The following is a 91643-nucleotide window of genomic DNA, read 5'->3' as shown; positions in this document are numbered from 1 at the left end:
TAAAAATGGGGATTCAAAAGCAAAAAAATTCTTTTATCGATCTACATTCTTATATTATTATTCTCCTTTAATATTGTGCAGTAAAAAGCTTGTCGCCATTTGGAACTGTAAATCATTTTGACGGTCCTCTTTATATTTTTTCAACGTTTCATTTAAGCTGTTAAAGAAGGTAGTGTCCATATTATAATTATCTTCTGCCTTTTTCAATTTCTTATCCTCTCGATAAAGTTTAACCGCCTCCTCCGTCGATTCATCCAAGTAACCGTCTAAACGAGCAATTTTAAAGCCTAGCTTTTTCAAAGCATTTTGCGTATAAGCAATTTCTTCACTCATATCGCCCTCTTTAAATTTTCCTGATAATGGATGCATTTGAAAAGCGAATAATTCATTTGGTTCAACTACTAAATTAGCCTCAATACCTTGCCCATGAATCCATTCGCGCTTTGGCGTCAGCCATTTATTTGTGGACAGTTTAAGCTCGCCACCATTTTTCAGCGACCAAGACTCCTGAACTGTTCCCTTTCCAAAACTCTTGACACCAACAAGGGAGGCACGTCCCCAGCTTTTTAAAGCGCCACTAAGTACTTCACTAGCAGATGCACTGCCCGCATTCTGTAAAACAACAATTGGTATCTTGTACATTGTCTGCAAATACTTTTCATCAAAGCTTTTTGATTCCGTTTTTAACGGTTCCATAGCACCTTCAGCATTTTGCATATAGGCAAACACTTTGCCTTTCTCCAATACTGTGCTCAGTAGGGCTGCGACGCTATGTAAATAACCACCTGGATTATCCCGCACATCAATCACTAACCCTTTTATATCTTTTCGGAGCAATTTACTCGTTTCGGCAACCCACTCATTTGCTGTTTTTTCACCGAAAAGTGAGATTTCCACATAACCAAGCGGAGTATTTTCGACGTTCACTACTTCGCTCGTTACTGTTTTATTAGAAATTGCAGCTCGTTCCATCGTCATTTTAATATGTTTATCTTCACTTGGACGATAGACGACAATAGTTACTTTCGTCCCCTTCTCCCCTTGAATTAAATGCATTAATTCACTCATCTTTTTGCCATCTACCCGAACGCCATCAACTTGTACAATTTCATCGAGAGAGCGCATTCCTGCCTTATCTGCCGGGGACGAACGGACTGGAGATACAACAATAAATTTTCCGTTATTTTCAGATAGCTCAATCCCTATGCCTACTCTTTCCTCGGCTAACATTTGTCGGTGCTGTTCCGCCTCTTCCTTCGAATAATAGGTGCTATAAGGGTCCTTTATAGCATCGGCCATACCACGAAGTGCCCCCTCCACCAAAACATCTTTTTTCGTACTGTATACAGATTTTTCCTCAATTAAATTCAACGCTTCATTAATCGAATCAACCTCTGTAACGACCGGCTCCTTTTTATCCCCTAAATTAAACCAGTCAAAATAAACTCCACTACCTAGCAATAGACTACTAGCAAGTACGCCGACACCAGCCATTATTTTGCGCAAACCTTCCCTCCTCCGTCTCTTCTACTGTATGAAGTTTATTTTTCAAACATACAAGATTAAACTTCAAAATAATTTGTTGAATACTATGATTTTTGTGTCAAGAGTATTCTATTGCATAACGTGAGTATTTGATTTCTAGCGCAGATATTCTATCGTCAATAGCGGGTATTTACTTCCCTAGCGCGGGTATCCATCACGAATCGTAGGCGCTTTATAAACAAATAAAAAATCTGCTTCGTTTCTTTTAAGAAAAGGAGCAGATTCTTTGATTTGATTAGTCTAATGCATCTACATATTTTTTTAACATTTCTACATTCATCGGCCCTTTTATAGCACGTTGAATATATCCATTCGAATCAATAAAATAGGTTGTAGGAATCGTCAATATTTGATAGGCAATGCCGATTGAGTTTTTCGGGTCTTGATCAAGTAAAATAGGAAATGTTAAATCAAAGCTATCTCTAAATGTCATCACAGAATCTATTTTTGCGTCAGCTGTAACATCTCGTTCTTCACTTGTTAAATTGACAGCTATAATTTCTACATTATCTTTTTTAGCATATTGTTCATAATAATTTTGCATATGTGGCATTTCTGCTTTACACGGTGGGCACCATGTTGCCCAAAAGTTTAACACAACTTTTTTTCCACGCAGCTCACTCAAAGTTACATTTTTACCATCTAAACTTGTTAACGTAAAATCCGGTGGCGTATCCCCATTGCTTAATCCAATCTTTCGTTCATCCATTTCTTTTCCAAGAGAAGTTGTTTCAATTTCACGATCCTTATCAATTTGCTGTTTAACATATGTACCAATCATCACAGCTACTAATAATACGACGATAAGTAGCCCAATATTTTTTTTCATTCCTTACCTCCCAATAATTCAGAACTTTATTTTTGAACCATATCATTTAGACGTGCCAGCAAAACGCTGAATCACTAAACCTAATATAAGTAATATGACGCTCACACCTACTGCTGGTTGCCATAAACCATAAGGCTGAAAGAGAGCAACAATCATAAAACCACTTGTATATAAAAATAAAGCACGGTTGATAGCTGTTATTTTCCATAATATGAGGACTGTGAGTGTACTTAGCACAAATAAAGTTATCACTTCGCTAGTGGTTTGATTATCATTTAGTAACACTACAAGCCATTGATAAATCGATTGCGTTAAAATGATTGCCCAACTACAGGCAGTGACTCCAGTTGCGTCAAACTGAAATTGTTGTCGCTTCCACCAAAGCTGTAACGACGCTGCCATTACCCCTAATAAGACACCAATTGTTCCACCATTAAAATAAAGAAGCGAGAATGGTTGAGCGATAACAACTTTAAAATCAGTGACAATTATGCTAAATTTCCAAACGACAATAAAGGTAAAGACCGCGTCACCATATACCCCCGCCCATTTCTTAGAAAATTGTACCCGTAAAACTAGCCATACAATGAAAAAAGCCACAAGTAGAGCAACAGCTGTTGCTGGTAATGTTAATGCCCGAATAGAGAACCATTCTGTGTTATTCATCTAATAAATCCTCCAGATAGCTACAGCATAGCATATAATCTTTATATGAACTGTCATTTCACACCGTGTTCAAAAAATCTTCCTGAATAGACTTTTTATGAACAGTTCTAGTGAAATACCCAACTAGGTATTCACACTATAAATAATATTACATAAAATGATGGCATACTAGAAAAGAGGCTTCCAAATAATACATCTGCTAAAAAAGTTCAGGTTCTACAGATGAATATATTTTTTACGTCAAAAATTGAGTGAGCATATTATATCGATTTCCAAAAACGTTATTTACGTTCTATCCACCTTTTTGCCGGCTCTATCCACAGTTTCATAGTTCTATCCATCATTTCGATAATTCTATCCACCACTTTGCTAATTCTATTCTCCATTTAGATGTTTCTATTCATCTTTATTATTCTAAACACACAATGTGAAAATCCTCCTCAGTTTATTGACACTTCTCAATCTTAACTAGCAAGTTATTTTGAACATTCGCTATGATGTTTCGGTAACTTAATGAAAATATAAAAAAGCTATACATTAGAAGATTCCTAATGTATAGCTTTCTATATTTCCGGAGGCTTTAGTTGACCAGTCATCTTTCCACCTATAGCGGGGAAGACATTCGCTGAAAGACGTTAAATTGGAATATATTTTAATGGATTGTCACTTCCGACTGCTTGTCCTCTCCATGGACCGATGTGCACTTCGAAGTGCAAGTGAGGTCCTGTTACACGGCCTGTATTACCCATAGCAGCAATTTGTTGACCTTGGGATACTTCTGTGCCAACACTAACGTTAAAGGAATTTAAGTGTGCATATACTGTCGTGTAAATTTGACCGTTGATAGAATGTGTAATGATAACACAATTACCATACGTGCTAAGTGGTGCAGCATAGGAAACAACACCGTCAGCTGCTGCCCATACTGGCGTACCTATACTATTTGCAAGATCGATCCCATAATGGAACTCTGAACCGCCAAATTCACGCCAGCCATAAGTCGATGTTAAACGACCATTTGTTGGTTTAATCCAAGTACCATTCGATTGTGGCGCATTGACTGTTGAAGATCCAGATCCTGACCCACCACCACTATTGTTTGAATTAGCTGCCTTGGCTGCGGCAGCGGCTTCTGCCTTACGTTTCGCTTCTTGTTGACGAGCAATTTCTGCTAATCGATTTTGCTCATCAATGATTTTTTGTTGTAATTCCGCACTAATCTCAAGAGCCTCAGAATACTCTTTCTCAAGCAATACCTTTTCTGACTTCAGCTTTTCTTGTTCTTTTTCTAATTGATCAATAACTTTGTTTTTCTCAGCTTTCTGTCCATCCAATGATGCTTTTAAACGATCAAGCTCAGCTTTTTTATCCTCGAGCTTTTGGCGTTTTCCTTCTAAAGTCTGTTTTTGTTCCTCTAATTTTTGCTTATCCTCTTTTTGATCCTGGATAATTTGTCGATCCGCTTCAAGTAATGCATTGACAGCAGAGAAACGGTCGATAAAATCTATGAAACTATTAGAACTAAGAAGTACATCTAAATAGCTAACGGAACCACCTGCCTGAATGGCACGAGCACGATCCTCTAACAATAAATCACGCTCTTTAATTTTGTGCAGAAGCTCTGCAATAGAATCTTCTAAAGTTTTTATCTCTTTATTTGTAGCTTGAATTTCTGCCCATACGTTTTTGATAGTACCGTTAGTTTTATCAATTTCAGCATTTAATGTTTTAATTTGATCTAATAATTTTTGTTGCTTGTTATCATTTTCAGAAATAGCATTTGTTTTATTATTGATGGATGAATTTAAGCCATCTTTTTTTGATTCAATTTGTTTTTTTTCATCTTTTAAATCCGATAAACTAGTTGCATACGCTGATGGAGTTTGGATAAAAAGAAATAGTGCAGATGCTGCAGTAAGTGTTTTCAATGAGTTTTTCGTCATACTTTTCACCGGTTGAACTCCTTTTCGACTATTAATTTTGGTTGATTGTCTTCCGGCTAACACAACTAGTGCGAAGCCTAACGAAAGCTAGATTTTTAAAAACTTACGTACGGACATGAAACTTCCCCAAATACCAATTAGTACACCGATGAGTAATAGTAGACCGCTTACTTGGTACACAAGAGGTGAGAAATCAAGTACTTGAACAAGTTCGCCTTTTAATCGAGGCGCAATAATTTTATATACATTGTGGTAAAGGGTTGCGATGACCGCAATCGGAATAATAGAACCTAAAATTCCGAGCCACATTCCTTCTAATAAAAATGGGATACGCACGAACGAATTCGTTGCTCCAACAAGTTTCATAATTTCTATTTCATCACGACGTGCGATAATAGTAATTCGAATCGTATTAGAAATTAAGAAAATTGCTGTAAATAATAATCCACAAATAAGTACTATCCCTACGTTGCGGCTAATATTTAAGAAATTAAATAGTTTTTCTACTTTGCCTTCACCATACATAACGTCATATGTATGCTCAAATTTATCAATTTTTTTAGCAACAGTAGCTGTTTGTTGAGGATTTGAAGCCTTTACATAAATAACATTCCGTAATGGATTACTTTGCTCAAATAGTTTAAAATCGTCCCCAAAATCTTTTACTAATTTCGTTAATTCATTTTCCTTTGTCGAATAAGTCATCTCTGCGACATCAGGCAATTTCTTTATTTTTTCCATGAGTGCTTTTTCAGCTGTTTTATCTGCTGTTTCATCAATTAACACTTTAATTTCAACATCGTTCTCTAAATCAGATGCTACTTTATTTAAGTTCATCATAATAAGCGCGAATACGCCTACTAATATTAATGTAACTGTAACTGCACTAACGGAGGCAATAGTCATCCAGCTATTACGACCAAGAGACTTTACACTTTCTCGGAAGTGGCGTTTTACTGTATTAAATTTCATAGCCGTATTCACCTCCGTGCTCATCACGGACAATCATGCCGCCTTCAATTGCAATTACTCGACGACGAATCGTATTTACGATTTCACGGTTATGGGTTGCCATCACAATAGTTGTACCTCTTGCATTAATTTCTTCGAATAAATTCATAATGTCCCAAGATGTCTCAGGGTCAAGATTTCCAGTAGGCTCATCTGCAATAACGACCTTTGGCACATTCACAATAGATCGTGCAATCGAAACGCGCTGCTGTTCGCCACCTGAAAGCTCATTAGGGAACATTCTTGCCTTTTGCTTTAGCCCCACGAGCTCCAAAACTTCCATTACCCGACGGCGAATTTCTATTGGGTCTTCCTCAATTACCTCTAGTGCAAACGCTACATTTTCATATACATTCAAACGAGGTAGCAGTTTGAAGTCTTGGAAAACGACACCAATTTGACGACGTAAAAAAGGTACCTTTTTATTTTTCAATTCTGCTAAATTTATGCCATTAACAGTAATTTCTCCAGAAGTAGCTTTTTCCTCGCGGTACATTAATTTAATAAACGTAGATTTACCTGCACCACTTGGACCTACAACATAGACAAATTCACCCTGCTTTATGTTAACAGAAATCCCATTTGTCGCAACAACGCCATTTGAGTACTTCTTTGTCACATTCTTCATTTCTATCATATTTAAACCACCTAAATCTCTTACCATGTAAGAGGTATTTCGTTCTCTATTATAGCACTCTATTTCTCCCTTTATTATTACAGTTTCATTTCATTCCGTGGTAGTTCCTGTTATTTCGTTATTTCATTGCCACAAAATTAACATAAACTCGACAGACAAGAAAGCAGAAATCGAGCCCAATAGTGGAAAGTCGATTTCTGCTTTTCTTATGTTTTCAAACAGCAAAAAAGCATTCAGCTATGCTTTTATGCTTAGCCTGAATGCTTTTTATTAGTTAAATATGCTGCTCGTCAGTTGTTGTATAGCGTACTAAAACTGCACCTGTTTTAGACTCACCTTCAATAAATAAACGATTAGCATTCTCTATTTCTTTATCAAAACGTACTACTTTTGATAAAAATTGATCCTGTGATTCAATTTTTGAAACATCTTGAATACCAACATCTACTTTACCAAAGTTCGTAACAATTTTACCGCTTAACGATAGTGTACGTGGCACATACAATTCAACAGCTCCCGCGACTGTTTGTGCTTTGATTTTCGATGAATTAGTAGAGCAAGTAGTGACAACAACATGTCCATTAACCGATTTTGCTGCAACTTCATCCAATGCACCATCTAAATAGACACGGCCATTCAATGTTTCAGCCTCTAAATCTTTACCGCGAACATTTGTTAATTCAATCGAACCATTTGACGAATCTACTTCTGCCTTTCCAAAGTTAAACTTAGAGCCTTTAATCGCACCGTTTAATGTTTTTATTTTTAATTGCTCGAAATCCGTATCTTGTAAAGTAACATTACCGTTCATTAAACGAACTGATAATTTTTCTAATTTATCCTTTGGAACAAGTACTTTAACATTTACTTGAACAAGCTTAAGTTGACTTAAAATTCGTAGTGAATCTCCATCTTCCTTGACAACGAATTGCTCTAGGAAGTTAGCGCGCGTTTCTTCTTCACTATCATTAACAAAAGGTGCCTTTACCTTGCAAATGACTTGGAAGCTATCTCCTTCAGCAGTTTCTAATGCAAAATTGCCATTCGGTAATTCAGCAATTATTTTGTCCACACGTTCAGCTGAAACTTCTTCCGTATGTGTAAACTCGAATTTATCACCAAATGGAGAAGTTACATCAAATTCTTTAACCTTTTTTACTGCCGTATTCATCATATCCATAAAGAGTGAACCAATTTGTGATAAATCTTTACGGAAATCTCGCATTTCTTCTTGGAAATATTTTGAGAAATCTTCGTCTTTTTGCGATTGTTGTTCGTTTTGACTCTCATCTTTAAATACTGACTCTTTTTCTGTAGCGGAATACTGGTCCTCATTTACTACATCATTCATAACATTTTGAGTGGACTTGCTAGGTTGCTCTAATGCTTCTAATAATGTAATCGCCTCTTGCGCTGAAATTGTTCCTTTTTCTACAAGTTCTAAAATTCGTTGACGTTCATTTTGCATAATAAAATAGCCTCCCTCAGTTCGTTATATTATTTATACGATTCAATTTGTGAAAAGTTTCACCATAAAAATGAAAATATTGGAGATATATCTTTTTTAAGCTCGTTACCAATAGCGTGGGGTTGATTTCCTGGGGCGTCCGATGAGCCGCTTCACTCGCAAAGCTCGCTCCAAGACCATCTGTGACGCTGATCCCCGAGGAGTCGCCCAGCCTCCACTCCAATCAACTTATTCACATGACATACGTTTTAATAGAATGTCATCCAACTTTTAAAATTTATCGATTAACTTTCACGTTTTATCACCCAACTTTTGAAGTTTATCGACTAACTTTTACGTTTTATCACCCAACTTTTAATTTTTATCGACATCCGCCTTCGCAGTATGCCCCTTATCGTAAAAAAATTCGCAAATCTCCTTAGGAAATTTGCGAACTTTTTGGGACTTTATTGAGAAGCTTTGGCTAAAACAGCTTCCATACGTAGACGATCTCTTGTTAAGATCGGTTTTAAATATTTCCCAGTATAAGAGCCACTTACTTCAGCGACCTCTTCTGGTGTACCTGTCGCAACAATAGTACCACCTTTATCGCCACCTTCTGGCCCTAAATCGATAATGTAGTCTGCTGTTTTGATGACATCTAAATTATGTTCGATTACTAGCACGGAATCGCCATTTTCTACAAGACGCTGTAAAACAACGAGTAAACGTGCAATATCATGCGCATGTAAGCCTGTAGTCGGCTCATCTAAAATATAGAATGATTTACCTGTTGAACGACGGTGTAATTCAGAGGCTAATTTCACACGCTGTGCCTCACCACCAGATAGCGTTGTAGCAGGCTGCCCTAATTTCATATAGCCTAATCCTACATCCACGATTGTTTGTAGCTTACGCTGGATTTTCGGAATATTTTCGAAAAATACTACTGCATTTTCAATCGTCATATCTAAAATATCTGCAATGCTCTTATCCTTATATTTCACTTCAAGCGTTTCACGGTTATAACGCTTCCCATGACAGACTTCACACGGCACGTAAACATCTGGTAGGAAATGCATTTCAATTTTTATAATACCATCACCACGACAAGCCTCGCAGCGGCCTCCCTTAACGTTGAAGCTAAAGCGACCTTTTTTATAGCCACGTACCTTTGCTTCATTTGTTGTTGCAAAAACATCTCGAATATCATCAAAAACGCCTGTATACGTAGCTGGATTAGAGCGAGGTGTACGACCGATTGGTGATTGGTCAATATCAATTACCTTTTCGAGCTCATCTATCCCTGTTACTTCTTTATGTTCACCAGGCTTCACTTTTGAACGATTAAGCTTTTGAGCTAATGACTTATATAAAATTTCATTAATAAGCGTAGATTTCCCTGACCCTGAAACACCTGTCACTGCAACGAATAAGCCAAGTGGTACATCAACTTTTACATTTCTAAGATTATTTTCCTTGGCACCTTTAATCGATAATTTGCGCCCATTCGGTTTGCGTCGCTCAATTGGCAATGGAATAAATTTCTTGCCACTTAAGTATTGCCCTGTTAATGACTTTTCATGTTCCATTACTTCCTGGGGTGTCCCGGCCGCTACAATTTGACCACCATGCACACCTGCACCAGGACCAACATCAATGAGATAATCAGCCGCCAGCATTGTATCTTCATCGTGTTCAACAACAATAAGCGTATTGCCTATATCACGCATATTTTGCAATGTACTAATAAGACGGTCATTATCACGTTGATGCAAGCCGATTGATGGCTCATCTAAAATATAGAGAACGCCCGTTAAACGCGACCCGATTTGTGTCGCAAGGCGAATGCGTTGAGCTTCTCCACCTGAAAGTGTCCCTGCTGCTCGACTTAACGTTAAATAATCTAACCCTACATTGACTAGGAAGCCCAGTCGTTCTTCAATTTCACGTAAAACAAGTCGAGCAATTTTCATATCCTTTTCTGATAAATCTAGCTCTTTGAAAAATGTATCAGCTTCCTGAATCGAATACTGTGTAACTTCGCCAATATGTTTATCTGCTAATTTTACAGCTAATGTTTCAGGCTTTAAGCGATAACCTTTACAAGATGGACATGCTTGCTGCGCCATATATTTTTCCATTTGTTCACGCACGTAGTCAGACGTTGTCTCTTTGAAACGGCGCTCCACATTTCGGACAACACCTTCAAATTCAATCATTTGATCTCGCACATTGCCAAACTCATTTTCATAATGGAAGTGGATTTTATCTTTACCAGAACCATATAAAATTTTATCCATCTTTTCTTTCGGAAGATCCTTTACTGGAACGTCCATTGGAATATCATAATGATCGCACACAGCCTTTAATAATTGTGGATAGTATTGAGAGCTTGTTGGTTCCCACGGTGCTATAGCATGCTCTAATAAACTACGGTCCCAATCAGGCACTACTAAATCAAGATCTACCTCTTGTGTTGAGCCTAAACCATCACAGCTTGGACAAGCTCCAAACGGGCTATTAAATGAAAACATGCGAGGCTCTAGCTCCCCGATTGAAAATCCACATAAAGGGCAAGCATGATGCTCACTAAATAATAATTCCTCATGTTCCATCACATCGACAAGTACACGCCCATCAGCCAAACGTAATGCTGTCTCTAAAGAATCACTAAGACGTGCCGCGACACCTTCCTTCATCACAACACGATCGATGACTACTTCTATTGAGTGCTTTTTGTTTTTATCAAGTTCAATGGCATCATCTAAATCACGTAGCTCACCGTCGATACGTACCCGAACAAAGCCTTGCTTTTTTAAATCTTCCAGTAGCTTTACGTGCGTTCCCTTACGCCCTGATACCATCGGAGCAAGCAACTGCATTTTCGTTCTTTCCGGATAAGTTACTAAACGATCGACCATTTGCTCAATCGTTTGGGACGTAATTTCAATACCATGATTTGGACAAATAGGCTTACCGATGCGCGCAAATAGCAAACGTAAATAATCATAGATTTCCGTTACTGTCCCAACTGTAGAACGTGGGTTACGGCTCGTCGTTTTTTGATCGATTGAAATAGCAGGAGATAATCCCTCTATTGCATCGACATCTGGTTTATCCATTTGACCAAGGAATTGACGGGCATAAGCTGAAAGGGATTCAACATAACGACGTTGGCCCTCAGCATAAATCGTATCGAACGCTAATGATGATTTCCCTGAGCCCGATAACCCTGTTAGCACGACTAATTGATCGCGCGGAATTGTGACATTGATATTTTTTAAATTATGAGCTCGTGCACCTTGCACGACAATTTCAGTATTTTTCACAAGCCATTCACCCTTCTACCTTCAATTCAAATATTGTATCGCGCAGCTCAGCAGCACGTTCGAAATCGAGTGCTTTTGCCGCTTCCTTCATTTCTACTTCCAACGTTGCAAGTAATTGCTCTCTTTCCGCCTTTGTCAGCTTCTTCCCTTTTGTTGCCTTCGTTACATAAGACTCCTCTTCCTCTGCCACCTGTGTCGCACGAATAACATCAGGAATTTTCTTAACAATCGTTTTCGGTGTAATGCCGTGCTCTTCGTTATATGCCATTTGCAATGTTCGACGACGCTTCGTTTCCTCAATCGCCTTTTTCATCGAATCCGTCATATTATCCGCGTACATAATGACATGACCATTGGCATTACGTGCAGCACGTCCAATTGTTTGAATGAGTGAGCGCTCTGAACGTAAAAATCCTTCCTTGTCAGCATCTAAAATCGCCACAAGCGAAACCTCAGGAATATCTAACCCTTCTCGCAATAAGTTAATGCCGATTAGAACATCATAAGTACCTTTGCGAAGCTCGCGAATAATCTCAATGCGCTCTAGCGTCTTAATCTCGGAATGCAAGTACTCCACCTTTAAGCCCATTTCCTTCAAATAAGCCGTTAAATCCTCTGACATTTTTTTCGTCAATGTTGTAACAAGCACTCGTTCATCACGAGCAATACGACCTTGAATCTCATCGATTAAATCATCTATTTGCCCTTCAATAGGACGGACGTCAATTTGTGGGTCAAGTAGCCCTGTTGGACGAATAATTTGCTGCACCATTTCAGGAGAATGCTCAAGCTCATACGGGCCAGGTGTTGCTGATACATAAATAGCTTGATGTATATGTTTCTCATATTCTTCAAAACGTAAAGGGCGGTTATCTAGTGCTGATGGCAAACGGAATCCATGCTCAACTAGCACACCTTTACGTGCTTGGTCACCGTTATACATCCCTCTAACCTGTGGTAACGTAACGTGACTTTCATCGACAACAAGTAAAAAATCCTCAGGGAAATAGTCAAGTAGCGTATATGGAGTTGCCCCCGCTTCACGCAATGTTAAATGACGCGAGTAGTTTTCGATACCTGAGCAAAAGCCCATTTCACGCATCATTTCTAAATCGTAGCGAGTGCGTTGCTCTAAACGCTGTGCCTCTAACAATTTATCCTCCGCACGTAAAAGAGTTAAACGCTCCTCCAACTCTTTTTCAATATTTTCAATGGCCTTTAGCATTTTTTCTTCTCGTGTAACGAAGTGGGATGCTGGGAAAATAGCTACATGATCACGGTCCGCTAATATTTCACCCGTTAACGCATCTACCTCACGAATTCGATCGATCTCGTCCCCAAAAAACTCCACGCGAATACAATGCTCATCACGAGATGCAGGGAATATTTCCACTACATCGCCACGCACTCGAAACGTCCCACGTGTAAAACTCACATCATTACGCTCGTACTGTACATCGACCAGTTTTCGAAGCAACTGATTACGTTCAATTTCCATTCCAGTCCGCACCGATACGACCATTTCACGATATTCTTCTGGAGAACCTAGACCATATATACAGGACACGGATGCTATAATAATGACATCATCACGCTCGAATAATGCAGATGTTGCAGAGTGACGCAACTTATCAATTTCATCATTAATGCTTGAATCTTTCTCGATGTAAGTATCCGTCTGCGGTACATATGCCTCAGGCTGAAAGTAATCATAGTAGCTGACAAAGTATTCAACTGCATTATTAGGGAAGAACTCTTTAAACTCACTATATAATTGACCTGCTAATGTTTTATTATGTGCCATAATAAGTGTCGGTTTTTTTACTTGTTGAATGACATTAGAAATCGTAAACGTTTTTCCTGTTCCTGTTGCACCGAGCAACGTTTGATGACGTTTACCCGCACGTACACCCTCCACTAATTCCGCAATTGCCTGTGGTTGATCTCCACCAGGCGTATATGGCGCTTGTAAATCAAATGTGTGCACACATGTCCCCGTCCCTTCCTACCAATTTGATACATATATTTTAGCATAGCATAATTTAAATTTCGAACATTTAACGAACGAATGTTTGTAAAAAATTTTCCGTTTGCTCTATTTAAGGTGATTGCGATAGAACGTATGTACTAATGACAACCTATCTATCAATAGATTACCCTTTCCAAATGTTAGCTAATCGACATGGAAAAATGTAAATGCATTACCTTAGAGGGAATCTCGGGTTATTACCGGTAAACCTGATCAGTGGCGCAAAAATAGCAAAAAAATCCCGCTCTCCAATAAGCGGAGAGCGGGCTCGTCATATTATTCACTTGCATCTTGGTGTAAGGTTATTAGTTCGGCTGCGTATAGATGAAATGCATGTTCATCTTTTTCATCGAGTGCTCTATCTATCAGAACCATGAGCTGCTCTTCACGATGCATACGCTGGATATGATTTAAAAATAAATCTAAATAAATCTCGTTTAATAATTTCTCTGCCTCATCAACTTTCTTTGACTGACCAACGGCTTTTAGAAAATCTGTATACGAATAATATTTATCCAACGATCTCACCTCGATCCTTTTCTAAATTATAAGAAAATTGATGTTAAAATGCAATGCTTAAGAACCGAAAATCACTCCGATTTACTATTAATCTCGTGCAATTTCAAGCAATTTCTCTATACAAAAGCTTGAAATATCAACGGTTTTCTCCTTTTGTCTATACTTTCAGAATTCAATTTTATGTTCTACACTTCAATAACAAATAGAAAAGGGAGGTTTACATAGATGTCGGCAAACTACATCAATGGGTATTTAATGTCTTTCAACACCTATCTACTTCAGCCAATGCAGTATGATTCTAAAATTTTCACACGGGTCATTGATAAGCATAATGAGCTTATCGTCACGAGGAAACCAATGCATATATTACGAAAATCTTGTATCTCACTCGGCACAACCTATGAGGCAGCAAGACATTCCGCCAAACGCTTTTTCGGCAATCAACATAAGCTCCCAATCGTTGTTGCTTATGATTATGGTTATCCTTGTATTTTTTTACCAACGTATTCTCCAAACTCTATCCACAATATTTGGATTGGACTTCACGCCATTTCGAATATTGTAGCAAGTAAAACGGGCTGTATCGTTACACTGAAAAATGATAAACAGATTGAGCTGCCTATTCAATATGCTTCGATCAGCAAGCAATTTGTCAATGCATCGATGCTCTATAAACATTACATGAATGAGCGCAAGGAGATTAGCCAAGACGCTCCGTATCATCCACCTTTTTAACTTCTCTCAGCAAAATGTCTTTTGATCGAAAGCGTAGCGACAGGTAGAGAAGTCTCTTACCTCTATAGGGGTGAGATAAATACGGTTTTAAGTCACTTATCAGAGGGGGTTGCAACATCCGCTGATAAACCTCCGGCGAATATCACAAAACCGATTCCGGATGCAATTATGCCGATGCACAATTGATTTAGAAACTAAAAAACCCCTCAAAGCACAATTTTATTGTGTCTCTGAGGGGCTTTCATTAGCCTATTTTTGAACGTAAATATGCATTAATGAATGGATCTACGTCACCATCCATCACCGCTCCTACATTACCTGTTTCTTCATTTGTACGATGATCTTTCACCATTGAATATGGATGGAATACATAGGAACGAATTTGTGAGCCCCAGCCGATTTCCTTCTGTTCACCACGGATTTCATCTAACTGTGCCTGCTGCTTATCGATCTCTAATTGATAGAGTTTCCCTTTTAACATTGTCATTGCTTTTTCACGGTTTTTAATTTGTGAACGTTCTGCCTGACATTGTACGACAGTACCAGTTGGAATGTGCGTAATACGAACAGCTGAATCTGTCGTATTAATATGCTGACCACCTGCACCTGTTGCACGATACGTATCAATTTTTAAATCCTCTGTACGAATATCAATTTCAATATTGTCATCGAATTCAGGCATAACATCACAAGAAACGAACGATGTATGACGACGACCAGAAGAGTCAAACGGTGAAATACGTACTAAACGATGGACACCTTTTTCTGCTTGCAAATAGCCGTAAGCATTATGACCCTTAATGGACAATGTTACAGATTTAATTCCTGCTTCATCGCCTGGAAGATAATCAACTGTTTCGACTTTAAAGCCACGTTTTTCCGCCCAGCGTGTGTACATACGAAGCAGCATCGAGCCCCAATCCTGAGATTCCGTACCACCTGCTCCTGGATGCAGCTCTAAAATTGCATTATTTTGATCGTATGGACCGCTTAATAGTAATTGCAGCTCAAAATTGCCCATTTTTTGCTGGAATTCTACTAATTCATTGCCTAGCTCCTCCTGCAATTCTTCATCAGGCTCTTCGCGCAATAGCTCTAACGTCATATCTAGGTTCTCATATGTTTCTAATAAATCTTTATACTCATTAACAGTTGCCTTTAAGCCATTACTCTCATTAATGATTACCTGTGCCCCTTGCTGATCATCCCAGAAACCTGGCTCAAGCATCATTTCATCTAATTCTTGAATACGTGCCTCTTTGTTTTCTAAGTCAAAGAGACCCCCTAAAATCCGCCAATTTTTTGGCTGAAGTGTCTAACGCGTTACGTACATCTGCTAATTCAATCATTGTTAAATCCTCCGAACGTTATTTATGGGGCAAACTTTTCAAATACTGATACTTCTTTAAAGCCCCGATCTCTTTATTATAACGTTTTTACGGCGGAAAACATACTTTTTTACAACCTCAGCATTCGTTTCAGTCTTTTTCAGCTTCATCCTCAAAGATAACATCGTTTGCCATACGTTGAAATACTTTACTTTGATCATATTGAACTAATAAATTTTTTGTTCGTTTTTCCAGTTTATATTTTAGTAGAAAAGCTCTTTGAATTCTGTTTTCAAATGATCTAACACTTAGATCCACATTAGTTTCATAGCCGTTCATAAAAATTACTTTTGTATTCTTTTTATCGATAGCTAGATAGTCCTGAATATGATGAACAGCAAACCATTTACAGTCACGTCGTAAATAAGACTTACTTGGAAACCATACAATATTACTTTGTTCATGAACAACTATTGGATTTTTATTCAACTTTCCAAGTATCATTCTCGATCCATCAAAAGCCCCTCTTAAGCTAGAACCGAAATAACGTAGATTATAATCCATTAATTTTGTCGGCGCTAATTTTGATATATATTCACGATCCCTTTCTATTACACGTGTACCCAAGTTACCATGTGCATCATACTCCGGTGTATACAGCATCGTTTTACTACTCATAATGTCATCATTATGCATGTCAATCCTCCTCAAAATTGTATGTTTTTCTAGTAAAGAGAAAAATACTAATAAATATATTGGTAAACGCCAATGTATTTCCTCGAGGATTATAATCTATATCCATAAATCCCCCCTTTATTTAAAAATAGACTCAAATACCCAAAACTTTTCAACTATTCACATATTTATAATAAATCACAAGAAAGTTATAAACATTACCCTTTCCATTGAACTATTTACCTATTGTTGTAGTATCATATACCTCTTTTTTGAATTTTTTAAGATTGAAAAACTACTAACTTGCGGTAGTTTGCATATTCGCTATAGTCCAGGCGGATCCATGAAAAGATCCTAAAACATCGAAAAAAAGACCATTTTAACATACAGTTAAAATGATCTTTTTCGAATATTATTGAGCTGCACCATGGCAGTTTTTAAATTTCTTACCGCTTCCGCACGGACATAAATCATTACGTCCGACATTTTCAGCTTTACGGACAGGTTGCTTTTTCGGAGCTGAGCCGCCATCCTCTTTCGGATTAACAGCTTGACCTTTTGCAACTTCTTCACGCTCTAAATTATTATGGATTTCTGCCTTCATCGCATATTTTGCTACATCTTCACGAATAGAAGCGACCATATCTTCAAACATAGCAAAGCCCTCTTGTTGATACTCACGAAGTGGATCATTTTGACCATATGCACGAAGATGAATACCTTGACGTAGTTGATCCATCGCATCAATATGATCAATCCACTTTGTATCAATTGAGCGAAGTAAGATTACCTTTTCAAATTCACGCATACGTTCTGGTGTAAGCTGTTCTTCTTTTTCATTATAACGCGTTTGAACAGCGTTTGAAATTAGCTGGTTAATCTCTTCTGCAGATTTACCTTGGAAATCTTCCACCTTTAGATCGCCTTCATCTAATAGGTTTGCAGCGACAAAGTCATCAATCGCTTTTAAGTTCCAATCCTTCTCCTCGCCTTGCGTATACACTGCAACAATGTTATCAATTGTTTCTTGAATCATCGACTCAACAAGCACACGCATATTTTCTGTTTCTAATACGTCATAACGTTCTTTATAAATAATCTCACGTTGCTGACGTAACACATCATCATATTGTAATAAGCGTTTACGAGCATCGAAGTTATTACCTTCAACACGTTTTTGAGCTGATTCTACTGCTCTTGAAACAACTTTAGATTGTAATGGCTGTGAATCATCCATCCCTAATTTCATCATCATGTTCTTCATATTATCGGAGCCAAAACGACGCATTAATTCATCTTCTAGTGATAGATAGAATTGAGTAATCCCTGGGTTCCCTTGACGACCAGAACGACCACGCAGCTGATTATCAATACGACGAGATTCATGACGCTCCGTACCAATTACCGCTAAACCACCGAGCTCCATTACACCTTCCCCAGGCTTAATGTCTGTACCACGGCCAGCCATGTTTGTTGCAATTGTTACTGCACCTTTTGTACCTGCATTCGCAATAATTTCAGCTTCACGCTCATGGTTTTTCGCGTTTAAGACGTTATGTGGGATTTTATGTTTATCCAATAAATTCGAAATTATTTCAGACGTTTCAATTGCGACAGTACCAACAAGAACTGGTTGTCCAGCTTTATGGCGCTCTGCAATATCTGCCGCCACCGCTTTATATTTCCCTTCCATCGAAGCAAAAATTAAGTCCGGACGGTCATCACGAGCAATCGGCTTATTCGTAGGAATCGCGACAACATTCATATTATAAATATTACGGAATTCCTCTTCCTCTGTTTTCGCAGTACCTGTCATACCCGAAAGCTTTTGATACATACGGAAGTAGTTTTGGAACGTAATTGTCGCCATCGTCATCGATTCATTTTGAATCTCTACACCCTCTTTGGCCTCGATTGCCTGATGTAGTCCATCTGAGTAACGGCGACCTTTCATTAAACGACCTGTAAAGCTGTCAACAATAACGATTTCGCCCTCTTGTACAACATAATCAACATCATTATGCATACTGACATGTGCCTTTAGCGATTGGTTAATCGCATGGTTTAAACGCACATGTGTTAAATCAAATAGATTATCAATGCCAAATGCTTTCTCTGCTTTTTCAACACCAGCATCTGTCAACGTAACACCTTTTGTCGACTCTTCGTAAGTGTAATCTGTTTCTGCACTTAACATACGAACAAACGCATTCGACTGTTTATATAGCTGCGCTGATTTCCCAGCCTGACCCGAAATAATTAATGGCGTACGCGCTTCATCAATTAAAATCGAGTCAACCTCATCGATTACTGCAAAATGCAGCGGACGTTGTACACGTTCTTCTTTATAAAGCACCATATTATCACGTAAATAGTCAAAGCCCAGCTCATTGTTTGTACTATACGTAATATCCGCTTCATAGGCTGCACGTTTTTCTTCTTTTGATAGGCTGTTCAAGTTTAAACCAACCGTTAAGCCTAAGAAATTATACAAATGCCCCATTTCTTCAGCATCACGACTCGCTAAATATTCATTGACTGTCACAACATGTACGCCTTTACCAGTAATGGCATTTAAGTAAACAGCCATTGTAGCCGTTAACGTTTTACCTTCACCGGTTTTCATTTCCGCAATATTACCTTCATCTAATGCCGCAGCACCCATAATTTGCACACGGAATGGGTACATCTCTAACACACGCTTTGAGCCTTCTCGACAAACCGCAAAAGCTTCCGCACGAATCGACTCTAAACTCTCTCCGTCCGCATAGCGTTTTTTAAACTCTTCTGTTTTCGCTTGTAATTGATCATCTGAAAGCTGTTCCATTTGAGAAGCGAATCCCTCAACCTGGTCAGCGATTTTTTCTAATTTTTTTACTTCACGTTTATTGAAATCAAATAATTTATTTAATAGGTTTACCATGAATTTTTTCACTTCCTATATAGTCTCAGCTTCCATTTTACCATTGTATAACAGATTCATGCAAACAGAGTCCCTAGCATGAAAGGAAATCATATCAATTACGCCTTGGCATAATTGTTGTTGCTTTACTACGAATAAACAATACCGTCCGTATTTTGAATTGTGTTTAGGCCTGGCAGATGTTTTTTGCCTGAAGGCGCAGTGCTAACGTGATGGCAGCGGCAGATACTTTTTTGCGCGAAAGCGTAGCGGTAGCAGCACCGACGCAGGTCCTTTAGCCGTTATCGCAGGAAGCGACGGTGGTAGGCTAACATCATTATGGTGACTCCTTTCAAAATCCGTGATATCTGCCAGAGGTTTATCTTCATCCAAGATATATTTGCATTCATCCTACTACTATTGAGGGGATATTTGGAAAATAAAAAGGCTCCCGCTTTCCGCGAGAGCCCTTGTGCATATTAAAGTTTAAGTTGTTTCAATTAAGCCATATTTACCGTCTTTGCGTTTGTAGACAATATTTGTGCCGTTTGATTCTGCATCTGTAAAGATATAGAAATCATGCCCTAGCATATTCATTTGTAAGACAGCTTCTTCTTGATCCATCGGTTTTAGATCAAATTGCTTTGTGCGAACAATAGAGTATTCATCTTCCTCTGTTGATGCATCTGCTGCTGCCTGAGAAGTAGCAAAATAAAGGCCTGTACCTTCACGCTCACGGAATTTACGGTTTACTTTTGTTTTATGCTTACGGATTTGACGTTCTAATTTATCAACGATTAAGTCAATTGCCGCATACATATCATTATGACGCTCTTCTGCACGAAGAGTTAAGTTCTTCATTGGAATTGTTACTTCCACTTTAGTTTGCTTGTCATTATAAACCTTTAAATTTACGTTAGCGTTGGCGTTAACATCTTCGTTAAAATAACGTTCAACTTTCTCGACTTTGTGCTCAACATACTCTCGAATAGCTGGAGTTACCTCAATATTTTCACCGCGAATGTTAAAGTTTAACATGTAAACTCCTCCTTTATAACTGCTATACTTTATACTTCTACACAAGTGTACGAAATTCCTCTAAAATAATTATCTTTTTTTCAAAAAAATTTTTCCTGCAATAATAATGTGTAGCATTTGCCTCCGCTGATGAATGTTTCACTTTATAAATGAATGCTATTTAGTTTTACCTCATCAGCTTCTCTTCTTCGGCGCAGTTTCAACTCTTCAACAATCAAATCTTCAACCGATTCCTGATCATTAAAATTCACGCCATATTGTTTACCCTTGCCAAAAGGACGGCTCCAAATTATTTCACCATAAGCTTGTACCTCTATAGTATCAAGAACAAAGCGTAAATCTAAAGGAGGAGGATTAACACCTAAATCCACTTCAGTAAACATCTTTAAGCCTCGTGGACTAATATCAAGCAAATCAGCCATTGCCGTTTGCGCTTGATTCACCCTTCCATCCTCATATATCGCAAAAGTCATTTTAACAGGCTCATCGAACTTAAATCGAAAGCCTTCTTGGCGCTTAAATATCATATACCCACCCCAATACTATTCGAAACATCTATTTAGCTTGATTATGACACGATGCATGTTTTACATCTAGAGGAAATAAGTAACATATTATACAGGATAAAGACCTATTTTATGAACAAATCAATTATGCCCCGGCATAATTGCAGAACTCCATTCCGATTTCCGTGGTATCCGCCGGAGGCTTTAACTTTTGTATGATTTAAATGCCGTGTCTCGTTTTTCTACCAAAGAAAAGAGACCATCTTGAATCGATGGCCTCTATGTTGTCTAAATTTGTCCAGTGTTTCCCTGACCGAATTGTTGCTGTCGATTGATGCGAATAACTTCCTTCCATGTATCACGGAATTCCGTCACTAATCCTTCAACTTCTTCAATTATAGCGACATCGCATTGAATGTTTGCCTCTACTAAACGATGATTCATATATTCATAGAGAGGTAGCATTTGCTTAGAAATTTCAATATCCATATTCAATGTAGACATTAACTCTGCTATAATCGCCTGTGCTTTTTGAAGATTTGTATTTTTTTCTTGTACATTCTTTTCTTGGATTGCAAGTTTAGACTTATGCAAAAACTTCAAACATCCATTATAAAGCATTAACGTCAGCTCACCAGGGGAAGCAGTGGTAACACTATTTTGTTTGTACGCATTTTGTGCTGTTAAATTTGCTGCCAATAAAGGACAACTCCTTTGAAAGGTTACTTATTTACTAGTTTAAACCATTTTATGAAGAAAAGCTAATAGGCATATATTAATTCTTTTTATCATAATACATGCCATCCATCACACGAACATTCGAGTATGGATTGAAGTATTGCTCTTCACTTTTTTTCGTTTTCTGTAGGTTTGCCATATCCTGTTTCACGGCGCCCATAACAGCAGCCAATCGTTCCTTTATTCCATTGTCTAATTCAAGTAACATTCGATGAATACGATTCTGTTCGTCGAATTGAAAGCCTTCTTGAACCAAATCCTCAATAATTTCCCCACGCTTGTCTAACAAGCTGTTGATATTATCAATATATTTATCACGCTCTTCACCATTTGGAATATCACCTAAAAGCTTAAATAAATTAGCTGATATCTGTAATAGTTGATCTATTAGTTGCATAATTTTCTCCTACCTTGCTAATTAGAAGCCTGCACCTTGCATAAACATACTTGATTGCTGGTTCGCTTTATTGATTGCTTTCTCCATGGCTGTAAATTGTTTCCAGTAACGTGCTTCGATATCTTTTAATTTTGCTTGTAATTTAGTAATGCGATCATCAGATTCAACAATTTTCTTACCTAAACTATACGTGTGATCTGTTGCTCCTTCTCTACCAGCCTTTTTTTCAATATTTTTTTGAAGTGTTTCAATTTCAGCAGTTAAACGTTGTGAAATACCACGTGAATCTTTTGTAACTTTTCTACCATTTTCATCAGTTGTCGTAGTTACACTTCCTGTGCTAGTAAACATTTGAACAACTTGATCAGGGTCTTTAGCTAATGCAGCATCCAATTTAGCATCATTAATTTTCAGTTTTCCACCATCCGATAGCTTATCAGATGTTGTAATGCCAATTTCAGCTAATGAATCTATTGTGTCGTCCCCAAGTCCGTTTACCGATGACATAAACTGCGTACGGATTTTAGCTAAACCATCTCGAATTAAGGAATCGCTACGTAATAAACCACTTTTTGCTTTTTCATCCCATAGCTTTTGTTCGTTTTCAGACATATCTTTACGTTGTTCACTTGTTAGTGGTGGATAGTCACGATACTTCTTCTCTTTTAATAAACCATTTAGCGAATCTACCATCTCATTATAATTTTTAACAAACTCTTGAATAGAGTCTTTTATACTTTTGGTATCAGTCGTTGATGTAAGATTTACAGCCGCTACAGCTGGAGAAGTATCACTTGCCACGCTATCCGATGCTGCTTTTGCATTATCATAAGATTTCTGTGCTTCATCTAGACGTTTTTGACCCATCACTGCATTGTTTTCAGCTGTTTTATATGCAGCTGCGTTTTCGTTATTTGCTTTCTCAATGGCACTAAACTGTTGAAAATCTTCTAATGAACCACTTAAATCAGCTAATTTATTTAAATCCATTGAATCCATCTTGCCGAATTTATCTTTAATAGCGTCATCTTTTCCTGCTAAAATTTGTTCAATTTCACTTCCTGTTTTTCCTTTAATTTCGGATAAGAAGGCAATATCATCAGTTGTTAGGTCATTTAAAAATTTCTTATCAAGAGTTTTATATGAATTTTCAAAATCAACTTGATGTGCACGTTCAAGTATTTCTGCACCATCCGGGCTTTGCAATGCCTGTAAATCATCGGATGATAGTCTTAATAATTTTGCTTTTTGTTCATCTGTTAAGCTGGAATTATTAATAGATGATTTAATACTATCTGCATCTGTGTAATCAATGTTCAAAGATTGTAGGTCAGACAAATCTCCAGAGTTTAGGAGCGCAACCTTCCCTACATTTGAAAGTTTATTAAATTTTTCCTGTTGCTCAGCTGTTAAATTATTTTCCCCAAAAGTATTCTTATATGCATTTTTATACGTATTGTCTCGATAGCTTTCATATGCAATACGCTTACTGTCTCTTTCTGCTTCTAAGCCCGGTAGTGCAGCCTTTGCATTATCTAATTCTACTTGTGCTGCTGCCAAGCGATCAGCTGCCCCCGATTTAGCATTGAAAGTTGACTTCAGTGATACCTCAAAACCAGAGATTGTAAAAGTATTTGATGAACGCTCCATTGAAATACCATTTACTTTAAAGATTGCATTTTTACCTGAATTTGTTGTCGCATTATCCATGCCTAATGCATCGAACAATTCTTTCCCTTGTCCAAATACAATTTCACCGTTACCGCTTTTTACACTACCAGAATTATTTGCAGTTAGTGATAACTGTCCATTTTCGAATAGTGCTGTAACACCTGCATTGCTTTGATTGATTTTTTTCACTAAATCATCCACTGTATCTTTTGTTGGGTCGAAGGTAATTGTCATTGGCTTTTCTGCTAAATTACCATTTTTATCAATAGCTTGAATCTCTACTGACTTAACGGATTCTCCTACTAAAGCAGACAATTTTGTTGTTCCAGTATGCCCTGTCTGACTACCAATCATTTGAGTTGATGTAGCTAATTGTGTAACACTTTCTATATTAAGCGTTCCATTAGCTGTACTTGTTGCCTTTACAGCAGCTAAGCTTTCATTGGAAGATGTAGCTGTCTTTTTCATCATGCTACTTTGTAAACGCATACTATCCTTTAAAAACTGATTAAATTTCTGGGTTGTTTTATTTACATTGCGGTAAGCATCACGTTGCCATTCGAACGTTTGCTTTTTTTGAAAAGTTTTATCCAAAGGCACTCTTTCTGCCTGCATCAGTTTCTCTACAAGACTATCAATATCCATCCCTGACGCTAATCCGCCCATTCTCATTACCATGTTTATTTCCTCCCAATTTCCGTTTAAATTTTCTCGTCTACAATCATTCCTACCATTTTTTGCATTTCATAGAAAGCATCTAATAATTTTTTTGGTGGAATTTCCTTAACAACTTCCTCAGTATCACGATTCACTATCGTCACATAATAGCGCTCCAAGCCTTCATGATAAACAAATTTTGAGGAACTATGATTTATTTCCAAAAATTCATTTACAACATCTACAGCTTGTTGTAGTTTTTCTTTTGAAATTTCCTGTTCTTCCCCAACAGTAGTTGCTTTTTCTACTACTAGTTGAGAGTCTGTTACTTTTGAAACATTAGGCGTTATATTTTCCTGTACATTCATTGCTTTTGTATTAGTTGGTGCAGTAATCGTATCATTTGACTGCCCTTGGGATGCAATACGCATGTAACTCAACCTCCTAAACTATTCAATTGCTTACCATTAATATCGGAAGCATTTTGTATAGTTTCACGTTTTTTGCTAAACAAATGCTTAGTAACTTGTTAAGTCTTCATTTCATTTTTAGACAAGCTATAACTAAAAAACCTCAAAATCACACAATGTGCCGTGTGAATTCGAGGTTTCTTTAACTTTTAATTAATCATTTTATGCATATACTCTTCTAGATCAATTATGGTTTCAAATGCTTCTGTTTCGCTATCCTTTCTTACTCCAATGTAAATCTTACATTTTGGTTCTGTTCCAGAAGGTCGAATACAAATCCATGAACCATCTTTTAATCTATATTTGAGAACATCCGTTTTTGGTAAAGATAATGCTTGTTTCTCACCGTTTGCAAGATATGTAAAACCGGCTTTGTAATCTTCTATTGCTCTAACTTTGATTCCAGCTATTTCGATAGATCTTTTGTTTCTAAAGTGCTCCATAATATTGGCTATTCGTTTCTGCCCCTCTATCCCCTCATATGTAAATGACAACAATTTTTCTTGATAGTATCCATGTTGTTGGTAAAGAGATTTCAGTACATCTAAAAGTGTTAGATTTTGTTCTTTATAATAAGAAGCCATTTCTGCAGTTAAGAGCGCAATTTGTACTGCATCTTTATCTCTTACAAAATTCCCCGCTAGATACCCGTAGCTTTCTTCATAGCCAAATAAAAATGAATGCTCATTAGTAGTTTCGTATTCTGCGATTTTTTCTGCAATATATTTAAAACCTGTAAGTGTATTTATAGTTTGTATATTAAAACTATCTGCAATTGCTGTCCCTAACTCTGAGGTTACGATAGTTTTTAACATTACTCCATTCGAAGGTAAAGTTCCTACTCGCTGCTTTGTAGAAAGTATATAGTTTAACAACAGAGCTCCAAGCTGGTTTCCAGATAGAAGCTGATAATGTTCCCCATTAAATATCGCTACACCAAGACGATCAGCATCTGGATCTGTAGCTAGTATTAATTCAGCTTCAACTGCCTCCCCTAAAGCAATCCCCATTTTAAAGGCAAGAGTTTCTTCAGGATTGGGATACAACACTGTTGGAAAATCGCCATCTTGAATAGCTTGTTCGTTAACAATATGTACATTTGTAAAGCCTGCCTCTTTTAAAGCACGCTTTGTCGGCACAAGACCCGCACCGTGTAAAGGAGTATAGACTATGTTTATATCCTTTTTACCATTAGCTTGAACAAGTGTTTTTATAGCAGCATTATACGCATCATCTAATTTTTCTAGCATCTCAATGCAATAACCCGATGTAAATAATTCATCTTTTGTGAGAGAATGAATTATAAAAATATCTTCTACACTTTTCATATGTTCAGAGACTTCATCGGCAAATTGAGGTGTTAGCTGTGCTCCATCTGGTCCATATACTTTAAAACCATTATATTCTTTAGGATTATGACTTGCTGTAATAACTACTCCAGCATAAGCCGCTAAATATCGAATAGCAAAACTTAATTCAGGAGTTGGTCGACTTTCGCTAAAAACATAGCTTTGTATACCATGTGCAGCCAAAACTCCTGCTGTTTCATAAGCAAACTCCTGTGAAAAATGTCGTGTATCATACGCAATAACGACACCACTTATTTTCGCCGCTTCTCCCTGACATTCAATTTGACGAGCTAATCCTTCAGCTACTAAACGAATGGTATGAATATTGATACGATTCGTGCCGGCGCCTAACTTCCCACGCATTCCACCCGTACCAAAAGGAACTAACTGATAGAAATGATCTTCTATCGCTTGTTTATTATTAGCAATTTCTAGCAGTTCATCTTGATACATACTATTCGCTTTTTGTCGCCATAACTCATACAACTCTCTATGCACGAACCTTCACCACATCTTCCTTTAACAGCTCTAACATTTTCTTTTTATATGCTTCTACACCAGGCTGATCAAATGGATTTACCTCAAGTAAGTTAGCACTGATAACACACGCTTTCATAAAGAACATCATTAAATATCCAACATGATATGCATCTAATTTTGGCAATTCTATACGAATAACAGGAACGCCACCTTCTTCATGTGCAAGTGCTACCCCATCTTTTGATGTTGCATTCACCTCATTCATCGATCGACCAGCTAAATAATTCAGACCATCTATATTTTCAGCAGAAAAAGGAATTTCAATATCTTCTTCGATATTATCAAAGTGAATAAGTGTTTCAAACATTATACGGCTACCATCTTGGATAAACTGTCCGATAGCGTGTAAATCTGTCGAATAGTTCACGGTTGAAGGATACAGCCCTTTATGCTCTTTCCCTTCACTTTCTCCAAATAGCTGTTTCCACCATTCATGCAATTTATTAAGTTTTGGCTCAAACGAGGCAAGCAGTTCAACTGAATAACCTTGTTTATATAATGCATAACGATTACAAGCATAATCAACTGCACTATTCGTTTCACTAGAAAAATCTAATTCCGCTTGTCTTCCTCCACGAACAAAAGCTTCTATATCAATACCTGCAACTGCAATTGGTAATAAACCTACTGGCGTAAATACAGAATAACGTCCTCCAACTTCAGACGGAACAGTAAATTGGCGATATCCTTCTTTTTTCGCAATTTGCTTTAAGATTCCTTTTTCAGCATCAGTAGTAACAATTATTCTTTTACGTGACTCCTTACCATATCGTCGCTCCATATATTTTTTCACAACTCGAAAGGCAAGCGCAGGCTCCATCGTTGAACCAGACTTTGAAATAACATTGACATAAACGTCCTTCGTATCTAAATAAGACAATAGCTGCTTTAAATACGCACCACTCATATTATTTCCAGCATATAAAATTTCGACACCATTATTAGTATGGAAATAAGGAGTTAGAGCATCAATTACCGCACGTGCACCAAGAAATGAACCACCGACACCAATAACTAGAAAAATCTGTGCTCTTGAATTTATTTGATTTGCAACATTTTGAATCGTAAAAAGCTCTTGCATAGTAACAGGATTATAATGCTGCATGCTCGGATTTTCTGAAATTTTCATTTTAGGGAGATCAGTTAGTGGCTGAAAATTAATCATGTCGTCAACTCCTGTTAAAACAGCCTACTCTTTTTAGAGTAAGCTGTATATTATACTACTTATTTCGGCTGTTTTAATAATTCTTTAATATTCGACACGATTATTGATAAATCTTCTACTGTCATATTTGGATGAATTGGTAAAGTTAAAGCTCTTTCATACCACTTTTCAGCAATTGGACATATTCCACGTTCATAACCCAGTTCCTGATAATATGGGTGCCAATAGACAGGAATATAATGTACATGAACTCCTATATTCAAAGATCTCATTTGTTCAAACACAAACTTCCGCGATATTCCCTCAAGCTGAATCATATACAAATGCCAGCCGGAATTAGTTCTCTCTAGCTGCTGTGGAACGATAATTCCTTCTATATCTTGAAATGCCTCCGTATAAAAAGCTGCAATTTCACGACGTTGTTGGATAAACGTATCAATTTTTTTCATTTGTGATAAACCAAGTGCGGCTTGTAAATCAGTCATTCGATAATTGTAGCCAAGGTCAGTCATTTCATAATACCAACCACCTTGATCAGCCGAATAGTCCGTTCGTTCAATACCATGACTACGGAATAGTTGTACTTTACGATAATAGTCCTCATTATTCGTTACAATAATACCGCCTTCAGCTGTCGTAATTGGCTTCACAGGATGGAAGCTAAACATTGTCATATCTGCCTGTGTACCAACTTTTTTCTCTTTATATTCAGCACCAAGAGAATGAGCACCGTCTTCAATCACAACTAGATTGTGTTCACGTGCGATATCCATAATGACATCCATATCAGCTGGTTGACCTGTAAAATCAACTGGGATAATTGCCTTTGTATTTGGTGTAATCTTTTTTCTTATCTCTTCAGGATTAATGTTGTAAGTATTTGCATCAATATCTGCAAAGACAACCTTTCCTCCCATATATCTAACACAGTTAGCACTGGCTGCGAAAGTAATTGGTGATGTAATAACTTCATCTCCAACACCAATCCCTGCCGCATAACAGGCTGCGTGAAGTGCTGCAGTTCCATTGCAAAAAGCAACTGCATATTGAGTGCCAACATAATCGGCAATTGCCTGCTCAAACTGTTGAATTTTTGGCCCTTGTGTTAAAAAAGGTGAGCGTAATGTTTCTAAAACAATCTGTATGTCGTCTTCATCAATCGATTGACGACCATAGGAAAGAAATTCAGGCAATTTTTTCATATCTATTCCTCATTTCTCAAAGCAGAAATAATAGGAGGATCAATTCTCGGAATTTTGCCGTCTAAAAACTGGTCTACAAGATCATTGTTATATTGATTGTAAACAAAACGTAGATGCTGTGGCATCCAATCATTACCTACCCAAAGTTTACCGTTTCCTTTTTGCGGATGATATTCTACTTGGTCAAGAGATGTTGTAGTTAAAATTGTAGATAAATCCTTAGCAACTTGAACGACCGCCTTACAAGCAACATCATGAAGCTCATCGCCATAATCTAAATTTGGCACTGATTGATGGACAATATCTCCTGCATCTAAACGCGCTGATAATCGGTGTACTGTCATACCTGCCCAATTTGGTCGTAACATAAAGAATGGCCAAAATAGTGTTGTGTTTCCTTTATACCAAGGTGATAGTCCACCATGAATATTCCATGCATGCTTTGGTAAAACATCTAACAACTCGTCAGATAACTTATGTATCCCATAACTAATAGCTATATCAAATGATTGTGAAGCAACCCACTTAATTGTTTCCTCACTATTTAATTGTGCCAATGACACATTTAAAGTTGGTATCTCAAGTTGTACTTTTTCATGTCCTACAAAATGGCGCTGTTCGGCTTCATCTCTATCTGCAAAATGTCGAATAAAATTCAAGCGATCGATTTCTTCTAGATTAGCTGATGGTTGAGGGACAAACGCTTCTCGAACTTCCATAACATGAGCAGCTACTATACCTAATTCAGCTAGTTTATTCACTACATATAAATGCCTCGGATGTGATCCTGTTAGTAATAATACTCTCACTAAAATAACTCCTTCTCGTCGTAAAATGGACCTTCAAGTAATTGATGTTCTTTTAATACATCAATTGAAATTTTATAATCCTCTAGTGAATAGTTTAAAGTTTTAGCTACATCGGATAATCTATGTTTCCCATCAGAATAACTTAAAAGTGTTAGTACTTGATTTAATTGTTGGCGATTATCTATTTTTTTGCTACTAGAGCTCCCCCATGTCCCAGGAGCGTTTATATCAGGATAAAGATCATATTTTCCTAGTTTTGGTTCACCAAATGGTTTTTTATTAATATAATAGCCATCTAATTCTTGCAGCTGTAAAATTTGTTCAATTTCATTGACACTATCTAATAAAGCTTCTATTGTCATATGCTCTTTTGTATCTAAAGAATTATGATAGCCTTGGTATGCTCCATATATCATTTTAGAGAACTGCCCTACTGGTAAATTAAAACCAGGCGAACAATATTGGCGTTCATCTGAACCAAACAATGGTGTAAATGGACGTATTGAATAACTATGTTGTCCGCTTGCACTTAAGTATGTTACCAAATTATTAAGTGGCGCATTAGTATTACGAGATTTCTTGTAACTAAGTTGATGCTCTTTACCACCCAAACAAGTTAATACTGCTCCGGAATACATATTCTCCTTTAAATGTTGTCCGTATTTTGATAAATAGGCAATAGATCCAATTGTTTCAGGTAAAAACACAAATCGATAAGTTAGCTCTCTATTTTCCCACTGTTTAATGCGATTATATAAAAAGGCCGCAACAATTGGTCCACTTAGTTCGTTATTAGCCATGGAAGGATGACAAATATATGTACTAATTAATACTTCTTTTTTTGATTTCCCAGGTAAAATTGCTTGCGCAAAGTTTAACTCACCATCAATTTTTTCACTATCAATATACACATGGTACTGTCCAGTTGGAAGAGCATCTAACTGATTTTGGCTCATGCAAAAACCCCAACGTTCCTTATAATAGGAAATTACATACGGCACAGCTTCTGGTAGATGTGGAATCGTATGTACATGTTTTTTTAATTCCTCTAGAGAAAGCCACATATCAATAGGTTCACTATAATTTACAACATGTAAATTTAAATCCTTTATATCAATGATTGTCTCACCATGCTCATCCTTAATCCAAGCTTCTCGGATAACCCACTCTTTTGGAATTTCCCAATCAAATACTTCTGTACCTGTTGGAATTCCTTCCATTTCAAGTGGAATATATTCTTGTAGGATACGAATGGTTTCTCGAACACCTTCTCCTGTAATACTACGCATAATCGGAAAAAGTCTGTCAAACAATTCGTCCATTTCTTTTAATTCATTCATAATAATAACTCCCAACTTAAAGGTGTTCCCTTTTTCACATCTTGCTTAACAGTCTTTCCAAGTACTAAATCATAGTATTTTGTTGGCAGCCCCAAACCTGGTCGAACATTCCGAAGATTTTCTTCTGTTAAAACGTCGCCTGCTTTTAAGTCTTCCCCTATATATAATGAACGTCGGAATTTAGTTGAGTCTTTTTCAGCTTCTGTTGGACCATATTGAATTTGCCCTAAGCTTTGCCACGCTCGTTCAGTTTCTTCTACAAGCATTTTTAACTCATGTGGCTCCATTGAAAATGCAGAATCAACTCCTCCATCAGCACGAGAGGTAGTGAAATGTTTTTCAACAACAGTTGCTCCAAGCGTTACGGCAGCAAGCGATACACCAACACCCATCGTATGGTCTGATAAACCAATTTCAGTACCAAACAACTCTCGCATATGAGGTATAGTGGCTAAATTAGAGTTTGCAGGTGTTGCAGGATATGTACTTGTACATTTTAATAATACAATTTGATGATTTCCTTCAGCTCTCGCAGCTCGAACCGCTTCATCAAGCTCTGCTGCTGTTGCCATACCAGTCGAAATAATAATTGGTTTACCAGTGCGAGCAACTTTTCTAATTAATGGAATATCCACATTTTCAAAGGATGCAATCTTATAAGCAGGTACATCCAAAGTTTCTAAAAAATCAACAGCTGTTTCGTCAAAAGGTGAACTGAAAGCTAGTAAGCCATGTTCTTTTGCACGATTAAAAATCGCCTCATGCCATTCCCAAGGGGTATAGGCCTCCTTATACAAATTATATAGGGAATTCCCTTTCCAAAGGTTGGCATCATCTTGAATAAAAAACTCCCCTGTGTGTACATCCAATGTAATGGTATCAGGTGTATATGTTTGTAGCTTTAACGCATCCACACCGGCTTCAGCTGCTAAATCTACTAAATGTAAAGCTCTTTCTAATGATTGATTATGATTGCCAGACATTTCTGCAATAATAAAAGGCTTTGCATCCTTACCAATTTCCTTATGTCCAATTTTAATCATGCTAACAACTCCAATATTTGTGATAACCAGGCATTTGGTTGGGATGTGGCTGTTAATTGTAATCCTATTTTTTCAAGTCTCGCCACATCTACATCGCCTAATCCATTTAGAAAATGTTTATACGTATCTACTGTGACATCTTCATGCCATCCTAAATTAATGACTGCTCCAAGTTGATCGGCATAGTTAGTTGTAATGAGCTGATTGTTAGCAACTATAGTACTTGAAGACGGGAGTCCAACATAGCAACGCTCCCACATTGAACTTCCACCTGCACCAATAGAAAAATCCGCTTGCCGCATAAGTTGTGCCATATAAGAGACTTGGCAATGATAGTGGTAATTTCGTTCACGACAAATTTGTTCAATTTCTTCTTTATGGACATTTCCATTGCCTACAACAACATCTACATGGGCAAATGTCAATTCTTCAAGTGCATTTAATATTTTTAGCGTTTCATTGGTTGGATCAGTTCCCCCCATAAATACAAGAAGTCGCTGAATCTCTTGATTACGCTGTCGGATTTGATGACGGGCTTCAATGAACTCTTCACGCATAATTAAATACTTCGGGCCCAATAATTTAATACAATGCTTTGGTACAAGCTCATCATAACGGTCTTCAAAGTTTGGCACTACATTTTGATCAAGCAGTGAATCACAATCATGTACTCTTGCCAAATCATCAATCACCACTATTTTTTTTGTATAAGCACGAATATTTTGTTCCCATTCCATATCAATCCCATAATGATCAATAATATAAAGATCTGCCTGTTCAGCCTTTACAATCGTTTCATAGCCTTGTTGTGCAACATAATCTATTAAATTGCCAGCATGTGGCTCCATCCAAAATCGAACACTACACCCTTCCAGCTTTAAATTATGAGCAATTGTTAAACAACGCATAACATGACCGCTTCCAATGTCTACAGATGCATCCGTACGGATAATTACATTTTTCATTAAATCACCGGCTTTTGTTCAATATGTGCATTTAATTTAGCGACATTAGGTGTTTCTCGTAAATAGCTAATAACCTCTGAACTTGATACTAACGGATTATTAAAATGTTTGGCTACTGCCGAAATCAACTCATAGTCTTCTGCAGTATCTAACGTGATACGCAACTCAGGAGCCATACGATTTGTTGGCACATTATATGTAACTGCATTAAATTCTTGAGGGAATTCATATGCATAATAAGTGACATGCTCACGATGACGTGGTTCAATCCCGATTTCGTGTATTCGTAAAAGGGACTCATAGGAAATAAGTTCAACCGCTAAACCACGAGGAAGCTCTCCATTCATTAAAACAATGTCCTTCTGCTCTTTTTCCATTAGTGAAACAATCTCACTTGCCATTTCATAATCAACAAAAGGGCAATCTGATGTAACACGCATAACATAATCAGGGTTATACATTTTAGCGCATTGCACATAGCGATCTAGTACATCATCTTCAGAACCACGGAAATATGCTACTTCATTCATTTCACACCATTTTGCAATTGCATCGTCCTGCGGTAAATTACTTGTTGCAACAATCACTTCACTAACTCCCTGAATTGCTCGACATCGCTTTATATCATATGTAAGTACATCCACATCCCCAAGCTGTTTTAAAATTTTACCAGGTAGACGTGATGAACCCATTCTTGCTTGGATGATTACAATTGTATTCATGACTGCACCTCTGGAATATATTTTTTAAACTTATTTCCAACCTCTTGCCAACGAGCTTTTGTCATTTCAAATACATAAACATCATGCCACGTATTATTTTTACATATATGGTGTTCATATTCCCCAACAAGACGCGCCCCCTGTTTTAAATGAAGCTTATGTACACCTACATTTATATCCATTACTTCACCAATTAACTTTTCTAAACCAAGCTCTGTAAATGCATAATTGTACATGTATGCACCTAAAAAGCCTGCAAGCATTGCATATTTCATATCACCAATATAAAAATTCCAGGCTCCACGTTTATGTCTCCAATCAATATCAGTAATTGAAATAAAGCCTATAATGTCATCTTTATATTCCATTAACCAGTAACAACCATTTTGATCAGCCCGAATGGTATTCAACCATTTCTTTTGATTTTCTAAACTATATTCAATATCTGTATACATATAGCGAGTTATATCTTCTCGTGTACGCCAATCTAAAATTTGCTGAAGATGCCGTTCTTCGATTTGTTTCCACTTCATACAATAATTACTTCCCTTGTAAATGATGTTAAAAAGCTTTGACCATCCCATACTCCCGTAAACTCCAAAGCTTTACCAATCGGAACTATGCGATCGATTCCTCTAGTTGTAATAGAATCCACTAAATTTTCAAGTTCCTTACGTTCAAAACCAAAATAAGCAATTGTTTGATCTTTATCTATTAGTACACCTGCTAAATCTTCCAATGTCTCTACAGTATATTCGTAAAACAATCCGCCGCCACAATGACGTTCACGGACATTTGCTGGCACATCAGATAGCTTTACACGTGAAAAATAAAGTCCATTTTCCAAACTACCTACAACACTTTCAGTTGCTAGTACAAGACTAGTGGTATATTTCAACACTTGTGTTGCTGCCATTAATTCATATTGCTTTTGCTGAATTTTTTTTTCGAACACTGTCCAAAACTTATTGATTGCTTCTTGGTTATCTCCAGACCAAACGATTAATCTTGGAGAAGAACACGCCATTTGATCAAACCAAAAAACATCATTATAAAACTGCTCTACAAAATTTTCTATTTCTTTTTCGTTTAACTTAGGGAGTGTCTCACTATTTAAAACTGCCAATGAGAATCGATCTGGAAAAGTAAGTTCATTGGCTAAAGGCGCTAGTGGTACATTTCGGATAGCAGAAATCGTTACGTCTCCACCCCAAATGACACGTGTCTGACAAGCAGAACTTAAGACGGCTGTTGCATTTTCCTCATGTCCATATGTACATATTATCGTCTGCATAGCAATTTTTTGAAATTCAGGACGAGTTAACTCCTCTATAATTATTTGCAATAGCACATTTAAGCCCTTTTGCTCCTTACTAGAAATTCGAATGATATTTCGATTGCCTGCTAACAACGACAACATCCAAGAATAAACAAAAATTGTATCAACATTCGAGGGCGCAATATGAAATACAGTTCCTCGCGCTCTTACTTTCTTTTGTGCAGTCCCTTGTTCAAATGCTGCTTGCATTTCCTTGATATTTGCCTTTCGAAGCCAGTAACCTAATGCTACAATTTCAGGCAATTCTCTTATACGAAGAAAACGCTTGGATAGAGCCTGTGTAAATGCCACTACCTCTTGGTCAAAAGGTCTATTTGGTTTATAAAAGGAAAGCTGCTCCATTGCAGACTCAAATGCAATATTTTCTGGCCAAAATAGATTCATTGCTTAGTCCCTCCTTGAAAAGTATCACTACAGCCCCGGAGCTCAGCCTTTGGAATTCTCCCAGCTACAGAGAAATATTTCCCTTTCCAACCACAAGGGCAATCATCTTCCCCATGAATGGTGCCTAAATCTTCTGTCAGCAATGAATGTCCTGGATAGCTTTTAGGCAGCTCACTTAACACCTGAATAAGCCCTTGTTCTCCATAAGGAACTGTCTCAAATGTAATAGGATTACGAATAATAATATCTGCATAGCTAGGCGTATGAAGATTTCCCATACTACACTCAATAAAAATAGATCCGACCTGTTCGACCATTCCGTAATAATTATGTACCTCCCGAATGCCTAACTGCTCATGTAGTAAGCGATTAAATGTAGATGAATCAACAGCTTCATCCTTCAGTTTTTTCCAACCACCACCGTGAATTAAAATACTGTCTCCAAAGTCAATATTAATGTCGCTTGCAATTGCTTCTTTATAGACATACTGCCAAATCATAAACGTAAAGCCGAACAATAAAATTTTTTGCCCTGCAAACTCCTTCAAAAAACCTTGTAAGCCCTCAATATCCAAACTCATATCATCATTTAATGCATAAAAATGCTTACGACCAAAATTAGAAAACCCTAATATACCAGCGCCACGAGCACTAAATGATTTTCGGTCTTTTAATACTGATTTGGTATCTAAAATAATCATTGGTAAACGTTTACTGCCAAGCAAGGGTTTCATCACTTCAACCAATGTTTTTGTTTGTGCAACAGATGTATCTTTGTCTAAGTAGATTTTAGACACCTGTTGCCCCGTTGTACCACTTGAAGTAAGTACTTTTATGACATTTTCTTGTGAAATCGACTTTAACTCTAAAAGCTTAAATACTTGCACCGGTAAGTAAGGTAAGTCTTCTAAAGTGGCAATTTTTTGTACAGCATTACTTTTTTCTATCATTGCCTTATATTCTTGGCAATTGTCCATATGCCATTTTGTTAGTGCAATAAGCTTATCTAATAGCTGCGCTGATTTTTGCTGTCGTTCCAAATGATATGGGGCAATCATAAACAAATCTCCTTTAATTTCATATAATCGGTCTTACCATTAGCTAAGCGAGGAATTTCTAATATGACCACCTTATAAGCTGACCGATGTAAATTATACAGTCCTTCAAGGTTTTCTTTAACATTGTCTATCTGTTCTTCTTTTTCAAGTACAACCACTAACTTATCGTCGTTACCAGTACATGCTATTGGTGCTTGAATGACTGCCTCTAACTTCTTCTCTACATCATCTAAATTAATCCTTAATCCAAATAACTTAATAAAACGTTTCATTCGTCCTGTAATAGTAAAATATCCCTCATTATCTACAGTTGCCGTATCACCCGTGTGTAGTATGCCGGATAATTCATCCCCTAATGATAAATCTTCTAAGCATTCCGCATATCCCATCATTACATTAGCACCTGTATAGATAAGTTCACTCGTCTCACTATCTATAGTCAAGTTTCCACCTGGTATGGCTATACCAATCGAATCTGATTTAGTAAGTACATATTCATATGGAATATAAGACATGCGCGGTGATGCCTCGGTTTGCCCATACATGACAAAAAACCGCTTATTATTTTGCTGTGCATATTCACCAAAAGCTTTTACTAATTTTTCATTTAGTCGCCCACCAGCTTGCGTCAGCGTCTTTAAATAAGGTAAATCCATTTTCATAAAACCAATACGTTGTAGCATCTGATAAGTAAATGGAACACCTGCAAGGGAAGTAGCTTTATGCTCACGAACTTCCTCCCAAAACGACTTTTCCATTACACTTTTGTCTGTCAATAAAATCGAAGCACCTGCTAAAATATGGCTATTAACAATTGACATGCCATATGAATAGGAGAGAGGTAAATTCATAATTGCTCGTTGGCTTTCATTAATTTGTAAATATTCGATAATCGATTCAGCGTTAGTACGAATATTTTCATAGGATAGTCGTACAAATTTTTGACTACCCGTAGTACCAGAAGTGCTAAGTAAGATTGCTAGATCCGGATGAATATGAATAGTCTTTTCCTTTATTCTAACTAAATGATTTTGGGAAGCTTCATAATTTTCAAAATCATCCAATCCGACAATCCATTTAGGTTGATATGTCTCTACTATGTTTTCTAGCAATTCTTTATTAATATCTGAAGCTAGTAGCATGACAGCTTGTTTACTATTTATTGCTGATATATAAGCTGATATTATATCAATTGAATTTTGACATAAAATTAACACCAACTCTTTTTTTTCACTTTTAAACTCAACTTTAGGAATTTCGTTATATGCAAAAGTTTGTTTATCTGTAATAATTGCTAATTCATTACCTTCTAAATAAAAAAAACTCATATACTCGCTCCTTTCAAAGAAAAAAGCATGGCTAAATAACCATGCCTCCGTCCACCCCAATGACTTGTCCAGTGACATAAGAAGACAAGTCCGATAATAAAAATGATATTACACTTGCAACTTCATCTGCCTGTCCAAATCGGTGCATTTTAATGTTATTAAGTACTCTTGCTTTACGTTCACCATCATAATGAGCTGTTAAATCTGTTTCAATAAAACCAGGTGCTACTGCGTTGACACGAATGTTTTTTAGAGCCCACTCTTTAGCAGCTGATTTTGTAAGTCCTACAACTGCTGCTTTACTTGCTGAATACGCCGCGCTCCCTTCAGCACCGTTCATACCAATAATTGAACTAATATTGACGATTGCACTCGATTCATTTTTTGTCATTAACTTTGCTGCGTATTGCATTTGTTGTAAAACAGCTGTGACATTAACATTCAACATATTTTGAATTTTTTCTGCTTTTACCATCCCTAGTAACCCTTCATCCATAACACCAGCATTATTAACTAAGCCATCGAGGCGCCCAAACTGCAGTTTAATTTTCTTAATAGCTTGTTTTATTCCTTCCTCGTCTGTCACATCATAAAGAACTATATAGGGCTCACATCTTGTATCACGGATAAATTCAACAGTCTTTTGCAAACTTTCTTCTGTCCGACCATGCAATATAACTTTGGCTCCATTTTTGGCTAATGTGATAGCTGTTGCTTGTCCAATACCACGGCTAGCACCTGTCACTAAAATGATTTTATCTTTTAGCATATAGTCACCCGCTTAAAACTTAATATCATATTTTGATAAAATCTCTTTTGCTTTGGCAAATGAGCTCATATCTAGTACATCATCTGTATCTAACATAATGTTAAATGAATCTTCTATTTCAGCTACTAGTGCCATATGAGAAACAGAATCCCATTCTGGAATAGAGTTGTATATTAAATTACTTATAACAATTTCCTTATCAACTTCTAAAGCTTCGGCAAAAATTTCTTTTAATCTCTGTTCATTATTTTTCATTATTCTTGCTCCTCTAAATAGTTTTCCCTTTTTATTAAATTACTTGATAATAATCTTTTTGTAATAATCAATGGAATATCCACTTTTTTATGAATAACCTCTAGATTTTTCTTAGCATCTAAATAGTTCGGTAGCTCAATACATGCCTTAGAGATTAACTGTTCTGCTTTAGATATATCTTTTTTAAACCTCAATACGCCAGTATTATTCAATAAAACGGCATTTTGTTGATCCAAAACTAACGCTTGCTCCCAAAAATTCAATGCATCATCACTATTTCCTAACTTATATTTTATTACTCCATTATAGAAATAATAAGCAATTTTTTTATCTACTTCGTTTAAACTATTAGGTTCTACATAGCTAAAATAACGTTGCGCCCCTTTAATATTTTCTCTGAATAGCTCAAAAATCCCTAAGCTTATTCCAATATCATTTATATGATATTTTTGTAAAGTTAACTCTGACTTAAATAATTCAGAGTCGTATCGTTTTAAGACTTTTAATGTTTTCTCGTGAAGTGCTTGCTTTTTAGAACTAACACTTTCATCATGCACACGATAATCTAATAAAACTTGATTTAAAGGGAATATTTTATAGCCCTCTAAAAGATACTCTAAGCTTATTTGATAATCATCAATTAAATCTAAAAAACCAACTTTAGAAAAGATTTCTGGACAATTCCTAATTGCCATTGTTCCTCCTAAACAATAATTTCGCTTCAATTGAAATAAAAATGCATTTTCTTCATTGATTTCTTTAGGAAGTCTAAAAAATTCACCTGTTGGTTTACTATTACTATCAATAATTCTTGCTTCAGAAATAGTAATTCCTACATCCTCATATTTTTCAAATATACTAAGAATTGAACCTATTCTATTTGGATAGGTAACATCATCTGCTGCTGAAAAAATTATTATTTTTCCTAATGAAGACTCGAGACCTTTTTTTAAAGCACCTGCGGGCCCTAAATTTTTTGGGTTTCTAATTAATTTAACGTTACATAATTTCTCCGTATAATATTTTGCAATATCTAAACTTCCATCTTGGCTACAATCATCAATTAGCACCAACTCATAGTCTAAAAACTCAGATTCTAAAACACTTTCAATTGCTTGTTTTAGGTCTCTTTTATTATTGTAGAATGGCATTACAAAAGATACTAAAGGAGACATTAGCGGCCCTCCTCATCACAAAGATATATTTCACTTGAAACTTGATTCCAAATAGCAGTTGCAACTATACCTTCATTTGCCTTGTATATTGGATACATTATGATCCCTCTACTTAACATTTTTTTATAAAACTTATCATATATTTTCTTTTCATAAGTTAATGAAGAAATTAAAATTACATCAATATCCAAATCTCCAATATCATCTACTGAGTATTTAGGATAATTTAAAAATTCACCTATAGAATCTGAACTATCTGTAAATCCTTTGAGTTCCATGTTGGCAAAATCGTAGAATTTTAATAAAGCCTTTGAATGCGAGCCAACACCCCAAATAAGTAATTTTTTTAACTTTTTCTCTAAAAATTCCTTCTCAATATCCTTTAATATATTACTCAAGTATAGATTATTAGCATCATTCATATAATAGCCTCTTACAATTAAGTTTGATGCAAAATTATTAAAATTTAATGGAGAATGTTCTATAAACACTCTTAAATCGCTAAGAGTAAATAATTCTTTATCGAAGATTTCTTCAAACATTGTCGCAACTTGTCCAATTGTATGGTATTTATTCACATACTCAAAACACTTCTCGCTGTGGATCTTTATTTTTTCAAGTTTTAGTTCATCTATCGAACTATACTTCACATTATTCTGCAATTCAACAAAGCTTCCTAAAGAATAATTTTTTGTTTCATATAACCATTTATATTCCATAAGCTCTACTCTTGAATTTGATGCATTTACAAGGACTGTTGGAATGCCTAATTTAGCTGCTTCTAAACAAGAAGTTCCCATTGCAAAAAGTAAATCTATTTTTTCAAATAAAAATTGACTTAAATCATTATTTTTTAACGTCCCAAGATTAACAATATTTATATTCCACTTTTTAGACTCTAGTTCCTTCTTTAATAGAAATTCATAGCTCCCAGAGCCTATAATATAAAAGTTAATTTCTTTATTTTTTTCTTTAGCATATTGGTCAACATCATTTAACACTTTAATTAAACTGTAAACTTTGTCATCCGATAACCTTCCAACCCATGCGTAATTTTTTATTTCCACTATTTTAAGGGCTTTGGCTTTATAACTTGAATTTTTTACAGCTATTGGAATATATTTTTCGCACTCTAAGCATATGTTGTAAACTTGTTTCGGAAAATCAAAATTCGACTGATCCATAAAATATAATGAATTATGGTGATACAGTGTATTAATTAATTGTGTATAATTCTCAAATGTTTCAGGAAATATCTTTGTTAATATTTCTTTCATTTCAAAAGGTTTAAAACTTTTGATGAATCCCCAAATCCCATATTCCCAAACTAAATTATGTGGGTGTAGTGACCAAAATATCAGTTTTACTTTTTTTTCTTCAGGTATTTCAAATTCTAGCGGAACTCTATGGATATGAGAAGCAGGTGCTACTAAAATACATTCTTCGTGAAGATAAATTTTATTAGGATAACTATATTCTATAACCTCAATATTAGAAGCTATTAGTTCATTTTTTATGTATCCCTCTTTTGAATCTATTAGCGAAACATCATATCCTTTTTTCTGTAAATATTTTGCTAACCAAATAAACTGATTAGCAACTCCATTTACTTCTTCAGTTGGATAAAAAAATATAATTCTTTTCACTATTTTCTTCGACCCCACATTTTAATAACTTTTCTCAATTTAGTATAGGTAACATTTTCTTTAGATAATAAAAATCCAAAATAGTGATTTCCATTAATATCTACAGATTGTGTTTTCTCAAATCCCAATCTTTTATTTATAGATTGCATTTTCAAATTATCTTCTTTGTTATAAGTAATAATTTTCTCTACATTTAATTCTTTAAAAGCAAAATCTAATATTAGTATTTCAGATTCTAATACATAGGGCTTTCTTAATGAAACTTCAGAGTCTACAACTAATCTTCCTTTTTCAATAATATTGTTTTTTAACTCATATAAAGAAGTAGTTCCTATAAATTGTTTGGTTTCTTTGCAAATAATTATCCAATAATAATCATTTTCTCTAAGAAAATATTCTGCTGCCCACTTTTTTTGGTCTTTTATTCCTAAATTGAAATTTTGACTTAAATAATACTTAGAATCTTTTAAATTTCTTATTCGAATAATATCTTCATCATAGTCACTACAATAGGGTATTAAATCAACAATTTCCCCAGTTATATTAGGTATCCTTTTCAAATTATTCACTATCCTTTATATTTGTTTATTACTTCAATTACAGTATCAATTTCTTCAGTAGAGTGAACAGGTGAAATTGGTAAACTTAAAATATTCTTGTGAATTTCTTCAGTTATAGGAAAGTGTTTATAATTTAGTTCGCTGTATGCTTTTTGTTTATGTGGGGGAATTGGGTAATGTATTAATGTTTCAATTTCATACTGTTTTAAATATTCTATAAAACTTTCTCTTCCTTCAACCAAAATCGGGAATACATGCCATACATTTTCTTTCTCCAGTGATTTCAGTGGTAATTTAACTCTTTCATTAGTTATTCCACTAATATATCTATTTGCTAATTCTATTCTTCTTTTATTTTCTTCTTCCAAATTTCCCAATTTCAAAGTTAATATTCCAGCTTGAAATTCATCTAATCGATGATTATATCCCTTATATATATTTTCATATTTTTTTAAGGAACCATAATTTCTTAATGCTTTTAATTTTTCATTAATCCGAGTATCGTTAGTAGTTATTGCACCTGCGTCTCCTAAAGCACCCAAATTTTTCCCTGGATAAAAACTAAATGCTGCAGCGTCACCAAAATTCCCTACTTTTATCTCTCCTATTTCTGCACCATGAGCTTGTGCCGCATCTTCAAATAATTTTAGATTATTCTCTGTACAAAAATCTTTAATTTCCCTAATTTGAGATACGACCCTTCCATATAAATGAACAACCATTACCCCTTTTGTCTTATTACTAATCACTTTTTTAATACTATCCAAAGAAATATTAAATGTGTTCAAATCAGGTTCAACAAGTACTGGTGTAGCACCTACCTCTGTGATTGCTAAAATAGTTGCTATATATGTATTTGATGGAACAATTACCTCATCACCAGGTCCAATATCGTATGCTCTTAATATTAATTTTAAAGCATCCAACCCATTGCTCACACCTATACAATGCTTTGCTCCACAATACTTTGCATACTTATCTTCAAATTCTTCAACCATACTACCGTTAATATACCAACCGCTTTCTAAAAACGTTTGTAACAAATCATGAAATTCTTTTTCATATTTAAGGTTAATATTTTTTAAATCTAAAAATTTAATCATATTTTTCATCCTTAACTGTTTCTACAAAGTCCTGATAATTGCGAATATAATCATCTTCCTGATATTCTTGATCGGCTAGTACTAAAAAAATACAATTATCGCTAAAACCAAACATTTTATGCCAAACTCTATTTTTACATAATAACATTTGATTAGATGCATTCATTTCATATATTGTTTGATTTTTTCCATCATCCAATAAAACTTTACAGCTTCCATTCAAACAGAGAAACGCTTGATTTAATGTTTTATGTGCGTGGAATCCTCTCGCTTTATCATCCCTTAAGTTATATAGGTAATAAACACGTTTTACCTCAAATGGAATTTCCTTCAAGTTCTCTATTACAACTAGGCTTCCTCTTTCATCACTTATATCTTTAAGTTCAACAAGACAATTATTCATTTTATCCCTCGTTATATTTTATTAAATACCAATCGATTGTTTCTTCTAACGCTTTTTCAAATGCTATTTGAGGCTTCCAGTTTAATTCTCGTTGAATTTTTGCAGGGTCGATTGCATAACGATAATCATGTCCAAAACGGTCAGCTACAAATTTAATTTGATTACGATAAGATACATCCTTAGGTACTCTCTCATCTAAAATGTCACAAATAGTATGAACTAGATGTAAATTCTTTTTTTCATTATGACCACCTATTAAGTATGTCTCTCCAACTTTGCCCTGATGTAAAACTGCATTAATTGCTGTACAATGATCTATAACAAATAGCCAATCTCGAACATTATCTCCCTCCCCGTAAATGGGTAGATCTAATCCTTTTAAAGCATTATAAATAATTTTTGGAATTAATTTTTCTTTATTTTGAAAAGGTCCAAAATTATTGGAACAGTTTGTAGTAATAACATTCATTCCATAAGTATGATAATAACTTCTCACAAGTAAATCGGACGCTGCCTTACTGGCACTATAAGGACTATTCGGGAGATATTTGGAATCCTCAGTGAAATAACCTTCCTCTCCAAGAGTCCCATATACCTCATCTGTTGAAATATGAATAAAGCGTGAATTGCGATATTTCTCTTTTATTTCAAATGGCTTAATAAACCATTCTTTATATGCTTGTTGTAATAGATTAAGTGTTCCCATAATATTAGTTTCGGCAAAAATAAAGGGATTTTCAATCGAATTATCAACATGTGATTCAGCCGCAAAATGAATAATGGTATCTATTTCATTTTCAATCATAACTTTTTCTATTATATCTTGATCACAAATGTTCGCCTTCAAAAATTTATAATTTTTATATTGTTCTAATTTTTGGATATTCGAATAATCGCTAGCATATGTTAAATTATCAATATTTATAACAAAATATTCAGGGTACTTCTCAATAATATATTTTAAAAAATTTGCCCCAATAAACCCTGCTCCACCTGTTACTAAAATTTTCCTCATATTTTAATCACCTGCAATTTCTAATAAATACTGTCCATAAAGAGATTTTTTCAACTCTTCTCCCAATTGAATTAACTGCTCTCTTGAAATATATCCTTGTCTATATGCAATTTCTTCAATACAAGCTATTTTGAAACCTTGTCTCATTTCAATTGTCTCAACAAATGATGATGCACTTAGTAATGATTCAAATGTACCCGTGTCCAACCAAGCAAATCCTCTTCCTAATAGTTCAACATTTAAACGTCCTTCATCTAAATATAAGTTATTTAAATCTGTAATTTCTAACTCTCCTCTACTAGAAGGCTCAAGCAATTTAGCTTTTTCTATAACATCATTACTATAAATATATAAGCCAGTAACTGCAAAATTAGATTTTGGATATTCTGGCTTTTCTTCTAGAGATTTCACTTTTAAACTATCATCAAATTCAACAACACCAAAACGTTCAGGATCTCTTACTTGATAGCCAAATAATGTAGCGCCAGTGTTATTTTTCACTGCATTTTTTAGTATTTCAGATAAACCTTGTCCAAAAAAAATATTATCCCCTAAAATTAATGCTACATCATCGTTACCGATAAACTCTTCACCTAAAATAAAAGCTTGTGGCAAACCGTCAGGATTTTCTTGTATCTTATATTCAATTTTCAACCCCAACTTTTCTCCGTTAGATAGAATACTCTCAAATAGTGGAATATCCCTCGGGGTTGAAATAATTAAGATATCTCTTATTCCTGCTAACATCAAAACAGACATAGAGTAATAGATCATAGGTTTATCATAAACAGGTAAAATTTGTTTTGAGATAGCTGATGTTAGAGGATATAATCTAGTTCCTTGACCACCTGCTAATATAATTCCTTTCATTATTACTTACTTCCTCTCTAAAATATTTTATGTAATATCAGATATGAATTTTAATTTTATTTCAGAAATTTACTATATACAAATTTTTCTTTTATTAAAATTGAATACATTTTTTCTTTGAACTTACTTTTGGTTTATATTAAATATTTTGTACGCTCATTAACTCTTTTTATGTAATTAATGAGTGAGATCCTATAACCTGCTACACCAATCATCTATATACCCTCCGCTAATTTACGCAATTCCTCAACTGTTAACCAGTTACTATTATTATCACTTGTATAAGAAAATCCATCTAATAAGGCCTTACCGCCCTCAGCGTATTTTTTGGACCACCATGAGAATTCAGGTTGGATTATATAATAGTCATCAAATTCTACAGTATGCCTTGCATCATCTTCCATAATCATTGCCTCATGCAATTTTTCACCTGGACGAATGCCAATAACATCAATTTCACACTCTGGAGCAATTGCACGTGCTAAATCCATAACCTTCATACTAGGAATTTTCGGCACAAAGATCTCACCACCGTGCATACGTGCTAAATTATCAAGCACAAATTGTACACCTTGATCTAGCGTAATCCAAAAACGTGTCATACGATCATCTGTCACTGGTACTCTACCTGTTTCTTTAATTTTTTTAAAGAAGGGGACAACACTGCCACGACTACCGACAACATTTCCATAACGTACAACCGAAAAGCTTGTTTTCTTATCTCCAACATAGGCATTTGCAGCAACAAATAGTTTGTCTGATGCTAATTTTGTAGCGCCATATAAGTTAACAGGTGCACATGCTTTATCTGTTGAAAGTGCAATGACTTTTTCTACACCACAGTCTATCGCAGCCTCAATAATATTTTGCGCACCTTGAATATTCGTTTTCACAGCTTCAAAAGGATTGTATTCACATGCATCTACATGCTTCATAGCGGCTGCATGAATAACAATTTCCACACCGTCAAACGCTCTGTGTAAACGATCTTGATCCCGCACATCCCCAATAAAAAAGCGAAGGCGTTTATCATCAAATTCTTGTTTCATTTCATATTGCTTTAATTCATCACGACTAAAAACAATTACTTTCTTTACACCTAGTGTTAATGCTTTATGTATAAACTTTTTCCCAAAGGAACCTGTTCCACCTGTGACAAGAACTGTTTTATTTTTTAATACGTTCATAGTGCGTATATCTCCATTCTGATTCATTCATTTTATGTATTTTATTATATAACCATCTTCTATCTATATATATCGACAAAATTCCTCAATAATAAATAAAAACCTACATCTCAGTAGGCTTTTATTTTGAATTAACAATTCTATTCAGTTCATTTTGGTTTATATATAGTACTTTAGGTATAAAAACACCTTGCTCTGATGTAGTATAAAGTTTTTTTGACATTCGTTTAGCCTTATTTTCTATCCACCTTGTATAGACTTGCAAATTCGGAGTCGTATAAACTAAAGAGCCATCATTTGCAAGAACTTCTCTTATATTTAAATCATCACTGACTGCCCGTCCAGATGTAGAACCTTTGGCATGAGTTTGATTACCTACAAACCCTAGATCTTGTCCGAATAAAATAATCTCTTCAAAATCCAAATAGTCTAGTAAGCTAATAGCAACTGTAGATACAGAGCCCCCCGTCTCAAACAGAGGCATTTTATGCTTTTCTGCAGCTACTTCGGCTAATGGATACCCCTGTTGAAATATTATATAAGAGTCTCCCTCATGATTCATAACAGTTTTGGCATTAGCAGTGCTTAAAAAATATAATGGCCCTAGATATCCTGAACCTTTAATTTGTTTAATAATGTCAGGCTTTGCATCTGAAATTACAGCTGCTGTGGGTGTTATTCCATTTAGTAATAATAATTTTAATGCAGAGCCTACTACAAATACTTCAACTTTATCCTGTATCTCCTTTAACCAGCTTACTGTGTTATTAAGTGATGGTCCTGATGCAACAATACATGCAATTTTCTTTTTATATTTTGGGTAATTTCGTATTTTTGGAGATATTTGCATGTTGCAGTTAAAATTATTTTCCAGCAAATCAGCAGATCTTTTATAGGTTACTTGATTAATTTTTATATCTTCTAAATAAGTAAATAGTGGATGGTCTTGTCCAATTGCTTTTATCCAACTACCAGGAATCAGCACCTGGGTCTTTTCATTCAATATAAAATCTTTTAAATCATGAATAACTTCTATTTTTAATAGTAAATCATCAGATTCTTTGTTATTTAAAAATAATTCATATTCTAATTCTTCAAAGAAATATACAATGACTCTTTTACCTTTTGCTAATTGTGCTAATCTTTCCGCATGATAGCCAAGACCTAGACCGATTAAGAAATATTGGTCCATGGATTCCACAAACTCACTATCTATCCATTTCCAAGCATCTTCCCTAGGTCTATATTTACTATAAACAGCATAATTATTTAACGTTAATGTTGCTTCTCCATTTTTCGCGGTAGCAACTTCCCAATTCATTAGTTTTCAAACCCTTCAATTGGCGATAGTTGCTCAAAAAATGGTGCGATTTCATATTCAAACATATCAGCAACTAATACATAATCTTGCAGCTCTAGCCCACTATTTATTTCATTTAAAAACTCATGAATTTGTTCAACTGGTAAGTTAACTGTTACTTTATTTTTAGAAAGTAAATCACTTGCTTCCAATAACCAGCCCATTCCTTCTGAAAACTGTAAAATCATTTGCATAGCTTCTGGTACTTCATCTTTACGTAAATGTTCTGCAATTTGAATACTTCCTGAAGCTACTTTTAAAATATATTCATTGTAACTATTAATTACTTCCAATACTTCATTCATTGTTTTCAACCTCACTATTTTCTAATACATTTTTGATGCACTGCTCTGTATAATTTATAGCATCTTGTAGCTGTGTATATAATGCTTTAGTTTGCCTATTAACCCGTTTATACGTTTCAATTGTAGTTTCATTCTCAACTGGTAAATAATGATTTAAAATATCTATTGTAATAGAATTAGTCATTGGCTCCATAGGAATTTTATCAAGAAGCTTATTAACTTTCTTCTCTATACTATCTAATTTCTTTAGCGCTTTTTGATCAATCTGATTTATTGACTCTATTTTTTTTACAATAGTTAACCCTTTAATTAATAATTCTTTTAGTTCATTTAAATTAATAAGAATTTGTTTTAATTTATCATGAATATCCAAGTGTAGGCGAGTATCATTTACTTTTGTTACTTTAGATATTTCTATATCACTTGCGAATTTTTTTAGAAAGCCTTCGAAAGTTAACTGCTCAAATCCATTTATCTTAATACCGCCTTCAGTACAATTAAAATAAGGTGCATCTGGCTTTCTTACCATGATAAGCGCTTCAAAATCTAATTTCATTGATTGGAAGACAGGGTTTGTCCAAACAGGCTCTCCATAATATCCTTCGACTTGAAAAGCTTCTTGCTCTTTAATAAATGCTTCATCAATCTTTCTAGCATTTTTATTGTTTGCAGCATGTGTTAAATTATCGGTATACGCTAAATCCTGACCGATTAATGCAATTGGCCCAGACGAAATATAATGGGCGATATTAAAAGCAGCATGTGCCACACTGCCGCCATACTCTAAAGTAGGCAATTTTAAATTTAACTCTTTTTCAAGGTAATTTGATAATTTATTGAAACTATGTGTTCCAATTAAATATCCTCTTTGCGAGAAAGATCCTCTAACCTTATAGTGATTTTGCATACTATAAATTATTTCAGCATTTTTTAAATCCAATTGTTTAAAATGGTTGTAATTTGGTTCGCCACCATCTATTGTTACAACATAATCAGGCTCAATATCATTACTTACTAATGAATTAGTCGTTGAGCCAGCTGAAATTAATATCATATTATTTCTATATTTTTTTAATAAAGGTATTTGTTTCGTTAAAGAAGGGCCCCCAGAAGCTATCACTACAGGGCAATTATATTGTTTATGTAACTTCTCAATTGTACAATCTTCGTTAAGATTACGTAAATTTTCAATAAAATTACGTTGCCATTCTTTCGCATAGCGTATTAACGTATAATCATTTGTCCTATTTTTATATTGTAGATCAACTATTTTTTTTAGCAATTCTTTGTACTCATTCGGAAATACTTTTTCATAATTTGGAGTACATATCGTTTTAAATGATACACGCGTATTTGCAGCAATCTCATTTATATAAAGCTCGAATATAGGAATAACCTTACTATTAAACGCAAATAGATTAGATGCTTGATGTTTAAGTTCTAAAGTTTGGTTATTAAATAAAGGATCTACCACAATTATATTTTCTTCAAATGATCTACGGTTTAATAACGCTTCTACAATATAACCACATCCATAACCAAAAATGATATGAGTGTGATGTGGTGTATATTGGCGACCTACTAATTGTTCAGCTTCTTTAATAGGGTTATATTTACTATGTATAAAATACTCATTTATTTTTAATGTCTCATTTCCAGTTTTAGCTTGCAAGAACTCAACACTTATACTCAAAACGTATCACCTCAATACTTCTATCAACATATATTTAAATATTTAAAAAAACCTCTAGCCAAAGCTAGAGGTTTAGCGTTTAAAATTAACCTAATAATTGAAGAACGCCTTGTGGTTGTTGGTTAGCTTGAGCTAACATTGATTGTGCAGCTTGCATTAAGATGTTGTTTTTAGTGAAGCCCATCATCTCTTTAGCCATATCTGTGTCACGGATACGTGATTCAGCAGCTGATAAGTTTTCAGAAGTTGCACCTAAGTTGTTAATAGTGTGCTCTAGACGGTTTTGAACCGCACCTAATGATGCACGAGTTTCAGATACACGGTTTAGTGCTTTGTCGATAATAGTAATTGAGTTATCTGCTGCAGTTTGAGTAGAGATATTAATACCTGTTTTACCAATTGTATCAGTTGCATTTAACTCTTTTACATCATCAGCTTTAGCTGCAGAGTTTACACCAAGTGATGTAGCTGACATGTTACTAATACTTAAATTGATTGATTGACCAGAGTTAGCACCAATGTGGAACACTTTACCTCCATCAGCAGTTGCTTTATTGATATCGTATTTATCACCATCTCCAACTTTACCACCAAATTTACCGTTTAGTAATTTTTGAGTGTTGAACTCAGTATCAGTAGAAATACGAGTAATTTCTTCTGCTAAAGAGTTGATTTCTAATTGAAGAGCAGCACGGTCAGAAGATACGTTTGTATCGTTCGCAGATTGTACTGATAATTCGCGCATACGTTGTAAGATAGAGTGAGTTTCGTTAAGAGCACCCTCAGCAGTTTGGATTAAAGAGATTGAATCTTGAGCGTTTTTAGTAGCCATATCAAGACCACGGATTTGTCCACGCATTTTTTCAGAGATTGCTAAACCAGCAGCGTCATCGCCTGCACGGTTGATTTTGTAACCTGAAGATAATTTCTCAAGGTTTTTTGAAGCTTGAGTGTTGTTGAAAGTAAGGTTACGGTGTGTGTTTAAAGCTGAAATGTTGTGTTGAATTCTCATTTGGAATTCCTCCTTGAATGTTTGTTTTGTTATTCCACATCCGTGTGGAATTTCGGATTAGGTAGTATGTATGTACTTCCTGCCCCTTACACTTTATATATCGTATTTAGTTGGAAATGTTTAATAGTTTTTCGAAAGTTTTTTTATTTTTTTATTTTTTTATGTAATAGATTACTAATTTAAAATTATCACTAAAAAACGTAGTCTTTATTTTTTCTTTAACTGTTCCAAGAAGCTTGAAGTTGCTGTTAAAGCTTCTCTATTTTGCGCTTGAATAGCTTCAAAAACTTCGGAACGGTGTACCTTAACAGTTTTTGGCGCGACAATGCCGATTTTAATTTGATCGCCTTCGACAGCTAATATTTTAATTTCTATTTGATCGCCAATCATAATAGATTGATCTTTTTTTCGAGAAAGTACTAGCATTATTTCGCACTTCCTTCCAATGATTGCATTGGGTAGCGTAATGGATAGGATTTATTATCTTGAAGAACGATTTGCTTTCCGCATTTTTTATCCATGTTAATGATTAATGGTGCAAGCAAATTAATAGTCGATTCTTGGAATGTTTCCTTCATTGTTACGATTGAGTATGTAAGGACGTCCTCTTCCTTCTCAATTTGAAGCTGTTCACGATCATCTTCACATATATCAAAGCTGTAATCTTTTTTGAAGGCGAATGGATAGGCAATTACAAAGCCAATTTCCACATTATCAACAGATTGCAGTATCGCTAAAGGGAGATCTGCATCTATAGGTAATAATACGAATTTTTTTTCATTCTCTAATCCAAGTAATCCATGCTCAAACGTTAAGATGTCCTGTTCCCCAATTTGAATTTCACCTAAAAATTTAGTAGCAATTTTCATTCTTTTATACGCTCCTTTAAATGATGACATTGATGTCAACATCCGGTCTTTGTACCATTGTACCAGTTACTTTTCCTGGTGTGTATTCGTGTATTGGTTTGTTCACTTTTGCGTCAATTATTGGCTCTCTCCGCTGAATGTTTACATCTGTTGTTCCCGGTGTATAGTCTATTTTCACTGAACCTACTGATGGGACAAATTTAATATTAAATGGCGTGCGGTGCGGACCATGATTTTGTTTCGCAATATTTTGGATAATTGCACGGCCCTGCCCTTTACCTGCATTGTCCATCATTTGACGCCCCTCTCTTGCTCTACGTGCCATTCCTTTAAGAACCTCTTGTTTACCTTCTTCTGCGTAGTTGGAACTTGATTCCAATGGACCTATCATTCCTATATCCCGTCTCGCCTGAGAAGAATCTATTTTTAAAACACCTCTAGTCGTACGAATTTCCAAAACAGCGGCTGGCTGTTCAATATGTTGAGTAGCTTTAGGTTGTTTAATATACTGTTGTGGCTTTGATATATTAAGGTCTATTTTAGCGTCTGTAGTATGAATTTGGATTTGCGGGAGTCTCATCTATACCTCTCCTTTCAATAAAAGCGTCTGAACATATTGTTCAAACGCTCTGTTATTCATTATAAAGTTTGCCCCAAATGCTCCGCTTTCGAGGCAGAACTTTAGTAGATTTTAACGGACAAAATCTACTAAGGTTTGCTGAATGATTTTTGCTCCTACCGATAGAGCGGCTTGGTGAATAGATTCCTGTGTAACCATATCTGTAATCGTCTTCGCATAGTCTGTGTCTTCATTGACAGATAGTTGTTTTGTTACATTTACTTCTTGAAGACTTAGTCGATTTCCCATCATCTCTACACGATTTTGACGAGCTCCGACATCTGCTCTTACAGTCAATGTATTTTCATAAATACCATCTAAACCAGGAATTTTATTAGCACCATTTGTAACTTCTAAACCGAGTGCATTGCCAATCTCCGGACCTGTTGCACCACTTTCTAAAAGTGTTGTTACGTGCGTCATAAACCCATCAATATTCTCAAATAAATCAGCACCTGGAGTGTTAATATTCATTGAGATACCATCAAAAACGTTGATTTCAATCGGCTTTTGTCCTCCAGTAGTAATTGCTGGGTTTTGTGGTCCTGTTTTATCCGTATAAAGGGGTTGGTTTGTGTGCGTCCCTGAAAAGATATAGGATTCGCCAATTTTTGTATTAGCGATATCACGCAATTGTTCCTTGATTTGTTGCATTTCTGCGTTGATTTTTTGACGATCATCAGCGGTATTTGTATCGTTAGCAGCTTGTACAATAAGCTCCTTTACACGTTTTAAAGCTCCGCCTACTTGATCAAGTGCTTCGTCTGTTGTATCTAGCCATGTATTTGCTTCACGTAGATTTCGTTGGTATTGTTGGTTTTTATCAAGATCTATACGATAGCCCATTCCCTTTACTGCTACAACTGGATCATCGGATGGTCTAGTAATTACTTTACCTGAGTCCAACATATTTTGATATTTAGACATTTTACTATAGCTTGTATTTAAATTGCGTAGCATATTACTCGACATCATTGATTGTGTAACGCGCATAAATTTATCTCCTCTCGGTTAAGTGGCTATTACAGCCCTACTCTTCCCATACCGTTGATGATTTTATCTAATGTTTCATCTACCACTGTAATCATACGTGCATTGGCATTGTATGCTTGCTGGAATGTAATCATATTAGTCATCTCTTCATCTAAGGAAACTGAGTTCATTGAATTACGACGTTTTAAAATTTCCAAATGCATTGTTTCAGAGTTGAATGCACTACGCTCAGCTTCCTGTCCCTTAACCGCTAAGTCTCCTACTAATGATTTATAATAGTTTTGGAATGTACCTTTCTTTAAGTTATCTTGAGCCTGCGATTGCAGCGCTGCTAACTTACGCATGTTTCCGTTATTACCTTCCTCACCCGCCGTATCGGAAACAGCTACTTGCTTCGGATCAGTAATCACTACTTTAAAATCACGTGCAGTCGTCCCAGAGAAAAAGTTCTGACCTGTAGTATCATCTAAACCAAAACCTTTACTATGAACTTCATTGAATTTTGTTATAAATTCATTTGCTAATTTATCTAAATTAGCAAGCATTTCTGGATAAGTACCTTGTCCATCGCTATGTCCATACGCATCAATCAATGCACGTAATGTACCTTTACCAGGTTCCATTTGCTTGTAATCAATTGCAATTCCATTCGCTGGATCTCCTGGTGGCTCGCCAATATCAGAAATTTTAATTTCCTTAAAGTTAGCATAGCTCCCTGTCGCTTGATCATCAACATCACCATCAATGCGCCGATCGTTCGTGTCCATCGTTGCAAGTGCAGCATATTGTCTACCATCCACTAATTTAATAGGAGTACCATCCGCTGATACATATGTAATCGTCATTGAACCTTCAGCAACGTCTTTTGCTAAACCACCTGATTTTTGCAATGAAACCGTTACAGGGATATATTCATTTAACTGATCTACTAATACATCACGTGCATCATATAAATCATTTGGCACATAACCACTTGGCTCAACTTCTTGAATTTGTTTATTAAGAGCTGCAATTTGTTTAAGAATTGAATTCACTTTATCCGTCGATACATTAATTTCATTCCCGATATTACCTTGGATCTGTTTTAGCTGTCTATCCATATAATTAAAGGACTCAGCAATTGAAATTCCTTTTGAAATTAATACCTGACGTGCAGCTGTATCTTTTGGATTGTCAATAACATCCTCCATAGACTTCCAAAAGTCTGTGAATGATTGGTTAATACCAAACTCTGAAGGCTCTGACATGATATCTTCCATCTGCGAAATCGATTTTGCTGTTGAATCCCAATAACCTAACTTATTCGTTTCCTGGCGATATTGTCGATCTGTAAATTGATCGCGGATGCGTTGAATCGAGCTTACTTCTACCCCTGTTCCAAGATGTCCTGGATAGACAGGTTGATTTAAGCCTGGACTTGGAAAACCAGGAGTTGCTTGCATATTTGCTCGTTGGCGAGTGTAACCTAAAGTATTTGCATTGGAAATATTATGTCCTGTTGTGTATAAAGCTGTTTGTTGTGTAAATAAACCACGTTTACTAGCTTCTAAGCCCATAAATGTTGAGCGCATTCTTTTTCCTCCCTTAATAACCGTTTTTCAGCAATTGATTGCTTAAAACTATGCTTGAGAATCGAAATATGATTTTTTTGCCACTGTATTTGTGCCACGAACCTCATTGCCAGAATAGTTGATTTGCTCAGGACGAGGTTGTAAAGCGTCCAATGTAAAGTTGACAAATTGTAGTGATTGGAACACTAGCTTTTGATTTAAATCGTTTTGTTTTCTTAAGTCGTTGATCATTTGCAATAATCGATTACGTACTGCTGAGAGCGTATCTTTTTCAGTTTGTTGTTCAGCAGCCTCGATGACATCAGCGACAGTTGCTTTGTCAGTTGAAGCAAGTCCTTTTGCTTCAAGGTAGTCCGTTACCTGTTTCTGACGCTGTTGCTCGAGCTTATCGATGGCCGCTACATGCGCCTGCTCATCCTTGAGCATTTGGTCCAGTGCTTCGATATTCCCAACTGTAATGATTTCAGTTTTTTTAATGGCTAATTCAAGTAAGCTTTTATGCATTCTTTCTAGCTTTGTTAATGTAGAACAAATCGCTTCTATAGACATTTTGCTAAGCACCCTTTCTGATATTCCTTAGAAACGATAATATTTCAGCATATCTTCTGCAACTTTGCGAGCGTCTACTTTGTATTCACCAGAAGCGATATCTTTTTTTAGTTGTTGTACGCGTTCTGCACGCTCTGTGCTGTATGTTGAAACTCCTTGCATCTCCTGTGCAGTCTTTGAAATTTCGATTTTATCTGCGAAGGATGCTTTGTTCGTACTTGATTTTACATTGCGCACCTGATTTTTATAGGCGTTTACTGCATTAATCCCATAAGATGTAATTTTCATTTAATACCCCCCTATCTAAAAAGCTTATCTTCCTATTATTTCGGATTGTCTCACATAATGTTAAGTTTTCAAATATAAAAAAGTGTGCTAATTTTGTTTAAAATTAACACACTTTGGATCTAGCAATTATGCCTCGGCATAATTGCGTCCGGAATCAGCTTTGTGCTTAGGTCTGCGTGATTCAGGTTAGTTAGCCGTTATCGCATGGATACGATGATTTAAGGCTAACATTCTAAATTGAACTCCCGATTCCGTGACATCGGCCGGAGGATTTGGACCAACGTGATGTTGGTCACTCAGTCGTTGCTGCTGTCGCTTCGCTTGCGCAGATAAATTGCCACAGGACGTGGCAATCTTAGACAGTTGCGGATGTCTTTTGTACCGAAAGCGAACGACAGGTACAAGTGCTTGGACACTCGCGCTTTAAAGAAGTTAACGTTTTCGTTCTGCGTGATATGTTACACGATCACGTTCTGCCACACTGTCACGGAATTCCTTGGCCGCTTCAAATGTACGTAAATCCGCCTTCAATTCATCCTGACATTTTGTACAAAGCTTGCCTGTTGTCGTTAGGTGACCACAGTTATCACATGGATAGCCAAGATTAGGGAACATCGCAGTTTGCAAGCGACCCTTACGTACCCATTTGTACAATAACTCCTCTTCAGCTCCAGTTGCTTCAACAATACGTTCTACTGTCGCTGCACGGTTTTCACGTTTACGTAAAAAGCGGTAAACAATTTGATATAAGTCCTCTTCAGATTGCGCACACTTATGACATACTTCTCTGACCCCTGTATAATTAAAAAACTCATTACATTTCGGACAATTACGAACCTCTGCCATCTACTCTTCCTCCTCTTAAATCAATTTCGCCTTGGCGTAATGGTAGCTGACGCTTTGCTTTCGCTACAGATAAACAATGCGTCCGGATTGAATTGTGCCCGCACAATTCAAAATCTGTGACATCCGCCGGAGGCTTTATTTTCATTCAGTAGGTGTCTAGGAACCCACTGAAAAGTGATCACATCCGCCTTATCTCCCTACTTTCATAAGTGAGGATCGTTTTCCTGAATGAAAATAATAACTGCTAGATACGATTCTTATTTACTCGTAATCTATTATACACAATGCATTAGCATTTTCATCCATTAATTAGTGTGAAGCTTTTGACATTTCTAGCACCCGCATTCATTAAAATCTCGCTAGCATGCTGCAAAGTGGTTCCTGTCGTTTTTATATCGTCAAAAAGAAGATATTCTTTATGCTCTACATTTGCTCCAGTCTTCAGACGGAAAAGGGGAGCTACTTGGATGCGTTGCTCTCTATTTTTGGAGCTTTGTGTTTCTGCCGTTGTCTTTTCTAAAAGTTGTATAAAAGGAATAGTAGCAGCCTTTAATAACTCCTCCGTATGCGAAAAGGTACGCTCCCTTTGTTTAATGGGATGCATTGGAATCGGTATAATGGTCGCTTTTTCATGCTTCAACCGTGCATGTAGCTCCTGCCGAAATACTTTCGCAAGTGAGACATCCTGAAGAAATTTATAGTGATGCAAATAATCTTTCATCGCATCGTTATAGTGGTAAAGTGCTGTTGCTGTTGAGGAATATTCAAATCGAGCCAAGCATCGATCACAAATAGTTGATTGAAATTGTTTAGTTAAAAGTGTTTTCCATGAAATTGCAGATGGCAAAGGCTTTGAGCATAATAAGCACAGTGTTTCAATTTTATTCATTGTGAAAATCCTTTCTTATTATAATAAATAATTTTAGTACGCGCATCATCCATTTCAATCGTAATGCCATGATGAAAAAATACGACGTCTCCATCCGAAAAATTAGCATTTCGCCCAACTCGCCCAGCAATTTGTATAAGTGCACTAGAAGTGAAAATGGTTGACTCTGCCCCAATAACTGCAACCTGTACATTCTTTATCGTAATTCCTCTTTCTAATATGGTCGTTGTCAGTAAACCCGGAACTTCTTCATGGCGTAGTTTAAGCACTTTTTCTTTACGATCAGGGTCTTCCGCATGCACCGCCATGATGCTTCCATCTAATAACTGAAAAAGAGGCGTAGCTATTTTCATTAACTCTACTTTCGGGAAAAATAATAGAAAAGGCTCTTTTCGTGCAAGGCGTTCCTCTGTCCATCGTTTTAGCTTTCGCGGGATCTTCCCCCGTTTTAAGCTTTTTTCATAGTTCCATAGGGAATGAAATCGAGGGAACGGTAATGGACGGTTATGATAGCGCTTTGGAATAAATGAATAGCTTTCATTTTGATACTGAGTCAGTAATTTATGTGAAGGTGTTGCTGTGACCAACAATATTGGTGCGTTTTCCGATTTAGCCTTTTGCACAGCGCTTTGTAAAGTTTCATCGAATGTATAGGGAAATGCATCAGCTTCATCAACAATCATAACGTCAAATGCTCGTTCAAAACGATAAAGCTGATGAGTTGTAGCCAACACAAGCTGTGCATAGCCCTCCTGCTTTGGTGATCCACCATATAGTGCATGGATCATCGTTTGCGGGAAAACCGTTTGAAAGCGTGGATATAACTCTAGCACTACATCTGTACGAGGCGTAGCGATACATACCCGTAAGCCCTGCTCTAACGCATAATGTACGGTTGGAAAAAGCAGTTCTGTTTTTCCTGCTCCACATACTGCGTGGATTAGGTGGGAACGTTGTGCCTTAACACTTTCTAGCATTTCATTTGCCGCTTGCTGTTGAAGCACTGTAAATTGCCCCGCCCATTTGAGTGTATGCTTTCTTGTTCTAATGGCACGAGGGCCTGTCCAAATCATCAATTGCGTACAGCTACTCACTCTGCCCATTTTTAGACAATGTCTACAATATACACATGGCTGTTGGCACTTTGAACAATCAAACCTTGTAAATTGCTGCGGATCATCATTATGGCAACGATTGCATTTTAAATTTGGCTCTTTTTGAATCCCTTCTATTATATTGAAATAATTGTGATTAATTGATTTCTCGATATCTTGCTTTGAAAATGGGGTATGCTCCTTTAACCAAATACGTCCTTCATGAAAATCTCGTAATTCAGGTGGCAATAACCAACCTTTGTATTTCATTGCTTTGCTCCTTTCATGTGGGTGTTTTTATCAGCGATTCTAGTAGGTTTAGCGGCGATATTGACGGGTTTAGCGGCGATATTGACGGGTTTACCGGCGATTCTGGCACTTTTAGCGGCGATATTCATGGGTTTACCGGCGATTTTGGCACTTTTAGCGGCGATATTCACAGGTTTACCGGCGATTCCCACTTACCCAGCAATACGGATATGCCCCAAAATAAAAAAACAGCCTCTACAAATTTGTTGTAGAGACTGTCTCATTTACTATTATTTTTTTGTCCAGCCGAGCCCCATTGAGCCTTCACCTAAGTGTGTGCCAATGACGGGACCGAAATAGCTTAGTTTAAAGTTAACGCTCGGGTAGGTTGCTGCTAGTTGTGCTAGCCATTCTTCTGCTTCAGCCTGGCAATTGCCGTGGATTACGACAGCGTCTAGTGCTTCATACTTTTGAACATCCTCAGCTAGTAGCTCCTCCGCACGCTTTAATGCTTTTTTACGCGTACGAATTTTTTCAAAAGGTACAATAACCTTGTCCACAAAATGCAGTACTGGCTTTACTTGTAATAAGCCGCCAATTAATGCCGCTGCTGAAGACAAACGTCCCCCGCGTTGTAAATGCGCTAAGTCATCTACAATGAAGTAAGCACGAATCGATTGCTTCATGTCCGCCAATGTAGCGAGAATTTCTTTTGCAGAAAAGCCTTGAGCCGCCATTTCAGCTGCTCTTAAAGCGTAAAAACCCTGTACCGCACAGGATATTTCACTATCAAAAGCGTATACATCAATGTCTTCCACCATCTCGCCTGCTTGAATTGCACCTTGATATGTTCCACTGATTCCACTTGATAAATGAATAGATATCACTTCATCATACTCTTTTGCTAGCTCCTCAAAAAGAGTGGCAAATTCTCCAATTGGGGGCTGCGTTGTTTTTGGGAATTCCTTTGCCCCACGTACTTTATCATAAAATTCAGATGCTGTGATATCTACTTCTTCTGCAAATAGTTGCCCTGAGATATTTACACTTAACGGAATCATATGAATGTTTAAGCGTTCTCGTTCCTCAGCCGGAATATATGCAGTACTATCTGTTACGATTGCTGTCCTCATCCATGTCCACTCTCCTATTCTACATAGTTTACAATAAAAAGAAATGAATGTGAAATGAATTACGACATTGCGTAATCTCGTCTGAATGTCGAATAGTGGTCAGTCCTCTTCCCTCTTTCAACATTGTAGACATCTGCTAAATTGATAACTTAGCGTCCATTTCACATTCATTTTCTATGTATACGGATTTATCTTCGTTTAATAAATCTTTCTATTAAGTAAAGCCACATCATCATAAATTGGGGGTGATCTCCGTTCTAGCTAGGCAAGTCCAATGAGTCGTTAGGCGCGATGCTTTTTGCCTTCGTTTCTCTATCTAGCTTGCTCCTAACGCTAATTTCAGAAAATCACCCAACCTCAACTCTTAGTGATGAGCCCGAATGAAGATATCCTCATTTTATTTGCCAGTAGTTGATTTCGTTTCATCTCCAGTATAGAAGACGCTAGTGACCTTCCAGAGTCCATCTTCTTTGACGAATACTGTAACTTGTTGTCCTGCACTTTCATGCTTTACATTTGTTGCAGTTTGTACCAAATGCGATGTTATATTGGAATAGACCTGTGCTTCATTTTCGCTATATTTTATAATCGTTGTATTTTTCGCATCTCGTTTAACGTCTGACTGTTTAAATACATCTGAAATGTAGTTTTTTTCTCCTTCATAATTGAAACCTTTTGGATTCTTTGAGAGTGTTTGCATATAACGATCAATTTCTTTTGAATTGAAAGCTGCCATATATTCATTAAAGGCTGCTAATATCGCTTTATTTTCTTCAGCAGGAATATTTTCTGCCTTTGTTATTTGCCCACCATTCGTTTCAAATCCGACAGTTCCATCATCAATGATTTTTTGTCTTTCTTCTGCACTCATTTCATCATCTTTTTTATTACCACAGGCAGTTAACACTAATGTAGTTAACATTAATAAGGTAAAAACTGCTAGAAAACTTTTCTTTAACATCAAAAAACCTCCCGCGCATATTGTAGCATATAAATTCCGTTGTAGGAATTTTGTTGTGCATTTTCAACATTTAGGCGTTACATCTTCCTTATGACGCCCATGGTTTTAAAATGTTGCACTATTTATGTAATCACTATGTATAAATTGTTACACCTTTATACGACATTTGGACAACGTGAGTTTCTTTTCCAATAGGTGTAAATATTACAGAAATCTTTTAATGGATTGCGCTACGATTTCGGACATATGCCGACCTAATGAAAAGTAGCTTAAATCTGTATTCATCTCACCACCTTAGAGGCGGGAGGCTTCTGTAGCGTACGCTTTTACTTTCGGTACAAAAACATTTGCTGAAAGAAGGTAAAAAAACTGCTTTAAAAACTACTAAATAAAATAGTAGCCTTTAAAAACAGCTTTAATTTCAATATATACTATTAGCGTACTTCAACCCAGCCATTTTTAATGGCTGTAACAACAGCTTGTGTACGGTCGTTTACATTCATTTTTTGTAAAATGCTTGAAACGTGGTTTTTAACTGTTTTTTCAGAAATGAACAGTGTCTCACCAATTGTACGGTTAGATTGTCCATCTGTTAATAATTGTAATACTTCACATTCACGTTTCGTTAGTAAATGGAATGGACGGCGAATTTCTGTTTGATGGAAGTTACCTTTATTTTCATGCTCAGAAAGACGACGGAATTCAGCTACTAAATTTTTAGTTACTTTTGGATGTAGGTAAGATCCACCATTCGCAACTACTTTAATGGCCTCGACAATTTCGTCAGCATCCATCTCTTTTAGCATATAGCCAAGTGATCCAGATTTAAGCGCGTGTGTTACGTATGTTTCATCATCATGAATGGATAACATAATAACCTTCGCATCTGGGAATTCACTAATTAATTCTGCCGTTGCCTCTACTCCATTTTTCCCTGGCATATTTATATCCATTAGTACAACATCTGGTTGATTTTCAGCATATAAAGAAACCACATCTGTACCATCGTCACCTTCTGCTACTACGTCAAATGTATCTTCAAAATCTAAAATACGTTTTACTCCTTCGCGGAATAGCTGGTGATCGTCTACAATAATAATCTTCGTCATTTGTCTTTACCCCCTAAAATTCTCCAACAATCGTTTTACTCTACTTCTAACGGAATTTTAAATAAAACCGTCGTACCTCGATTTATCTCGCTTTTAATTGAGATCGTCCCATCCAAAATTTCGATACGTTCTTTCATACCTAAAATCCCAAAAGAATGGTCTTTAACCTCCTGTGGATTGAAACCTATACCATCGTCTTTTACAACGATATTTACGGCATCTTTCAACCACTCCAGTCTTACCCAAATATCTTTACATTTCCCGTGCTTCATGGCATTTGTTACACATTCTTGCACTAATCGGAAAATAGATACTTCATAGTTTGATGGTATACGCTTTTCGGTGCTTCTCGATTGGAAATGAACTTCAACACCAGGATTATATTCAGTCACTGTCGATAAGTATTTTTTTAATGTCGGAACAATCCCCAAATCATCAAGTGCCATTGGTCTTAAATCATAGATTATACGTCGCACCTCAGATAAAGCATTACGCACCGTTTTCTTTAAATCAGCAATTTCATCTAAAGCATATTCAATACCTTTTTCACGATACGTCCTGTCTATTAAATTAGTGCGCATTAGTACATTTGCCAGCATTTGAGCAGGTCCATCATGAATTTCCCTAGATAGACGTTTGCGTTCCTCTTCTTGTGCTGCAATAATACGTATACCAAAATCTTGTTTCATTTTTGCTTGTTCTAGTGCTAAACCAACATTTCTTAAATCTGAAGTTAAGTAATTCAAAACGACATTTACTTGATTGACAATATGATCTGCACGTTCAATCGTATCGAGTAACGCTCTTAATCTTCTCTCTAAATCATCTCTTTTATCACGTAGTTGCTTTTCTTGTGTTCTAATAACGGAGAGCTTCACTTGAAAATCATGCGCGGTTTCATATGCTTCTCTAACTTGATCTTCGGTATAATTATCAAAAGCTTTACTCACTAACACAAGTCTTTGCTTAGCAAGCTGTGTACTCTTTTCTAAAGCATCGCCTTCATCAATAACAATTGAAACTTGTTTTCGAACAATTTCTAGCTCTATTTTCATATCTTCGAAACTTCTTCGGCTTTGTTCGCTTATAATAAAGATATCATCTTTTGAGCTCATGATTGTTTCTAACATTCGATTAAATATGTCATCAAGCGACTTTAAATCGAAGGTATCATTTGAAAACATAGTATACTCCCCAGTCTAATGTCTTATGATTACTTACTATTTCAATAGACCAATTACATAGTCTACATCTATTATAGCATTCCCATGTTAAAATTTAATGCTTTTTCTTTATGAAAATTATAGAATAGAACTCTACTTTAAAGGAGATTGATACTGATGAGAGAAAACTATTTAACTGTAAAAGGATACGGAGAAAGTGAAATTGTTATTTCAAAATCTCGTTTCCTTACTTATATAGAACGTGCAGAAACGGAAGAGGATGCAATTTCTTTTATTGAACGCATAAAAAAAATGCATCATAATGCAACACATAATTGTTCAGCCTATATTATTGGAGAACATGATCATATTCAAAAAGCAAACGATGATGGGGAACCTAGTGGCACAGCTGGCGTCCCTATGTTAGAAGTCCTAAAAAAACAAGGGTTAAAAGATACGGTCGTTGTCGTCACACGCTACTTTGGTGGCATTAAGCTTGGCGGTGGCGGTCTTATTCGTGCGTATGGAAAAGCGACAACAGAAGGATTACTTGCTGCCCAAGTAGTAGAACGCAAGCTTCACCATTTTATGAACATTTCTATTGATTACACATGGCTAGGTAAAGTAGAAAATGAAATTCGAGGTTCTTCATATACTTTAGAAGAAATTCGCTATTTAGAAGGCGTCGAAATTATTGTATCCGTATTAAAAGAGGAAGAAGAACAGTTCCAAAACTGGGTAATAGAAATGACAAACGGACAAGCAAATATTACTTTTGAGAAAGCTCAATTTATTGAATTTGTTGTAAAATAAATAGTTTTAATTGTCGAATACTAAATATCCATAGTATAATTTTAATATTGAGCTATTTTATCTTTTACGCATATTCTAAAATTACTGTGTTTAATCGCTTTATTATTCCCAAAATTCAGAGGAGAATATATTAAAAATGAAAAATAGAATTAAAAAGCAAGGCAAAAAGAGGTCGTCTAAAGCCTCCCTAATTATAAAAATTTCCCTTCTTCTTGTTGCTAGTTTACTAATTTGTGCAACTGCTTATGGTGTATATATTACGAAGCAAGTAAAGCATGCAGCTGACTCAGCACACGAAGAATTAAAAGGGCGAGACATTTCTGCACTTCGTAATGAGAAGGTAGAACCAGTAAACGATAATGTTTCAATACTATTTGTCGGTGTTGATGATAGTGAAAATCGCGGGCAAGGCTCTGATCACTCACGTTCGGACGCTCTTATTCTAGCAACATTAAATAATAAAACAAAAACAATTAAAATGTTGAGTATCCCTCGAGATTCATATGTATATATCCCTTCTGTAAAACATAAGGATAAAATTACTCATGCACATGCCTATGGTGGAACAATTTCAACAATTGATACAGTAGAAAAACTATTAGATGTGCCAATTGATTACTATGTTCGTATGAACTTTAATGCGTTTATTGATGTTGTTGATGCATTAGGTGGAATTGAAGCTGAAGTACCGTACAAATTACACGAAAAAGACGAATTCGATCGCAATGCCATCAATTTAGAACCAGGTTTACAGCATTTAAACGGAAGTCAAGCACTTGCACTAGCAAGAACACGTAAGCAAGACAGTGATATTGAACGCGGCAAACGTCAACAAGAGATTTTAACAGCGATCATCAATAAAGTTTCTTCTGTAGGATCCATTACAAAATACGATGATGTCATTAGAGCACTTGGTGATAACATGAAAACAAATATGACATTTAGCGAAATGAAGTCATTCCTATCTTATTTATCACAAGGGATGCCACGTATCGATTCTTTAACATTAGATGGTACAGATGATATGTCTACCGGTGTTTACTTCTATCAATTAAATCAAGAATCCGTTGATGAAATATCACAAACGCTAAAGAACCATCTTGACACTAATAAAGCATCTAGTAGCTTAACGAATAAAAATACTAATAAAGATAACGCTACTGGCGAAGATTCAACAGATAAAGATAGCACTCAGTAACTATAAAAGCCTTTCCACTTTATATTTGTGGAAAGGCTTTTTGTTATGGCATGATATTTCGTGATGTTTGCAAAGCGTGGAAATTATAGATTGGAGCACTTATTGATTTGAGTTTTGCTCAAGCAGTTCTGAGGTCTACCTAAGCGGATTTCCCTCAGCCTACCTGAGTAGTTTTCGTTAAGTCCATAAAATTGTGAAAAACTCTATACAAAGTTTTTCACAGCTGACTTTAATTTTTTTCAAACTGTCCAGCCTATATTAGGTATCGCCGCTAAAAGTATGAGTTGCGCCGCTAATCAAGTTAAGAACGCTGCTAAATACCGAATTTCCGCCGCTAATCAAGCTAAGAACGCTGCTAAATACCGAAATTCCCGCCACTAATCAAGCTAGGTCGCTAACAAGTCCACTCATAAAAAAGTAACCATCCATAAAAAATGGATGGTTACTTGAATGTTTTATTTATTAAATATCCGCACAAAATTCAATAGTGGTTTATAGTTTTTACCCGCGAGTCCGATGACTTCAACCAAAATTTCTATTGCAGTTAAAATGACAGCTACGAGTAAAATGGCACCCCATACTTTTGCCATTGAGAAAATGATGGCTGCTAAACCAAACATGATGGCAATCCCATAAATAATGAGTACTGTTTGACGATGTGTGAAGCCCATATCTAGTAAACGGTGATGCAAATGTGATTTATCTGGATCAGACCATTTTTTCTTCATACGTACGCGACGAACAATCGCAAAGAATGTATCAGAAATCGGTACACCTAGTATAATAACCGGGATAATTAATGTTACGACCGTGATATTTTTAAACCCAAGCAATGCGAGCACTGATATCATGAAGCCTAGGAATAAGGCTCCTGTATCTCCCATGAAAATTTTCGCTGGATGGAAATTGTAAAATAAAAATCCAAATGTTGCTGCCGCTAAAATAGATGCGATAGCTAAAACGAACATATTGCCCATAATAAAAGCCATAATCGCTAAAGTAATAAGAGCAATCGTTGACACACCGGCAGCTAGGCCATCTAAGCCATCAATTAAATTAATGGCATTTGTAATACCAACAATCCAAAGAATTGTTAAAGGGATACTTAGTAATCCAAAATTTAATTCACCTACAAATGGTAAATTAATCATCTCAATTTGAATTCCACCTACAAAAATAACGATAAGTGCCGCAACAAGCTGACCAATTAATTTTGCTTTTGCAGAGATTTCACGCATATCGTCAATGACACCTGTTGCTACGATAATACAAGCTCCAATTATAATTGCCAGTAAAAAATCGCTACCATTTTCATTGTATATCAAAATCGGCTGGAATATAGCCACAGCTATTAAAAACGCAAGGAAAATCGCCAATCCCCCAAGTCTTGGCATAATTCGTGCATGTACTTTTCGATAGTTTGGTGCATCGACAGCACCTATTCTGAATGCTAATCGTTTAACTAGTGGAGTTAACAATATTGAAGCAACAAATGCTGCTATTAAAGACACGTAGAGCATGTCTCTCCTCCTCAAAAAAATAATCTACATTTAAATTCTAATTGATTATAGCACGAACAGACGCCGAAATATACTTTTTCTATTTATTTTCCACCATTTCACAAATATTATTCCTCTTTTTCGAGTTGGAAGAATGCTGCATGTCAAATGTAGTCATCATTCGTAAAATTTGATAAAATAATGTAGTGTCTAGCATTTAGACAACTTAAAAGGAGCGTAAATTTCATGTTCTCAATTTTTAAACGTAACAATGAGCAAACTAGTGCTCGTCAATTAAAACGCTACTATAAAATAGTAGATCAAATTAATAGTCTTGAAGAAAAATATGTTAATAAGTCAGATGATGAATTAAAAGAAATGACTTTTATTTTCAAGGATCGTTTAGAACAAGGTGAACCAATTACATCTATCATCCCAGACGCATTTGCTGTTGTACGCGAAGCCTCAAAACGTGTATTAGGTATGCGTCATTTTGATGTACAGCTTATCGGTGGTCTTGTTTTAACTGAAGGCAATATTGCAGAAATGCCTACAGGTGAAGGTAAAACGCTTGTCGCTTCTCTTCCTTCCTATGTACGTGCATTAGAGGGTAAAGGTGTTCACGTTATTACTGTAAATGACTATCTAGCTAAGCGTGACTACGAGCTTGTCGGTCAAATCCATCGTTTCCTTGGTTTAACAGTTGGTTTAAATATACCGATGATGGAACCAGATGCCAAAAAAGATGCCTATAACGCAGATATTACATATGGTGTAGGTACTGAGTTCGGATTTGATTACTTACGCGACAACATGGCTCACAGCTTGGCAGATAAAGTACAGCGTCCTTATCACTTCGCCATTATCGATGAAGTCGATAGTGTACTTATTGATGAGGCAAAAACACCACTTATTATCGCTGGGAAAATGGCTGCGAATGATGAACTACATCGCATTGCCTCTATGCTAGCTAAACGTTTTAAAGAAGAAGAAGATTACGATTTTGATGAAGAAACAAAAGCTACTTCTTTAACAGATAAAGGCATTGAAAAGGTTGAGGCTGCCTTCAATGTTGATAATCTATATGATCTTGAACACCAAACACTTTACCATTACGTAATCCAAGCGGTGCGTGCACACGTAATGTTTAAGCGTGATGTTGATTACATCGTAAAAGATGACAAGATCGAGCTTGTTGATATGTTCACAGGTCGTATTTTAGAAGGCCGTTCACTATCTGATGGCCTACATCAAGCAATTGAAGCTAAAGAAGGCGTAACGATTACTGAAGAAAATAAATCACAGGCACAGATTACAATTCAGAACTATTTCCGTATGTATCCGAAGCTTTCTGGAATGACGGGTACGGCGAAAACACAAGAAAAAGAAATCCGTGAAGTGTACGGCATGGAAGTTATTCAAATTCCAACAAACCGTCCACGTCAACGTGTCGATCAGCCTGATATTATTTTCAAAAAACAAGAAGATAAATACAAGTTCGTAGCTGCTGAAGCTAAACGTCGTCACGAAAAGGGACAACCTGTTTTAATTGGGACAACGTCAATACTACAATCCGAAACAGTGGCCGAATACTTAAAGAAAGAAGGCTTAAAATTCCAATTGCTGAACGCTAAAACGGTTGAGCAAGAAGTTGAGCTGATTTCACAAGCCGGTCAGAAAGGTCGTATTACTGTAGCAACAAATATGGCTGGTCGCGGTACAGATATTGTGCTAGATGAAGCAGTTCACGGACTTGGAGGCTTATATGTTATCGGTACCGAAAAGCATGAAAGCCGCCGTGTAGATAATCAGCTGCGTGGTCGTTCAGGTCGCCAAGGTGACATAGGCGAAAGCCGCTTTATTCTCTCTATTGAAGATGATATGTTCCGCCGTTATGCAAAAGAAGAGGTTGAAAAATTCTCAGAAAAAATGGTTGTTGATGAAAAAGGCATTATCCAAAACAAAGAGGTTCAAGAACTCATTAACCGCACACAACGTATTGTGGAAGGCTCTCAATACGGTATGCGTGAATACAACCTAAAATTAGATGATGTTATCAATGATCAGCGTACAGTTATTTACGGTCTACGTGATAAAATTTTAGCTGGCGAAGATTTAATAGAACAATTAAAGCAAATGTTCTATGAAACTGTAGATTTTGCAGTACGTGATGCCGCTCCTGAAGAATTACCTTCAGTCGAATGGGCTTATGATGATATGGAAAGAACCTTAAATAGTCTCTTCCTTTCACCCGTTACAATTGATAGAGAAGTAGGAAAAGTAATCCCTATTTTAGATTCACTTCAGGAACCTGTTGATGAATTAACAGCAAAGATGGAGAAATTTTCACAAAATGAACAAGTTATGACGATAATACCTCAAGTGATGCTAAGTTACTTAGATAGTGGTTGGGTAAAACACTTAGAGGATATGGCACACTTAAAAGAAGGTATTGGGTTACGTCATTATCAACAAGAGGATCCTATGCGTATTTATAAGCGTGAAGGTTTAGAATTATTCGCCAAAAATTTCCAAGAATTACGTCGTTCTATTATTATTGAAATTACAGGCTTCATGAAAATGATTGAAGCACAAATGGAGGTACAATAATGGGCTTATTCTCATTCTTTAAAAAATCAGACAAACTTGGGCAAGAAAATACAATCGACTCTAAAGATTTACTGCAAAACATCAAGGTAGAAGATACAAACAATAATCAGGATGTTGTGACGAAATTATCTTACCATCCAGATTGGGATGTACCTCAAGAGCAAAAGTATATCTTTAACTTCCTTGCTAATGAGCTAGAACCATTGAAGCCAAATCAATTATCACTTTCTTCTATTAGTATAGAAGAAGATATGCGCTCTAAAAAATGGCAAGTGCGTGCATTTTTCCGCTCATCATTATCTCAAGCAATTGAGCTTGGTGAAATTGAGCTGTTTATTATGGATAAAAATGACGAGCTTTTAGCATCTAAAAAATTCGACTTTTCAGCACTTGGCACAATTCCAGCAGAAAGTGCTCGTCCATGGGTATTTGAATTTGAAAAATCAACGATAAAAGTCGATGAAGTACCAGAAGATGGCTGGAAAATCGCATTCAACCTTGTTTCCCTTCGCGGTCACCAATTAGAATTAGACCCATCATGGGAGAAACAACTACCTGAAGCACAAAAAGAAGAACTTGCAAAAATCGTAAAAACTTTACCTAAGTTAGGTGAAACAGAAGTAAACTTCACCGGCCTACAAGCAAAACTAGCTGATAACGGTAATTTAAATGTATCTATCTTCATTCGTAACGGCCATAATAAAGCGATTAACCTAGAACAATTACCATTAGAAATTATTGACGCAACAGGCAAACAAATTGCTAAAGGTTCATTTAAAATGGATCCAATATTAACTGTTCAACCAGACTCAACAAAGCCATGGACATTTATCTTCCCTGCAGAGCTTGTTGACGCAAAAGATGCCGACCTTTCTCGTTGGACAGCACGCGTAACACAATAAAGTGTAGAGAACCCTTCTTTTAGAAAGAAGGGTTTTTTATTTGTTTATTTTCTTATTAGTGATGTCGATGTTCTAACGGCGATATTTGATGTTTATCAGCGGGTTTGACTCTCTTATCAGCGATATTTCGCTTTCTATCAGCGATTCTGGTTCTCTTATCAGCGATGTTCCGCTTTTTATCAGCGGTTTTAACTCTCTTATCAGCGATGTTCCGCTTTCTATCAGCGATTTTGACTCTCTTATCAGCGATGTTCGTTTTCTATCAGCGGGTCTGGCTCTTTTTATCAGCGATTCTTGCTCAGCTATGTTCCTCGTTCTATCAGCGGGTCTGACTCTTTTATCAGCGATATTTCGCTTTCTATCAGCGATTCTTGCTCCTTTATCAGCGATGTTCCTCGTTCTATCAGCGATTCTGGCTCTCTTATCAGCGATGTTTCGCATTCTATCAGCGATTTTTGCTCTTTTATCAGCGATGTTCGTTTTCTATCAGCGGGTCTGGCTCTTTTTATCAGCGATGTTCGTTTTCTGTCAGCGGGTCTCGCTCTCTTATCAGCGATGTTCGTTTTCTATCAGCGGGTCTGGCTCTTTTTATCAGCGAAGTTCCGTTTTCTATCAGCGATTCTTGCTCAGCTATGTTCCTCGTTCTATCAGCGGGTCTGACTCTTTTATCAGCGATATTTCGCTTTCTATCAGCGATTCTTGCTCCTTTATCAGCGATGTTCCTCGTTCTATCAGCGATTCTGGCTCTCTTATCAGCGATGTTTCGCATTCTATCAGCGATTTTTGCTCTTTTATCAGCGATGTTCGTTTTCTATCAGCGGGTCTGGCTCTTTTTATCAGCGATGTTCGTTTTCTGTCAGCGGGTCTCGCTCTCTTATCAGCGATGTTCTGTTTTCTATCAGCGGGTTTGGCTCTCTTATCAGCGATGTTCCGTTTTCTATCAGCGGTTCTAGTACCTTTATAAGCGATGTTTCGCATTCTATCAGCGGGTTTGGCTCTCTTATCAACGATGTTTGTTTTCTATCAGCGGGTCTGGCTCAGCTATATTTCGCTTTCTATCAGCGATTCTAGCACCTTTTTCAGCGATGTTCAGCTTTCTATCAGCGGTTCTAGCACCTTTTTCAGCGTTGTTCTATGTCTATCAACAACTGTTCGCCTTCATTCCTGCTCTTTTATCTAACTCCATGAAAAAAGCGATTATTGCGTATTTGCAAAAATCGCTTTTACTTTATTTAATAGCGTCGAAACGTTTATAAGCTACTAATCTTGTAGACCAGTAAGAGTATGTAACGTCCGAAATTTCAACACCGTCTGACCCTGCATGGATAAATTTATTGTTACCTATATAAATACCCATATGTGATATTCCATCTTTATACGTATTTTGGAAAAATACTAAATCTCCTGCTATCGGATTTTTAACTTGTGTTGTATTGCCGTTGAAATATCCTTCGCTACTGTCTCTTCCAATTTTTAAACCACCTTGATTAAAGGCATAATAAATAAGGCCACTGCAATCTAGACCTTCAGGTGTGTTGCCACCATAGAGATATGGTGTTCCTACTAATGAATTAGCTACGTCCACTGTTTTCTTATAAATAGCTTGTCCATTAGCTGCAGGATCTTTAGTCGTTACTGTTGATGTTCCCGCATCTGAAGATCCGTTATTATTATGTACTGTGTCATTTTCGGGTAATGAAGCCTCTGGAGATAATTTTAACACTTGTCCAACGAAAATTGTGTCTGTCGTAAGTCCATTCCAGTCTTTAATGTCCTTTATTGTTACATTATATTGCTTAGCAATTTTGGATAATGAATCGCCTTTAACTACTGTATGTGAAACAGTTGCGGGCTTTGATGGTGTTGTTGGTTTTGGTGTTGTCGGTTTAGTTGTTGATGGATTTGAAGGTTTTACCGCATCATTAGAAGCTTGCTTTGAAACTTCAAGCTTTTGCGCGACGTAAATCAGATCATTCTTTAAATTGTTCCAGTTTTTTATGTCTTGTACTGTTACTTTATTGCTTTGAGCAATTTTCGTTAAAGTATCTCCTTTTTGTACGGTATATGTAGCTGCCTCTGCGGTCTGTAATGCTAAAAAAGAAGTAGCAATAGTACTTAAAGCAAGGATTCTTAATTTTTTTGCTTTTTTCATATCATTTTGCCTCCGTTCGTGCTAAAATATTTCCTTGTGTGTCTATCATACTAGATAATTAAGAAATCAGAAATCAGAAAAATTGACTATTTTTCAAACAATTTATGAAAACTACTGATTCCGACAGATTCTTACAAATTGTAATAGAATATTAATTGCAAGATTAGTATTCATATGATAACATACACTTCTGTATTTAAAATTTTTAGAAAGTTTCATCTTTTCAATCTTAAAGGAGTTTTAATTTTTATGAAGAACATCATGCTTTTCATCAAAGAAAATTTGGCAGTAGGTTTACTATTATTTGCCTTATTTTTAGGTGCCGGAAATATTATCTTCCCCCCATTATTAGGTCAACAAGCTGGTGAACATATTACGACAGCAATGATTGGTTTCTTAATAACAGGTGTCGGATTACCGCTATTAGCAATAGTTGCAATTGCGAAAGCGGGTGGCGATTTACAAATACTTGCTAATCGTGTCGGCCCTACCTTTGGTATTATTTTTACATCAATCGTTTATTTAGCGATTGGACCATTTTTTGCAGTGCCGCGTACAGGCTCTGTATCTTATGAAATTGGAATTGTCCCATTTCTCCCAGAATCAGCAACAGATCATTGGGCACCACTTTTCATTACTTCTGTCATATTTTTTGCCTTTATACTATTCTTAGCTATTAACCCTTCAAAGCTTGTCGATCGTGTCGGGAAAATTTTAACGCCTGTTCTATTGGCCGTTATTTTACTACTAGCGATTAAAAGCTTTATTTCCCCAATGGGTGAACCAGGGGTAGCTATCGGGAAATACACTGATTCTCCGTTGACTGAAGGCTTTGTTCAAGGCTACCTAACAATGGATGTACTAAGTGCACTCGTTTTCGGGATCGTTATTTTGCAAGCATTGCGCGACATGGGTATGTCAAATACTAAAAAGCAAGTCAAAACGACAATTTTCGCCGGAATTGTTGCCGCTATTGGCTTATCATTTGTCTATATCTCACTTGGGCAAATTGGTAACACTAGTATTAATGCAATTGGTACTTTTGATAATGGTGGGAAAATTATTGCGAAATCAGCTGAAGCTCTTTTTGGTAAATTTGGAACTATCATATTATCTGCTACAATTTTACTAGCGTGTATATCTACTGCTGTAGGTTTATTGACTGCCAATGCTCAATATTTCCATAAACTATTTCCTAAAGTTTCGTATAAAACGTTTTTAGTAATTTTCACAATTTTCAGTGCTGCTATAACAAACGTAGGTCTTTCTACAATTATTAGTGCATCACTACCTGTTTTATTAATCATCTATCCACTAGCGATGGTATTAATGGTTCTGTCGCTTTTTGATAACTTCTTTAAAGGTGGGAAAATTGTCTACATTTTGGCATTAATTCCTACATTCTTTGTAAGCTTGAATGATGGTTTAAAGGAAATGAAAATTACAATTACACCATATGTGAACATTTTGAAAGCTTTGCCATTATACGAGCAAAGTCTAGCATGGCTTGTACCTGCAATAATCGGTGCGCTTATCGGCTTAGTCATTCATAAGCTCACAAAAAAATAAAATTTCTTCATCTAACTAGAATCTGATTGCTTTTTGCGAATAAGCTTCAAGCTTCTTTTAGACAACGACTGTCTAGGAATCTTGCGTAAACTTACTTTTTCGCAAATGGCTAGCAGATTCTTTTTTTGTAGGTAACCCCTCCTTTCCTATTCACGGTTATATGGAAATTCATGTATAATAAAGTTAATTAGAAAAGAGGTGTCCCATGAAAAAAATATTGTGGTCTTTTGTATTCGTTCTATGCTTTTTCATCATTCCATTGACAAACGCTTCTGCTGCAAGCAATGAACAACAGCTTGTAACGGAAATCAAGGCAATTATTGAGGAAAGTTATGTTGGAACCATCCACGGCAATTTACAAAAAGCTAAAACAATTCCCGAAATCATTGATATGCTAGACCCTTACTCCACATATTTTACGAAAAAAGAACTTGAAGATTATATGAATAGCATAGATCTATCAACAATTGGGATTGGTGTAATCATCGAAGAACATGAAGATGGTATTCATATTTTACAAGTGTTTGAGGATAGCGGCGCATCTAAAGCTGGTGTAGTTGCTGGAGACATTATTATCGCCATTAACGGACAATCCGTAGTAGGAAGCTCTACCCAAGAAGTCTCCTCCTTATTATCTGGTGACGACAATACGAAAATAGAAGTGACGCTTCGACATGCAGATGGTAAAACTTCAACTACAACCATTACACGGAAAAAATTCACATTACCAAATGTGGAATCTGCGTTACTGTTTGGGGATGTTGGCTATATTGCTATGTCATCCTTCTCAGAAGACGGTGCAAAGCTTGTCAAAGATGCGCTTATTCAATTAAAACAGCGTGGTGCAACCTCTTTTATACTTGATTTACAAAACAATGGCGGAGGCTATGTATCAACAGCTGAGGAGATTGCAGGGCTATTCCCAAAAGCAAAAATTGCCTACTTACTGGAGGAAGCACATGCCTCTTATAAAATACGTGCAGTCAATCAAAACGAAAAATTCCCAGCAGATACACGTATTCTAGTAAACCGTTATAGTGCTAGCGCCTCTGAAATGTTAGCAGCAACATTACAAGATCAGCAATCTGCTATTTTATACGGAGAAACTACGTATGGAAAAGGCTGTATGCAAGGCTTTTTTGAACTGCAGGATGGTAGCTATTTAAAGCTTACAACTGGTAATTTTACAGGTCCATTAGGGAAAACGATTAATGAGGTTGGGGTAAAACCGAACGTCCAAACAAAGACCGCTCCTATTTACCAGGCACATTATGATGCAATTAAAGCACAATATACAAATTATAAAGAGCTTGCAAGCTTAAAAAACGTACCAACTTCTAAAACATTTACTGTGAAATTCTCACAAGCACTCGCTTCGCAAATTGCTGAAGGTAGTGTACAACTCGTTGCTTTAGGCGGTAACGAAGTACCCGTTACTACAAAAGTTGATGGTCATTCATTACTTGTTACTCCATCAAAACCATTAAACAGCGGGCAAGAGTATATGCTACTCGTTCATCCATCTATTCAAAAAGAAACAGGCAATAAGCTTCAAAAAGGCGTTTATCTTCATATTACAGTTAAGAAATAAAAAATAAGGCTAGGACAAATGTGTTTTGGCTAACAAAAATACCGAACTATCCAATGAAACTCTCATGAAGTGTTTCGGATAGTTCGGTTTTCTGTTTAACGTGTTTTGTTAATTGTTCGGCTTTATGTCCCAGCCTCATTTTGTATTTACTTCTCTTAAAAAGTATAAATGAACTAAGTCGCTTGCTAACTCGCATGGCTGTTTTTTTTGTTCAAGTAAATTTGTTAATATTAAACGCTCTAAGGACCCTACAAAACTATCTACAACTATGTTTATGTCTGCACAATATGATTGTAATATATGGGCACAATCATAACGATGTATAAGGTGAGTAAATTGCTGTGTAAGTCGAGATTTAACTACAAGTGACTGCTTAGATTCAAATAATCCAATTTTCGTTAATTTAGGGTTATCAATTATGTAAACGAATAACATTTGTATTTTTTGCTTTAGCTCTGAAACAAAGCCTGCTAATCCCTCTTCGCCTTCTTCTAATTGTTTACCCATAATTTCATCAAACCCTTGCTGAAATAATTTATTCAGATCGGTGTAAAGAGCATCCTTACTTTCAAAATATAAATAAAAAGTTGGCTGTGTTACATTCGCGGCTTTGACAATGTCACTAATTTTTGTATCATGATACCCTTTTTCAGAAAATAACGCTAAAGCCTTTTCAAGCAATAATTGTTTACTTCGTTCACCATTTGAATTAACCTTCCTACCTCTTGCCATACTTCCCACCTTATCTAATTTGTAGTAGTCATAGTCCTTTAGGCATCACTGAAATAATGCCAATTTATCCATATGTTCATAAAAAATACCACTATTAATAAAACTAATTATAATACAGCTCCTATTTTTTCACTATAAAATATTATAAATATAACAAGTTTTTTGCAGATAGTGCTTATAGTGTCCAATCGAGTTTAATTCCTTTCAACGACAAAAACAGGTGCATTAATAACCTTTTTCCACTACAGGCGCTTTAACACTAGGGACAAATGGGCGCACCTTAGTAAAATCCCTTTATTCGAACAACAACAAGCATATCAGCACACCTGAAATAAAAAAGTGGGTATCCCGTGCTTTCTAAGATACCCACTTTTCCCTATTATTTTAAAAATTTCCGTTTTAGTTTATCACTAAATTCTTTTACTTCTTTCACGCCAAATAATAAGTACGAGCCAACAACTACTGCACTAAAAATAACAAGGCCTACAATGAAAGTTAGCCATATGTTGTTGAATACTAAAAACTTGCTTGAAAAATACAAAACAATCGTGATAATAATCATTGGCGGAACTGATCTGAAAAATTGCAGCTCTTTGCTAAAGATCCCCATTTTCAAGTCATATTTATAGGCTGCATAAATAATTAGCATAATAAAGTTTGTTACTGAACTCACTAATGTACCCCATGCAATCGCTTCTGCTCCATATTTATCGACAAGCAACTTAATAACGGCAATGTTAATAACAAATACATTTATTAAGCTGAAGATAACAGGTGCCATTGAGTCACCCTTTGCATAATAAAAGCGCGTTATATACCCGTTTGCAGCTAAAAAATACATCGATAAACAAAAGATTGCCAGTACTGGTGTAGTAATTGCAGTTGAAATTGCATCAAAATTACCACGTTCATAAACAACCTGCACGAGATTCTCTGCATAAAAATATGAGTAGACTGTTACAGGATAAAGTAACAACAATAGATAATGTAGCCCTTTTGAGTATAAGCTTTTAATGGAAGTAAGGTCATTCTCTGCTTCTTTTTGACTCAAAATTGGAAAGATAACTGTCGTTACTGCTGTAATTAAAATTGCTTGCGGGAATTGCATAAGTCTTGATGAATAGTTTACAGCAGCTACTGCCCCTTCAGATAACATTCCTGCAAAAACGCGCTGTAATAATGCATAAATTTGAATGGTTGCCCCACCGAGCATAATCGGTAACGTCATTATCCATAATTGCTTTGATGCAATATTTCGTTCAAATGAAAAACCAACCTTATGTGAATCTAACTTACGATATCCAACAATTAGGAAATATACCATTATTGCTGCACTGACTAATGCACTAATACCATATCCCATTGCGTCGATGCTTGGAATTTTAGATAAACCTACAGCAATCACTAAAAAGATTGCATTATAAATTAAAATAGCAAAGCTAGACAAATGGAATTTTTGATTTGCGTTGAGCAATCCACTATACCATGAGGACAATACGAGTAAAATTGACGAAGGCATCATCCAATAATATAGATTTTTAGCTAAATCTAACTCACTTTGACTAAACGCCTTTTTATCTTTACTTTGGTTAAACATCTCCATAATTGGATTAGTGAACGCTAACATTAAAATTGTCATTATTGAAACCGTTAACAAGACAATTGTGAAGGATTGTTTAACAAATAGCGCACGATCCGTTGTTTCCCGATTATAAATTGAGATAACAGCAGTAGTAAAAGCACCACCTACGACTAGATATAAAAAGTTTGGAATTGTGTAAGCTGTGAAAATACTATCAGCAATATGGCTACTACCATATTGGTATCCGATAATCATTTCACGTAAAAATCCGAAAACACGGGCCACGACATTAATAATCGCAACTGCCCCAACTATTTTTATAAACTTATTCATAGGCCATCCCCACCTTCAATGGCCGACTTATAAATCTCTATACAGCGAGATGTTATATTTTTTTCATCGTGAATGGCTAATACTTCGTCGACCGCTTCACGATTCATATATTGTTCCTTTGGCGTGTTCACGGCACGCAGCATCTCCTCAGATAAAACCATCGCATTTTCGGGCTCCACTAAATGCCCTGCGCCCTCTCCAAGCAAAGATACAAGTCCACCTACATTTGAAGCAATAACAGGTGTATCTGTCGCTAATGCCTCTAATGCTACTAATCCAAAACCTTCTAAATGGGATGGTAATACAAAGACATCACTTGCTTGGAACCACTTTACTAGTTCTTGTTGTTTTAGTGGATCTATAAATTTGACGTCTTCACTGATCAATGGTTGCAAGGATTGGAAAAATGCCTGATCTCTTCTAGAACCTACAATATTTAACTCTAAAGGCCGAGATACTTTTGTTTTTAGCATTTGGAAAGCCTGTAACAGCTCTTCAACGCCTTTTTGTTTTATAACATTTCCTACAAATAAAAATCTGAATGGCTCAGTAGGTAATTGCAGTTCTTTGCACACTGCTACTTGATTTCCTTTTGTGAAAACCTCACGATTCACACCCATGCTAACGACAGAGATTTTACCTTTTTCAATCCCAAAATCTTGTTCAATTTGTTGAGCTAAGACAGGACCTACTGCGATAATATGTTCACTTTCACGTAAAATACTCTCTGTCCAATTACGAATTCTTGCGTTCTTTTTCGCCATGCGCTCAATATCTCCACCATGAGCTGTAACGATAAATGGTATACCAAACATTTTCTTTAATAAGAGCGACAGCATACCAGATGGAAACACATAATGTGCATGTGTGACATCAATAGACTTTCTGTTTTTTAAGCCTTTCATCAATGTCGATAAACCCCATTTTGTATATTTCATAATGGTGTTCTTCTTACCAGTTGCCGGATTAGTATTTACAGATATATCTACGTCTAGTCCTGCCTTTTCAAGAGCAGTGACTTGGTTTTTCACAAAAATACCGAATGATAAATGATCAGATGTTGGATACATATTACTAATGACGAGTATTTTTTTCATAGACGTGTCACTGCCTTTTTCATTAATTCCTGACCACGCATGGCCTCTTTATGAATATGGGTAGCAATTTGTTTCGTCTCCGCAATCGACTGGTCCCAATTACTACTTAGTTTGCCAACTAATGTGGATAGAGCCTTCACATCATCCTCTATATCCTGCATTTGTAAGCAACGATCTGATGCACCTACAAAGGACATAAAATCTTGTACTTTTGTATGATAGGATATCGCAATAATCGGAGTTTCTGAATCCGTTGCCAAAATAAGCGAGTGCAAACGTGTACCGATAATAATATCCTGTTCCTCCGTTACATCAAGTAATCGCTCCGGCACCAAATTTTCATCAATAATTTTTGTGTGTGCATGTTGTTGCATTTTTTTCTGAATATCCTTCGTCACAGTGACGTCCTGCGGGTATTTTGTGGCAAAGAATGTAATTTCGACATTATGCTCAGAAATTACATGATCTAAATTTTTCGCCATTCCTGTAACGTACGCATCATATTTTTCTACATTTCCTTCTGGCCAATAGTTTGCATTATAGTACGGAACCGCTGATACACCTATTTTAATTGGTTTTTCGGCGTAATGTTGACGATCACCTTTTAATGTAAATGCAGGATCACCAATAATATCTATTGGTTTTTTCACCCCAATACTTTGCAAAAGCTTTTTAGACTGGGGATCACGAACAGAGATATTTGCTGCATAACGACACATTGCGCGAATACTAATTTTCCCAGAAATCGTATCAAGTGGTCCAGCGCCACATCCGTAAATAATGTAGGGAACATTACTTTGCTTTGCCATCATTGCATACGCTCCATACAGGTGAGCCTCACGTTTATAAAAATCCATTAAAATACCACCACCACCAATGATGAGGAGGTCAAATGTTGATACATATTGTTTATTATTTTTATAAGTATGGATAAACGTTTTAAATAAATTACTCTTCCTGTAATACAATGGATAGCTATGTACCCCGTAACGTTCGGATGTTTGTTGTGTGTTATTACTAAAAACGGTAATGTCATCATTAGTTACCGAAAATGTTTGTTTTACTTGTTGAAGAATGCCGTATAATATTGATTCATCACCATTATTATCATTGCCGTAATTCCCCACAATGCCTATTTTCATTAAAAAACATCCTTTTACTTTTTAATACTGAGATTATACCACAATTGCACATTTACGTTCTTTTAAAAATAGTAAATATAAGATGAGCTTCAAAAGTTGCTACTAATCTTGTGATCTGTTTCCTCATCAACATAACGTAAGGTTGATTTCTTTGCGGCCAGGCGCTTCCGTAGAGCGTCCGATGAGCCGTTCATCAACTTATACGGTTTACAAGGCCCCAATCAATAACCTTTTATTTTAAAGAGAAAAATAGCAAACTAGGTAACACGACTAGTTTGCTATTTTTTAAATGCTAAGCCATTCTTTATTGATTAATTGCTCTATAAAGGAATAATCCGAAATGAGCGCGACTAATCGCTTCATCTGGCTTAAAGGTGTTATCACCATAACCAGTTGTAATTTTGTTTGCGGCTAACTGTTGAACATATGTGTATGCCCAATGATCCTTCGATACATCTTTAAAGTTAGTGCTGCTTGTCCCTTTTAGATTATAAGCTAATGCTACAACCTTCGCCATTTGTGCACGAGTTAAAGTAGCATCAGGATCAAAGACATTATTGCCCTTACCGCTCATTATACCAGACTCAACTACAGCTGCGATTTGTTTATAATATATGTGATTCGCAGGAATATCCTTAAAGCCTGGATTTTTGACGTTTGATGTTTTTAAATCAAGTGCGCGACTAATAATAACTGCTGCATGTGCACGTGTAAGTTTGTCATTTGGTCTAAATGTGCCATCTGGATGACCTGTAATAATATTATTTTTTGTTAAATACTCAATTTCTTTATAGTACACATAGTTACTAGGAATATCTTTAAACAACGCAGCTTTTGCTACAGTTACAGTAGCCTCTACTCGCTTTGTTCCTAAAGTCGCTACTACTTTACCAGTAGCACCTGGATTTTTAGCTGTAAACTTACCATCATTAGTAATCGTACCGATATTACCTTCTACAGACCATTTCACTTGTGATGCATTGTAAACTAGCGGTTTGCCACCGTCATCCTTTGCATCCATAGTAAATTTAACAGTTTCGCCTGCTCCTACAGTTTTTGACTTTGGTGCAATATCTATTGTTGCTGGAGCATCTACTACTTTCACTTGGAATGATTCAACAGGCGTGCCATCGTGGTTGATGAAAATACGATCATTACCAGCTGTCGTTGAAGTATAGTTCAAGCCGTTAACTTTTAAAGTATTACTCTCAGATGTTAGCGATACATGACCGTCTAATGGTAGCGCATTATAGTTTTCATCTAAAATGTATTGCACTGCTATACTAGACGAAGCACCTGCTAAAAGAGTTGCATAGCTTGTACTATTCGTATATTTAATATATTTTCCTTTGCCAGTTGGTGCCGTACTTACAGCTTGTAATGTTGCGGACACAAGACGCTGCGAATTGCCTGCATTTAATGGTAGGTTCGCTAATACGACATTATTATTACCGTAATTTCGAATACCCATCGTTGTTGAGCCGCCACCATCTAAGTTAATTGCCCGCTCAACACCAAGTGACACTAAATAGTTCGCAAGTTGAACCATATTCATCCCTGCGCTATGTTTCTGTTTCCCATCAACCGTAATAAAGTGTACTGTTTTCCCATTATTACTTGTCGCCACAATCGTACGTGCTGTAACCTCTGTTGCACGCTTACTAGATGTGCTCATCATAATGTAAGGTTTATTATCTTTTACTAAATACGGACCACTTGCCAGGATAAATTTTGCATCCTGCCATTGCTTATCAATAGCGAAGTTAACACTTAGCTCATCGCCAACTGCAATTTGGCTTAGCTTACTGTGCCAATCCCCACCTTGTAAAGATACGACAAAGCCAGTTGAAGGGATCGATATTTTTTCTTTTGATCCATAAGGTGTAATTTGTGTAACTTTCCCTGTTAATGTTTGACCAAATTTATTTTCAGTAACCGGAGCTCCAGTATCTACTACAATTTCAAAACCATATTCATTTGTATTTGTTGTTTTACTATAAAATTGTGGTGTGTAAACAATCGCTTCATATATATTACGTGCACGATTCATCCCTGTCATTTTATAGTCTTTACCACTGTGAGAAAGGGTTACATTAAAATCAAAATAGTCAATGACACCCCTGCCATCTGGAGAAACACCAAAAGCTGTAGGGACATTCATATATTCATCGGAGCCCTTTGAAACAGCTCCACCGTTTAAAATAACATTATCTTTACTTAGTAAAAATAATGGGAAACCTGCTGACATATCGAAGAAACTTGCATTAATAGCACCAACTACACGATTCCCCTCGCGTGAATTACGATTAGCATTTGCTACTGTCGATTCTCTGCCATTGACATTCGCGGGCATACCTAATTGTACTTCTGTCATTGGCTCGTCTACATTAATAACAAGATGATTAATAGAGTTTGTTTTGGTACTGCTGTATGTATATTGTTTATACTGCACACCTTTTGATAATTGTAAATCCTTCTTGACCGTTTGGGCTGCATAGGCATTTAACGGACTAACAACCATTGACAATAATACAACTAAAACCAGTAAATTTTTCGCTACTTTTTTCATTTTTTTGCGCTCCTGAATAAAATGGAGCCCTCAACTCTCCCTTCACATGTTTTACTTCTATAACATTATCAAAAATATGCCAAAATATCCATGGAACATTTAAGCTATTTTCCAGTTTTATATGAATTGTCATGAAAACTATTTATATAGTCTCATTTTATGATTTTTCAAATATTTGACCTTATCGTTACTCTATAACTTTGGTAAAATGATGTAGAAGTCTAGGAGGGTAAAATATGAAAAAACTATCAATCATTGCTTTGCTCATGACAATAATCGGCATGCTTCTTTGGCAACCTCAACTGGCATCTGCTGACGAACTAACAGGGCATTCACATGAACAGGGTCTTCGTTATTTAATTTCTAAAAATGCATTAGTAAAAGATGCAAAAGGAAGTTATCGTCCAAATGACAATGTAACACGTGGAGAGTTTGCTTCTTATTTAAGTAAAGCCATGAATCTTAAAGCGACAAGTGACATAGTCTTTAAAGATGTCCCAGATACATATGTACATGCAAAAGATATTAAGCTTGCTGCTTCAGCTGGTATTATTACAGGTTACGGAGATGGTTCATTTAAGCCTAATGCCGCTATTTCAAGACAGCATATGGCGGTTATGCTTGAGAGAGCTATCGATTATTTAAATATTCCTAAAGGTACGCCTACTATTACGTTTAAGGATAATGCATCTATCATAAAAGACTACCGTCAAGCAGTAGCTATAGGTGCACAACTAGAAATCATTAAAGGCTCTAATGGTTACTTTATGCCTGAAAAAAATGCAACAATTGGACAAGCATCTTCGTTTATTGTCCGTCTAATGCAACTTGCTGGTGATCCAGACGCTACTGCACCCAACGGTGGCAACACAAACGACGGTAATACTAGCGGTGGTAATTCAAACGGCGGCGATACTAACGGCGGTAATTCAAACGGCGGCGATACAAATACCGGATCTTCTAAATATGCTATTAAGGAAATTTCAAACGGCACATTAGTTGGTAACCAAGGATTCTCTACTTTTGAAGCTGCTGAAAAAGCTGTGACAAAAAATACGCAAGTTATTGTCCAAAGTGATAAAATTGTAAAAATGTCTTCAGGGTACGCTGTTACAAATAATTACGTAGCACTAAAATCTGAAACAATTAATGACTCGCTTGCTGTTGCGGCAAATACTGAAATGGAATACCTCAGTAGTGATGCAACACAAGTAAAAGTTCGATTAGCTGGTCAAGTCGGCTACTTAAAACATGCTGATGTTACATTAATCCCATTTTCAATAAGCAAAGGTCGTTCTTACTATGAAAATGTGAATGGTGAAATTAAACACACACTTTACGATTACAAAACAAATAAATATTCTTCTAGCTATATTTTCGGAAAAGCGCCATCCTTTATGAAGCAAAACGAAAAATACTATAGCTGGAACGGTATTTATTTCTCAAACGGCAACGGCTCTTCTAAAGGTGATGCTTATAACTATTATCAATTTTTACCTGCCCGCGCCCAAACACAATACACGGCACAAGAAATCGATACTTATATAATGAATAAGCTTGCAGAGATTGAGAGTACAGGAGCTACCCTTTATAAAGATGCTACAAAGAAAAGTAAGTTAATAGGTTTAGGGAAAACATTGAAAGATGTAGAAGCAAAATCCCAAATTAACGCAATGCTTATTTTATCACTTGCCCAGCATGAGAGTGCTTATGGTATGAGTGAACATGCACAAAAGTTAAATAACCTATTTGGCTTGTACGTGTATGATACGAACCCACTAAACAAAAATTTTGATAGTATAGCTGACAACATCAATGAGCTTGTTGATAAATTCCTACAGCCAAACTACATTAATCCAGGGGGTACACCTGGTAAAAACTTTGCGAATGGTGCAGTAGTAGGTTCAAAAGCTCTTGGCTTTAACGTAAAATACGCGTCTGATCCATTCTGGGGAGCAAAAATTGCAGGACACTATTACCGAGCTGAAAAGGCGTTAGGCTTTAAGGATGCTAATAATCCATACACAATCGGTCTAACAACAACAAACGGCTTAAACGTTCGCACAGGTGCAGCTACTAGCAATAACCCTCTATTCACATATGCACGCAGTGGTATGCCTGTGATCATAACTAGCTCTGCTACAAACGGCTGGTATGAGATCATTTCTGATAAACTGTATACAGGAAAAGCTTTCGTGAGCAAAGACTATGTACAAGTGATCAATACAGTAAAATAAAAAAGAAGTCGTCCTATAACGTAGGGCGACTTTTTATGTTGTTGAAAATTTATAATGGCAATGTTATGGTGTCACATTGTTTTTTCGGCAAAATAAAGGGTAGCAAAATGTTCAACTTCCAAATTTTATCGACACTCACCTGCCATAGGAACACCCTAATAAAAAAGAGATGCCTCAAATAATATTTGAGACATCTCTATTATTGTTAATATGAAAGCTTTTTCTTATCTGTTTTAATAATCGCTGACGCAATTATGACAAAGCCTAGCATTAAAATAAAGATTAAATCAAGCAAGCCTGTATGCATAGACACTGTAAATAAGGTAATGACAAATGCATAAGCTACAGAGTGGAAGCTACGAATACCGCCCTGCTTCACTTTATTATAAATTAATGAGATTAATACACCATATAATAAGAAGCCTATCGCTACAAGCAGATAACCGCCGTCTAAGAATAATTGACCAATAAATGTTGGTGTTGTTGTTCTGTTAGGACGTGTAATATATTTACCTTCAGATTCGGCTAGAGAGTTTACAACTTCTGTTACTCTCATACGTGGTGAAACTTGTTCACCTGGTAAAATAGTACTGATGATACCTGCATGGATTTCTCCATTTAGGTAACCTTCCTTCTGCGTATATTCGATAATTTTACTTAAAACAATATGGCCTGTTACACTCTCACCATTTATTGAACGAATCCATTTTGGTGTTAAGTTAACTTGCTGCTCTACTGATAGCAGCTTTTCTTTTTCTGTTTCAGTCAATTCTACATCTGGTTGTTCACGGCTATTAAATTCTTTCGTTGTATCCTCTGATACAACACGAAGGAAGCCAAACATTGAGAATGCTACTCCGATAACAAACAGAGCTGTAAGGAACCATGTTAATTTCACTCGTTTTACAACGTAATGGAAGATGATAATACCAGTAAATAACATGATAATTAATGGTGTACGGTAACCCATCAATAGGAATAAGAACATTACTGCAGCATAAATAGAGCCGTAGATTAATGTTTTTTTCCAAGTTATATTTTTTTCTAAAATCATTTTATATGATAATAACAGTAAAACACCATACCATAACAATTGAGCAAAGAAGTTTAATTTTGGATCAAGGTTACGTCGATTAGATTCATCAGAAATTCCTAATCCACCACCGGAAGTCATCATTAATACATATGAAACTAAACCTAGTAAAGTTAAAAATACGATAAAATGAACAACATATTTCCCTAAGAAGGATAAACCAAATGATGGGATTGTCCATTGTAACTTATCAATAATGTACACACCAATGTAATAGCATATTACTGCTAAAAATACTGCTGGCCAAATTGATACACGTAAATTAAATAATTCAAATCGATGGAAATCAAATAGACTTGTAAAGAAATAGAGCATTAATACAAAAGGTAAAAAGAAATACGGCGAAAACGTATCAATTTTGTTGACCTTTGCAAAAGTTTGTTTCAGTTTATTCATAAATGTCATACATCTCAGAAGATGTGATTGCCCTCCTCTATCGCGAATCAAAATTGTTCATTCTTTTTATTTACTAAAGCAAAACAAGAGTTATTATATCATAAATACAGGTAGACTTATAGAAAGGAATGAATTGATTTTACATAAAATTATGCAATGTTTTTCTTTTTTCCCTAAATTACGAGATCATCACCAAAACGTGTGGTTGATTTCCGTTCCGACTGGGCGCTTTGTAGCTGACGCTTCGCTTTCGCTACAGAAAACATTTGTTGCTGATGCTTCGCTTTCGCTACAGAAAACATTTGTTGCTGACGCTTCGCTTTCGCACAGAGCAAAGCTTCCTGGGGGCGTCCGATGAGCCGCTTTTGTTGCTGCCGCTACGTTAACACTACGCTTTCGCACAGAAAACATCCGCTGCGCTGCAGGGTCTCGGGCCAACAGATGTTTTTTGCGCGAAAGCGTGAGTGCAACGTAGCGACAGCAGCACGATGTTGGTCACGAAGGCGTTATCACAGGATGTGATGCTTTTAGCCTTCGTTCCTCTACTGCTGATCCCCGAGGAGTCGCCCAGTCGGAACGAAGGTCAACTATTTACATAGTAGACGGTTTAACAAAAGTCATCCACAACTTTTGGTGATAACCAAATTACGAGCTTATAGCCAAAATTTACTGCATAAATTTCCTCAACTGTTGTCCCTCTTAATCTTATCCTCCATTAATCGACAATCTATGTCAAATCACCATACAAAAACCAACTTTTAATGTTTTATCCATTATTTAGTTGTATGATAACTAAGTAGTGCAAATTTCACGGCTTAAGCACAATTCAAAATTAGCACGCAATTGAAGAAAAAATATACAAAAATAAGGATGTGGATTTAATGAAGAAATTATTCGTTTCACTACTCGTAGCATGCTCTTTTATGCTCGTAGTTTTTTTAGCACCAACACAAGCTAAAGCAGCACAGAAAATCGGTGTCGTTTTCTCTGAAAGTAGTGAAAAATATGCCAATACTACACACCCTAGTGGAACATTTAATGGCCAACGTGTTTCTGAAAAGGTTGATTATAGCTCTACATATAATAAGGAGCTAAAAGCTTTTCTTCTCTATCAGCAACAAGGCTTCCACGTAGAGAAAATTTATGAGAAAGACTTAAATAATTTAGAAAGTTTAAGTCAATATGATGCAATCGTCTTTGCCTATACAGTCATGATGAATCATCAGCAACGCGAAAATGTTAAAATGTACGTTCGAAATGGCGGTGGTGCAATTTTTGCCTTCCAGACAGCCCGAAATGAATCTATAAAATTCCCTAAACTCGGTCAAATGGATCTCTCTCCATTGATCTACGATGTCGATTCTTGGGTGATGGAGTGGGATAATTTAACTGAAGTCTTCAATTCTCATTTTATTGACGATATTGTGTTAGGAAATTCTACAATAAGCAATATCAATACTGTTCATCCAATTATGCAAAACACAACAAAAGAGCTTGGCAAAAGCAAGCTTAATCTAACAAAAACAGATCGTGATTGGGTGGAAGTCATTAAGCCTTGGCAAGGTGGATCTGCAACACCTATTTTATATTTCTCAGATTACAATTACACAGACAAACCTAAAACAATGAAAAAAAATGAATTTGGCGCAGCCCATGCGATTGAATACGGAAAAGGCAGAGTTGTTCAAATTGGATTCAAAATCTATGATTATATAAATATTAATGATAAAGCGGATTGGCAGGATAACGAAAATGGTGCTGCTTATATAACAACTAATGGTGATAAGGATGCACAAGTATTTATGAAGCATGCTTTAAATTGGGTAGCCGAAAAACATAATGGCTATGTGCCCCGCCGTTATAACCTTTCGCTTTACTCTGACGGGGTGCAAAGTTATGTAGCACCGTCTGGTAAATTTGTTTTCTACTCCACTGTAACGGTTAAAAACAATGGTAATGTGCCTGCACGCGGTACATTAAAAGTAGAAATTTTAGACGCAAACGATAAAGTTGTTGGTATTGGACATGAACGTTACATTCCAGGACTTGCTGCAGATTCCACAACAGTCAATGCCGATCAAAAAGATATTAGTACCCATGTGGAAAAATATCAGATTACTATGCCTGGTAATTTAGCTGCAGGAACATATACGATACGTACATCCTTTATAGAGGGGCGCGATGATCGCAAAAATGCTGATGAAAAATTTGCAACGATTGCAGAAATTAAAACGCTCACGCGCGCAAAAGGTTCCAACAAAGCGACAATTGCTTCCGCTCCGTTCTTCCCAGATGTATCTTCGTCGAATGGTGCCTATTATGATATTAAAAACTTATATGCATTAGGCATTGTGAAAGGAACTAATGGGAAATTTAATCCACAGGGGACATTAACTCGCCTACAAGCAACAGAAATGATTTTGCGAGCATTAGGGGTTCCAGCGTCAAGCTCAGCTACCTTAAATGCAAGTGACATCAAAGCAGGTGATTATGGCTATGCTGTTTTAGCAACAGGCTTACGCTACGGTATTATTGCAGTAGAAAATGGCAAAATCAATGCCCACCAGCCAATGACCCGCGCTGCCATGGCACGAGCACTTGTCAACGGCTTCAAGCTACAAGGTTACACAAATAATACTTTCTTAGATGTGCCGACATCCCATGCTTATTATAAAGATGTCCAAGCCTTATATTCACTTGGCATCACTACAGGCTATGCCGACAATACATTTAAACCAAATGGTACAGTAACACGTCAAAACTTTGCTCAATTCGTAAATAGAACACTTCATGCAAATTCAAAATAGCTACTAAGGGATAGGTATCACCGGTTGAAGTTCGTTGCGCTGCTAAACTCGGGTTTTCCGCCGCTAAAAGTGCTCGCTTCGCTGCTAAACCTGTGGGTTGCGCCGCTAAAAGTGTTCATTTCGCTGCTAATCTCGTGCGTTGCGCCGCTAAAGTGCTCACTTCGCTTTTTCGCGATTCTATCAGCGATGTTTGCGGTTCTATCATTGATATTCGCGGTTCTATCAGCGATGTTCGCGATTCTATCAGCGATGTTCGCGATTCTATCAGCGATGTTCGCGATTCTATCAGCGATGTTCGCGATTCTATCAGCGATGTTCGCGATTCTATCAGCGATGTTCGCGATTCTATCAGCGATGTTCGTGGTTCTAAAACTGTGTGTTCCGCCGCTAAAATACCAAACCCATTAAACGAAAAGAGCTACAGCGTTTACTTTTGATCGCTGTAGCTCTTCGTTATTATTGTTTTGAGTAATATTCTAAAATTCCTTTGTAGATTGATTCCGCAAATAACTCAAGATATTTATCATCTGTCAACTTAGCACGGTCTTCACTATTTGTTAGGAAGCCTAGCTCGACTAGAATGGATGGAATAATCGTATTAGCAACTACGGTGTAATTCTTTTGTCTGACCTTACGATTTTCCATATTTACGTTTTTAACAATTTGGTTGTTTACAAATGTCGCAAGTTCAATATCTTCTTGATACATATCACCTGGTGTTTTAGCGTAATACGTTTCGGTACCTTTTGCTTTAGTACTATCTGCAGAGTTAACATGGATACTAACGAAGATTTCGCCGTAATTATCATGTGCAAAGTCAATATGTTTTTGTGGCGGAGAGAACGTATCTCCAGTACGAGGCATCAATACCTTTGCCCCTGCAGCCTCCAGTTTTCCCTTGACAAGAGTACTAACCTTTAATGTAATGTCTTTTTCTGTAATAGAACCATAAGAAGTTCCTGGGTCACTACCACCATGACCTGGATCAATAATGATAATTCGATCTTTTAACGGATTACCACTTTGATTTAATAGCTTTAAATAGGATTTATGGACATACCCTGTTTGACCTTGATAAGTAACTTGTGCCCAATAACCGTTAATACTGTTCACTTTAACATAATCGCCCTTTTTCAGCTTACTTACTACCGCAGATGTAGCATTAGCTTCTTGGCGAATATTTAAATTATCAACTGTCACCCGACCTAATAGATCCCCAGAAACTGTTGGTGGGGTTGGATCTGGTTTTGGATCTGGTGTTGGATCTGGAGTTGAAGGCTTTTCCACCTCAACGTCCGCTGTACTATTAGCCACGA

At 36.3% G+C, this 91643-nt stretch carries 81 protein-coding genes (1 of these 81 running past the window's edge); 11 read left to right on the top strand and 70 right to left on the bottom strand.

The features are described 5' to 3' along the window. Positions 1-57 precede the first annotated feature (57 nt). From MY533_RS02665 to MY533_RS02620, 10 genes are all read right to left on the bottom strand, one after another. The gene (locus MY533_RS02665) at positions 58-1506 is read right to left on the bottom strand and encodes a S41 family peptidase (RefSeq protein WP_248717932.1); all 1449 of its coding nucleotides are present in this window, start codon (positions 1504-1506) and stop codon (positions 58-60) included. 274 nt (positions 1507-1780) lie between these two features. Further along, positions 1781-2374, bottom strand: coding sequence for a redoxin domain-containing protein (locus tag MY533_RS02660; protein ID WP_248717931.1), 594 nt, complete (start codon positions 2372-2374; stop codon positions 1781-1783). A gap of 42 nt (positions 2375-2416) precedes the next feature. Then, positions 2417-3040, bottom strand: coding sequence for a hypothetical protein (locus MY533_RS02655; protein WP_248717930.1), 624 nt, complete (start codon positions 3038-3040; stop codon positions 2417-2419). Between the two features lie 635 nt (positions 3041-3675). Next, positions 3676-4992, bottom strand: a complete 1317-nt coding sequence (locus tag MY533_RS02650; protein WP_248717929.1) for a murein hydrolase activator EnvC family protein — start codon at positions 4990-4992, stop codon at positions 3676-3678. 78 nt (positions 4993-5070) lie between these two features. Then, positions 5071-5955, bottom strand: coding sequence for a permease-like cell division protein FtsX (ftsX, locus tag MY533_RS02645; RefSeq protein ID WP_132360598.1), 885 nt, complete (start codon positions 5953-5955; stop codon positions 5071-5073). Beyond that, a complete protein-coding gene (gene ftsE / locus MY533_RS02640; protein ID WP_132360596.1) occupies positions 5945-6631 on the bottom strand; it encodes a cell division ATP-binding protein FtsE in 687 nt (228 codons plus the stop codon). The genes ftsX and ftsE overlap by 11 nt, the downstream gene beginning before the upstream one ends. 274 nt (positions 6632-6905) lie before the next feature. Next, positions 6906-8099 carry a DUF4097 family beta strand repeat-containing protein gene (locus MY533_RS02635; protein WP_248717928.1) on the bottom strand — a complete coding sequence of 398 codons (1194 nt, stop codon included), beginning with the start codon at positions 8097-8099 and terminating at the stop codon, positions 6906-6908. A 446-nt stretch (positions 8100-8545) separates the two neighbouring features. Next, complete coding sequence (uvrA, locus tag MY533_RS02630; protein WP_132360592.1) at positions 8546-11410, bottom strand: excinuclease ABC subunit UvrA; 2865 nt, start codon at positions 11408-11410, stop codon at positions 8546-8548. A 7-nt stretch (positions 11411-11417) separates the two neighbouring features. After that, positions 11418-13397 carry an excinuclease ABC subunit UvrB gene (gene uvrB / locus MY533_RS02625; RefSeq protein WP_248717927.1) on the bottom strand — a complete coding sequence of 660 codons (1980 nt, stop codon included), beginning with the start codon at positions 13395-13397 and terminating at the stop codon, positions 11418-11420. 318 nt (positions 13398-13715) lie between these two features. After that, on the bottom strand, positions 13716-13958 hold the full coding sequence (locus MY533_RS02620) for an IDEAL domain-containing protein (RefSeq protein ID WP_132360587.1): 243 nt from the start codon (positions 13956-13958) through the stop codon (positions 13716-13718). Positions 13959-14183: 225 nt separating this feature from the next. Between MY533_RS02620 and MY533_RS02615 the strand changes: the two genes are divergently transcribed. Then, positions 14184-14693: a competence protein ComK gene (locus MY533_RS02615; protein ID WP_132360585.1), complete on the top strand. Its 510-nt coding sequence runs from the start codon at positions 14184-14186 to the stop codon at positions 14691-14693. 244 nt (positions 14694-14937) lie between these two features. Here the strand turns inward: MY533_RS02615 and prfB are convergent. From prfB to MY533_RS02365, 50 genes are all read right to left on the bottom strand, one after another. Next, a protein-coding gene (gene prfB, locus MY533_RS02610) for a peptide chain release factor 2 (RefSeq protein ID WP_371873293.1) occupies positions 14938-16042 on the bottom strand; the annotation gives its coding sequence in 2 pieces (ribosomal slippage) (positions 14938-15966 and positions 15968-16042; 1104 coding nt in all). Positions 16043-16171: 129 nt separating this feature from the next. Beyond that, positions 16172-16717, bottom strand: a complete 546-nt coding sequence (locus MY533_RS02605) for a competence protein ComK (RefSeq protein ID WP_248717926.1) — start codon at positions 16715-16717, stop codon at positions 16172-16174. A gap of 391 nt (positions 16718-17108) precedes the next feature. Then, positions 17109-19619 (bottom strand): preprotein translocase subunit SecA, encoded by a 2511-nt coding sequence (gene secA / locus MY533_RS02600; protein WP_248717925.1) that lies wholly within the window; start codon positions 19617-19619, stop codon positions 17109-17111. Positions 19620-20084: 465 nt separating this feature from the next. After that, positions 20085-20636 (bottom strand): ribosome hibernation-promoting factor, HPF/YfiA family, encoded by a 552-nt coding sequence (gene hpf / locus MY533_RS02595; protein ID WP_248717924.1) that lies wholly within the window; start codon positions 20634-20636, stop codon positions 20085-20087. Positions 20637-20779: 143 nt separating this feature from the next. Beyond that, positions 20780-21163, bottom strand: a complete 384-nt coding sequence (locus tag MY533_RS02590; RefSeq protein WP_256469502.1) for a PilZ domain-containing protein — start codon at positions 21161-21163, stop codon at positions 20780-20782. Between the two features lie 267 nt (positions 21164-21430). Beyond that, complete coding sequence (gene fliS, locus MY533_RS02585) at positions 21431-21841, bottom strand: flagellar export chaperone FliS (protein ID WP_248717923.1); 411 nt, start codon at positions 21839-21841, stop codon at positions 21431-21433. A 76-nt stretch (positions 21842-21917) separates the two neighbouring features. After that, on the bottom strand, positions 21918-22277 hold the full coding sequence (locus tag MY533_RS02580) for a flagellar protein FliT (protein ID WP_248717922.1): 360 nt from the start codon (positions 22275-22277) through the stop codon (positions 21918-21920). A gap of 21 nt (positions 22278-22298) precedes the next feature. Continuing rightward, positions 22299-24626, bottom strand: a complete 2328-nt coding sequence (gene fliD, locus MY533_RS02575) for a flagellar filament capping protein FliD (RefSeq protein WP_248717921.1) — start codon at positions 24624-24626, stop codon at positions 22299-22301. 23 nt (positions 24627-24649) lie between these two features. Continuing rightward, entirely contained in the window at positions 24650-25036 is a 387-nt protein-coding gene (locus tag MY533_RS02570; RefSeq protein WP_248717920.1) for a flagellar protein FlaG, read from the bottom strand. A 188-nt stretch (positions 25037-25224) separates the two neighbouring features. Next, on the bottom strand, positions 25225-26922 hold the full coding sequence (locus MY533_RS02565; protein ID WP_248717919.1) for a phospho-sugar mutase: 1698 nt from the start codon (positions 26920-26922) through the stop codon (positions 25225-25227). Next, positions 26915-28129 (bottom strand): glucose-6-phosphate isomerase, encoded by a 1215-nt coding sequence (locus MY533_RS02560; RefSeq protein WP_248717918.1) that lies wholly within the window; start codon positions 28127-28129, stop codon positions 26915-26917. The genes MY533_RS02565 and MY533_RS02560 overlap by 8 nt, the downstream gene beginning before the upstream one ends. A 59-nt stretch (positions 28130-28188) precedes the next feature. Next, the gene (gene pseC, locus MY533_RS02555; protein WP_248717917.1) at positions 28189-29331 is read right to left on the bottom strand and encodes a UDP-4-amino-4,6-dideoxy-N-acetyl-beta-L-altrosamine transaminase; all 1143 of its coding nucleotides are present in this window, start codon (positions 29329-29331) and stop codon (positions 28189-28191) included. A 2-nt stretch (positions 29332-29333) separates the two neighbouring features. Beyond that, a complete protein-coding gene (locus MY533_RS02550) occupies positions 29334-30140 on the bottom strand; it encodes a formyltransferase family protein (RefSeq protein WP_248717916.1) in 807 nt (268 codons plus the stop codon). Continuing rightward, positions 30140-31480 carry a DUF4910 domain-containing protein gene (locus tag MY533_RS02545; protein ID WP_248717915.1) on the bottom strand — a complete coding sequence of 447 codons (1341 nt, stop codon included), beginning with the start codon at positions 31478-31480 and terminating at the stop codon, positions 30140-30142. The genes MY533_RS02550 and MY533_RS02545 overlap by 1 nt, the downstream gene beginning before the upstream one ends. Next, the gene (gene pseI / locus MY533_RS02540; protein WP_248717914.1) at positions 31477-32523 is read right to left on the bottom strand and encodes a pseudaminic acid synthase; all 1047 of its coding nucleotides are present in this window, start codon (positions 32521-32523) and stop codon (positions 31477-31479) included. The genes MY533_RS02545 and pseI overlap by 4 nt, the downstream gene beginning before the upstream one ends. Beyond that, complete coding sequence (gene pseG / locus MY533_RS02535; RefSeq protein WP_248717913.1) at positions 32520-33488, bottom strand: UDP-2,4-diacetamido-2,4,6-trideoxy-beta-L-altropyranose hydrolase; 969 nt, start codon at positions 33486-33488, stop codon at positions 32520-32522. Before pseG ends, pseI begins: the two co-directional genes overlap by 4 nt. Continuing rightward, the gene (locus tag MY533_RS02530; RefSeq protein WP_248717912.1) at positions 33488-34210 is read right to left on the bottom strand and encodes a glycosyltransferase family protein; all 723 of its coding nucleotides are present in this window, start codon (positions 34208-34210) and stop codon (positions 33488-33490) included. The genes pseG and MY533_RS02530 overlap by 1 nt, the downstream gene beginning before the upstream one ends. Further along, positions 34207-34743: a UDP-4-amino-4,6-dideoxy-N-acetyl-beta-L-altrosamine N-acetyltransferase gene (pseH, locus tag MY533_RS02525; protein WP_248717911.1), complete on the bottom strand. Its 537-nt coding sequence runs from the start codon at positions 34741-34743 to the stop codon at positions 34207-34209. Before pseH ends, MY533_RS02530 begins: the two co-directional genes overlap by 4 nt. Next, the gene (locus tag MY533_RS02520) at positions 34740-35933 is read right to left on the bottom strand and encodes an acyl-CoA reductase (RefSeq protein ID WP_248717910.1); all 1194 of its coding nucleotides are present in this window, start codon (positions 35931-35933) and stop codon (positions 34740-34742) included. The genes pseH and MY533_RS02520 overlap by 4 nt, the downstream gene beginning before the upstream one ends. Next, the gene (locus MY533_RS02515) at positions 35930-36991 is read right to left on the bottom strand and encodes a LuxE/PaaK family acyltransferase (RefSeq protein WP_248717909.1); all 1062 of its coding nucleotides are present in this window, start codon (positions 36989-36991) and stop codon (positions 35930-35932) included. Before MY533_RS02515 ends, MY533_RS02520 begins: the two co-directional genes overlap by 4 nt. Beyond that, positions 36988-38319, bottom strand: a complete 1332-nt coding sequence (locus MY533_RS02510) for an AMP-binding protein (RefSeq protein ID WP_248717908.1) — start codon at positions 38317-38319, stop codon at positions 36988-36990. The genes MY533_RS02515 and MY533_RS02510 overlap by 4 nt, the downstream gene beginning before the upstream one ends. 31 nt (positions 38320-38350) lie before the next feature. Then, positions 38351-39088, bottom strand: a complete 738-nt coding sequence (locus MY533_RS02505; RefSeq protein ID WP_248717907.1) for an SDR family NAD(P)-dependent oxidoreductase — start codon at positions 39086-39088, stop codon at positions 38351-38353. Positions 39089-39100: 12 nt separating this feature from the next. Beyond that, the gene (locus tag MY533_RS02500) at positions 39101-39343 is read right to left on the bottom strand and encodes an acyl carrier protein (protein WP_248717906.1); all 243 of its coding nucleotides are present in this window, start codon (positions 39341-39343) and stop codon (positions 39101-39103) included. Continuing rightward, positions 39343-40518, bottom strand: a complete 1176-nt coding sequence (locus MY533_RS02495) for a glycosyltransferase (protein ID WP_248717905.1) — start codon at positions 40516-40518, stop codon at positions 39343-39345. Before MY533_RS02495 ends, MY533_RS02500 begins: the two co-directional genes overlap by 1 nt. Next, positions 40518-42164 carry a glycosyltransferase gene (locus tag MY533_RS02490; protein WP_248717904.1) on the bottom strand — a complete coding sequence of 549 codons (1647 nt, stop codon included), beginning with the start codon at positions 42162-42164 and terminating at the stop codon, positions 40518-40520. Before MY533_RS02490 ends, MY533_RS02495 begins: the two co-directional genes overlap by 1 nt. Beyond that, positions 42164-42724 (bottom strand): GNAT family N-acetyltransferase, encoded by a 561-nt coding sequence (locus MY533_RS02485; RefSeq protein WP_248717903.1) that lies wholly within the window; start codon positions 42722-42724, stop codon positions 42164-42166. The genes MY533_RS02490 and MY533_RS02485 overlap by 1 nt, the downstream gene beginning before the upstream one ends. Positions 42725-42732: 8 nt before the next feature. After that, the gene (locus MY533_RS02480) at positions 42733-43827 is read right to left on the bottom strand and encodes a DegT/DnrJ/EryC1/StrS family aminotransferase (protein ID WP_248717902.1); all 1095 of its coding nucleotides are present in this window, start codon (positions 43825-43827) and stop codon (positions 42733-42735) included. After that, positions 43820-44230 (bottom strand): sugar 3,4-ketoisomerase, encoded by a 411-nt coding sequence (locus tag MY533_RS02475; RefSeq protein WP_248717901.1) that lies wholly within the window; start codon positions 44228-44230, stop codon positions 43820-43822. The genes MY533_RS02480 and MY533_RS02475 overlap by 8 nt, the downstream gene beginning before the upstream one ends. Before the next feature lies 1 nt (position 44231). Next, complete coding sequence (gene rfbB / locus MY533_RS02470) at positions 44232-45245, bottom strand: dTDP-glucose 4,6-dehydratase (RefSeq protein WP_248717900.1); 1014 nt, start codon at positions 45243-45245, stop codon at positions 44232-44234. Between the two features lie 3 nt (positions 45246-45248). Continuing rightward, positions 45249-46115, bottom strand: coding sequence for a glucose-1-phosphate thymidylyltransferase RfbA (gene rfbA, locus MY533_RS02465; RefSeq protein ID WP_248717899.1), 867 nt, complete (start codon positions 46113-46115; stop codon positions 45249-45251). Between the two features lie 215 nt (positions 46116-46330). Further along, positions 46331-47302 (bottom strand): UDP-N-acetylglucosamine 4,6-dehydratase (inverting), encoded by a 972-nt coding sequence (gene pseB / locus MY533_RS02460; RefSeq protein WP_248717898.1) that lies wholly within the window; start codon positions 47300-47302, stop codon positions 46331-46333. A 121-nt stretch (positions 47303-47423) separates the two neighbouring features. Next, positions 47424-48623: a motility associated factor glycosyltransferase family protein gene (locus tag MY533_RS02455; protein WP_248717897.1), complete on the bottom strand. Its 1200-nt coding sequence runs from the start codon at positions 48621-48623 to the stop codon at positions 47424-47426. Further along, positions 48623-48967, bottom strand: a complete 345-nt coding sequence (locus tag MY533_RS02450; RefSeq protein ID WP_248717896.1) for a DUF8042 domain-containing protein — start codon at positions 48965-48967, stop codon at positions 48623-48625. Before MY533_RS02450 ends, MY533_RS02455 begins: the two co-directional genes overlap by 1 nt. After that, positions 48960-50660 carry a motility associated factor glycosyltransferase family protein gene (locus MY533_RS02445; protein WP_248717895.1) on the bottom strand — a complete coding sequence of 567 codons (1701 nt, stop codon included), beginning with the start codon at positions 50658-50660 and terminating at the stop codon, positions 48960-48962. The genes MY533_RS02450 and MY533_RS02445 overlap by 8 nt, the downstream gene beginning before the upstream one ends. An 85-nt stretch (positions 50661-50745) precedes the next feature. Continuing rightward, positions 50746-51672, bottom strand: a complete 927-nt coding sequence (gene hag, locus MY533_RS02440; RefSeq protein ID WP_248717894.1) for a flagellin Hag — start codon at positions 51670-51672, stop codon at positions 50746-50748. 207 nt (positions 51673-51879) lie between these two features. Further along, positions 51880-52098 carry a carbon storage regulator CsrA gene (csrA, locus tag MY533_RS02435; RefSeq protein WP_248717893.1) on the bottom strand — a complete coding sequence of 73 codons (219 nt, stop codon included), beginning with the start codon at positions 52096-52098 and terminating at the stop codon, positions 51880-51882. Then, positions 52098-52541, bottom strand: coding sequence for a flagellar assembly protein FliW (fliW, locus tag MY533_RS02430; RefSeq protein ID WP_248717892.1), 444 nt, complete (start codon positions 52539-52541; stop codon positions 52098-52100). The genes csrA and fliW overlap by 1 nt, the downstream gene beginning before the upstream one ends. 16 nt (positions 52542-52557) lie before the next feature. After that, complete coding sequence (locus MY533_RS02425) at positions 52558-53121, bottom strand: DUF6470 family protein (protein WP_248717891.1); 564 nt, start codon at positions 53119-53121, stop codon at positions 52558-52560. Positions 53122-53232: 111 nt separating this feature from the next. Beyond that, complete coding sequence (gene flgL / locus MY533_RS02420) at positions 53233-54153, bottom strand: flagellar hook-associated protein FlgL (protein ID WP_248717890.1); 921 nt, start codon at positions 54151-54153, stop codon at positions 53233-53235. Positions 54154-54182: 29 nt separating this feature from the next. Next, positions 54183-55724 carry a flagellar hook-associated protein FlgK gene (gene flgK, locus MY533_RS02415; protein WP_248717889.1) on the bottom strand — a complete coding sequence of 514 codons (1542 nt, stop codon included), beginning with the start codon at positions 55722-55724 and terminating at the stop codon, positions 54183-54185. A gap of 48 nt (positions 55725-55772) precedes the next feature. Next, positions 55773-56273, bottom strand: coding sequence for a flagellar protein FlgN (locus MY533_RS02410; protein WP_248717888.1), 501 nt, complete (start codon positions 56271-56273; stop codon positions 55773-55775). Positions 56274-56300: 27 nt separating this feature from the next. Further along, positions 56301-56561 (bottom strand): flagellar biosynthesis anti-sigma factor FlgM, encoded by a 261-nt coding sequence (flgM, locus tag MY533_RS02405; protein WP_132360526.1) that lies wholly within the window; start codon positions 56559-56561, stop codon positions 56301-56303. 432 nt (positions 56562-56993) lie between these two features. After that, entirely contained in the window at positions 56994-57407 is a 414-nt protein-coding gene (locus MY533_RS02400) for a TIGR03826 family flagellar region protein (protein ID WP_132360524.1), read from the bottom strand. A 298-nt stretch (positions 57408-57705) separates the two neighbouring features. After that, positions 57706-58296 carry a ComF family protein gene (locus MY533_RS02395; protein ID WP_248717887.1) on the bottom strand — a complete coding sequence of 197 codons (591 nt, stop codon included), beginning with the start codon at positions 58294-58296 and terminating at the stop codon, positions 57706-57708. Beyond that, a complete protein-coding gene (locus tag MY533_RS02390; protein WP_248717886.1) occupies positions 58293-59660 on the bottom strand; it encodes an ATP-dependent helicase ComFA in 1368 nt (455 codons plus the stop codon). The genes MY533_RS02395 and MY533_RS02390 overlap by 4 nt, the downstream gene beginning before the upstream one ends. Continuing rightward, the gene (locus tag MY533_RS02385) at positions 59657-59851 is read right to left on the bottom strand and encodes a hypothetical protein (RefSeq protein ID WP_248717885.1); all 195 of its coding nucleotides are present in this window, start codon (positions 59849-59851) and stop codon (positions 59657-59659) included. Before MY533_RS02385 ends, MY533_RS02390 begins: the two co-directional genes overlap by 4 nt. Before the next feature lie 78 nt (positions 59852-59929). Further along, positions 59930-60772 (bottom strand): DegV family protein, encoded by an 843-nt coding sequence (locus MY533_RS02380; protein WP_248717884.1) that lies wholly within the window; start codon positions 60770-60772, stop codon positions 59930-59932. Between the two features lie 397 nt (positions 60773-61169). After that, on the bottom strand, positions 61170-61733 hold the full coding sequence (locus tag MY533_RS02375) for a nuclear transport factor 2 family protein (protein ID WP_248717883.1): 564 nt from the start codon (positions 61731-61733) through the stop codon (positions 61170-61172). A gap of 434 nt (positions 61734-62167) precedes the next feature. Next, positions 62168-62842 (bottom strand): response regulator, encoded by a 675-nt coding sequence (locus MY533_RS02370; protein WP_132360514.1) that lies wholly within the window; start codon positions 62840-62842, stop codon positions 62168-62170. A gap of 35 nt (positions 62843-62877) precedes the next feature. Continuing rightward, positions 62878-64026, bottom strand: coding sequence for a sensor histidine kinase (locus MY533_RS02365; protein ID WP_132360512.1), 1149 nt, complete (start codon positions 64024-64026; stop codon positions 62878-62880). A 156-nt stretch (positions 64027-64182) separates the two neighbouring features. Here MY533_RS02365 and MY533_RS02360 point away from each other — a divergent pair, with 156 nt between their 5' ends. Both MY533_RS02360 and MY533_RS02355 read left to right on the top strand, forming a co-directional pair. Then, complete coding sequence (locus MY533_RS02360; RefSeq protein WP_142509136.1) at positions 64183-64818, top strand: YigZ family protein; 636 nt, start codon at positions 64183-64185, stop codon at positions 64816-64818. A 136-nt stretch (positions 64819-64954) separates the two neighbouring features. Further along, on the top strand, positions 64955-66016 hold the full coding sequence (locus tag MY533_RS02355; protein WP_248717882.1) for an LCP family protein: 1062 nt from the start codon (positions 64955-64957) through the stop codon (positions 66014-66016). Positions 66017-66471: 455 nt separating this feature from the next. On the opposite strand, the gene MY533_RS02350 is transcribed toward MY533_RS02355, so the two are convergent. Beyond that, positions 66472-67536, bottom strand: coding sequence for a glycosyltransferase family 4 protein (locus MY533_RS02350; protein WP_132360504.1), 1065 nt, complete (start codon positions 67534-67536; stop codon positions 66472-66474). A 225-nt stretch (positions 67537-67761) separates the two neighbouring features. Between MY533_RS02350 and secA2 the strand changes: the two genes are divergently transcribed. From secA2 to MY533_RS02335, 3 genes are all read left to right on the top strand, one after another. Further along, complete coding sequence (secA2, locus tag MY533_RS02345; RefSeq protein WP_248717881.1) at positions 67762-70125, top strand: accessory Sec system translocase SecA2; 2364 nt, start codon at positions 67762-67764, stop codon at positions 70123-70125. Continuing rightward, the gene (locus MY533_RS02340; protein WP_248717880.1) at positions 70125-71027 is read left to right on the top strand and encodes an accessory Sec system S-layer assembly protein; all 903 of its coding nucleotides are present in this window, start codon (positions 70125-70127) and stop codon (positions 71025-71027) included. The genes secA2 and MY533_RS02340 overlap by 1 nt, the downstream gene beginning before the upstream one ends. A gap of 88 nt (positions 71028-71115) precedes the next feature. Continuing rightward, positions 71116-71991, top strand: a complete 876-nt coding sequence (locus MY533_RS02335; RefSeq protein WP_248717879.1) for a hypothetical protein — start codon at positions 71116-71118, stop codon at positions 71989-71991. Positions 71992-72255: 264 nt separating this feature from the next. Here the strand turns inward: MY533_RS02335 and MY533_RS02330 are convergent, their stop codons facing one another. Further along, positions 72256-73179: a C40 family peptidase gene (locus tag MY533_RS02330; protein WP_248717878.1), complete on the bottom strand. Its 924-nt coding sequence runs from the start codon at positions 73177-73179 to the stop codon at positions 72256-72258. Positions 73180-73428: 249 nt separating this feature from the next. Here MY533_RS02330 and brnQ point away from each other — a divergent pair, with 249 nt between their 5' ends. Both brnQ and MY533_RS02320 read left to right on the top strand, forming a co-directional pair. Continuing rightward, on the top strand, positions 73429-74748 hold the full coding sequence (brnQ, locus tag MY533_RS02325; RefSeq protein ID WP_248717877.1) for a branched-chain amino acid transport system II carrier protein: 1320 nt from the start codon (positions 73429-73431) through the stop codon (positions 74746-74748). Positions 74749-74953: 205 nt separating this feature from the next. Further along, complete coding sequence (locus MY533_RS02320) at positions 74954-76339, top strand: S41 family peptidase (protein WP_248717876.1); 1386 nt, start codon at positions 74954-74956, stop codon at positions 76337-76339. Between the two features lie 135 nt (positions 76340-76474). On the opposite strand, the gene MY533_RS02315 is transcribed toward MY533_RS02320, so the two are convergent. From MY533_RS02315 to MY533_RS02295, 5 genes are all read right to left on the bottom strand, one after another. Next, entirely contained in the window at positions 76475-77071 is a 597-nt protein-coding gene (locus tag MY533_RS02315) for a TetR/AcrR family transcriptional regulator (RefSeq protein WP_248717875.1), read from the bottom strand. 379 nt (positions 77072-77450) lie between these two features. Continuing rightward, positions 77451-78986: a murein biosynthesis integral membrane protein MurJ gene (gene murJ, locus MY533_RS02310; protein WP_248717874.1), complete on the bottom strand. Its 1536-nt coding sequence runs from the start codon at positions 78984-78986 to the stop codon at positions 77451-77453. Beyond that, positions 78983-80083 carry a glycosyltransferase gene (locus tag MY533_RS02305; RefSeq protein WP_248717873.1) on the bottom strand — a complete coding sequence of 367 codons (1101 nt, stop codon included), beginning with the start codon at positions 80081-80083 and terminating at the stop codon, positions 78983-78985. Before MY533_RS02305 ends, murJ begins: the two co-directional genes overlap by 4 nt. Further along, entirely contained in the window at positions 80080-81225 is a 1146-nt protein-coding gene (locus MY533_RS02300; RefSeq protein ID WP_248717872.1) for a polysaccharide pyruvyl transferase family protein, read from the bottom strand. The genes MY533_RS02305 and MY533_RS02300 overlap by 4 nt, the downstream gene beginning before the upstream one ends. A gap of 304 nt (positions 81226-81529) precedes the next feature. After that, positions 81530-83794: an S-layer homology domain-containing protein gene (locus MY533_RS02295; RefSeq protein ID WP_248717871.1), complete on the bottom strand. Its 2265-nt coding sequence runs from the start codon at positions 83792-83794 to the stop codon at positions 81530-81532. A 236-nt stretch (positions 83795-84030) separates the two neighbouring features. Here MY533_RS02295 and MY533_RS02290 point away from each other — a divergent pair, with 236 nt between their 5' ends. After that, positions 84031-86031: an S-layer homology domain-containing protein gene (locus MY533_RS02290; RefSeq protein WP_248717870.1), complete on the top strand. Its 2001-nt coding sequence runs from the start codon at positions 84031-84033 to the stop codon at positions 86029-86031. A 205-nt stretch (positions 86032-86236) separates the two neighbouring features. On the opposite strand, the gene MY533_RS02285 is transcribed toward MY533_RS02290, so the two are convergent. Both MY533_RS02285 and MY533_RS02280 read right to left on the bottom strand, forming a co-directional pair. Further along, entirely contained in the window at positions 86237-87520 is a 1284-nt protein-coding gene (locus MY533_RS02285; RefSeq protein WP_132360478.1) for an oligosaccharide repeat unit polymerase, read from the bottom strand. A gap of 173 nt (positions 87521-87693) precedes the next feature. Next, positions 87694-87855, bottom strand: coding sequence for a hypothetical protein (locus tag MY533_RS02280; protein WP_248717869.1), 162 nt, complete (start codon positions 87853-87855; stop codon positions 87694-87696). 546 nt (positions 87856-88401) lie between these two features. On the opposite strand from MY533_RS02280, the gene MY533_RS02275 reads away from it, so the two are divergent. Further along, positions 88402-90327, top strand: coding sequence for an S-layer homology domain-containing protein (locus MY533_RS02275; RefSeq protein ID WP_248717868.1), 1926 nt, complete (start codon positions 88402-88404; stop codon positions 90325-90327). A 92-nt stretch (positions 90328-90419) separates the two neighbouring features. Then, positions 90420-90764 (top strand): hypothetical protein, encoded by a 345-nt coding sequence (locus MY533_RS02270; RefSeq protein WP_248717867.1) that lies wholly within the window; start codon positions 90420-90422, stop codon positions 90762-90764. 19 nt (positions 90765-90783) lie between these two features. Here MY533_RS02270 and MY533_RS02265 read toward each other — a convergent pair whose 3' ends face one another. Continuing rightward, positions 90784-91643 carry the 3' end of an N-acetylmuramoyl-L-alanine amidase gene (locus MY533_RS02265; RefSeq protein ID WP_248717866.1) on the bottom strand. It continues 1060 nt past the right edge of the window, so 860 of the gene's 1920 nt are visible here — the last part of the coding sequence; its start codon lies off the right edge, out of view; its stop codon occupies positions 90784-90786.

It is taken from the genome of Lysinibacillus sp. Ag94 (assembly GCF_023242215.1).
In the GTDB taxonomy this organism is placed as follows: domain Bacteria; phylum Bacillota; class Bacilli; order Bacillales_A; family Planococcaceae; genus Lysinibacillus.
Note: the sequence above shows the minus strand (reverse complement) of the source record. Positions and strands in the feature narration are given on the sequence as shown.

What these genes read in the sequence shown, in the direction of transcription:
- MY533_RS02365 (WP_132360512.1), bottom strand. Translation starts at nt 64,026, where the DNA reads ATGTTTTCAAATGATACCTTCGATTTAAAGTCGCTTGATGACATATTT.
- csrA (WP_248717893.1), bottom strand. Translation starts at nt 52,098, where the DNA reads ATGCTAGTACTTTCTCGAAAAAAAGATCAATCTATTATGATTGGCGAT.
- MY533_RS02370 (WP_132360514.1), bottom strand. Translation starts at nt 62,842, where the DNA reads ATGACGAAGATTATTATTGTAGACGATCACCAGCTATTCCGCGAAGGA.
- MY533_RS02375 (WP_248717883.1), bottom strand. Translation starts at nt 61,733, where the DNA reads ATGTTAAAGAAAAGTTTTCTAGCAGTTTTTACCTTATTAATGTTAACT.
- secA2 (WP_248717881.1), top strand. Translation starts at nt 67,762, where the DNA reads ATGTTCTCAATTTTTAAACGTAACAATGAGCAAACTAGTGCTCGTCAA.
- brnQ (WP_248717877.1), top strand. Translation starts at nt 73,429, where the DNA reads ATGAAGAACATCATGCTTTTCATCAAAGAAAATTTGGCAGTAGGTTTA.
- flgM (WP_132360526.1), bottom strand. Translation starts at nt 56,561, where the DNA reads ATGAAAATTACATCTTATGGGATTAATGCAGTAAACGCCTATAAAAAT.
- MY533_RS02545 (WP_248717915.1), bottom strand. Translation starts at nt 31,480, where the DNA reads ATGAATGAATTAAAAGAAATGGACGAATTGTTTGACAGACTTTTTCCG.
- ftsX (WP_132360598.1), bottom strand. Translation starts at nt 5,955, where the DNA reads ATGAAATTTAATACAGTAAAACGCCACTTCCGAGAAAGTGTAAAGTCT.
- MY533_RS02360 (WP_142509136.1), top strand. Translation starts at nt 64,183, where the DNA reads ATGAGAGAAAACTATTTAACTGTAAAAGGATACGGAGAAAGTGAAATT.
- pseH (WP_248717911.1), bottom strand. Translation starts at nt 34,743, where the DNA reads ATGAAGTGGAAACAAATCGAAGAACGGCATCTTCAGCAAATTTTAGAT.
- MY533_RS02400 (WP_132360524.1), bottom strand. Translation starts at nt 57,407, where the DNA reads ATGGCAGAGGTTCGTAATTGTCCGAAATGTAATGAGTTTTTTAATTAT.
- MY533_RS02590 (WP_256469502.1), bottom strand. Translation starts at nt 21,163, where the DNA reads ATGATATTTAAGCGCCAAGAAGGCTTTCGATTTAAGTTCGATGAGCCT.
- MY533_RS02480 (WP_248717902.1), bottom strand. Translation starts at nt 43,827, where the DNA reads ATGATTAAATTTTTAGATTTAAAAAATATTAACCTTAAATATGAAAAA.
- MY533_RS02660 (WP_248717931.1), bottom strand. Translation starts at nt 2,374, where the DNA reads ATGAAAAAAAATATTGGGCTACTTATCGTCGTATTATTAGTAGCTGTG.
- MY533_RS02410 (WP_248717888.1), bottom strand. Translation starts at nt 56,273, where the DNA reads ATGTCTATAGAAGCGATTTGTTCTACATTAACAAAGCTAGAAAGAATG.
- pseB (WP_248717898.1), bottom strand. Translation starts at nt 47,302, where the DNA reads ATGAACGTATTAAAAAATAAAACAGTTCTTGTCACAGGTGGAACAGGT.
- MY533_RS02500 (WP_248717906.1), bottom strand. Translation starts at nt 39,343, where the DNA reads ATGAAAAATAATGAACAGAGATTAAAAGAAATTTTTGCCGAAGCTTTA.
- MY533_RS02515 (WP_248717909.1), bottom strand. Translation starts at nt 36,991, where the DNA reads ATGATTGCCCCATATCATTTGGAACGACAGCAAAAATCAGCGCAGCTA.
- MY533_RS02330 (WP_248717878.1), bottom strand. Translation starts at nt 73,179, where the DNA reads ATGAAAAAAGCAAAAAAATTAAGAATCCTTGCTTTAAGTACTATTGCT.
- flgK (WP_248717889.1), bottom strand. Translation starts at nt 55,724, where the DNA reads ATGCGCTCAACATTTATGGGCTTAGAAGCTAGTAAACGTGGTTTATTT.
- MY533_RS02455 (WP_248717897.1), bottom strand. Translation starts at nt 48,623, where the DNA reads ATGAATTGGGAAGTTGCTACCGCGAAAAATGGAGAAGCAACATTAACG.
- MY533_RS02320 (WP_248717876.1), top strand. Translation starts at nt 74,954, where the DNA reads ATGAAAAAAATATTGTGGTCTTTTGTATTCGTTCTATGCTTTTTCATC.
- secA (WP_248717925.1), bottom strand. Translation starts at nt 19,619, where the DNA reads ATGGTAAACCTATTAAATAAATTATTTGATTTCAATAAACGTGAAGTA.
- MY533_RS02570 (WP_248717920.1), bottom strand. Translation starts at nt 25,036, where the DNA reads ATGCGTATTGCATCCCAAGGGCAGTCAAATGATACGATTACTGCACCA.
- MY533_RS02355 (WP_248717882.1), top strand. Translation starts at nt 64,955, where the DNA reads ATGAAAAATAGAATTAAAAAGCAAGGCAAAAAGAGGTCGTCTAAAGCC.
- MY533_RS02425 (WP_248717891.1), bottom strand. Translation starts at nt 53,121, where the DNA reads ATGAGACTCCCGCAAATCCAAATTCATACTACAGACGCTAAAATAGAC.
- MY533_RS02350 (WP_132360504.1), bottom strand. Translation starts at nt 67,536, where the DNA reads ATGCTCTACGTGTCTTTAATAGCAGCATTTGTTGCTTCAATATTGTTA.
- hpf (WP_248717924.1), bottom strand. Translation starts at nt 20,636, where the DNA reads ATGTTAAACTTTAACATTCGCGGTGAAAATATTGAGGTAACTCCAGCT.
- MY533_RS02340 (WP_248717880.1), top strand. Translation starts at nt 70,125, where the DNA reads ATGGGCTTATTCTCATTCTTTAAAAAATCAGACAAACTTGGGCAAGAA.
- MY533_RS02380 (WP_248717884.1), bottom strand. Translation starts at nt 60,772, where the DNA reads ATGAGGACAGCAATCGTAACAGATAGTACTGCATATATTCCGGCTGAG.
- pseI (WP_248717914.1), bottom strand. Translation starts at nt 32,523, where the DNA reads ATGATTAAAATTGGACATAAGGAAATTGGTAAGGATGCAAAGCCTTTT.
- MY533_RS02605 (WP_248717926.1), bottom strand. Translation starts at nt 16,717, where the DNA reads ATGCATAATGATGACATTATGAGTAGTAAAACGATGCTGTATACACCG.
- MY533_RS02295 (WP_248717871.1), bottom strand. Translation starts at nt 83,794, where the DNA reads ATGAAAAAAGTAGCGAAAAATTTACTGGTTTTAGTTGTATTATTGTCA.
- MY533_RS02315 (WP_248717875.1), bottom strand. Translation starts at nt 77,071, where the DNA reads ATGGCAAGAGGTAGGAAGGTTAATTCAAATGGTGAACGAAGTAAACAA.
- flgL (WP_248717890.1), bottom strand. Translation starts at nt 54,153, where the DNA reads ATGCGCGTTACACAATCAATGATGTCGAGTAATATGCTACGCAATTTA.
- MY533_RS02305 (WP_248717873.1), bottom strand. Translation starts at nt 80,083, where the DNA reads ATGAAAAAAATACTCGTCATTAGTAATATGTATCCAACATCTGATCAT.
- fliW (WP_248717892.1), bottom strand. Translation starts at nt 52,541, where the DNA reads ATGAAAATTGCTACTAAATTTTTAGGTGAAATTCAAATTGGGGAACAG.
- MY533_RS02335 (WP_248717879.1), top strand. Translation starts at nt 71,116, where the DNA reads ATGTTTATCAGCGGGTTTGACTCTCTTATCAGCGATATTTCGCTTTCT.
- MY533_RS02520 (WP_248717910.1), bottom strand. Translation starts at nt 35,933, where the DNA reads ATGAATCTATTTTGGCCAGAAAATATTGCATTTGAGTCTGCAATGGAG.
- fliD (WP_248717921.1), bottom strand. Translation starts at nt 24,626, where the DNA reads ATGGTAATGAGAATGGGCGGATTAGCGTCAGGGATGGATATTGATAGT.
- MY533_RS02560 (WP_248717918.1), bottom strand. Translation starts at nt 28,129, where the DNA reads ATGATTAATTTTCAGCCACTAACTGATCTCCCTAAAATGAAAATTTCA.
- MY533_RS02395 (WP_248717887.1), bottom strand. Translation starts at nt 58,296, where the DNA reads ATGAATAAAATTGAAACACTGTGCTTATTATGCTCAAAGCCTTTGCCA.
- MY533_RS02390 (WP_248717886.1), bottom strand. Translation starts at nt 59,660, where the DNA reads ATGAAATACAAAGGTTGGTTATTGCCACCTGAATTACGAGATTTTCAT.
- MY533_RS02495 (WP_248717905.1), bottom strand. Translation starts at nt 40,518, where the DNA reads ATGTCTCCTTTAGTATCTTTTGTAATGCCATTCTACAATAATAAAAGA.
- MY533_RS02300 (WP_248717872.1), bottom strand. Translation starts at nt 81,225, where the DNA reads ATGAAAATAGGCATTGTGGGGAATTACGGCAATGATAATAATGGTGAT.
- pseG (WP_248717913.1), bottom strand. Translation starts at nt 33,488, where the DNA reads ATGAAAAATGTAATTATCCGTACGGATGCATCTGTAGACATTGGAAGC.
- MY533_RS02505 (WP_248717907.1), bottom strand. Translation starts at nt 39,088, where the DNA reads ATGCTAAAAGATAAAATCATTTTAGTGACAGGTGCTAGCCGTGGTATT.
- MY533_RS02285 (WP_132360478.1), bottom strand. Translation starts at nt 87,520, where the DNA reads ATGAATAAACTGAAACAAACTTTTGCAAAGGTCAACAAAATTGATACG.
- MY533_RS02450 (WP_248717896.1), bottom strand. Translation starts at nt 48,967, where the DNA reads ATGAATGAAGTATTGGAAGTAATTAATAGTTACAATGAATATATTTTA.
- ftsE (WP_132360596.1), bottom strand. Translation starts at nt 6,631, where the DNA reads ATGATAGAAATGAAGAATGTGACAAAGAAGTACTCAAATGGCGTTGTT.
- MY533_RS02580 (WP_248717922.1), bottom strand. Translation starts at nt 22,277, where the DNA reads ATGCAACTAATAGATCAACTATTACAGATATCAGCTAATTTATTTAAG.
- MY533_RS02655 (WP_248717930.1), bottom strand. Translation starts at nt 3,040, where the DNA reads ATGAATAACACAGAATGGTTCTCTATTCGGGCATTAACATTACCAGCA.
- MY533_RS02475 (WP_248717901.1), bottom strand. Translation starts at nt 44,230, where the DNA reads ATGAATAATTGTCTTGTTGAACTTAAAGATATAAGTGATGAAAGAGGA.
- pseC (WP_248717917.1), bottom strand. Translation starts at nt 29,331, where the DNA reads ATGAAAAAATTGCCTGAATTTCTTTCCTATGGTCGTCAATCGATTGAT.
- rfbA (WP_248717899.1), bottom strand. Translation starts at nt 46,115, where the DNA reads ATGAAAGGAATTATATTAGCAGGTGGTCAAGGAACTAGATTATATCCT.
- rfbB (WP_248717900.1), bottom strand. Translation starts at nt 45,245, where the DNA reads ATGAGGAAAATTTTAGTAACAGGTGGAGCAGGGTTTATTGGGGCAAAT.
- MY533_RS02275 (WP_248717868.1), top strand. Translation starts at nt 88,402, where the DNA reads ATGAAGAAATTATTCGTTTCACTACTCGTAGCATGCTCTTTTATGCTC.
- MY533_RS02510 (WP_248717908.1), bottom strand. Translation starts at nt 38,319, where the DNA reads ATGAGTTTTTTTTATTTAGAAGGTAATGAATTAGCAATTATTACAGAT.
- murJ (WP_248717874.1), bottom strand. Translation starts at nt 78,986, where the DNA reads ATGAATAAGTTTATAAAAATAGTTGGGGCAGTTGCGATTATTAATGTC.
- MY533_RS02530 (WP_248717912.1), bottom strand. Translation starts at nt 34,210, where the DNA reads ATGAATACAATTGTAATCATCCAAGCAAGAATGGGTTCATCACGTCTA.
- MY533_RS02290 (WP_248717870.1), top strand. Translation starts at nt 84,031, where the DNA reads ATGAAAAAACTATCAATCATTGCTTTGCTCATGACAATAATCGGCATG.
- MY533_RS02635 (WP_248717928.1), bottom strand. Translation starts at nt 8,099, where the DNA reads ATGCAAAATGAACGTCAACGAATTTTAGAACTTGTAGAAAAAGGAACA.
- hag (WP_248717894.1), bottom strand. Translation starts at nt 51,672, where the DNA reads ATGAGAATTCAACACAACATTTCAGCTTTAAACACACACCGTAACCTT.
- MY533_RS02615 (WP_132360585.1), top strand. Translation starts at nt 14,184, where the DNA reads ATGTCGGCAAACTACATCAATGGGTATTTAATGTCTTTCAACACCTAT.